The organism is Rhodococcus sp. SJ-3, from assembly GCF_051918125.1.
Classification (GTDB): Bacteria; Actinomycetota; Actinomycetes; order Mycobacteriales; family Mycobacteriaceae; genus Rhodococcus.
The window spans coordinates 4,004,914-4,120,256 of the sequence record NZ_CM123306.1 but is presented as its reverse complement, the minus strand read 5'-3'; the positions used below and the strand labels follow the sequence as shown (position 1 = coordinate 4,120,256).

The following is a 115,343-nucleotide window of genomic DNA, read 5'->3' as shown; positions in this document are numbered from 1 at the left end:
CTGCCCGTAGCGGTAGCTCTTGAACACGTTCCACACGAACGGCAGCGTGGACGCACCGAGGACGAATGCGCCGATTGTGGAGACCGTGTTGAGCGTCGTGAAGCCGTCGGAGGGCAGGTAGTCGGCGTACCGGCGGGGCATGCCCTCGTTACCGAGCCAGTGCTGCACGAGGAAGGTGGTGTGAAAGCCGATGAATGTCAACCAGAAATGCCACTTGCCGAGGCGTTCGTCCAGCATGCGTCCTGTCATCTTCGGGAACCAGAAGTAGATGCCGGAGTACGTCGCGAAGACGATCGTGCCGAACAGCACGTAGTGGAAGTGCGCTACCACGAAGTAGGTGTCGTGCACGTGGAAGTCCAGGGGCGGAGAGGCCAGAATGATACCGGTCAGACCACCGAACAGGAACGTGATGAGAAAGCCGAGGGCGAACAGCATCGGCGTCTCGAACGTGATCTGCCCTTTCCACAACGTGCCGATCCAGTTGAAGAACTTCACCCCGGTCGGCACCGCGATGAGGAAGGTCATGAACGAGAAGTACGGCAGCAACACCGCCCCGGTCGCATACATGTGGTGCGCCCACACCGCGACCGACAGAGCGGCGATCGCGATGGTCGCGTAGACCAGCCCCGAGTATCCGAAGACAGGTTTGCGGCTGAAGACCGGGAAGACCTCGGTGACGATCCCGAAGAACGGCAACGCCACGACATACACCTCGGGATGCCCGAAGAACCAGAACAGGTGCTGATAGAGCAGCACACCACCGGTCGCGGGATCGTAAATGTGGGCACCGAGGAGCCGGTCGGCCAGTCCTCCCATGAACGCCGCGGTCAGCAGGGGAAACACCAGCAGGATCAGGATCATCGTGATGAAGATGTTCCACGTGAAGATCGGCATCCGGAACATGGTCATACCCGGTGCCCGCATGCACACCACGGTGGTGATCATGTTGACGCCACCGAGAATCGTGCCGAGGCCGGTGACCGCGAGGCCGGCGAACCACAGATTGGCACCCACCCCCGGTGCGTGGATCGCGTTGGCGAGCGGCATGTACGAGGTCCAACCGAAATCAGGGCCGCCACCGGGGGTGATCAGACTGAACAGGACGACCAACGCCCCGAAGAGGAACAGCCAGTAGCTGAACGCGTTCAATCGTGGAAATGCGACGTCGGGTGCGCCGATCTGCAGCGGGAGGATGTAGTTGGCGAAGCCGAACACGATGGGTGTCGCATAGAGCAGCAGCATGATGCCGCCGTGCATGGTGAACAGCTGGTTGTACTGCTCGTTCGACAGGAATTGCAGTCCCGGCACGGCGAGTTCGGTGCGCATCAGCATCGCCATGAGCCCACCCGCAAGGAAAAAAGCGAAAGCGGTGACGATGTACATGATCCCGAGCGTTTTCGGGTCGGTCGTCGTGATCAGGTTGTAGAGTACTGCCCCCTTACGGGCGCGGCGCTTGGGATACGGCCTTACTGCTCGAGCCTCCACCACCACCGGATTCATGGACGAACCTCCAAGACGACCGCGGCGCCGACGTGCGGCATTCCCCCGGTACCCGCCCTCGGCACGCCTGACTCTCCGGGACAGGCCGGTAGCCACGAGCGTAGACCTCGCTGCCGGAACTGGGGTCGGAATGATGGTCGGTGGTCGACATTTCGATACACCAACCATCATCTCGGGCACCGACGTCAGGCGTGCTCGAATCCCGGGAGGCGCGACGGCGTCTCGACCACCGAGTATTCCGACGCGTCCCCCTGCACGACGCGACTTTCGGTTCCGTCGACCCCCACTGGCAAGTCACCCGCGAGCGTGATGCGGTGCAGGCGACGGGTGTGACCGCCGAAGTCGGCGATGCCGTAGTGCTGAGTGGCACGGATGTCCCAGATCGCGACATCACCCGGAGACCAGGCCCAGCGGAAGGTGTTCTCGAGCTTCGTAACTCGTGCTTGCAAGAGCTGCAGGAGCGCGGCCGTCTCGGATGACTTCAACCCCACGAACTCCTTGACGAAGTGTCCGAGGAGCAACGAGCGTTCCCCCGTCTGCGGGTGGACACGGACGACGGGATGGATCGTCTCGTAGGTGTTGCGCCGGAACTCCTCCTGATACTGGTTGCGCTCATCGACAAGCGTCGAACTTCCGGCGTCGAATTTCTCCGCATAGTCGTACAGGTTCGTGTGCAGTGCCCACAGATTGTCGACCAACGACCTGAGCGCATCGGGAAGCTGTTCGTAGGCGGCAGTCGTCGACGCCCACGTCGTTGCGCCTCCATACGGCGGGATGGTGACAGCCCTCAGGATCGAGGCCTTCGGAATGCGATCGACGAAGCTGACGTCGGTATGCCAACTGTTCGCGGCGCCTTCGATGGGGAGCAGGCGTGTCCCCTTCGAATGGACCGTAGGGTGCGACTGCGTCTGTGTGCCGAGGAGTCCCGCGAATGCCCACTGGGACTCGTCGTCGAGATGTTGCTGCTCCTGGAAGACGATCGTTTTGTTCGCGGCCAGTGCGTACCGGATGGCCTCGACCGTCTCCGGCGACAGGGCGCCGGATAGTTTCACGCCATCGATCCGGGCGCCGATGTGCTCTCCGAGCTTGGTGACCACGATGCCGCCTGCGCGATAGGTGTCGTCCGGTGTGGCTGTCCGGCGTTCGAGTTCACTGAGGGTCATGTGGGGCTCCTGGGTCGTAGTCGAATGTCTGCGCAAAGGCTTCCAACGCGACTGCGACAAGTCGACGGTTTCGCTCATTCGGATCCGAACCCCACCGTCGGCACCCCGGTAGCATCATTTCCCATGCGAACCTCGGTGAGTGTCCTCCTCGCAACCACCGCGATCATCCTGGCACCAGCGGCAACCGCAGCGGCGGCGCCCGCACCGATCGTCGACGGCAACGGGGCCATCGTCGCTCCGAGTTCGACGGCGATCTCTTTCGCACACACCCCGTCGGGTGCACGCGCAGGAACTACGAACGAGCACGAATCCCGCGCCGGGGTCTCCATTGTCAAGTTGTACATTGCCGAATACGTTGTCCGACACGGAGATCCGGACGACCAGACGGACGCCGTCGAAATGATCCGCGCGTCGGACGATGCCATCGCAGACCGCCTGTACGCGAAGTATCCCCAGTCGATCTCCACAACGGTCGCCGAGTTCGGTCTCGCCGATACCCACGTGCCCGGCTACTGGGGATTCGGAACGACCTCCACACACGACATGGTGACCTACCTCGAGACGAAGAAGCGCACCGATCCCGGCTCGCCCGTCCTCGCCGCGATGGCCTCTGCCCATGAGACTGCAGCCGACGGCTACCCACAGAACTTCGGTACCGCGCTGCTCGCAGGAGTGATCGGCACCAAGTGGGGCTGGAGCGACGACCGCGCATTCCACGCGTCCGCGTCCTTCGGACCCGATTTCTCCGTCGCCGCCTCGGTATACGGGTCGGCCCACCAGTTGACGGAGAACGTCCTCGGCGCGTTCACCGAGGGCGAAGCCTCCCCCGCCGAACACGGAACTCCACTCGCGGACTGCCCCGCCGTCGCGTGGCTCGCAGGCGACCCGACCCTGGGTGCGCCCGCGCAAGCGCTGCTCGACACGGTGCCCCCGCAGCACACCGCCGCATTCTGCGGAGTGTGACGCCTACTCCGCCGCCCGTACGTACGGTGGAGCATATGAGCACCACATGGCAGAATCCTGACTCCGTCTCGCTCATGCTCGACGACTGCGCGACGTGGGCAGTGGTCGGCCTGTCGGGCGACCCCAACCGGACCGCGTATCGCATCGCGAAGCTTCTGCGCGAGCGCGGGAAGCGCGTTGTGCCCATCCACCCGACCGCTCCGAAGGTCTTCGGCGAGCAGGGTTACCCGACCCTCGCCGACGTACCGTTCCCCATCGACGTCGTCGATGTGTTCCGCAGGTCCGACGCCGCGGGCGAATTCGCCGATCAGGCCGTCTCGATCGGCGCGAAAGGGGTGTGGTTCCAGCTCGGGGTGATCGACGAGGACGCCTTCGCGCGGACGACCGACGCCGGTGTCGCGATGGTCATGGACACCTGCCCTGCCATCGAGTGGGGCACGCAGAACAGGAACTGAGTGCGCTACCCGCTGCGCGACAGATAATTTCCGAGGGACGCACCCGACTGATCGTCGAGACGCCAGAAGGTCCAGCCGTCATATTCGGCGTCGTCGTCGCTGACGAACTTCGTGACTGCGTTCGCAGCTGTGGTCGGGTGCCCGAATCGGCGGCCTTCCATGGGGCCGCGGGTGATCTCGACGTTGCTGTTGTCCGAGTCGAAGCGCGCGTGGATCCGATATCCGCCGAAGTCCGACACGATCGCGGTTCTGGGGTCGACGAACTCGGGTTCCGCCACGGGCTTGGTAGTCTTCGCGGGCTTGGCTCGCGGCCGCAACACCTCTTTACGATGTTGAGAATCGCGAACCCGGTTGAGATTGAGCAGATCCCATCGGTCGTGCCCGTGCGCGACGCTGCTCATCGGGATGGGGTGACTGCCGGTGGGAACTCGGCCGGGACGCTCGGCGAGCCACAGTTCGACGTCGGCCGCGATCCCGGATTCCACCTCGTCGGATTCGACCATGTAGAACTGCGGAGAGTCTGTCGCGAGGTCGACGAACACCCAGTACGACGAACCCGTGGGGTCGCTCCCCGGTGTGCCGTCCTGCCTGCGTGCCATCCACTGCCCCCTGCTGGTCGACCGCACCCGGACGACGCAGCTGCGCCCGTCCACCCCCTTCACCCGCACCGCACGAGAGCCCTTCAGCTGTGTGGCACTTCCGCCTCGCTGAACGACATCGGCGACGAACGCCCGGACGCCCCTGTCGGCTGACTCTTCCATGGACCAACCATACGGTTACGTACCGGATGTCGGAAAGCCCCCATACCGGTCACCGAAAGGCATCACCTTTGGTCGACAACGCCTTGACGCGGTCGACGATCCGTTCTTGCAGCTTGGACGGAGTACGCCACCGCATCGCGAGCTTGTCGTAGTCCATCGCGTGCTCGGCGATGATGTCCTTCAACCGGTCGGCATCGAGCGGAGCGAGCCGGTCGCGCAGGCCCGCTTCTCCCCCATCACGGAACGCTTCGAAAGGGTCGAACAGACCGGGCGCACGCTTGGCTCGTCCGGCCGAGGCTTTCCGGACCGGGGCTTGCCTACGCGCCGGAGCCGCGGCCACTTCTGCGGTGACAGGCCTGAGCACACCTGCGATGGCGTCGGCGAATCGTTGGTTACGTGCGGCTTCGTCTGCGATCACCCGAACGAGGGCGACGAGGGATTCCGCCGCGGTCGGCGCGGCACCGTTGAGGCGCAGCAGCGCGGCGCTCGCCTCACCGATCTGAACCCGCAACCGGGCGTCGGACACGTCGTCACGCGCACCACGGTCGCCTTCGCGACCACGTGGGCTCACAAGTACACCTGCGCATTCATCAGTATCGTCTCGGTGAGCATGCGTAGGGCATCGAACTGTCCTGCACCACCGTATTTGCGCTTGAGGGTGCCGTAGGGAACGAACTCCGCGGACGCGGCGATCTGGTTCGCTTCGGGAATCCATGCGGGAACGACGCTGGCGATCGTGTCGTCGCGTTGAAGCTGCTCGATGATGGTGCGATGCAGGCTCGATGCGCTGCGGTACTTGGTGATGACCAGGCCCAGCTCACGGATCGAATGACCGGTACGGTCCGAGAATCTCGCCACCCGCTTCTGCAACTGCGGGATCCCGTACGTGGACAGGATGTCCGGAATCGTGGGGACGATGTAGCCGTCAGCGACGCGGAGTCCGTTGAGGGTGAGCATCCCGAGGTTGGGCGGGCAGTCGACGAGGATGTAGTCGTAATCGTCGGCGATCGGGTCGAGTGCGTCGCGCAGGACCTCGATGGGCCGATGGGATCGGGGATCGGCGTATTGCTGAAAGCTCAGGCCTTCCTGGATCTCCATGAGGTCCAGTGAGGACGAGAGCAGGTCGACGCCGCGTACCGCTTTCACGGACGACACATCTTTCTGAAGCGACTTCTCGAGATCGAATGCGTCGGCCTCCGGCTCCACCGCACGCCGGAAGAGCGCGGCAAGGGTACGGCCGAGTTCGTTGAGTTCCCGCCACCTCTCCTCCCCGACCATCATCGTCGTGAGGTTGGTCTGTGGATCGAGATCCACGAGCAGAACCTTCTGCCCGAACTCGGCCGCCATGAACTCACCCAGTGCGGCCGTCGTCGTGGTCTTGCCGACGCCGCCCTTCAGGTTGATTGTCGCAATAACCCGCGCCACCAGCGCACTCCTCCGGAACGAATTGCTACACGTCGCTGCAGCAAACTACACCGGAAGGCGGACAAAGGCGACGCGGAGTCCGCTCAGTGCCCCTGCGACTCCACCGCGACGCGCTCGTAATCCGCAATCGCCTGGTCGCGGCCCACCATCGAGTCTGCAGTCGCATATCCCGACAGCGATACCGCCGGCTTGTGGTCGATCACGGCGCTTACGACCTCACCACCCGAGGTGAACACGATAATCCCCTTGGCTTCGTCGCCGGGGAGTTCTTCCCACACCACGCCCTCGGTGCCGAGCGCGCGATTGATCTCACTCATCAGCAGTGGCGCACTGAAGTAGTACATCCGGTCCCACGAGTCGCTGTCGAGCCCACCCGCCTCCACCACCTCACCGAGGCTCCGCTGCTGTCCCGAGGTGAGAACCGAGTCGAACTCCGACTCCATTTTCGGATCATCGACCACGGTCACGGTGCCTCCGGAGCCGCAACCGACCAACATCGCCGCTGCCACACCGCCGAGTGCGACCGATTTCCAACCCCTGAGAAATGTCACTTTTGCCCCTCGCGTCACTTTTGTCCCCCCATCGGAACGCGACGGACGCTAACACCGAAACAAGCAGTTGATCAGTGGTGCAGCTCACTATTATCGAAGGCGGATCCGACCTATATACGACACGTAATTCGACGTTGTGGTCATTCACAAGCCCTCGCGTCAATCCTTTGCCGTCAGCTCCGCAATGTCGCCGAGGAGCGCGGATTGCAGCACACCGATCGACTCTGCGGCACCTCCGAATTGATCGCCGACGAAGTTCGTATTGTCGGTCGAGAGTTCGCGTGCCCCGGAGCGTCCGATGAGGTCGTCGATCCGGTCGTCGAGGCTTGCTGCTCGCTGCGCAACTTCGACCATGGCCATTCGACCGTCGGCGAACCCGAGGAGATCCCCGATCCGAGCGAGCGCCGCAACTCGGTCGAGAAGCTGTTCCCAGACGGTGTCCAGCGCCGCGATCCGCGACTCGAGGCCCGACCGCGCTGCGGGCGCAGCACTGATCGCGTCGTCCAATTCGGTGAGCAGGCCCCGCAGTGCGATTACATCGGTGGCGATCTGGGTGAGCTCGTCGGTGAGGTTCAGCTGTGATCGCTGCACGGCGAGGTGTTCCGAATGCCACGCCGGCGACGACTCGATCCGGTCGTACAGTGCCCCCGCGAGAAACAGAAGGGTGTCGTAGCGGTCGACGAAGCGATCGGCCTCGTCGGGCATCTGCCTGGCGAGCACCTCGGCCGCGCGACGCCCTGCATCCGCCGCGATCGTGCGCTCGGACCACCGGCTCACCCGGTCGCTTGCGACAGTGAGCACCGCGTCGCGGGCCCGATCCACCCCGGTCGCCGGGATCGGGGCCGGCGTGCGCTGCAACGCCCGGAACAACGCCTCACGCTGGTCGAGCTCGAGATGAATACCGTCGCGACGTTCACGACGCACGGCGCGCACCCCCTGCGCGTAGTGAGCCGACGAATGCACGATGGACTGCCGCGCGGCGCGGATACGCTTGTCGATCTCACTCGCGCGATGCTCGAACACCATCCTGGACAGACCGGGACGCTGCACTGCAGCACGAGCGGCGGCCCTCTCCCGCTCTTCGGTGAGGAGGCGAAGCTCTCCGAACCCACCGATGTCCGGAATCCGGCGCGCGAGACTCCGACGAACGGCGAGGACCGACCTTGCGGACTCATCGAGGTAACCGGATGCGATCGCGACAGCGGCGTCGTCGGACAAGGGGTCGTGATGGCCTTCGATGCGGCACTGTTCGCACCACCGTCGAACCTGGGCGGCGATGCGCTCGCGGCGTTCAGGCTGGGACTCGAACTCCCCGGGAATGTTCGAGTGGTCGGGCTCGGTCATGGTGCCCCTCCTCGGAGATCGTCGACCTCCACTGTTCCAGAATTCACCGACGCCGTCCGGCACAGCGGTATCCCCAGACTCGACCCAGGGTCTCCGCGGGACTCGGAGGGGCAGCGCATGTGTCCGCGGCGGCCGACAGATGACCCCGATGATCTGCGGTGATCGATGTCACACGAGAAATCTCCGAAAGGCGGGTACTTTCCCTCCCCCGGAGCCGCGCCGGACACCCCACGTATCCGAAATACGTTGTCCCACAAGGCTATTTCCCATCCGCGCTGGCCGGCATTTCGACCCGCTTCGAAGTTACCCGCCGGTGTTACCCCACGGTACAGCTCGCGACACCCCCTTTCGGACGGCACCGGGACGCCTCGCCTACCCCGGGAACCCGTGCCCCGCAACGCCTCCCATCGGTACCGTGAGCGCAGGCAACCGCTCCCGGTCACCGAACATCAAAACGTGACAAACCCTCATGTTTCCTCCATGCTGTTATCCGGACGGATCACCCGAAGCAGGGGGCGTTGTCACAGCGACAACCGCGGGCTTCACGCACGATCCGTCCGAACCGCCCAACGGCGCCCTGGGGCAGGGACCACGGGGCCGGGACCGACACGCATGCCCACGCCAACCACGAGGAGCCGACCGATACATGTTCACCAGCCGCGTTATCAACCCGTGACGCGGGACGAGCATTCGGTCGACACCGCTTCCTCGAACGGGGTTGAGCTTCGACGAGCGCGGTATGCGCACAACCATGGAGAACGGTGGCAACGAGTATGTTCAAACGGATCGCAGTGGTCAATCGGGGTGAGGCGGCCGTCCGCCTCATCCGGGCAGTCCGGGAGCTGAACTCCGAGCACAACTACGACATCACAACGATCGCGCTGCACACCGAGGCCGAGCGGCGCGCCATGTTCGTCCGTCAAGCCGACGAAGGTGTCACCCTCCGGCCGTCCACGACGGCCGCAACGCCCTACCTCGACTACGTCGAGCTCGAGCGCGCGCTGACCGAAGCGAAGGCCGACGCAGTGTGGGTCGGCTGGGGCTTCGTCGCCGAGGACCCCACCTTCGCCGACGTGTGCGCCCGGCTGAACATCACTTTCATCGGCCCGTCTTCCGACGCGATGCGTCTGCTCGGCGACAAGGTCGAGGCAAAACTGCTCGCAGAGAAGGTCGGCGTTCCCGTCGCTCCGTGGTCGGGCGGCCCCGTCGAGAACCGCGCCGATGCGCGCCGTCACGCCCAGGCCATCGGCTACCCGCTGATCATCAAGGCCCGTTCCGGTGGCGGCGGACGCGGCATCCGCAAGGTCTACTCCGAGGACGAACTCGAACTCGCTCTCGAGCGCACCCAGGGTGAAGCCGAGCGCTCGTTCGGTGACCCGGTCGTGTTCATCGAGCGTCTCGTCACCGATGCCCGCCACGTCGAGGTCCAGGTCATCGCCGACAACCACGGCAACGTCTGGGCGCCCGGCGTGCGCGACTGCTCGATCCAGCGCAAGAACCAGAAAGTCATCGAGGAGTCCGCCTCCCCGTTGCTCACCAAGGAGCAGGCCGACGAGCTGCGGAAGGTCTCGGCCGACCTGGTCCGCGCCGCGGCCTACAGCGGCGCCGGCACAGTCGAGTACCTGTACCAGCCCGACCTGAAGATCTTCACCTTCCTCGAGGTCAACACCCGTCTGCAGGTCGAGCACCCGATCACCGAGGCGACCACCGGAATCGACCTGGTCAAGCTGCAGATCTTGGTCGCCTCCGGCGAGAAGCTCCCCGGCGACTGCCCGCCCGAGTTCGGCCACGCGGTCGAGGCCCGCCTGAACGCCGAGGACGCCGACAACGGCTTCGCTCCCGCGCCCGGCACCGTGCAACTGCTCAAGTTCCCGCTCGGTTCAGGTCTGCGAGTCGACACCGGAATCGCCCAGGGCGACGTGATCCCGCCCGACTACGACTCGATGGTCGCCAAGATCATCGCGTGGGGCCGCGACCGCGACGAAGCCCTCGCCCGTCTCCGTACGGCGCTCCGCGAGACCACCGTCGTCCTCGACGGCGGGACCACCACCAAATCGTTCCTCCTCGACCTGCTGGGCCGCGAAGAGGTCATCGAGGCCAGTGCCGATACCGGCTGGCTCGACCGCACCGGCGCAGGCACCGCCACCGGGCCGACGAAGGTCGCCGACATCGCGCTTCTCGCGACCGCAGTCGACGTGTACGACGCCGACGAGGCCCGCGCCCGCGCCGGCTTCCTCGCTTCGGCACGCGGTGGCCGCCCCCGCGCCGGCCAGACCGGAACCCGCAAGATCGAACTGAGCTACCAGGGACAGGGCTACGAGCTGCTCGTCGGGCAGATCGGTCCGCACCGGTACCGGATCGGTGCTGGCGACTCCGAACTCGAGGTCGACATCGAGCGACTCGGCGAGTACGAAACACGCCTCACACTCGACGGAAAGCGCCACAACGTCGTCTCGATCGCGGGGCCCGCACACTTCCTCGTCGAGGTCGACGGCATCAGCCACCAGATCAGTCAGGACGAAGCCGGTGTCGTGCGCACGCCCGCTCCGGCCGTCGTGGTCGCTGTGCCCGTTGCCGTGGGCGACGAGGTCGAGGCCGGTCAGACCCTCGTTGTCCTCGAATCCATGAAGATGGAGACCGCGGTCCGTGCACCGTTTGCGGGTAAGGTCCGCGAGATCCTCGCGGTCGTCAACGGCCAGGTCGATGCCGGCGCTCCGCTGCTGCGCGTCGATCAGATTGCCGAGGAGGCCACGACCGCGGTGGCCGAGCGGGTGGAGTTCCCCACCGCCGCGCCCGCGTTGACCGACGACGCCGTGGCCGACGCCCACGCTCGCCTCGATCGACTCGAAGCTCTGATCACCGGCTACGACGTATCGGCCGAGCGCACCGCAACACTGCTCGGCGAGTATGAGCAGCTCACTGCGAAGGCCGCGTCGTGCGACCTGGTGCGTGCCGAACTCGCACTGCTCACCACCTTCGCCGACGTCTGCGAACTGTCGCGCAACCGTCCGACGCAGGACGAGGAGAACAGCGACGACAAGGTCCACAGTCCTCGCGAGTTCTTCCACGGGTACCTGCAGTCGCTCGATGTCGAGGTCGGCGGGTTGCCGGAAAGCTTCCGCGGACGTCTTTCGCGGGCACTGCGTCACTACGACGTCACCGAACTCGAGCGCACCCCCGAACTCGAAGAGGCCGTCTACCGGCTGTTCTGCGCGCAAGAACGCATCGAAGCGCAGATCCCTGTGGTATCGGCGCTCCTCGACCGCTGGCTCGAGCACGGCACCGGTGAGTCCGGTGTGTCGAGCGAACTCAACGAAGTTCTCGACCGTCTCATCGTTGCCACTCAGGTCCGCTTCCCCGTCATCGGTGACACCGCCCGCAACTTGCGCTACCGCTTCTTCGAAGAGCCTGTGATCCGCAAGGCTCGCGAGCAGGTGTACGACGGGGTGCGCGGTTCGCTCGCGTATCTCTCCGAGCACGAGAACTCTGCCGACTACGCGGAGCGGATCGAGGCACTGGTGGCAACGCCGGAGCCCCTCATCGATCTGCTCGCGCAACAGATTTCGCGCCCCGAGTCGGTTCCCGGCCCGCTGCTCGAGGTGATCACGCGGCGCGCGTACAAGATCCGCACCCTCGAAGACGTGGAGTCGAATGTTCGCGACGGACGCCAGTTCGTCACCGGCAACTTCGACCTGCGCGGTACCCGGCTGTACCTGATCTCGGCCGAGGCCGAGCATTCCGATCTCGCCGCGCTGCTCGATTCCGTCGAGGCGGCCGCGAAGCCACTGCCGAGCACCGAGAACCTCGTCATCGATCTCTACCTGGCATGGCACGACGCTCCAAGCGATGCCGATGCGCAGGCACAGGCACTGCACGCCGTGCTGGCCGCAAGGCCGGTCGTCGCGACCGCGCGTCGTGTGACGGTCACGGTGTGCCACACCGACAATGCCGAGGAGCACGTCTTCACGTTCAGGCCCTACGAGACGGGTTACGCGGAGGAGACCAACATCCGCGACATCCATCCGCTCACCGGTCAGCGCCTCGACCTGTGGCGCCTGAAGAACTTCGACGGCAAGAGACTCCCCGCGAACCCGGATACGTACCTGTATCACATTGTTTCGCAGGACAACCCGTCCGACGAGCGGTTCATCGCCCTTGCCGAGGTGCGGGATCTGACACCGCAGCGCGACGAGTCCGGCGCGATCGCGGGCCTGCCCGCATTCGAGCGGGCACTCGCGAGTTCGCTCGACGGCATGCGGCGCGCGCAGGCCGCCCGCGGTGGTCGTCGTCTCGACGCCAATCGTGTCGTGCTGTTCGTCTGGCCCGTCGTGGACCTGACATTCGACGAACTGCGCCGGACCGCGCAGAACGCCGCCCCGCTCACCGTCGGTGCCGGACTCGAGGAGATCACCGTCATCGGTTGGCTGCGCGAGAACCCGGAGCAGCCCGCGCGTGAGGTGGCGCTGCGATTCTCGTACCGCTCGGGTGCCGGTGTGGTCGTGGGCCTCACCGATCCGCCGAAGGAGCCGCTCAAGCCCCTCGACGAGTACACCCAGAAGGTGCAACGCTCCCGCGCCCGCAACACCGTGTACCCGTACGAACTGATTCCGCTGCTCACCGGTAAGGGCGGCAGCTTCGTCGAGTACGACTTCGACGAGTCCGGCCGGTTCGTTGCGGTGGATCGCCCGTACGGTCGCAACAAGGCAGGACTGATCGTCGGTGTCGTGACCACCGCAACCGAGCTGTACCCGGAGGGTATGACTCGTGTCGCGATGTTCGGCGACCCGACCAAGGCGCTCGGTACCGTCGCGGAGGCAGAATGCTCACGCGTGGTCGCCGCCGTCGACCTCGCCGAGAAGCTCGGTGCCCCCGTCGAGTGGTTCGCGCTGTCGTCCGGTGCGACGATTTCCATGGACTCCGGTACCGAGAACATGGACTGGGTCTCGCGGGCACTGCGCCGCATCATCACGTTCACGCAGGACGGCGGCGAGATCAACGTTGTGGTCACGGGCATCAACGTCGGTGCGCAGCCGTACTGGAACGCCGAGGCGACCATGCTCATGCACACCAAGGGCATCCTCGTGATGACACCCGACAGTGCGATGGTGCTCACCGGTAAGCAGTCGCTGGACTACTCCGGTGGCGTGTCTGCCGAGGACAACTTCGGTATCGGTGGCTACGACCGCGTCATGGGCCCCAACGGCCAGGCGCAGTACTGGGCCCCGAACCTTTCCGCCGCGATCGAGGTGCTCTTCGGGCACTACGCTCACGCGTACATCGCGCCGGGCGAGCGGTTTCCCCGTAAGGCGGAGTCGACCGATCCGGTCGACCGCGACGTGCGCGTATACCCGCACGTCCACCCGTCGAGCGACTTCACCACCGTCGGCGACATCTTCTCGTCGGAGACCAACCCGGATCGGAAGAAGCCGTTCGACATCCGCACGGTGATGCGTGCCGTCGTCGACCAGGACCACGCCGTACTCGAGCGCTGGGCCGATATGGCGGACGCCGACACCTCGGTCGTGTTCGATGCCCACCTCGGCGGCCATGCGGTCTCCGTCATCGGCATCGAGTCACGGGCAATCGCCCGTAAGGGCTGGTTCCCGACGGATGGTCCGGACCAGTGGACCTCGGGCACACTGTTCCCGAAGTCGTCGAAGAAGACTGCGCGCGCGATCAACGCAGCGAGCGGTAACCGTCCGCTCGTGGTGCTCGCGAATCTGTCGGGCTTCGACGGCTCGCCGGAGTCGCTGCGCAATGTGCAGCTCGAGAACGGCGCCGAGATCGGACGGGCGATCGTCAACTTCGACGGCCCCATCGTGTTCGTCGTCGTCTCCCGCTACCACGGCGGCGCGTTCGTCGTGTTCTCCGGAGCACTCAACGAGAACATGGAAGTGCTCGCGGTCGAGGGCTCGTTCGCTTCGGTACTCGGTGGTGCGCCCGCCGCGGCCGTGGTGTTCACCCGCGACGTGAACAAGCGCACGGCGAACGACTCGCGCATCGTCGAGCTCGAAGCCCAGATGGCGGCGGCAGAGGACGGCGAGAAGGCACGCCTCGGAGTCGAACTCGCGTCGCTGCGGACATCCGTCCGCTCCGAGAAGCTCGGTGAGGTCGCCGCAGAGTTCGAAGCGATCCACAATATCCAGCGCGCCCAGCGTGTCGGCTCGGTGGATGCGATCGTGCCTGCCGCCGAGTTGCGTCCGCAGATCATCGCGGCGCTGGAGCGGGGTATTGCGCGGACCCTCGCGTAACCACCCGTAGAACGTTCGAAGCCCCGCACCGGATTTCAGGTGCGGGGCTTCGTCGTAGTTCCTAGTCGTCCCAGTCGTCGTCCCGGTCGTCGTGATCGTCATCCCGGTCGTCGTGATCGTCGTCGGCGAGGTCGTCGCACCGGTCGTCCCACTCGTCGTAGAAGTCCTCGACGTAATCGGGGACCGTGTCGTCCCAATCGTCGAACCACGCGTGACAGGTGCTGGTATCGATGAACGGGATTCCGGGCGGTAGAGCGCTCGCCAGGTCTGCGGAGCCTGTTGTTCCGTGCACAGTCGCGATCGCGGTGCTCGATGTCGTCGACGGGGCCGGTCCGGTCGAGGAGGGATCGGCGACGGTCGAGATCGTGTAGGTCGAGGTCGATGCGGAAGGCGCGGCCTCGTTCGAGTTCGAAAGCACGAAACCGGCTGTTCCGGCTGCGGCCGCGGTCGTCAGTGCTGCGGCTGCCCACCAGGTGCGGCTCAGGGCCATGGTCTTCTCCTTCGCAAGGGGTGTTCCGTTCGGTGCACCCTTACTCTGGAGACCCACGATGAGACGTCCATGAGGCGAAGATGACGATTTCTTCATCTCAGTCGAGGGTGCGGATCCATTCGATGAGAGCGCGTGCGACTTCGTGCGGGACCTCGGGGATCAGCGCGTGACCGCTGCCGGGGATGAGGACGGTTGCAACCAGGTCTGCACCGAACTCGTCGATCAGCTCCGAACGGGTCCCGGCCGGGCGGAACACATCGCCTTCCGCCTGCACGTCCAGCAACGGGGACGAGGCTATCGGCCACCACGTTTCCTTCTCGGTCGCCGCCATGGCGGCACGCTGGGCAACGATCGCGTCGGGCCACCAGCCATCGAGCCACACCGACGGGTCGTGTCCCTCCGCGAAGAACACCTCACCCAGGTGGACGAGGCGTTCGGCGTCGGGCAACGCCGAGTCGGAACACTTCGCCACTCGCTCGGTCAGCGACGCGGGGAACCGGCGTGCGCCTGCAGCCAGCACGGCGACTCCTCTGACCAGTTCAGGGCGATCCACTGCCAGCACCCGTGCTACGTAGTGGCCGAACGCGTGCCCGGCAAGGACCGCGGGCCCCGTGTCGAGCATCGTGAGCACATCCGCCACATCACGGGCGAGGTCGTGCAGATCCAAGTCGTCCAGAGGTCCGCCACTCGCGCCGACGCCCCGAGGCTGAGGACGCACGGCGCAATACCCTGCGTCCGACAGGTCTTGCGCGATCGGATCGAATTCATAGGAGTCCCGGCCGAGGGAAGGCAACAAGACCACTGCCGGACCCGCGCCGTTCACCAGCACTTCGAGTTCTGTTCGGCCTGTACGAATCATCTGAGTCTGCGTCACGCGGACATCATCTCAGTCGGCCTACCCGGGACGGCAGCAAGATATAGTTCTTCGCCACACCGTAAACCTGCCTGTGCCCAACATCACACCGGGGCGACAGTGGAGCTCCGCCCTATTCGAGGCCCTTTCATCACGAGTGCTGAAATCGGTTCCCTGACACTGAGTGCAATCAAATTGTGCACTGCATGCCATTCTGGCGCACCACACTGATTGGACCTCTATTTCGTTTTATGCCAATGCATTTCACCACATAGGCCAACACGATCAAGATCGTCTCGATTTATTCCCGATCGGACCTGACTACGGAGTAAGACTGTGCGCCACAGTATTTTCCGAATCCGCTCGCATCAGCACCGAACGGAAGGGCTACGGACAAACAGTCTGTTCGTACTCCGGAGTAAGTACCAGCTTTCAAGCATAATACGTTGCACCCCAATTGATTCCGGTCCATATGACGATCAGGCGCACCGAACGGCAGCGATACATTCCACATGACAATCCCCGGGAAGTGCTGCATCATTGAATGCGCAGGGAGTTAACGAGCAGGGGCGCTCGAAACGCAACGCGAAGCAGGGGAATCTCGCAATCGCGCACCACCACAAGACCATCGGGCATACGCAGCCCCGAAGGGCACGTCGCCGTGCCTGACGCGACCGCCGCCAGTCAGAGGAGACGACAATGACCAGCACCGCCGAACCCACCACGAAACTCGTCCAGGGCAACAAGCTCCGCGGACGCGTCGCGTTCGTCACCGGTGGAACCCGGGGCATCGGTGCCGCTATCAGCCGTAGCCTCGCCGCTCAGGGAGCGACAGTCGCAGCGGGATACGGACGCAACACCTCGCAGGCCGACCAGTTCCTCGCGGAGATGAAGACCAATGCTCGCGACGACGTGACGCACTCCGTGCACAAGGGCGATGTCGCCAGCGCCGACGATTGCCGTCGGACGATCGACGAGGTCATTGCCGAGCACGGCCGTCTCGACATCCTGATCAACAATGCCGGCATCACGATCGATCGCACGGTGCTCAAGATGGAAGACGAGGACTGGGACAAGGTCATCTCCGTCAACCTCTCCGGTGCGTTCTACCTGGCCCAGGCCGCGCTTCGCCACATGCTCGAGCGCGGCACCGGCCGTATCGTCAACGTCTCTTCGGTCATCGGTGAAACGGGCAACATCGGCCAGGCCAACTATGCAGCCTCCAAGGCCGGCCTCTTCGGCCTCACCAAGACACTCGCCAAGGAAGCCACCTTCCACCTGGGCAAAGCGGGCCTACTGACCCCCGACAGCATCGGCGTCACCGTCAACACTGTCACCCCGGGCTTCGTCGCCACCGAAATGGTCGAATCCATCCCGGAGAAGGTCCTCGGTCGTATCACCGACAGCATCCCGGTGAAGCGTCTCGCGAATCCCCACGAGGTCGCCCGCGTCGTCCATTTCCTCGCCGCCGATGACTCCTCCTACATCACCGGTCAGGTGTGGGGTGTCAACGGCGGACTCGACATGTGACCGCTCGCTCCACATCCAGCCCACATACCACTGAACGGTCTCATTTCAGATGCAGTCTTTCGAGCTCAACCGGCATGGCAAGATCGTCTTCCCATCCAATTTCTTTCCCGATCTCGACTTCTCGGCATTCACCAGTATCGAACACCTCGACTCGGTGATCCGTCGTGATTTCGACACGAAGGCCCCCTCGGTCTCCGAAATCCTCTCGCGCAGCGCTCAAGGCGTCTACAAAACCAAGTTCGAACTCATGCGAGACATGGCACTGAGCGGATTCTGGGCGAATCGGTTCGCGCTCACCATGTTCGACAAGAAACCGACGCGCTGGTCCGATGTCCCGCGCAACCGCGACGGCATCTACATGCCCACGCTCACACCGTGGCCCGATGCCGCAGAGCGTATGGCTGCCGTCCAGTCCGCCTACCGCGAACTGCCAGCTGCGTGGAACGAATCGGCCGAGGACCTGATCTTCGCTCGCCTGTTCAACGTCTTCGGCTCGCGGCGGCACATTGCCGGATCACTGCCCACCGTCAAGCCGACGGTCGAACAGCTTCTCGCCGACCCGGACAACATGACGCTCCGGATCGGCAACCACGATCCGAACTACCCGATCTACACGTACGACGAGATCCTCGACAGCAGCGAAGATGTCGCCGAACTCGAGGCCCTCGGCCGGTGGTCGATGGTGCTGCACAACCAGCACCCATACAACCGCAACGAACTCGAGGTCGTGAAGGTCAAGGATCTGAGAGACGACGACTACGTTGTGGTCTTCACGCCCCGTGATCGTGAAGTCCAGCGCTTCATCACCCGAGCGACATCCGGCAAGACCCGCAAGGGCGTGAGCTACACGAGCCCCGCTCCCATCGCCCCGTCGAAGCCCTATCCGGCAGTGGACGTGAACGCGGAGTTCACCATCCGTCCTCGCATCGACTCCCTCGCGGTCGCGCACGGAGACATCGTCTGCACGAACGACGACCTGATCCGCAACACCGCCTACAACTGGTCGCCGATGACGGCCGGTTCCATCGCACAGAAGACCGGAATCGAGCAGCGCCGCTATACCTCCGGCACGTTCGAAGACCTCGCTCTGTCGGCAGCCAAGCAAGCCGTCGAGCACGCGAGCGTAGGTCCGGAGGATATCGGCGCGGTGATCGTGTGCACCTGCACGAGCGGACGGTTGATTCCGTCGCTCGCGACGTGGATCTCGGGCGAGCTCGGCATCGCACAGACCCACGCGTCGTTCGATCTCATCGCGGCCTGCGCGGGCCTGCCTTACGGTCTTGCCGAGGCAACCCGCATCCTGCAGCAGGTCAAGCGGCCCGTACTGGTGGTGTGCGTCGAGAAGTTCTCCGACAAGATCGGCAACGTGCGCCCGTCGCGCATGATCTTCGGTGACGGTGCCGCGGCGATCGTCGTGTCGCCCGCCGACGAAGGCGCCGAGGGCGATATCGAGTACTTCAACAGCTATGCGAGTGGACCGACGAGCGAAGTCAATTCGATCATCTGGCCCAACCCGGACTTCGACAACTTCATCACCGTCTACGGTCCCGAGGTCAAGTCGCTCGCCGGCCGCTACCTGGCGCAGATGCTCGACGAGATCAACGAACTGCCCGCACCGGCCGGTGAGAAGGGGTCGCTCCTCGACAATATCGACCTGATCGTGCCGCACCAGGCGAACAAGACGATGATCATCGAGCTTGCTGCGAACGCGGGATTGTCGGCGGATCGTCTGTACTTCAACATCGAGCAGGTCGGTAACGCGTCGTCGGCGAGCATCCCGCTCGCGATCCACGACGCCGTCCGCGACGGCGTCATCGACAAGCCGGTGCGCATCTTCGCACCCGGGTTCGGTGCCGGTGCTGTTGCCGGATACACCGTGATGCGCATCGACCCGAAGGTGGTCGCTCCGTTCCGTTCAGCGGAAGAGCACGCGGCGATCGACCCCACTCAGGGGAAACCGTCGCCATCCGACGTCGAACTGGCATTCAACTAGAAGATCCATTTTGTGCCGATCGTCCCGTTCGCAACGTTTCTTGCGGACGGGACGATACCCATTCGAGGCCACATCCATGGATGGCCCCGAGTGATTTCGAAAGGCACAACCAATGAAGATCCGGCGTCTTACTGCCGCAGCACTGAGCTGCCTGGCGCTGACGGTCGCTGCTCCAGCGACCGCGAATGCGTTCACCCTGGTCGATCTACTCCCCACCGGCGTAGCCGACCTGATCCCCAGCGGATCATGGAACCCGTTCGCACCTCCGGCACCGCTGGCTCCTCCTGCTCCCCCGGAGCCACAAACCCCGCCCGCTCCCCCGCAGCCGGCACCGCAGCAGTCGGGACCGGCGCCCGCACCGCGTTCGGCTCCGAGTGGCGGATTCAAGAACTGCACCGAGGCGTGGAACGCCGGGGCGGCTCCCGTCTACCGCGATGATCCGGGTTACGCACCGCGCCTGGACCGTGACAACGACGGCATCGGCTGCGAGCGGGATCCGCGCTAGCATCCGAACACGACGAGAGGCCCTTCGATGGAGGGCCTCTCGTCGTCGTTCTGCGTCGTCACAGCCAGCGGGGAGGCGTCAATTCGCCCCCTGTAACTCCTATCGCACCGCGGCCGGCAGCCCAGCGCACCACGGACGGAAGGGAACCCTGCACCTCGTGCGTGATCTCGGCTCCCTCCTTCACCACGACAGGGGTGCTGCCCACGACCTCGATCGCGATACCCGTGCCGAGATCCTTCTTGCGCCACATCCCGACGATGTCGTCGAGCAGAGACTCGAGGACGATCGGGGGGAAGTCACCGAAACGACCACCGTTGTCGAGGTCGACGGCGTGGATCCATACCTCGCGGGTGCGCATCCACGCGGTTTCCTCCGCAGGCACGAGCCGCCCTTGCGCGGTGCGCACCTGCGCCTGCCACGCAGAATCCGGTAGGTGACGCCACTTCTCGTCCAGCCGTGCGACCGTGTGCGAGAACAAGTTACGAAGTGCTGCGGGACTCAGCGTGGCCCCTTCGTCGATCTCCTGCCCCCGCTGTTCCGTCGACGAGTACATCGGCGTCTCGATGCCTGTTGCAGCCCAATCCATGAGCCGGCACAGAGCTGCGGCGTTGTAGCCGATGTGCGCCACGAGGTGCCGGCGTGTCCACCCTTCGAGCAGGGTGGGGCCGTCGAGTTCGTCGTCGGTCAGATCCGCGAGCCGCTGCGACAGGTACGACGTACCTCGTCGGGCGATCAACAGCCGCTCGGAGAGTTCGAGATCGTTGAATCCCACGTCCGGGTTCTCCTACTTGATGATCGTCTTGTTCTTGACGGTGCCGAGGCCTTCGATCGTGACCTCGACGGTTTCGCCGTTCTGCACGTAGCGCGCGGGCTTGCGGGCGTGGCCGACGCCGCCGGTGGTGCCCGTGATGATGACATCTCCGGGCTGCAGCGTGACGATGTGCGAAATGTAGTCGACGAGTTTGGCTGGGGTGAACACCAGGTCGTGGGTGTTCGACGACTGCATTACCTCGCCCTCGAGCTTGGTCTCGATCTTGGTTCCGAGCTGATAGTCGGTGTCGAGGAACGGGCCGAAGCCGCTGGTCTTCTCGAACGTCTTGCCCTGGTCCCACTGCAGCGTGCGGTACTGGTAGTCGCGCATCGTGTAGTCGTTGATCACCGAGTAGCCGGCGATGTACCCGGCAGCGTCGCCCTCACCGACCTGGTAGGCCTGCTTGCCGATGACGACGGCCAGCTCCGCTTCCCAGTCGAGCTGCGCACCCGCATAATCGGGCACGATCACGTCGTCGTACGGGCCGGTGAGGGCTTCCTTGAACTTCGAGAACAGAGTCGGGAACTCGGGCAGATCGCGGCCCATCTCCTTGATGTGCGTCGCGTAGTTCAAGCCGACACACACGATCTTGCCGGGCTTCGGCACCACGGGGGCGTAGTCGGCGTTCGCGAGATCGACGACCTTGCCCGAAGCCTGCTCGGCGACGGACTTCCAGTCAGCGTTGTCGAGCAGCGCGGACAGATCGGCGTAGCCGTCGATCACGGTTGCGGCGGAGTCGCTGTCGACCCTCACTGCTGCGGTCGTGCCATCCAGGCGGAGAGTGGCGAGTCGCATGAGTTTTCAGGCTCCTTCGGAGATGATGGTTCGGTTGAAATGAAGTCGTTCCACGATAGGTGCGTCCGAGAACGCGAACAGGTCGACGCCGTCGTCGGTCTCGAGAGACCATTCCGTCCAGGACGGCACCACGATCATGTCGCCCTTGGCAACGTCGTGGTCGGTATCGCCGAGATGGAAACGGCCCTGTCCTTCGAAGACCTGGAACACGACCGAGCCGACATCGCGACGCTGACGGGTGTGTGCTCCGGCCCGGAGACGATGGAACTCGGCTCGGATCGTCGGCATGACGTCGCCGCCGGTGGTGGGGTTGGTATAGCGAATCGCTGCGTGTCCCGGCTCCGGCGTCGCGGCGTAGCCCTCATCCTCGAGCGCGAGCTGCTCGTTCAGCGCGCGGTCGGTATGGACCCATCGGTAGCACGCGATCGGTGAGCTGGTCTTCTTGTCCAGGCCCACGAGGGGACGCAGCCCCGGATGCACCCAGAGGCGCTCGGACCGGGAAATATCCGGGGTGCCCTCGTCGGTCACCCCGTCCGAACCGAATTCGAAGAACCCGGTATCCGTGTAATGAACGAACGGGATGTCCAAACCGTCGATCCATGCCATCGGCTGGTCGGTCTCGTTGTGGTGGCCGTGGAAGTTCCAGCCCGGTGTGAGCAGGAAGTCGCCGCGGCGCATCGCGACCGGATCGCCGTTGACGACGGTCCACACGCCCTCGCCCTCCACTACGAAGCGGAAGGCGTTCTGGGAGTGCCGGTGTTCGGGAGCCGTCTCCTTCGGGCCGAGGTACTGGATCGCCGCCCACAGGGTAGGGGTGACGTACGGGACGCCACCGAGGCCGGGGTTGGCCAGCGCGATTGCGCGGCGCTCGCCACCACGACCGACCGGCACGAGATCACCTGCGCGCTGCGCGAGCGGGTACAGCGTCGACCACTTCCACACGAACGGCACCGCCTTGGACGTCGGCACCATCGGCATGAGGTCGCCGAGCTGCGTCCACAGAGGGTTCAGGTTCTCGGTGGCGAAGTCGTCGTAGAGCTTTGTGAGTTCGGGGTCCATGGGTTCGGTGGCGGTCATCGGTCTCCTCGTCAAACGTGCAGCACATGCCCGGCTTGCCGTCCAACGTATGTCCGGTCACTCGTCGAACGGAACTGATTTCTTCTGTGCAGAACTCCCTGCGTCGGTCGGTTCGATACTCGCGACGTCCACCTGGACGCCGCGGACGGCAGCGTGCATCTGGTTGACCAGCTGCCCGCGCAGATGCGCCCGGTAGCGGGTGACGGGCACTGCGGCAGTGAGCGCCGCAATCGCGTTACCCCTGCCGTTGCGGATCGCCACACCGAGTGCAGCGACCCCTTCCTCTGTGTGTTCAACGTTCACCGCGAACCCCACTTTCCGCGCAGCCTCGAGCTCGTGGACGAATACCTCGAACTCCCCGACCGCCATCCTCCGATCGGTGGCGTCCGGCGAAGGTCCCTGATCGATCCGGGGCTCGTCGGCCGGCCGCAGGTACAACTGCTCCAGAACCGCGCGTGGCTGCTCGGCCAGGAGTATGCGTCCACCCGCTGTGAGCTCGGCCGGAAGGACCTGGCCTTGCCGATCACCCACCCGCAGGATCGATTCGGTCTCCGCGGTCCACAGGAACCGCGCCTGCGACCCGATCCTGATGACGAGGTTGATCGTCTCCCCCGCCAGCGACGCCAGCGCCTCCATGTGCGGCCGGGACAGTTCGGTGAGTTCGCGGGTCCAGCCCTGCCGCGCCGGCCCCACGCCCATCGCCGGTCCGGGGTGGTAGACCCGCTTCTCGTCCTGCACTGCGAACCCGCGGTATACCAGCATGGCGAGTAGTCGATGCGCGGTCGACGGTGCCGTCCCGAGTTCCTCAGCGGCTTCCTTCAATCGCAGAGCACCCACATCACGCAGCATCTGGAGTAGGCGAAGCGCATTGTCGACCGACTCCAAGGCATATGTAGGCCGCTCGATCCTGCCCGGCTTTTTCTGCATAGCAGAACTCTATTGCATGGCGGCGCAACGCACTCCCAAGGTGGAAAAATGCACCAGCCCAACGACGTCGTCTCCTCGACCGGCGACGGCCGCATAGTCCTCCCCCGCGGCAACGTCATCGCCGTGATCGTGTGCTGGCTGTTCGTCGTCTTCGACGGATACGACCTCATCGTCTACGGCAACGTCATTTCGAGCCTGCAGGACGAGTGGGGCATCAGCTCCTCGACTGCGGGCACCCTCGGGAGCCTCGCGTTCGTCGGCATGATGATCGGCGCGGTCCTCGCCGGACGGCTGTCCGACGCGATCGGACGCAAGCAAGCGGTCATCGGATGCGTCGTCGTGCTGTCGGTCTTCACCGCACTATGCGCGGTCGCGCCCGGTCCTGCCGTCTTCGGCATCTTCCGCCTGATCGCAGGAATCGGCCTCGGCGGACTCGTCCCGACATCCAATGCGCTTGCAGCCGAACTCGTCCCGAACAAGTGGCGTGCAGCCGTCGCGACCATGATGATGTCGGGCGTACCCATCGGAGGCAGTATCGCCGCCCTCGTCGGCATTCCCGTCATCCCGAACTGGGGTTGGCGACCGATGTTCCTGTTCGCTCTCATCCCGCTCGTCGTGCTTGTGCCGCTTGCCCTCAAGACCCTCCCGAGCACCACGATGAAGGTCGACACGAAGGCCGGAGCCAGCGGATTCAAGGCGCTACTCGGCCCACAGTTCCGCCTCATCAGCATCATGTTCGCTGCCGTCACGATCGTCACCCTCCTCGCCTGGTACGGACTCGGCACCTGGCTGCCGAAGCTCATGCAGGGCGAGGGCACCGACCTCGGCAGCGCCCTGACCTTCGCACTCGCCTTGAATCTGGGTGCGGTCGCCGGCTCGTTCATCACCGCCTGGGGTGGCGTGCGATACGGATCGGTGCCGACCAGCGTCATCGCCGCGGCCATCGCCGGCGTGTCCTTGCTTGCCCTGTTGCTCGACCCGCCTGTCGCCGTGGTCTACCTGATCTTCGTTCTTGCCGGCGTCGGCACACACGGCACCCAGGCACTCATCATCGCTGCAGTGGCGTCGTACTACCCGGACCATCTCCGCGGCACCGCTCTCGGCTGGGCGCTCGGTGTCGGGCGAATCGGCGCGGTCGCGGCGCCGCAGGTAGGCGGCTGGCTACTGGCTGCCGGACTCGGCGCCCACTCGAACTTCGTCCTGTTCGGTATCAGCGCACTGATCTCGTCGCTCCTGCTGGCGGTCATCTGGAGGAAGTTCCCCACCAGTCATGACGCGCCTCGCGGTCCGATCATGGCCCACTGACCCGACCTACTCTCGAACACCTAAGGAGCCTCGCCTCATGTCAGATCTGAAGGATGCACGGGTACTCATCGCCGGCGGCGGCATCGGCGGTGTCGCCAATGCCCTGGCACTCGCCCAGAAGGGCGCTCAGGTCACGCTGTTCGAGCGCGCACCAGAATTCGGCGAGGTCGGCGCAGGCCTTCAGATCGGTCCGCATGGCAGCCGCATCCTCCAATCACTCGGCGTCTACGACGAAGTGATCTCCAAGGGTGTACTGCCCAAGAACCTGGTCTTCCGTGACGCCGTCACCTCCGAGATCCTCACCAAGGTCAACCTCGGGCACGACTACCAGCAGCACTACGGTGGCGTGTACTTCGTTGTTCACCGCTCCGACCTGCATTCGGTGCTCGTCGAGGCGGCCCGCAAGGCCGGCGCCGATCTTCGCGTCAGTTCGGCCGTGCAAGACGTCATCACCGAAGGCGACACCGTGCGCGTCATCCTCGAGGACGGCTCCGAGCACGTCGGCGACGTCGCGCTCGGCATGGACGGACTGCACTCACGCCTGCGACCGAAACTGCACGACGACAAGCCCGTCGGATCCGGCTACGTCGCGTTCCGCGGCACCTTTCCGATGAACGCGGTTCCGCTCGAGGAGGAGATCGAGGACGTCGTCGGCTACATCGGTCCGCGCTGCCACTTCATCCAGTACCCACTGCGAGGCGGCGAGATGCTCAACCAGGTGGCTGTCTTCCAGTCCCCCGCGTTCCTGCGCGGTGAGGAGAAGTGGGGCAGCCCGGAAGAGTTGGCACACGCCTACGACCATTGCCACGAATCGGTGCAGGAAGCCCTGAAGTACCTGTGGACCGACCGCTGGTGGCCGATGTTCGACCGCGACCCGGTCGACAACTGGGTCGACGGCCGCATGCTCCTGCTCGGCGACGCCGCCCACCCGCCGCTGCAGTACCTCGCTTCCGGAGCCGTCATGGCCCTCGAGGACGCCCGGTGCCTGGCCGACTACGCCGCCGAGGATCTTCGCGGCGACACGAAGAACTGGCCCCAGATTCTGCGCGACGTCAACGCCGAACGCGCTCCGCGGTGCAACCGCATCCTCACCGTCGGCCGTATGTGGGGCGATCTCTGGCATCTCGACGGCGCGGGCCGTGAAGCACGCAACGAGCTGTTCCGCATCCGCGACACGTCGAGCTACAAGTACACCGATTGGCTGTGGGGCTACAGCTCCGACCGCGCACGCTGACCGCCCGGGTCGTCCCCGTCAGACCCGCAGCGGATCCGGCGGGGATGAAAACATAGCAATCGCCTTGCGGCGCAGTACATAACGTACTAGCGCCCGTCGATCGGACGCACGGACCTCCACACCCCACATCTCCTGCGCAATGGGGTGCATCAACGCGCGCACCACACACGTCGGCACCCGTCGTTGCACCCAATCGCTCGGGCGCACCACTTGATCATGGAAGAAGTCACCGGCGTCGGTACGGCGCAGCTGCGCACTGCAGGTGTCGTCGAACCATCCGGTGAACTCGGCCCACGTACCAGGCAGACCCGTGTCACTGATCCCATATCGGCGGAACCACCCGCAACAATCCCGGTACACGTTCTCTCGGTCCTCGTCCGTCAACGGCCGCACGAACGTGTCGATCATCGTCACGAGCGTCTCGACGTACGTCGCGTGCTGGAACTGGAACAAGTCCGGATTCAGACTGTGATATCGATGACCCAGACCGTCGACACCTTTGATGCGCTCGTGTCCACGCTTGATGATCAGCGACATATCGGTGTCGTCGTAGGCCATCCGGATGAAGATCGGAACTGTGTGTCGCTTGTGCAACCACAACCGTCGCGGAGTGCGTGAATGCTCCATGCCCGCCGCGAGTGCCGGGTGCAGCATCTGCAGTCCCACTGCTCGCGGCAACGCGAGCAGGAACCGCTTGTCGGCGAGATAGCGGTGCAGTAACCCGCTCCTGTCGATATCGCTCATCCCTGTGACCACTTCGACTTTCGGTGATCGTGCGCTAGATGATGTTCCTGCCGGTTTTCAGGCGGCGACGCAGATCCATCATCAGCGCGTGGCTGCCACCGTGCCGGATGAACTTCGGAATGAAGCGGTTGACGAACGAGACGAATACAAACAGGTGCTCGAATCGACGACGGTCCGCCTCGCTCCATTCGTAGCCGAGCTGGTCGCGGAAGTACGGCGGCAGAGTTCCGATCGTCAGGAACTTCAACAGATTCCTGAACATCAACCGCATCGGCAGGTTGATCATCTTCAGGCCGACGAGGTCATCGATGAACTTCTTGGAGGCTTCGTCGAAAACCACGCGTTCACACCCTCGATTCCAGTACACCTCGAAGTCGGCCCGAGTCGTCGGCCACATCTCTTCGGTGACCTGCAGCGTGGCGCCGAGCTTCGACGCGGTCGCATAGAAGTCCTCGATCTGGATCTCGTCCAAGGTTCCGTGCAGCAGCTGGTAGCTGTCTTCGATGCCGACGTAGAGGCAGGCCGCGACCCACATCTGGAGTTCGCGGTTGAACGCGTTGTATTTCACGGGGCTGTTCTCGTCGGAACGCACCTGTCGGTGGGCTCCGTTGACGGCTTCCCGGAACGCCATGCGCTCCTCATCGGTTCCGAGGATGGCGACCGCCAGATATTGCGTCGTGGTGCGCGCACGCTTCCACGGATGATGCACGAGGGCGCCGCTCGGCACTTTGCTCTCCATCACGCCGTAAGCGACTTCGGGCCAGCCCAGCTGCATGATGACGTTTGCGGCTGCACCGGCGAATGACCAGAAGTCGATGGCGTCGGACAGGACGTGCTTCTTGCGGCTCCATCGATTCGGACCGCTGGTGATCTTGATTCGGGTACGAGCCGAGGTGAGCACGGGTTCGGATTCCACGGTGTCGTCGAGGTAATGCGCGGGCATGTGACCCTCCTGGTCGTCCTGTCGTACGGTAGCGCCGGGCGGCGTTCCTACTGGTCAGTTCCCTCCACTGCCAATCCCCTGAAGCAGCATCCGCCAGAAGGTCGCCAGCTCTTCTCCTGCCGGAATGAGAATCGGATCGGCGACGACCGGAGGACCGATGAGCGTGCCGGGAGATGTCCGGTTCGCCACGCCGAGATCATTCGGTCGCGGCGCGTTCTGCGCGCCGCGCTGGCCGTGGTCCTGACCCGGCGGGCAGTAGTGCGTGAGGTCGGGGGTCACCGGCGATTCGTCGCCGAGGTGTCGGCGAGGGGTGTCATAGGCACACACCGGACCCTGAGTTGCGATGAGCGCGAAGTCCGCTCGGTCGCCGTGCACGATGGATTCGAGTGCGGCCAGTCCTGCGGGAATCGAGACGAGGCCGGTCTGTAACGCCGCTGATCTTTCGGAGATGACCGGTGCCACGTCGACGAGGTTCGAAAGCACTGCCGCGAAGGACATCTCGTTGGCGGCAAGCACACCGTCGGCTCGCCGCATGGCATCCGGAGTGGTCGTCATCATTTCGGTGATCCGATCCTCGTTGTTGTACAAGGTGTCGGCGATTGTGCGGGCCGCCGCTACACCGTCGACGAATCGATCCGAATTTCCCGCCATGGCGGTCGTCAGACCAGCTGTGCGACTGAGCAGTTCGGTCAGGTCGGCAGCCTGGCTTTCGAGCCGACCCGACAGATCGTCGGCGTCAGTGATCAGCCGTGCCAGATCCGGGCCGAGCCCTTGGAAGGCCGCACCGAGCTCGGTTCCGATCGTCGAAACGGTGCCTGGCTCGAAGGTATCGAGTAGCGACGCCGTGCTCGCGAGGGTTTCAGCGATCTGCACGGGCTGCTCCTCCGCAGGCATCTCGATCGAGTCACCGTCCACGAGATACGGGCCACGGTCGACGCGCGGGAAGATATCGACGTTGAGCATGCCTGCGAGCGTCCCTTGGGTGATCTTCGCGATCGAGTCGACCGGGATCTCGGTGCCGGATTCGAGTTCGAACTCGAGCCTGGCACCCCCGCTCTGCGGTTCGACGTTCACTGCCGACACTGCACCCACCTGTACACCGCGGTAAGTAACGACGGTGCCTTCCGACACACCGAGCGCATCGTCCACGTCGGCGGACAGGGTCATCGGATCGCCGATACCGCGGGGGCCGACGATGTAGTAGACGCCGTACGGGACGACGATGACCGCAGCCAACGCGAACAGGACGAGCTGGACGAGGACGATCTTCTTCATCGGTGTCCTCCTCCGAGGAGATCCTGCAACGACGTCGGTGACGGGCCGGGCGGCGTACCGGTGAAGGTCCCGCCGGTCAGAACCGTATCGATACTCTCCGGGATCTCGAGAGCTCCGTCGAACACGAGGTAGTCACCGCGCACCGACTTACCGAACGTGTCCATGAACGCGTTCATGGCGGTGAGAGTGCCGCCCATCCGGTCGTTGAACGCGGCAAGGGTGGACGCAACCGTCTCTGCGTCGGTCAGGAATCCGGCGGTGCCCTGCGGTACGGCATCGGTCAGTGCCTGCATGTTGCCGGCCAGACGCGTCGTCGATTCGAGGAGCGCGGAGATCGAATCGCGTTGTGAGACGAGCACCTCCACCGCGCCCGCGGTATTCGCGAGGTAGGTGTCCATCGTCTGCTCCTCGTCCGCCATGGTCCGGGTGACGTCGGCGGCCAGGACCATCGCCTCGTCGAACGCTGTCTGTTTGTCGATCGCGCGGGTCATGAGGTCGGTGGCGGTGTCGGCGAGCGACTGCACCTGATCGGATCGCCCCGTGAATGCGATGTTCAGTTCGTCGACGACCGTCGCAAGTTGGTCCATTCCGCTGCCGCTGACAACATTGCCGAGTGACGCGAGCATCGTCTCCACACGCGGACCCAGATCGGTGTTGTCGACGGTGATCACATCGCCGTCGGACAATCGGTCCGTCGCGGCATCAGCAGGTGTGACGAGCCTCAGGTACGGGCTGCCGAGAGCCGACGGAATCTCCACCGAGACCAGAACATTGCTCGGTACCTCGAGTTCGCGTTGCAGCGAGACCTGAAGGGTCGCGCCGGTTGTCGCAGTGTTCAGGGCTGCCACCCGGCCGACGATCTGCTGGCCGTATCGGACGTCCGCGCCGAGGACGATGCCGTCGGCGCTCGACAGGTGCACGTCCACGTCGAATGCGCCGGCACCGGCGGACCGCCCGACCGGGAGATCCTGGATGCCGTAGCCGCAGCCGGACACAACAGCCGTGCTTGCGACAGCCACAGCGAGCGCGACGAGACTCATGCGCTGCTTGGAGGGGACGAGAGACGTCGGGGTCACGGGTTCCCTCCGGTGATGGCCGTAACGATCCCGAGCGGATCGGACGCGCTGATGGGAAATGAGATGGGGTTGGTGAACCCGGCGCCCGTGCACAGCGGCAGCGGGTGTTGCGCACACAGCGGACCGGCGGTCTCGAAGGATGTCAGGTTCGTCGACACGTTCAACCGGATGCGGCTGCGCCCGTCGGGGCCGACGGTGTTCTCCAGGTTCTGCATCATCAGCGGGACGAGGTCCATGAACTCCGCGAGTCCTGCTTTGTTGTCGGTCAGGGCGTAGCCGAGTCCTTCGAGGTTCGTCGAGATCGCTCCGAAGCTCTCCTGGTGCTGTATCACGAAACTGTCGAGTTCGGCGAACACGGTCTGCAGTTGTTCGAGCGGCACGGTGATGTCGAGATCCGCATCCTGCCATACGGTGGAGAGAGCGGACATGTCGTCGACCATGGAATCGAGCGATACCTGACGCGCATCCATCGCCTCGATGAGCGTCGAGAGGTTGTCGACGAGTACCGAGAAGCCCTCGGAGGTTCCGCCGATGACTCCGGTGGCTGCGCTGAGGTCGCGGATGGCATTGTTGAACGCCTCCCCCTGGCCGCCCCACGTCTCGGCGCTGCTCGCGAGCACCGAGCCGACGTCGCCGCCGTCCGGTCCCATGAAGTCGACGAGGGTCGAGAGACTGCCGAGCATCCCATCGATGTCGATGGGCGAATGGGTGCGCTCGACCGGGATGGTCGATCCGTCGGGCAGTTCCGGTCCATCGGAGAACGCAGGCCCGAGTTCGATATAGCGCTCACTGATGATCGCGGGGCTCATCACGTATGCGGAGACGTCGGCAGGCAGTGTCACCTCTTCGGGGACGGTCATCGTCACCCGCACCGACGTACCCTGCGGTTCGATGCCGGTGACGGTTCCGACGGCGACACCGAGCACTGCAACCTTGCTGCCGGCGTAGATGCCGTTGACGTACTCGAAATCGGCGTGCACCGTGGTGACCCGGTCGGTACGGCCGAAGATGTACCAGATGGGTGCAGCGATCAGCAGAAGCGCAACCACCACGAGCGAGATGATCTTCTTTCTACCCGACGGCCTTGTCGTGCCGGGCTGCTCGCTCCCCGGCATTTCCTGTATCACCGGCATTCCTGCATCACTCCGATCGCGCACAGAAGATTGTCGGGCAGGACCGCTGCGGGGGTGGTGACGTCGGCCCACGTGCCGTTGCCGGTGGCATCTGTGACGGTGCGCAACGCCGGTGGCAACTGTGTCATGAGAGAGGCGATGTTCTCGGAGTTGCGCTGCAAGGTGGCCGTGACGGCCGTCAGGTTGGCGACGAGACGGTCGGCTTCTTCCCGGTTCTCCGTGAACGTCTGCGACAGCGTCGTGATGACAGCACGCAGGTTGTTCGCGAGCCCGGTGAGCGCCTCCTTACGGACCGCCATGGTCTGCACGAGTGTGCGTGCGTCCACTGCGGTTTCGACTACCGAATCCTGTTGAGCGACTGCCATCTCCGACAGCCGACGTGACATCTCGAGCAGTTGATCGAACTGGCCGCTGTGCCGTCCGAACGCTGACGACGCGGCACTGATGCCCGTGAGGGTTCGTTCGATCTCGCCGCTGTCGGACGGCATGACCTGCGACAACGTGGTCATCATCTGTTCCATCGCGTCGAGGTCGAGTTCTTGGGAGACTCGCTGCGCACCCGCTCCGACTTCGTCGAGCGAGTAGGGGACGGTGGTTCGATCGATCGGGATCGTGTTGCCGCCGTCGTCGACACCGCTGGGCCGGACATCGAGGTACCGCTTGCCGAGCACGGTTTCGAGCCGGACCGACGCAGTCGATGTGTTGCCGACCGTGCGGTTGTCGTCGAGCCTGAACTCGACGTCGACGTGACGACCGGTGAGGACGATGTTCTCGACCCGCCCGGCGGGGACGCCTGCGACATAGACGGGATCACCGGCAGCAAGCCCTGCTGCGTTCGCGAATTCCGCTGTGAAAGGCTCGGTTCGGGCCTGATACCAGAAGCGAGGGATGCTGATCGCCGCGGTGAGGCCGACGATGAGCACGACGATGCCGATCGTGCCGAGTACGAGCGGCATGTGCGTGGTGTTCTGCCTTCGACCGAATCCGAAGAGGAATTCGAGCGCGCCGACGAAAATGTCGATGAGTTTGACGAGGAACATCGCTTCAGCGCACCTCCCCCGCGGCCGTCTCCTCGGAGTTCGCCACGAGGACGTTCACGAGGTCGTCGATGTGCGCGACGCCGATCGCGACGATGCCGATACCGGCGCCGAGCACGACGACGACGAACACCAAGGCGATGCTCTGCATGATCCGTCCGTTGTGACCGCCGAGCGATCGGGTACCGCGGACGACGAGGTCGATGAGTCGTGTCAGAGGGATCATCGGCACACCGGCGAATGGGTCGGACCGAAGATGTTCACTTCTGCGTCGCCTGCTTTCAGAGTGAAGTTGCACAGGTAGAGGCTCACGAAGCTGCCGTACTGCCCGGTGCGGTTGATCTGGTGCGCGAAGTTCGGGAGGTTCGTCAGCATGCGCTCGAACTCGGGTGTGTTCGCGATCCAGGTGTCGGTGACAGCACCGAGGCTCGCGAGGGATCGGGTGAACGCACCATCGGACTGCACCATGATGTCGGCGAGCTCGTCGACTGTGGCGCTGCCGCTGTCGAGGAACTCGGCGAGCCGGGCGCCGTCACCGACGACGGAATCACCGAGCACGGACAGTCCGTCGACGAGCGAGCTCAGCTCACCGGAGCGGTTGTCGAGCGTTCCGAGCAGCCGTGTCATGTTCACGACGACCTCACCGAGGATGTCTTCGCGATCTCCGAGACTTCCGGTGAGGACCGCCACCCGGTCGAGGAACTGCGCGACGGCGTCGCTGCGTCCGTTGAACGTGTCGGTGAGGTTGCGTGCGAGGACGTTGACCTCGTCGGGCGGCAGGGAGTCGAACAGCGGCCGGAACCCGTTCATCAACGCGGTCAGGTCGACCGGTGGCGTGGTCTGCGAGACCGGAACCACCGCGCCAGGGGCGAGCACGTCGGACACTGCGGGTGCGTCGACGTACGGTTCGGGCATCGTGATGGCCACGTACCGGGCACCAAGCATGTCGCCGTAGCGCACTGTCGCGCGAACGCCGCTGGTGAGTATCTGATCGCCTTCGATCTCGACGGTCACGCGTGCCATCGCACCGCCGCCGTCGGCGTCGGCGACGTCGATCGCATCGACCCGGCCGACCCGCACGCCGGACAGCGTGACAGGATTGCCGACGCCTAGGCCTTCCACGTCGGTGAACTCGAGAATGTAGTGATCGGAAGATCCGCGGACCGGCTCGGCCAGCGTGTTGAACACCAGTGTTCCGCAGACCGCACCGACCACACAGTAGCCTGCGAGCGACAGCACTTGGGAACGAGTGAGTTTCACGGGATCTGCACCTCGTTGCCACGGACGAGCGGTCCGAGAATGAACGAGGTCGCGGGATTCAGGGCTTCGGCGACCTCGCCGAGGGGGTCGGGCAGGGCCACTCCGGCAGTACCCAATGCATCCTCGAGAAGCTTCAATGCCTCGGCTTCGCCTGGGCCGCCGACGATCTTCGTCGATTCAGTGCCGACGATCCGCGTGGGCGTACTGTAGGTGCTGTTGCCGGGACTGTTGCATTCGCGTCCGGTCATGGACCCGTAGCTCGGGCAATCCGCCGACGTGTACGGCAGTGGGTCGGCGAACGACGGTACGGCGGTGATGTTGAATCGTCCGGTCGAGAAAACCCGCGCTCCGGCGTTGCCGAACAGTTCGGCGTTCTCCAGCGTGCTGTACAGGCCGCTCGGGTTGGCTGCCGTCGTGGCGAGGATCGTGCCGACCGAGTTGGTGACCGTGATCATCGAATCACGGCGCTCGCCGGTGAATCCGTCGACCGACGCTGCGAGCAGGGTCGCGGCATCGAAGGTGTCGGCCAGCCGATCGCGGCTCTCGACGATGGCGCCGGACACCTCGGCAGCCGATGCGACCATTCCGACGATGTCCGGGGTGGCGACCGACAACGACCGCATGACCTCGACGAACTGTGGTGTCGCATCGAGGAAGTCGGCGGCAGCAGGAGCCATCGTGTCGCTGACGGCGGCAAATCTGTCGATCGTGCGCCCGATGGTTTCACCGTGTCCGTCGAGCGCGCTGCTCAACGCACTCAGTGCGACCGAGAGCTGATCCGGACGCATGTCGTCGAGGACACCGGCCATCTTCGTGAACACGTCGTACATTGCGACGGCTTCCGGTCCGGAGTCGACGACGATGGTATCGACCTCCCCGAGCGTGCCGCCTGCGGTGATGGTCGCGTCGCCTTCCGGGTCGACGAGTTCGACGTAGATGTCGCCGAAGAAGGTGCGGGGCACGACGCGGGCGAGAACCGCCGACGGCACGAGCTTCGCAGCAGCCGAGTCGATGGCCAGGCGCACCTGGGACTCGGTCGAGCCGGCCTCCACGGAGGCGATCCGTCCGACTTCGACGCCGTGATACCGCACGGGCGCTCCCCCGTTGACGAGCCCGGCAGCGGCGGGGACCTCGACGAAGACGTCGTCGGTGCTCTCGAAGGTTCCTGTGCCGCGGAGCACCATGCCTGCCGCGACACCCATCGCAAGGCAGAGACTCAGCGCGCCGTAGGCAATGTATCTCGTTCTCTGACGTGAGGTGGGCCGATCCATGTCACACCCCCATTCCGGGAACTTCGGGAACCAGACCCCACAGCGCGAACGTGAGCAGCACGTCGAGCACACCGATCGACAGGATCGCGGTGCGCAGCGCACGGCCTGCCGCTGCGCCCACACCTGCGGGCCCTCCGGACGCGTAGTACCCGTAGGCGCAGTGCACGAGGCTGACGACCACAGCGAACACCATCGCCTTGATACCCGAGTACAGGAGATCCTGCGGCGTGAGAACCAGGTGGAAGAAGTAGTCGTAGGTCCCTGCCGAGGCCCCGTTGAAATACACCACGACGAGGCGGGTGGACAGGTAACTGGCGAGAAGGCCGATCATGTAGATCGGGATGACGCACACCATCGCGGCAAGCACGCGGGTCGCGGCGAGGAACGGAATCGACCGGATGGCCATGGAATCCAGCGCGTCGATCTCGTCGGAGATGCGCATGGCGCCGATCTGTGCGGTGAAACCGACACCGACCTTCGCCGACAGTGCGATCGCGACGACTACGGGGGCGAGCTCGCGAGTGTTCGCGACGGCCGAGAGCATCCCGGACATCGTGGTCATCCCGACGAGCTCGAGACCGCGTTGGGTCTCCACCCCCAGCATCATCGCCGCGGCGAGCGACATGGCGAAGACGATGCCGATCGTTCCGCCGCCCGACAGCAACGACTGGGTTCCGAAGCTCACCTCACTGATCTGAGCAAAAACATGCTTCCGAAACTTGCTGAGAGCATATGGAATCGAAGCGATGGTACGGAAGTAGAACGAGACATGCATTCCGAGTGTCGCGAGGTTGTCGCCGACACGCCCCACCGCCCGTGTCGCACCCGCGATCGGTTCACGTGTTGCAAGTGTCATGCGAACTCACCGACAGCTGGAACGATGACCGTGTACAGGGCAGACAGCGCGGTGTTGACGATGAACACGAGTGCGAACGCGATCACGACCGCCTCGTTCACCGCGTCAGCGACGCCGCGCGGGCCGCCTTTCGTGTGCAGTCCCTTGAACGTCGCCACGAGGGCGGAGAGCAAACCGAAGACCGCTGATTTCACCAGTGCCATAACGAAATCAGCTGGTCGTCCGTATTCCGAGAATGTCGCCATGAATGTTCCGGCGGGTAGGTGCTGCACATAGATGTGATACAGCCAGCATGCGGCGACACCACCGAGAGTGACCATCGAACACAGCGCGAGAGACACTACGACGGCACCGACGAGTCGCGGCGCCACAAGACGTTCGAGGACGTCGAGTCCCATTACTTCCATCGCGTCGATCTCTTCGCGGATCTTGCGTGACCCGAGATCTGTGCAGATCGCCGATCCGGCGACACCCGCAAGCATGAGTGCACACACGAGCGCCGATGCCTGGCCGACGATGATGAAAGCGACGACCGCGCCCGAGTAACCACCGGCCCCGATCCGTCCGGCGAGTTCGCCGACCGACACGGCGATGAATACGCCGACCGGAATCATCAGCAGCAGAGACGGTCCGGTGCACACCCGTCCGATGAACAGGGTCTGCGTGACGGTTTCGTGCAGCGACAGTCGTCGTCGGATGATGGCAACCATCAGGACGACCAGCGACTGCACGGCGAACCCGATCAGGAAACCACCCTCGGTCGCGACGTCGCGAACCGGACCGCGCGATGCCGGCAGCTCGTAGGTCATCTACTGAATCCCTTCATTTCGCACCCCACAACCGTTCTCCGCACACGCGGATCACCCCCATCCGGTAACCGAGCACATCGGCAACACCACCGGAAACAGTCTTCGATTTGCAGTGAAGTGTGGCACACAAGTCTCCGACCGACAAGGTTCAAGTGAACACTCATTCTAGGTTATAGAGCGCGCCTTCCACGCCCTGCGTCTCGGCATGCCCCGGTGGGGACGGCCGACGAAACATGCTTGGTGCCAGTCTGTTCTACTATTGCCCGCCGCCCATCACTCGCACATGCCACAACGATCGCGAGAGGCGATCGGATGCCACAGGAGAACAGTCGTACAGAACACGAGCCGCCATACCCTTCAGCGTGCGGCGAGTTCGCCGTTCACGTCATGCACACGTCGGAGAACGTCAGAACAGGCCAGCACACGATCGAGCCCAGGAACGAGATCACCAGATCGACACCTTCCATGTCCGCAAGGTGCGAGGTGTGGGTGAGAGTCCAGATCACTCCGATCAATCCGTACGGAATGGCGATCAGAACGACCAGACCGATGAATTCGGCCACGGACATCTCGTAGGACAGAACCCTGCGTGCAGTGTCGAACACCGGACGGGCCTCCAGCAATCAGTAGGGACAACGGATCCGGATCGCGGAAAGCACCTCGACGCAGGGTGCTCGCCGGGGACGGTATCACCGCCGCATTCGAAACGATAGAGTTTTGTGAACGGTCATTCCGAAGAGCTATCCATCGGACACGAGAACCACAACCCCGCCCTGAACTAGGATTATGCTGCCCGTCTCGCGTTTCTGCACACATATGACAGCAAACAACGGTTCACATGTGCATGATGGTTCGCCGCTGCAAGCAGCGTATGCTCGCCCGAAGAGAGATGCCCGCCGCATCGCAGCCAGGGCAGCCCGAGCAACAGAAGTAGGTGCGCGTGGTCGGCAAGACTCCCTCCCCTCAGGCCGAGCGCAGATCGCGGCCGAAGAACCGGCGAGACCAGATCGCCACTGCGGCCGCGATCGCCTTCAGCGAACGTGGCTACCACGGCGTGAGTGTCGAAGACATCGCCGACGAGGTCGGAATCACCAAATCCGCTCTGTACCGCCACTTTCCGGGGAAGTACGCACTCTTCCTCAACTCTGCTCTCATACTCCTGGACGCCCTGGAGTCCGCTCTCGAGAGCTCACCGACGGGCCACGCCGAATCGGCTACGGACGAGCTCCGCGCGCATCTCTGCGCCATCATCGGCACCACGATCGCCAACCGGCGCACCGCAGGTATCTACCGCTGGGAACGCCGGTACCTACGACCGGAGGATCGCTCTCCCATCCGTCGGCGCGCATGGGAGGTCAACCGCAGGATCGGGGAATGTGTGAGCCTCATCCGCCCGGATATTTCCAGCACGGACACGTTCGTGCTCGTTGCCGCGATGCTCAGCGCAATCGGCAGTATCACTGCGCACAGCCTCACCCTGGCTCCGCGCCGCATCGAGCACATCCTCGTCGATGCATGTGTGGCACTGTCCCGGTCGGATCTCTCTTCGGAAGAACCCATTTCGTCGATACCCACCGCTGCGCGCCACCCGTCGTCGGTGAACAACATGCGCGAGGATCTTCTGCAATCGGCGATCGAACTCTTCCATCGGGAGGGGTACGCGGAAATCGGAGTGGAGGAGATCGCCTCGACCGTAGGCCTGCCCGCGTCGGGCGTCTACCGATACTTCCCATCGAAGGCCGATATCCTCGCAGCCGCTTTCTACCGTGCGATCGACCGGCTCGAGACCTCGATCGAGTCGGCACTTCAGCGGACCTCGAGCCCACGAGACGGCCTCGAAGCACTTGCCACGGTGTATATCGAGCTCTGCATCTCGCAGCGGGAGTTGATGTCCGTGTACTTTGCGGAGCTGATCAATGTGCCTCCCGGACCGCGGGCAGATCTACGTATGCGCCAGCGACTCGACGTCGAACAATGGGCCACCCTCCTCAACGAGGTACGCCCCGAACTCTCGAGCGTCGAATCACGCTTCCTTCTGTACGCAGCGCTCAACCTCGTTCCCGATCTGGGTGTGTTCCTCGGTCCCAACGCCGTGCGGCAACAGGCGCCGCGGATCCATGCGGTGATGATGTCGGTACTGCTCGGCTCCACGCCCGAACAGCCTGCATCCTCCGAACACAATCCGCGTATGCCGAAGTCGAGTGCCGCCGGGTCACTGTCTGCGCACACGCCGTCCAGGTAGCGATCGCCTGCCGTGTCCGGCCACTCCGGCAACTCCGCGCGCGAACAGAAGAGGCAGGCCCCAGGCGTCGACCGAGTGTGCGTGCCTTCTTCGCGCGCGGATATCGGAAGGAAGGCATGCTGGGAGACGCACCCGATCCCCGGACACAAGGAGCACTCGACATGGCACGCATCGCACTCTTCGGCGGACACGGCAAGGTCGCGCTGCACCTCGAGCGGTTACTCGCCGACTCCGGCCACGAGACCAGTGCGTTCATTCGCAACCCCGACCACGCCGACGACGTACGCGCCGCAGGAGGCACGCCGGTGGTGGCCGACGTCGAGCAACTCGACATCGCGGCGCTGTCCGACCTGCTGCAGGGCCACGATGCGGTGGTGTGGTCGGCGGGTGCGGGCGGCGGCAACCCCGCCCGCACGTACGCCGTGGACCGTGATGCCGCGATCGCATCGATGACAGCCGCGCAGGAGGCAGGCGTGCGGCGGTACGTGATGGTGTCGTACTTCGGGGCGAGACCCGACCACGGTGTGCCCGAGGACAACAGTTTCCATCCGTACGCAGAGGCGAAGGCCGCCGCCGATACACACCTGCGCGGCACCGATCTCGAGTGGACCATTCTCGGGCCGAGCGCCCTCACCCTGGATCCCCCGACCGGACGGATCGAGATCGAGGGTCAGGGTGCGAGAGACAAGGGGCAGGTCTCGCGCGCCGATGTCGCCGCCGTGATCGCTGCAGTGCTCGAGCGTCCCGAGACCGCCGGTCGCATGATCGAGTTCAACAACGGCGACACACCGATCGCGGAGGCGCTCGACGCACTCCGCTGACGGTCGTCACCGGTAGATCGACGCCGTGGACCCCGGATCTCGCACAGCGGGTCCGGACCCACGGCCATTGTTACGCCTGTGTTACGTTCTCCACGAGTCAGACGCAGCCCTGATGCAGTACGTGCATCAGAAATGCAAGGGAATCCGGTGCAACTCCGGAACTGTCGCGCAGCGGTGAAGGCGACCGACAGGGCACGTGCCACTGGACCGGAATCGGTCCGGGAAGGCGCCCTGTCGGAACGACCCTGAGTCCGAAGACCTGCTGGCTCACCGAATCACACACGTGGGCCTCGCGATTGGGCCCCTGATACGAGAGAACGATCGATGCGCGCCCAGACCGATGGCACCGCCCTCCCCATTCGTGTTCACGCCTCCGCACGAAGCGACCTACCGACCCCACGACAGGTCACGGAGTCCGCACCGTCGGGGTGCTGAGTTGCTCGAGGTCGCGAAGTCACCTCAGCGCACCACGCCACCGCAGCACACACGAATTCCGGCGATCCCGCTCCTGGTCGTCCTCGCCCTCGCGATCGTCCTCAGCGGATTCATGTCGCTGACCTTCGGGTCCGAGCCGGTGCCGCTGTCCGCCACATGGGACGTGGTGCGAGCACATTTCACCGGTGGGGTCGGCCCCGACCCGGTGTACGACACGATCATCTGGGAACTTCGTGCTCCCCGCATCCTGATGGCGCTCATCGTCGGTGCAGGCCTGGCCATGGCCGGGGCCGCAATGCAGACCCTGGTGCGAAATCCGCTGGCCGATCCCTATCTTCTGGGTATCTCCGCCGGTGCCGGCGTCGGGGCCACTCTCGTCATCATGTTCGGTGTCCTGACCACTATCGGTGTGTGGGCATTGTCGTTGGGCGCCCTGATCGGCGCCATGGTCGCCGGAGCCGCGGTCTTCGGCATCTCCATTGCACAGGGGGGCCTGACCCCACTCCGTCTCATTCTCACCGGCGTGGTCATGGCCTCGGCGTTCTCGTCCGTCTCCAGCTTCCTGGTCTTCCTCAGTGATGACCGCGATGCCGTTCGGTCGGTCCTGCACTGGACCCTCGGAAGCGTGGCGGGTGCGATGTGGGTGCAGATTCTCCCTGCCCTGCTCGTCGTGGTTGCGTCTGCCGCGATCCTGTTCGCACTCCATTCATGGCTCGACGCGCTGGCAAGCGGACCGGACGTGGCCAGAGCACTCGGTGTGCCGGTGCGGGGGCTCCGACTGGGACTCTTCGCTTTGTCGTCGATTCTTGTCGGCGTGCTGGTCTCGGTGTCCGGAGGAATCGGATTCGTCGGCCTGATCATGCCGCACCTCGCCAGGATCGTGGTGGGCGCACGCCATCGGGTGGTGCTTCCTGTGGCCGCACTCGGTGGCGCACTGTTCCTGCTCTGGATCGACATCGCTGCTCGGGTCCTGCTCAGTCCGGAGGAACTCCCCCTGGGTGTGATGACCGGTCTCGTGGGGGCACCGGTGTTCCTCTTCCTGCTGGGGCGCCGCCACTACAGTTTTTCGGACGGTGACTGATGCATATTCGGATGCGCAATGTTCGCTGCCGGATCGCCGGATCGGACATTCTGTCCGGCATCGATCTCGACTTCCCCGCCGGCTCCATGGTGGCGCTGGTGGGAATCAACGGGAGCGGTAAATCGACATTGCTTCGAACCCTCGCAGGCCTGCGCGCCCCCGCGGAGGGAACCGTCACCCTCGACGGCCGAGATCTCTATTCGCTTCCGCCACGTGCTCGGGCACGAGCGATTGCCTATGTCGGTCAGGAGGAAACACCCCCTCAGGACCTCTTGCTCGGTGAGATGGTCGCCATGGGCCGCATCCCCCATCGGCCACCCTGGTCCCTGGGAGAAGAATCCGATCGGGAGGTCACACTGCGCGCACTGACCACCGTCGAATTGGCACACGCAGTCGATCGCCGGTGCGATCAACTCTCGGGCGGTGAACGGCGCCGCGCCATGCTGGCTCGTGGATTGGCTCAGGAATCGTCCCTGCTGATCCTGGACGAACCGACCAACCATCTCGATATCCGCCATCAGATACACCTCCTCGACACACTGCGCGGCCTCGGCTGCACGGTGGTGGCCGCAATGCACGACCTCGCGCTCGCGGCGGCGTACTTCGATCGGGTCGCCGTCCTCCACGACGGCGCTCTCGCGACCTACGGCGACGCATCCGAGGCCTTGTCCCCAGCAACGATCACTCGTGCCTTCGGCGTTCCTGCAACACAACTCACCGATCCTGCGACCGGACGGCAGCACCTGGTGCTCGGTACCGACTCGCCCCGGATCCGATCACACACGGAGAACCATGCCTGAGTACGTCCCATCCCGTTCGAAGACCCTGCCTCGTTCGAGGACTCCGGTCTCGCTGGCCGTCGGCCTCCTCACCGCAGCCATGACGCTGGCCGGCTGCAGCAGCGCAGACGAACAGCAGGAGGTTGCGTCGGACGGTCACGTCACCGTCGAGAACTGCGGAGAGCAGATCACCTTCCCCTCGCCGGCACAGGCGATCTACGCCAACGACAGTCAGATCCTCCTGAATCTGCTTGCCCTCGAGGCCGACGACCGGATCACCGCGATCAGCGGTATCCGTAACACACGGCTCGACCAACTTCGCGGTATGTACGGCACAGCGCGTATCGACGCCTTGCCGGTCGTCTCGGAAGAATCCTTCAACCTCGAAACCATCCAGGCCCAGAAACCGGACGTGGTGATGGCCGGCCACGGATGGGGTTTCAGCGTGGAGAAGAACATCACGCCCGAACGCCTGAACGACGATTTCGGCATTCCCGCGTACACCGTCACCCCGACCTGCCTGCCCGGTTCGCTCGACGCGCTGTCGCCGTGGGACGAGGCGTACGCCGATCTGTCGAACATCGGGAGCATCGTCGGCCACGACGATATCGCCGCCGTGAAGATCGACGAGTTGCAGCAGCGCCGCGAGGAGATGGAGTCGGCGCCACGAGCGGACGGTGCTCCGACCGTCATGTACGTCACCTCGGTATCGAACGAAGGGGTGTCGAGCGCCGGTAATCCGCACCTCTTCACCTCGATCATCGACGTGACGGGTGCTCGTAATGCGTTCGACCACGTCGACGAGAAGAGTCCGAAGGTGTCCTGGGAGTCCGTGACTGCCGCGGACCCGGACTTCATCGTTCTCACTGACACCGGCGACGGTAGCGGAGCTTTCGAAGCGAAACTGGCTCTGCTCACCGAGAATCCCGCAACCCGTTCGTTGGACGCGGTGACACAGGGACGCATTCTGAATCTGCCGACCGACATGGGTCGCAGCGGTGCACTGATGATGGATACCGCGGAGCAACTGCGGATCGCATTGGAAGAGGCAAACCTACTGCCTCGGAGTGGAATCGAGCCGCGCATGGACCTCAGCGCGTTGAAGTGACCGGCGGCGAACGATGAAAGGTCCACACGTGAACGCGGACTCGGTACTGGCCGAGCTGATCAGCGCACTCCCGGCGAGCGCGCATTCTCCCCTGATGCTGGATGCCGGGTCTCAGGAGATCCCTGCGTCGGCGGTCCTCGACCCGGAATGGATCGGGGACGAGATGCAGTTGCGTGCCGACCGCTGGCAGGTCGACGATCCGTTGATCGTGGGGACGGTGCTGTGGCGTGCGATCAGCAATTCACTGGTTCTCCCGACGATCGCGAGTCTGTTCGTGACCGGCACGGCCCTGAGTCCGGCGATGCAGGATGTGGTCCTGCACCGCCGGGCCCTGACCGGGCGCGACGCCGACTTCGTCGCGGTAGGCGGGATCTCGACATCGGACGACACGTTCTCACCGAATCGGAAGATGTACGGACGACTGGTGGGCGCGCGGTCGACTCGCGTCCTCACCACTTCTCCGGAAGCCGCCCTGATCGAGTCATTGGGCGCCGGAATCGAATTCATGGCGAGCCGCTGCGGTAAAGGCGAGCGGCGACTCTGGGCTGTCGCAGTCGACTCCCTCGCGACCCGGTTCCTGTGGGCAGGCTCGGCCACGGGCCGGACGAACGACGCGATGGACGCCGCGCGCGCCATGGTGCAGAGGATCTCGGACCAGCTCCCGGGACCTCGATTGCCGGACCCACGGTTCCAGACCGTGATGGCGGATACCTCGTCCTCACCGCACACTTTCGTGCACAGAGTGTCGTGTTGTCTGCTGTACAACGGCCCGCACGGAGTGAAGTGCTCGACATGTCCTCGTCAGCACCCCGACCTCCGGCTCGAACGACTCGTCGAGCGTGCTCGGCGAGCGGACCGGTAAGAGCCCGGAACGGCCGAACGTCACCTTCATCCAATCCAACTGAACGAAGGTGACGTTCGGCCATATCGCAGCGGGCGTCAGGCCTGCTGAACAAGCTCCTCGACCCGCACCGGGGAGGTGTCCGAGGCAGCCGCAATGGCCTCCTCGAACTGCCGGTGGTCGACCTGCGAACCGAGCATCAGGGCGAGACGCGTGAGGAAACCTTCACGATCGCTCTCGTCGACCTGGTCGAGCGCAGTCGACAGCCCCAGCCACACGTTCTCACGACGCTGCTCGTCTTCGGTGACCTGCTCGGCCGGACGGGCAGGCAACGCGTCGCCGGATGGAGCGGCACCGGAGCGCAACGCGTCTGCGATACCCGACAGCCCTGCAACAGGCACGCGGCACAGCAGAAGACCGTCGGGACGGATCACGAAAGTGTCGCCGGCCTTCGCGCCGAGCGCGTCGGCGAGGTCGGCGGCGTCGAGTACGGTCACACCGTCCACCTCGGCACTGCCGACTGCGAGTGCGCGGACGCTCTCGGGCGACAGCGCTGTTGCGAGCTCGGCCGTGGCCGCGGCGAGCGCGGCGCTGCCCGCCTCGTCGAGCCCGAAGCCGAGCACCGCGAAACCGGTGCCGCGAGCGACGTTGAGTGAGGTGTCGGCCCCGCCGATACGCACGCGGCGGTCTTCGACCGGATCACCCGGCAGCACACCGTCGGTCCCCGGAGCCACCGACCACGTCAGCGGCGACAGTCGCGCGTGGGTGGCACTGGACTGACGCGGATTGATCAGGTGACCGAACTCGGGGCGACCGACTGCAAGCGCGAGGACTGCGTCGCGCGTGGTGCGGTATCCGTGGCTGCCCGGGCTCATGATGAGGGTGGACTTGCCTGCGTTGGCAACGTTCTGCTCCCACGCGTTGTGGCGCTCGGACGAGTACGCCTGAAGCAGGGCGGCGTCGGCATTGCCGTGGATCACGGCCGCGAGCTGCCATGCGAGGGTCTCGGCGTCCTCCATGCCGGAGTTCAGGCCACGCACACCGAAGATCGGAACGAGATGCGCCGCGTCCCCGGCGAACAGGATCCGGTCGTGGGCGAACTCGTCGAGGGCGAGCGCGCGGGCACTGTAGAAGCCCTTCCACTCGAGGGTCCACGGCAGGTCGTTCTGCAGCCAGTCGAGGTGCTTGGCGATGCGAGCCCGGATGGCGTCTTCCTGGGTCTCGATCTCGGCGTCCTCGGACGGGTCGAGCTGGTAGTCGATGCGCCAGATGTCGCCGGGTTGCTTGTGCATGATGATCGTCGAACCCGGGTTGCTCGGCGGGTCGAACCACACCATGCGCTCGGCGGGCAGAGCCGACTCCCAGTGGATGTCGGCGATGACGTAGCGGCCTTCGTAGCTGGTGCCCTGCAGGCGCAGGCCTGCGAGTTCACGCATGCGGCTGCGACCGCCGTCGGCCGCGACGACGTACTGGGCGCGCAGGTGGCGCTTGCCGTCGGCGGTGTCGACTTCGAGGGTGACTTCATCATCACCGCGAAGAATGCCCGCAATCGATGCCTGCCAGTACAGGGTGACGAGCGGATTCTGCTCGATGGTGTCGACCATGATCTGTTCGAACTCCGACTGGGAGACGTTGATCATGGGCGGACGCACGTCGAAGTCGCGCTGCGGCATCTGGAAGTGCAGGACCTGCTGGTCGCGGTAGAAGCTACGGCCACCGGCCCACGGGAGCACGATCTTGTCGAGTTCGGCACCGAAGCCGAGACGCGCAGCGGCTTCGAGGCTGTGACGGGAGATGCAGATCGCGCGGCTACCGAACGACACCTGGTCGGCGGCCTCGATGACGGTGACCGGGATGCCGCGCTGCGCGAGCCCCAGAGCGGTGGCCATGCCGACCGGTCCGGCACCCACGACGACGACGGGGAGCGTCTCGTCGGACGGAGTCATCGACTCGAACGTCGACGCGGGGTACTTGGGAGGCTGGTAGTAGGTCGACACGGTTCAGACACCTTCCTGCGAGGGGGACTGTGACTGCTCGGTGCTCGTGCCTGCTGAAGGCACACGCAGGAGCAGGATGCTCATGAGGCTGACCAGGGCGATCAGCACGAAGTAGCCGGTGATGGAGATCGAGGTACCGGTCGCTGCGAACAGCGAGGTTGCGATCATGGGGGCGAGACCGCCGCCGAGGATGGCACCGACCTGGTAGCCGAGGGACGCACCGCTGTAGCGGATCTTGGCGGGGAACAGTTCCGCGAACAGCGCTGACTGGGGTCCGGCGCAGCAGCCGAGGGTGAAACCCAGTGCGATCATGGACAGCAACATCACCGGCAGGATCGCGGTGTCCATCAGCGGGAAGAACAGGGCTGCTGCGACGACGAGCGCGGCCGATGCCTTGATGTAGATCGTGCGGCGGCCGACGAGGTCGGAACGCCAGGCGCTGTAGGCCATGCCTGCCATCCAGAACGGGCACGAGGCGATGAGCAGTGCCAGCATCGCGGTCTTGCTGTATCCGAGTTCGGTTTCTCCGTACTTGAGGACATAGACCATGTAGGCGTACGCGATGCCGTTCGTGGCGATGAATGTGCCACCGGCCAGCAGCACCGTCTTCCAGTGCTTGGTGAGCACCTCGAGGATCGGCATCTTCTCGTCGACTTCGGCGGGCGCTTCTTTGGTCGCTTTGAACTCTGCGCTCTCCTCGAGCCCGAGACGGATCCACATGGCGACGATGACGAGGACGGCCGACATGAGGAACGGCACGCGCCAGCCCCACGAGTTGAAGGCGTCTTCGCTCAGGAACATGGTGAGCGGCAGGTAGACGAGGTTCGCGATCAGCACACCCGCGGGCACCCCCAGCTGAGGTGCCGCACCGTACAGTCCACGCTTGCCTGCGGGCGCGTTCTCTGTCGCGACGAGGACGGCGCCACCCCACTCGCCGCCCACCCCGAGCCCCTGGATGAACCGCAGGGTCACGAGAAGGATGGGGGCGGCAACCCCGATGGCGTCGTAGTTCGGCAGCAGGCCGATGGCGACTGTCGCGAAGCCCATGAGGAGTAGCGACGTGACGAGCATCGACTTGCGACCGATCTTGTCGCCGAAGTGTCCCATCACCACGCCGCCGATCGGGCGCGCGATGAAGCCGACGGCGAGCGTCGCGAAGGCTGCGAGTGTGCCTGCGACGTCCGAGGAACCCGGGAAGAACTGATGTCCGAGCACGAGCGCCGCTGCGGTGCCGTAGATGAAGAAGTCGTACCACTCGATGGCGGTGCCGACGAAGCTGCCGAGCGCGGCTTTGCGCGCCGCTTTTGCCGACGTCTGAGGCGTCGAGTCAAGAACGGTCATGAGTACGGGTGCCCTTCGGCGAGGTGAACTGGAACGGATCCGATTAACGAGCGTTCGGACGCGGTACAGCCATCATGAGGGCGGTCACATTCATTTGAAAAGCGGATAAAGTCGGGGATCTATCCCCGAAAAACCGTCATTAGAGAGATTTTCCCAGTTCATGGCGGTTGCCTCCCTGACGGGCAGTGACCACGAAGTGAACAAAAGTTTGCGCCACACGACTGGGCAGCGCATCTTTTCGCCACGTGAGGACGACGTCGACGCTCGCCGGCTTGGGCTCCGCGAACGGCCGCACCGCGATCGGAAGGCCCTCGTAGGTCACGTCCAAGGAGGGACGCTGAAGCAACAGCGACCACCCCAGTCCCCGGCCCACGAAGGCGCGGCACGTCTCGTAGTTCTGAGTCCGGTAGGCGACCACCGGCGAGAAACCTGCCTCAGCGCACACACTCACCGCGTGCCCCGAACTCGGCGGCGCGTCGAGCATCACCATCGGTTCGTGAGCGAGATCCGTCAGCCGCACCGGAGATCCCGACAGCGCCGCCGGGTGGTCGGCGGGCAGCAGCAACATCGGCTCCCTGGAGTCGAGGACGACGGACTCCAGCCCGGGCTCGAGGTCGAGGTCGTACATGAAGGCCACGTCGAGGTCACGCGAGTCGAGCTGCGCCCGCAGCCGGTTCTGTGTGTCTTCCCGGAAGTCGACACGCGCTCTCGGGTGAGCCTCGGTGAATCCGGTGATCAACGACGGCAGCAGCGTAGGCCCGAGTGACGGATAGCAGCCGACCGCGACCGGTCCCGCTACGGAACCCGCCTCGGAATGGGCGTCGTTCTCGAGTTCCGCGGCGAAATGCAACACCATCTTGGCTCGCTCGAGAACTGCGTGCCCGGTCGGAGTGAGACGCACTCCGCGCGCTCGCTGACGTACGAGCAACTTGACGTCGAGTGCTCGTTCGAGATCGTTGACGGCGGCGGACACCGCCGAATGCGACATGCGGAGCGCGTCCGCAGCTGCGGTGATGGTCCCCCAATCGGCGACGGCAACGAACGCCGCCAGCTGGCGGATCGTGTAGGCGGGCACATCCTCGGAACGGGCCATACGCCCCACGTTAGATCGACTACGTCACGACCCGATCGGCGATATCGGATCGCACCATCGACGGCACGCTCGCGGCGAACTTCTTCAGATACGCGAGGATCCATTCACGCTGCGAGGCCAGGAACGGAAAGTCCGAGCCCACCATGTGCCGGACGGCGAGCATCGGCAGTGGGGCGTCGAGTGCCCGGAACGCGCTGTTCCGCAGCCCGGAGACCGTGCAACCCGGGTAGAACTGGCCGAGCATCAACCCTGCCAGCACGAAATCCGACTTTCGCTCGTTCTGCACGAGCTCGATCACCTCGTAGTCGGTGACGTCGGGAAATACCGCAACGACCGACCTGAGCGCGGCGTCCGGTCCGGAGACAGGCGAGAAGTGCGGAAAGAGCTCGGCGAGGTCGTCGGCGACATCCCGCATGCGCTGCGCGTCGACGGCACCCGGGACGAAGACCGCGTAGAACAGCCCCCGGCCGATCGACGGCGCGGCAAACGGGCAGACCGGCCCGCTCCGCCCCAGATCGTCGTGCGGACTGCACAGAAAATCGACTGCCCAGCGACGTAACTCCCCGGTACGGGGATGTTCGTCGTCCCGAACGTCGTCGAACACGCTCACCGGCTCGATGCCGGATCGGCGGCCACGGAGAACTCTGGTCTGGTCGGTCATCGCTGGCCTTTCCTGAGGTGGTCCACCAGGACCGGGGTGATCTGATCGAGCGCCCGCGTACCGGTCATGTCCCGGTGTGTGACGTCGAGGTGGTGTGTCTCGATGACCCCGTCGATGTGCGGTTGCCAGACCGCGACGGGGTCGGGCATCCGAACGGCAAGGGCGTCGGCGGATTCGAAGAACACGACGTCGGTGACGAGCCGGACTGCCGGCCGGTGCGCGGTTGCGAGGGCCACCGTGTGCGTGAACCCACGACGCAGGGCCTCGCGCCGGGCCGCGTCCACAGTCCCGGCGGGAACCACTGCCTCGACTTCGGAGTCGACGATCTCGGCGGTGGGCGCGGGGGACGCCTCGTCCGGAAGGTGGGTGTCGAGCATCGTGAGCGTCGCAACGAGATCTCCGCCTGCCGTGAGCTGCGCCGCGATCTCGTGGGCGATCTGTCCGCCTGCCGAGTAGCCGAGCAGGTGGTACGGACCGTACGGTTGCACCGATCGGATGCTCTCGACGTGGACGGCCGCGAGATCCTCGAGCGTGTCGGTGACGCACTGCGGATCGGTCAGCAGCGGCGACTGCAGCCCGTACACGGGCCGGTCGTCGATGCGTCGTGCGAGTCCCGCGAAGCACCAGGCGGTGCCCACAGCAGGATGGACACAGAACAGCGGCTCGCCCGCCCCGCTCGCACGCAACGGCAGCACTGCGTCGAACGAGTCGTCATCCGTCTGCGAGTCGGCGACGCGCCGTGCCAGGGAACCCGCGGTGGGATGCGTGAAGAGCCACTGCACCGGCACGGGGCGGCCGAACGACTCCGACAGTGACGCCACCACGGCCGTCGCACCGAGCGAAGTGCCGCCGAGGGCGAAATAGTCGTCGTCGATCCCGACTCGCGGGGTGCCGAGGCCGGCTGAGAAAGCGGTGACCACGATGTTCTCCGTGGCATCGCGGGGCGCCCGATACGCGCGGCGACCCGCGTTCGAGTCGGGAGTCGGCAGTGCCGCCCGGTCCAGTTTGCCGTTGGGAGTGACGGGGAGCGTGTCGAGCACGGTGAGCGTCGCGGGCACCATGTGAGGGGCGAGGCGCGCTTGGGCGTAGACGCGAACGTCATCGGCGACGAGACGCCCGCCGGGAACTGCGACGACATATCCATCGAGTCGGTCGCGGCGAACGGAGACCACTGCCCGGGCCACCCCTGGGGCATCGTTCAGCACCGATTCGATCTCACCGGGTTCGATCCGGAATCCGCGGACCTTGACTTGCAGGTCACTGCGGCCGACATAGTCGAGGGTGAGTGCGCCGTCGGCCGAACGGCGCCACCGCACGAGGTCGCCTGTGCGGTACATCCGCTCCCCCGGTTTACCGGAGGGATCGGCAACGAACCGGGACGCCGTTCCTGCGCGTCGGTTGCGGTAACCGCGCGCCACGGCGGGGCCGCTCACGTACAGCTCCCCCACCACGCCGGTGGGGACGGGGCGAAGCCGATGGTCGAGGACGAGTTCGGTGATTCCGCGGATCGGGCCACCCAGTTCGACGAGACCATCCACGACGAGGGGTGAGCCCGCGTTGGTCTGGATCGTGTTCTCGGCCGGACCGTAGGTGTTGATCATGTCGCGGCCCGGTGCCCACTGGGCCACGAGTTCGGGCGGGCACACTTCTCCCCCGACGACGACCGTGCCCAGATCCTCGAGTCCGGTGGGGGTGACGGTCGCGAGCACCGACGGTGTCAAAGCGACGTGCGTGACCCGTTCTCGGGTAAGTAGATCGGTGAGCTCGGTACCGCCGTAGACGGTGGGCGGCGCCACCACGAGACGGCCACCCGACCCGAAGGCCCACAACTGCTCGAGGATCGCCGCATCGAAACTCGGTGACGCGAAGTGCAGTACCCGCGACCGCGACCCGAGCGCGAACCTGGTGCGTTGTTCCTCGACGAAGTTCGACAGACCGCTGTGGGTGACCACCACTCCCTTGGGGGTTCCGGTCGATCCGGACGTGTACACGATGTAGGCCGCGTGGTCGGGGCGCAGCGGTGAACTGCGGTCGGCGTCGGTCACCGCGCGGTCGTGGTGAGTTGCGATGTGTGCGGCCTCGGCTGGGTCGTCGAGGACCAGCCATCGCCGGTGCGGCAGGTCTGCCTGCAGTCCCCCGCTGGTGATTCCGACGGCCACGTCGGAATCCTCGATCATGTGCGCGATCCGCGCGGCCGGGTACTTCGGATCGACCGCCACGTAGGCAGCACCGGTCTTCGCGACCGCCCACAGCGCCATCACCGACTCGACCGAGCGTGTCAACGCCACGGCAACTACGGTTTCGGGACCGGCTCCGAGTTCGATCAGTCTGCGCGCCAGACGATTCGAACGCGAGTCGAGGTCGAGATAGGTGAGGTGGTCGTCGCCGCATACCACCCCGACAGAGTCGCCCCCGGTCGTCGCACCACGCTCCAGCAACCGAGGGAGGGTGAGCGCGGGCTCCATCGGCCCGCCCGAGACCGGCACGAGCTCCGCGCGTTCGGCCGAGTCCAGGATGTCGATCGCGCCGATCTCCCGGCCGGGCCGGGCGACGACCGCGTCCAGGACTCGCGTAAACGCCGCGGCGAATCGCTGCACTGTCGACTCGTCGAAAATGTCGGTGGCGTAACCGAACTCGGCTGTCATCGCACCTCCATCCCGCGGTTCCTCCACTGCGAGGTAGAGATCGCATTTGGCAACCGGCGGAGCCGCGTCGACGGTGTCGATCAGGAGGCCGGGCAGTTCGACGCGCGTGGGTGAGATATTTCGGAACTCGAGTAGTGCCTGGAACAGCGGGGTGTGCGAGGTCGATCGTGCGGGATCGACGGCCTTCACGACCTGGTCGAACGGCACGTCCGCGTGGTCGAAGGCATCGAGGTCTCGGGCGCGGGTGCGGTCGAGGAGTTCGTGGAACGACGCAGACGCATCGATGTCGGAGCGGAGCACGACCGTGTTGACGAACATCCCGACCATGACATCGAGTTCGGCCGCGCCCCGGCCCGCCACGGGAGTGCCGACTGCCGATGTTGTCGCCCCGGTGAGGCGTTCGAGCAGGACCGCGAATGCCGCGTGCATCACCATGAACACGGTCGCGTCGTGCGCGCGGGCCAGGGCGGCAGCACCCGAGGCCAGTGCAGCGGGAATCTCGAACGGCACTGTACGGCCATGGTGGGTGCGTCGCGCGGGGCGGGGCCTGTCGACGGGAAGGTCGAGGAGTTCGGGGACGCCTTCGAATGTCCCCCGCCAGAAGTCGAGTTGCCGCGACACCGAGGATTGCGGATCGGTCGCGTCGCCGAGTCGTTCGAGGTGCCGCAGCGCGTGGTCGGTGTAGCACGTAGGCAGCGGGGCCCACTCGGGGCCGTGCCCGCGCGCCCGGGAAGTGTAGGCAAGCATCGTGTCGCGAGCGAGGGGCAGTGTCGATGCGCCGTCGGCCGCGATGTGGTGCACGACCAGCACCACCACGTGCTCGACCGCCCCGACCTGCAGCAGCGCGGTGCGCACCGGAATATCGCGACTCACGTCGAACCCCTCGGACGCGAGTTCGCGAAGTGCCTCGAGCATGCCGTCTTCACCGGGTACGGGCACGGGTGTGAAATCGAACGCCGCGTGGTCGAGAACTTCCTGGTAGGGCCCGGAATCCGACACCGGGTAGCGGGTGCGCAGCGGTTCGTGTCGCGCGACGACGTCCGCGAAAGCCGCGTTCAGCGCATCGAGATCGAGCTCACCGATCACGCGCAACGCGATGGGAACGTTGTACACGGGCGACGCGGTGTCGACCTGGTTGACGATCCACATTCGCTGCTGAGCGGGTGCGAGCGGGATTCGCTCGGGGCGGGGCACGGCCGCGAGGGCCTCGGCGTCAGGCACAACGGTGTCTGCGCGGGCTGCGAGTTCTGCGACAACCGGTGCGTCGAACAGGTCGCGGACCCCGAACCGGACACCGAGCGCGGCATTGACACGGGCGACCGCGCGGGTCGCGCTCAGCGAATTACCCCCGAGGTCGAAGAAATGGTCGTGACGACCCACCCGCACCAGACCGAGGACCTCGGCGAACACCTCCGCGACCGCGCGTTCGGCGCTTCCCTCCGGTGCGACGAACTCGGTGGTCCCGGTACCGAACACCGGCTCCGGGAGAGCGTCGCGGTCGAGTTTCCCGACGGGGGTGACCGGAAGCGCGTCGAGCGGCGCGATCACGGCGGGCACCAGATGAGCCGGCACGCAGCCGCGCAGGTATGCGGTGAGCTCACGAGCGTCGGGTTCGCCCGAGCCCGGAATGACGTACGAGACCGGAACGACAACACCGGAAGGATCGGGGCGCCCGACCGTCACGGCCGCGGCAACGCCGGGATGCCGGAGCAGTGCCGCGTCGATCTCACCGAGTTCGACCCGGATCCCCCGGATCTTGATCTGGAAGTCGGAGCGGCCCACGTAATCGAGCACGAGGGTGTCGTCGGGCAGTCGCCTCCAGCGCACCACGTCGCCGGTCCGGTACATGCGTACGCCGTGGGGCGCTGCAACGAACCGTGTCGCGGTGAGCGCCCCGCGGTTGCGGTAGCCGCGCGCGAGCGCCGGGCCGGAGACGTACAGTTCCCCGGCCACACCGACGGGGACAGGTTGCAGGTGGTCGTCCAGGACGGTTTCGGTGAATCCGCGGACCGGTCCGCCGATCGTCACGGGCGCATCGGCAACGAGTGTCGCGGCGTTCGACATGACGGTCGATTCCGTGGGCCCGTAGCCGTTGATCAGAGTGCGGCCGGGGGCCAGGCGTTCGACGAGTTCGTCCGGGCAGGCTTCGCCCGCCACGGCCAGCGTGTGCAGGGACCTCGGGAGTCGCGGCACCGTCGACAACACCGTAGGCGTGAGCACGGCGTGCGTGACATCGTGTCGATGCAGAATCTCTCCGAGTTCGTCGCCGCCCATCACGGTGGGCGGCACCACGACCAGACGCGCCGCACTTCCGGTCGCCCAAAGAATTTCGAACACGGACGCATCGAAGCTCGGAGAGGCGCAGTGCAGCACACGGGCGTCGAGGCACCCACCGAAGCGGTCACGCTGCTCGGCGACCAGGTCGGCGATGCCGCGATGGGTGACGGTGACGCCCTTGGGAATACCGGTCGAGCCGGATGTGTAGATCAGGTACGCCGCTCCGTCGGAGTGCACAGCCGCAGGTGCGGACGCAGTGAGTTCCGTGGTGGGTAGGCCGTCCCTGAGTTCGAGCCATCGAACCCCGTCCGGCAGCGCCGCGCGGAACTCCGGTGTCGTCAGGCCCACCGCGACAGCCGAATCGGTGAGCATGTGTTCGATCCGTTCGGTGGGGTACGAGGGGTCGACAGGCACGAACGCTGCGCCGCTCTTGACCACCGACCACACCGCCACCACCGATTCGATCGACCGAGCAATCGCGACGGCCACGACTGTCTCCGGCCCGGCCCCCGAAACGCGAAGGGCGTGGGCGATCCGGTCCGAGGCAGCGTCGAGTTCGGCGTAGGTGACGGTGCGGTCCTCGCACTGCACCGCGACACCCTGCGGATTCGCGGCGACGGCGGCCGCGAGGACCTCGGGCATCGTCATGCCGGGCTCCCCCGCTGCGCCGCGGACAGCACCGGGTACGTCGATCGCCCCGATGCCGGTCAGCGGCGCATCCGACGACGCGGACACGAACGCACCGATGAGATCGACGAGCCGCGCATGGTGCGCTTCCGCTTCGTCGTCGGTGTAGCGGCCGGGGTTGGCGCGGACCTCGACGATCGTCTGCGGCGGATGGCCGGAGCGGTAGATATTGACCATGATGTCCGGCACCGGCCCCGCGGTGAGGATGTGGAAGTCGGCCGTGCAGGGCCCGAATCGCCATTCCCGGTCGAAGAGCATCACATTGACGACGGGCGACGAGATCCTGCGGGCAGCGGCGTCCGCGCCCAGCTCTCGAAGGATGTCCTCGACGTTTCCTCGCTGGTGCCGCAGCGCGCCGGTGAGTTCGAGCCGGATCCGGCCGACGAGAGTGCCCACGGTGTCATCCGTGCGAACCGACGCAAGCACGGGGACGACGTTGGCGAGCATGCCTCCGGACTGTCGCAGCACCGCGGTGGTGCGCGCGGACACGGGGATGTCGACCAGTACTTCCTTTCGCCCGGTGGTGCGCGCGAGGTGGCACGCAAATGCCGCGACGATCCGCGCGGCAGCGTCGGCTCCGGACGCCCCCAGCCGGTCGGCCGTGTCCTCGGTGAGCGCTGCACGGACGACCCTGCTGCGTACCGAGGGCGCTGCAACCTTGTCGGTGAGCGTGACTGCGGCCGACCGCATGTGGAGGCGCTCCGCCCAGTGGTTACGGTCCTGCTGGTGCCGGCGGGAGGCGTGGTACTCATCGTCGATCTGTTGCAGGGTGCGCAGGTCTGCGGCGCGATTCATCGGGGCTTCGCGGTTTTCGACCGCAGCGGTGTACAACTCGGCGACCCGATCGACCATCGTCGCGGCACCATGCCCGTCGAGCGCGATGTGGTGGATGCGCGTGTACCAGAAGTACCGGTCGTCTGCGACCTGAAGCAGAGCGGCTTCGGCGAGCGGGCCTTCGTTCAGATCGATTCCGGCAGTGTGGTTCTGATCCATCCACTTGCGTGCGGCCGCTGCCGGGTCGGGTGCCGCACGAAAATCGTGCACGTCCGATTCGGCATCGGGAGGCGGCGCGACCACCTGATGGGGTTCGCCGCCGATCTCGATGACGCGGAGGAACACCGATTGGAACTCGTGCGCGGCGACGAGCGAGACGCGCCGGAACACGTCGACGTCGAGCGGTCCACGAATGTCGACGTACTGTGCGATGCAAATCGGTACATGGGGCGCGAGCTGTTGGGCGAACCACAGCCCGCGCTGCGCGGGCGAAAGCGGAAATGGTTCGTGGACAACAGCAGTGGCGATAGCCATGAAATCACACCCAGGGTAGCGGCGAAGGCGGCGTCCATTCGTTCCGGACGGCCGAGATATCGGCTCCACTACTGTCCCGCGTGCACGACCTCGCAGATACGCACCCTAGGTGTCGGCCTTCGCCACCTATACCGTGCCGCTGGTAACGAGTCAGGGTGTGGGCGTCGATCCTCCCCACGTCGGGTCGACCTGCAATGCGCTGCGATAGTCAGCGATGAGCTCTCTGCACCAGCGTGATTGTGGGCGAAGGCACCGCAGCGTTCGGAATTCGCCATCCCAGCGGGGAGTTGGCACTTGCTTCGGTGACGTGTTGCATCGGCGCAATATCCTTTCCGTTGGCACGTGCGCCGGGGGGCCTACAGCGAGGAGCTATTGCAGTAGATCCTTCGCGATCCGTTCAATTCTGAGGACACCCTCGAACAGATCTTCGCCGATGCCGGCGCGCAGCTTGGCCTCGATACCCGCAGCGAGGTCATCGGCCTCCTCGATGGCCTTCGCTCCCAGCGTGGTCAGCCGTACCTCTACAAGCTTCTGATGCATCGGGGACGGTCGACGGCTGATGAGGCCCTTACTCTCGAGAGTGGACAACATCGTGCCGGTTGCCTGCGGGGTGCCCATCCCAGTTCGTGCGAGCTGCGCCGCAGAGGTTGGCTCGAGGTGCCTGATCGACAGGAGGGTCGCGTACTGCGGCACGGTGAGATCGAGCGGACGCAGCGCAGAAGCCTTCGCGTCGATGATCAGCCGTGCGATTCGCCGAATGTGGGTTCCGAGGCGGTCGTCGAGCACCTCGGATAGCGAGTTGTTGCCGGCCTCATTCGTCACGAATGCTTCTCCTCTATCTGCGCATACTTCGATGGATCAGGTTATTGTCTCCTCCGGGCATGCGCCAGTTCGCTTACCGCGCCGACAGCACGTTTCCACGCGCCGCCCTCGACGGTCCCAATCCGGCTGGTCCGAAGCCTGAACTCTCGGAGATGCAGCGCCGTAACCGAAACCGTATCAATATGACATTTCATAGAAAACTCTTGTTATATAACAACTAGTTGCTACCCTTCTCTCTGCCACTCGACGGAAGACGAAGCCAAAGATGCCCCCGCCACGAGGCGTGGGCGCACCACGACGACTCGCCCGTCGCTACTGAGGGAGGAGCTGCATGCCCATGACGATCGAATACCAAGCAGAGGAAATTGGCTACGAGGAGAGCAAGCGGGAGGTCGTCACCAACGAAGGGGTGCTGCGGTATCACGAGGCCGGCGACGGTCCGCCTCTGCTGCTGTTGCATGGCTCGGGGATCGGAGTCAGTGGATGGCGTAACTTCCGCGAAAACCTCACCGCGCTCGCGCAGCAGTTCCATTGCTACGTGTTGGAGTTTCCGGGGTTCGGTGTGAGTGATCCGGTGGACGGCCTCCCAGTCGTCACGGCCGCTGCGTCGGTGACTCGGTTCATGGATGCGGTCGGTATCGAATCTGCTGCGATCATCGGTAATTCGATGGGCGGGGTCGTTGGCGTCCAGGTCGCGATGCAGCATCCCGACCGAGTCACAAAGCTCATATCTATTGGCGGTGTCGGTCCGAACATTTTCAGCCAGGCTCCGAGTGAAGGCACTCGGCTGCTGCGGGACTTCGCTGACGAACCCAGTCGCGAGAAGCTGGTGAGATGGCTCAACTGCATGGTCTACGACCCTGCCGTGGTCACGGAGGAACGTATCGAAGAGCGGTGGGAGACAGCGAAGGACCCAGCTTCCCATAAGACACTTGCCGCGATGTACGGATCCCAAGCAGCTGCCGCGCAGCAGCGCGCGCTCGAGGCTTCCGATGCACCGCCGTATTGGTCGATGATGCGGAAGGTTCAGTGCCCGACCCTGTTCACCTGGGGGCTCGATGACCGGCAGTGCCCGCCCGACATGCCACTCGTGCCGCTTCGATTGGCACCCAATGCCGAGCTTCATATTTTCCCGAACTGCGGCCACTGGGTGATGGTTGAAGCCAAGGAGGCGTTCGAGCGCGTCGCGCTCGAGTTCCTGCTCCGCCGAGTGCTCTGAACGCCAACTTCGGCTGACTAGTTTCGTTCGGAAACGGACTCCTCGGCTTCGCCCTCGTCATCGCTCTCGCCTCCGCGGTTGCGCGCGTCGGACACCTTCGCAAGGCTTCGGCCCAGGACGCCGCCCACCGACTTGAGCGGGCTGTCGATCGAATCGAGTGCGTCGGCGATCTCAGGGTCCTCGTCGACGAGCCATCCTGCCGTATCGGCACGGCATGCCGAACGGAAATCTTCGAGGTCGTCTCGCAACCCTGCAAGTGTGCGCGTGGTTCGGGGCGAGGACAAACGCCTGACGACTTCGAGCGGAGTGCCCTCGGCGAGGCGGGCGAGTGCGCGGCGACCCCGGCGGAGTAGCTCTCCGTCCTGCTCGAAGTGCTCGGCGAGAAGGGTGCGTGCAGCACTGAGCACTTCGCTCAGTCGGTCCGGTTCAGCCGTACAGGCGCGTTCGATGCTCAGGCGCTGCCACATCGTCTCGGCGTCCTCGACCAGCACGAGCAGTTGCAACGCTTCCCCGAATCGACCTTCGTCGGCAAGGGCGAGCAATAACGCGACGTGCGCCGAGACGGGGATCTCGGGCTCGACCCGGTCGAGGTGCGCGACGGCGTATGCGCGGAGCCGCTGGACCGCGACGGACAGCAGCGGACCGAGTTCCGCGATCGCGGCCCATTCCTCCTCGGGAAGCGATCCACGATGATCGGCGATCGCGATCGCACGTGTCAGCGCATTGTGGTGGACGACGACGTCACCGAGATCGGGAGCGCCGGCGGCCGCCAAGACCTTCTCCACCATGTCGGGGTCGGCGTCCTCGCCTCTGAGCCGGACGATCGCGGCTTCGACCGATCCGACGGCACCCGCCAGCGCACGCACGATCGCATCCGCAGGGATCACGCCGGAAGAGTCGGGATTCGGCAGGTCGTTCATGTGCACCATCGTCCTACGAGGCACCCCCGATGCACCAGCCGGCCTCACACCTCACGACCGGGGACGATCCTGACCGCTGGGTACCCGTACCCACGCGCTCTCGAGCAACGAGACCACCTCGGCTTCGTGACGTGCACGGTAGGCGCTGAGGATACGGCGTGGGCGCGTCTCACCGTCGAGCCCGATTGCCGTCGCGAACGCCGCTGCGATGCCCGCCTCGGGCACGACCTCCGGCGTTGTGTAACCGATGAGTGCAAGCGCTTTACGGAGCGGATCTGCATTCGAGGCGAACGTGCGCAACGGCAGAACGTCGAACCGGCCGTCCGAGCGGAATTCGAAGAACAGCTCGCCGTACTCGTCGATACCGATCTCGTCCAGGAACCGGCGCACCGACGCAAGTTGCGGAATCGGGCCGGTCCACCGCAGGACCTGGGGGCCGAGCCTCGACTTCAACACGGTCTCGGCACCGGGATCGCAGCCGACGATACCCGCGACGGCAGACGGAAGCGGTACCTCGGCGCCGCGGATGTGGTCGCGGGTGACGGGAATCCGCAGTCGCCAGTGTTCGTCGAGGCGGTACAGGCGTTTGGTGCGCTCAGGAGGCAGTGTGGGCCCATGGGTGCGGCGTCGACGGCGCACACACTCGGTGACGACCTCGAAATCCCCGCTCGCCGCGAATACCCGCGCGGACGCATCGGAGATCGAAAACCGCTGGACCAGCGCTTCGGCCACCTTGTCGAGCTCGATCGAGCCGGCCGCTCCGTCGACGAGTCGCGCGATGCGCCTCCCGATCGCGGTGACGGGATCGGTCTCCCATTCGAGTAGGCCCCACAGTCCGTCGTCTTCGGTGACGGTGAACCGGTCGTCGTCGGAGAGTTCTTCGACAACGCTGTGAATATCGATGTTCGCGTCCATGCGGGCGACGAGCGTTTCGACGGAGAGCGGGTCGCCGACCACCTCGAGGATCTGCGCAGCGCGCCCTGCGACGGTGTCCTGGGGTGTGAGGATCCGGCCGTCGAACATGGTGGTTCCGCAGTGCGTGAGCCACGATTCGAACTCGTCGGCGGGCAAGTGCCAGATCGCTGCGACCTCTGCGGGTTGCACCACTGCGTTGGCGGATTCGAATTCGCCGAGCAACGCCCGGGTCTGCTTCTCCGCCTCGGCGAGGTCGGGCACGGCGATCCATCCGTCGGCGACGGTGCAGCGGTCGTCGAGCCGGTCGAGGACCTTCCACAGCGGCGCGTCGAGCCCTGGGACCACCTGCGCAAGCACGGGGCGATCGCGCACGATGCGGTGGAACGAGGCGACCGGTCGGACGTCGGTGCGCAACGCCGCCAGGAAGTCACCCACCGCGGTGCCGAACGGGAACGTCGACGGCTGGGACGCATCGACGTCGTCCTCATCGTGGATGCGACGCCGCAAGGTCTCGCGTTCGGCGGCGGGCAACGAGCCAACATAGTCGGCGAGTTCGGCCACCGGGTCGGCAGGCGCCCCCACAGGGAGATCTCGGGCGGCGACCGCCCCGAGGCGTGCGACCGCTTCCTGGATCTCCTCCGGAGCACCCGCGTCGAGGCCGATGCTGAGCAACGGTCGATCCCGCTGTCCGCACAGCGTCTGCCACCGGGCAACGGCAGCGAGGTCGTCGACGAGAAGTGCAAGCGCAGGAACAGGTGCTGCCGATTCTTCGGGAACGAGGGTTGCAGGGTCGCGAAGCACCGTGAGTACGAGAGCCGCGCAGACGATTTCATAGACTGCGTGGCTGTCTGCGCCCCGTACGTCGAACAGATCGGCGGGGCTGCGGCTGAACAGCTCCGCGGTGGTGGGGGCGTGCGGCAGACGCCCAATGATCGTCGCGGCCGACATCCCGAGATCGAGGGCGTCCACGGTTACTTCGACGGTGCGGATCAGGCCGTCCGCGAACCGCAGTTCGGGGTGGTCGGTGACGTAGATCCGGGACAGCTCCGCACACAGCTCCGGGATCTCGGTTTCGGCGGCGGTCTGCGCCGGTGACTGCGATTCCCACCAGGCCGGTGTCGGCGCGAGCGCAGTCAACGCTGCGGTGCGCGCAGAACCGTAGCGATCGAGCCAGGGCATGAGCTCGAGCCAGGTTCGGTCGTCGAGTTCATCGACCGAAAGCGCACGTGACCACAGCGACACGAACCGATGCTCCTCTTCGACGTCCTGCGGGAACCGTCGCGGGTCCCTCCGTGCGGGACGTCCGTGAGGACGCCCGACCGCTCAGCATACCGATCGAAACCGCACTCTCGCAGACAAGCGCACGGGCGCGCAGCAGCGATCGAGCCCGGTGCGGTGCAGCCCCGCGACGTCGGGTCGACGTCAGGTCACCGCCGCGTCGCGGGGGGCTTCGTCGCCGGGCTCCCCTTCCACCACGTCCGCACGCAGACGTAACAGCACGAGCCCCGCGACCGAGGCAACGATGAGCGAGCCCACCGCCCCGTTCACATGCAAGGCATATACGGCGATCCCGGATCCGATCAGCCCAGCCAGCAGCGCACACCACAGCAACGCTTTCCCGAAGAACGCTCCCATTTCTCAAATACCTTCCGGCAAGTCCCCATCCAGGTCGCAACGATAGTGTCACCTGTCACAAAATCGGCAACACCCGGGCGGTGTGTCCCCAACTGGTGTACGAATCGCGGCGCGAGGATACTCGGCACGACAGGCGAGGAATGAGAGGCACGACGTGGATACACCCCCGAGCGGGCACGAGGTGATCCTGCGGGATGTGACGCTGCGCGACGGACTGCAGCTCACCGGCAAACTGCTCCCGACACAGCGCAAGGTCGAGATCGTGCGCGCTCTCCTCGCCGCGGGGATACCCGAGCTCGAGATCGGGTCGCTCGCACGCGCCGATCTGGTGCCGACGATGGCGAACAGTCTCGAGCTGGTGTCGGCGCTCACCGAGGAAGAACTGGACCGCTGCTGGATCTGGGTGGCCACCCCGCGACACGTGGAGAAGGCACTCGCTGCAGGAGCTCGGCGGTTCCAGTACTGCTTCTCGGTGTCCGATTCGCACAACCGCGCGAACATCGGCCGCGACACCGAAGACAGCCTCGCAGCGATGCCCGCCGCCGTGGAACTGGCCCACAACGCGGGCGGCAGCATCCAGCTTTGTCTGGCGACCTCGTTCACCTGTCCCTTCGACGGGCCGATCGACCCCGACCGCGTCCTCGAGATCGCGTGCGACCCGCGGGCCGACGGATCGGCCGACATCGTGGTCGCGGACACTCTCGGCCAAGCCGTCCCGCAGCAGGTCAGCGCGCTCGTCTCGCGCGTCCGCGCGGAGTCGCCGGACCGTCGGATCGTCTACCACGGCCACGACACGTGGGGCCTGGGCGTCGCGAACAGCCTCGCCGCTGCCGAAGCGGGTGCGAACGTCGTCGACGGGGCGCTCGGAGGGCTCGGAGGGTGCCCGTTCGCGCCCGGAGCAAGCGGCAACACCGCGAGTGAGGATCTGCTCTTCGCGACCCGCCCGTCGTGGCTCTCACCGGAGGTGTTCGCAGATATCGTCCGGCTCGGCGAGAACATCGTCGCCGAACTGGACGAACCCAATCGGTCCCGGGCCCGGCAGGGAGCGCGGTCGGAGGCCGAGGCGTTCGAGTGGGTCGTCCGCGCGTGAAGATCCTGATCGCACCCGACAGCTTCAAGGGCACCTACACCGCCGCCGAGGTGGCCGACTCGATCGCCGCGGGAGCGGTATCTGCGGGTCACGAGACGGTCTGCATGCCCCTCGCAGACGGCGGTGAGGGCACCCTCGACGTCCTCACGGTCCCGCTCGGTCTCGAACGTGTCGACGTCGACGCCGTCAACCCGTGGCGGGTGCCGTGCCACGGATTCTTCGGCCTGTCCCCCGACGGCACCGCCATCGTCGAACTCGCCACGGTCAGTGGAATCACCACCACGCACAACGGTGTTCGCGATGCCGTTACGGCAGACACGTACGGCACCGGGATGATCATGGCCGCGGCGGCGAAGCGCGGTGCGCGACAGATCGTCGTGGCCGCGGGCGGATCGGCCACCACCGACGGTGGCCTGGGAGCGCTCGCCGCGATCGACGACGCCGGTGGACTCGGCTCCGCATCCGTCGCCGTACTCACGGATGTCACCACCCGATACACCGACGCCGCGCGGGTCTTCGGCCCGCAGAAGGGCGCCGATCCCGCAACCGTCGAGCTGCTGACGAGACGACTGCACGAGGCTGCCGAGGCATTGCCGCGCGATCCACGAAGAGTGGATGGGACAGGTGCTGCCGGCGGGTTTTCGGGAGGCATGTGGGCGGGTGTCGGCGCAACACTGCGCCCCGGTGCCGACTATGTGCTCGACGTCGTGGGATTCGACGAGTCGCTCGCAACCGCCGACCTCGTGGTGGTCGGTGAGGGACGACTCGACGGACAATCCCGCGCAGGAAAGATCATCTCGGCCGTCCTGGCGCGCAGCGGTTCGGTGCCCGTCGTCGCGGTAGTGGGGTCGGTCGGTGATGATCTCGGCGATTACCGGACGCGGTTCGCGGCGGTGATGGTGGCCTCCGACGCGGAGGCGATGCGAGCTGCGGGGGCCGCACTCTGCCCGCCCACGCCGAAGAGTCGCGCTAGCCGCGCATCGGACGCATAGAGCGCATCGAGGTCGAAGGTGGATGCCGAACTCAGCACCTCGTCCGCGCCTGTCTCCTCGACGAGTTTCTCGATCTGTTCGGCGACCTGGTCCTCGGTGCCGACGATCGCCGAGGCAGCGGTGTCGTCGAGGATCCGCTGTCGGCGCACCGTGACGGGGAGGTCGCGCAGTGACTCGAGCTGCATCAGCGGCGGGAAGTAGCCGCGCTCGCGGGAGAGTGCCATCGCCCACCCTTCCGGCAGCAACAGATCGGCGGCATCCGCTTCGGTGTCGGCTATGAGAATGTCGGCGCCGATCACCAGGTACGGCTCGGGATTTGCTTCGCTGGGTCGATAGTCGGCGCGATAACGTTCGAACGGTGCGGGCCCCTGCGTCAGGATCGGGCCCGCGACGACGGCCGGTAGCCCCAGACGCGCTGCCACCTGGAGGCCGGCGCCGGTCCCCAGCACGAACAGCGGCGGTGGTTGCGCCACCCGGGGCCTGATCGACACCGGCGCCGTGTCGTCGAGATAGGCGCGCAGTTCGTCGATATCAGCGGCGAAATCGTCCGGCTCGGCGCGGGTGGTGCGCAAGGCTTCGCGAATGGGCGTGGTGAAGCCGAGGGACCGCCCGACACCCAGATCGATCCGCCCCGGGTGCAGCGCCTCGAGCACGGCGAATTGTTCCGCGACGACGATCGGCTGATGGTTGGGCAGCATCACACCGGCCGACCCGACCCGGATGTGGCGCGTCCGATCGGCGATGGCCTGGATCAGCAGGGCCGGGGCGCCGGAGGCCACTCCCGGTACCGCATGATGTTCCGCGACCCAGAACCGTTGGTATCCGGCCGCTTCAGCGAGTTCCGCGCGGTACAGAGTCTGGCGTAGTGCGGACGCGTCGTCCTGCCCCTCCCGTGTGCGGGAGCGGTCCAGCAGCGACAGCGCAACATCCATGTGGGATATCAACGCCCCGCCGTGCAGCGATCATCCCGGGCGACCGGTCGGCCGTGGTCAGGGCGCCGGATCGTCCGGTGGGTCGCAGGGCGGCGTCGGCTCCGCAGTAGGTTCCGGGGCCGGGCTCGGGGCGGGATCGGAGCCGCGTGCAGGCCACGACGCCGGCTGCGCCGCACCGCACGGATCGCTGCCCGGTGATGCCGGGGTCCGAGTTGCGCCGGCATCGTCCGGACTGCCCGCGTTGCGGGGATCGGAGTGCGGTGCGTCCCGATCCCACAGTTGCGGGGTGTCCGTTCCAGGCGCGGAGTCGGTGGTGCCGAGCACCTCGCTTCGTTCCGCGGACCCGCCCGGCCCTTCGGAACCGCTCCGATCTTCGAACCCGCCCATGGCGAGGGCCAGCCCCCCGCCGAGCATCGCGACGAGAGCGACGACGACGAACAGGAGGACGAGGTTTCGATGGATCGACGCCGTACCTGCCGCAGCAGCAGCAGCGGGCTGCACTCGGCTACGACGCGCGGCGACAAGGGCGGCTCCCGTCGCACGGTGCCACGGCACACCGTGCGGAGTCACGAACGGAACACCGAGGATCGTGGAGAGTTCCCGGGCCGGCACCGCGTCGCCGGGGCGCAGGTCGAGGAATACCAGCGCTGCCGGGGAGACGCCGGCCCTGGCGAGTGCTTCATCCACGGTGTCGGGCAGGGCGTCGGGTGCGCCGGTGAGGTCGTCGCCGCGCACGACCGACGAGAGCACCGTCCGGGGTCGGGTGTCGACGATCGACACGGACTCGACACCGCCGGTACGGGTGTGGAGTGCCAGGACAGGTGTGCCGGTGAGTTCGGGTGCGCCCGCCAAGTATGCGAGGCGTGCGACGTCGAGTGGGACCACTTCGACGGGTGCCTCGCTCACCGCGCGGACAGCATTCGCGACCGAATCGGTGTCGGCGGCAGCGTCCGGCAACTCGACGAGACCGATCATGCCGACAGTCAGCGATGCGTTCTCGGCCCGCTGCGCCATCGAGGTCACGGCCCGCGCGACGGCGTCGGCCGCCGATCCCTCCGGTTCGGCTGCCCAGCGCTGCGAATCGAAGGGGCCGAGCTGCGGAACGTCGGCGTCGACAAGAACCGCGGAGACTTCACCGTCATCGACGGCTACGCCGAGCACAGGGCGCATCGTCACCGCCTCTTCGCCAAGATCGACACGGACTGCACGAGCCTAGCCGAACTCGACCCTCAGATCCGGTAACACCCGACGGTCAGTCCGACGATCGCTGCCACATAGCTGCCGAAGGTGATGTAGGAGCCGTCGGCTGCGAACATCCGCATCGAGAAGCCTGTGTCGGGTGGAAGGACGTGGCGTCCGTGGAAACCGGCGCGGGCGGCGGTGCGTTCGAACAGGTCCGCGGCGCGCTGCAGATCGGCGACGGGCACGGGCTGCGAGCTCCCCTGAATAGGCAGATGCACCGACATCCCGTGTGTGCCGTCGGCGAGGGTGCACCCCGCGTTCGTGCGCGCGTACTTCTCGGAGAATTCGAGGTCGGGGAACTCCTCCGAAAGTGCATCCATGACGTCGTGCTGGACTTGGAGGTAGTACTCGACCGCGGCGCCGCTGTCATCGGCGACCGGCTCGGGGACAGCGCGGGGGCTCGCTGTCGCGCATCCGGTCGTTGTCAGCAGCGCCGCTGCAGCAATGCATACGTGGAGAACAGAAATCTCGCTCATCGGACACCCCGTTCGTCGGCGGTGCCTGCGATGACGACCGCGATGTTGTAGGTACTCATGGAACCGGGCGTCAGATAGGAGCTGTGCCCTACAGAGGCGGTACGCGGGTCTCCCGAAAGGTCTTCTCCCGCATCGCTGGACAGACGGGTCAAACCCGGGATTCGACTGGGATCCCCACCGAAGATTCCGGTATCGGCGATGAGGTCCTCGTCCGCTTCGATCAAGTACATCGACCCCGGAGCCATGCCGAGTGTGTCGAGGTCGGAGGTGCCGAGTCCGGCAGCGCCGACGAAGACCGCCCTCCCGGCCTCCGCGCCCTGCTGCAACGCGAGACTCGTCACGAGCGCTCCGTACGAATGACCGATCGTAGTCACGTTCGGTGGCGAGTCGGGGCGAGATGCGTCGAGTCCGTCGAGGAAGGTCGCCAAGCGCGGTGCGGCCAGCGTCGCAGACAGATCCGAGACAGGACTGCGTTCGGTGAATGCGAGGCCCCAACCGAAATGCGGTGCCTGGTAGTTCATCCAGGTGACCGCTGCGACGGACTCGGACCCTCGGTCGACACGCCCGAGTTCTCGTTGCGCTTCGTCGCGCAAACCGGACACCTGCTGGTCGTAGCCGTGGAGATTGCCTTGCACGGTCGATCCTGCGCCCGGGGTGAAAACTGCGATGTGGTCGGCGGTATCGATGTCGCCGACCGCAACCGCGGCCATCGCCTCGCGACCGGACATGTCGAGCGCAAGCAACCGACGATCGTCCAGTGCGAGTGTGCGGTCTATCGCATCGAGTGCGTCGAGTTTGTTCAGGGTCTGCTCGAGCCCCGCATCGGCGTTGGAGAGTAAACCACCGAACAGATTGCCCGCCAGCTCGTCTTGAAGTTTCAGGGCAACGCCCGTCAATCGTTCACGTTCGATTCCGAGCAGGGCTCGGTTCGCGAGGTCGCGGACTTCGGCGGGTACTCCGTCGAGACCGCCGATCCGTTCCGGGTATTCGGTGAGCAGCACGGCGCGGTCGGAGGGAGTGAGGCCGTTCCACCAGGCGGCGACCTGTTCCGGATCGGCTCCGGGGCCGGGCAGGGGCCCGATCTCGGGGAATCTTGTCGAGACATGGACGAATTCCGTTGCGGATACCGAGCCTTCCTCCGGAAAGACCCGCGAGAGCATAGATGCCGCTTCATCGGCGAGTTTTTGTGCGCGAAGAAGCAGGGCGTCGAGTTTCGCCCGCAGTATATTGCGGTCTGCGTCGGGTGCAACTCCGGCACGACCTGGCACCTCGGTGAGTGCACCGTCCAATCCGATGACGAGGCCGCGTTCGTCCGCCCAGGCGTATGCCGCCACGAGTTCGGCATGCAGAGCGCGCAGTTGCGGAACCACCCAGGCTGCGCACGCAATCACTCTGCGGTACGAATCAGACTGAACGCCAACCGCATCGATGAACGACTGCGATGAGATCACCGCGGCGTCCGCGGCGTCACCGGTCCAGGCACCCCCGAGCGTGACAACTCGGCGGATATCACCGGCAATGCGGTCCAGTTCCTCGGCACTCTCGCCGAGGTGGGTTCCGAGACTTTCCAATGCGTCCGGATCCCACCCTGCCAGATCGCGCAGATTCATGTCGTTTCCACCCCCTGTTGCGAAAGCATAGGGGGCACATACGACTACCGGCTCGGGGAGGGGTCCCCGGGCCGGTATCTGTGGATGAATCAGTTGCCTGTGGACAACCTTTCGCTATACATCGGCGATGGCCTCCAGCGGCGGGGTCTTCGCGGCTCGGTGTCCCGGCCACAGCGCGGCCAGCACGCCCACCACGCCGGAACCGATGAGCATGCCCACGACCTGGCCCCAGGGCACCGAGATCCGGTCGAGTCCCTGATCGGCGAGGGTGCTCACGAATGCCCAGCCGAATACCAGCCCCAGCACGAGACCGACGACGGCGCCGAACACCGCAATGAGCAACGACTCGATGTAAATGGTGCGTCTGACCTGTGCACGTTGCATTCCGACAGCGCGCAGCATGCCGATCTCGCGTCGCCTCTCGACGACCGACAATGCGAGTGTGTTGACGATGCCGAGGATCGCGATGACGACAGCGAGTGCGAGCAGTCCGTAGAGGATCGCGAGGAGCATGTCGATCTGCTGGGCCTGTTGCCCCTTGAACTGCTCGCGGTCCATCACCTGGACGATGACGAGGTCCTTGGTGGCGTCCTCGAGTCCCGTCCGGATGGACTCCGGATCGGCTCCGGCTGCGGTGTTGACGAGCACGACCTGCGCCGATCGCGACGCCACCGGGGTGAACTGTTCGTACAGTTCCGTCGAGACGATCCACGGACCGATGAGTTGATTGTCCGCATAGATCCCGACGACGCTGGTATCGACCGTCTCGCCGTCCTTGCTCGTGAGCGGCACCGTGGTGCCGAGCTGCCAGCCGTTGTCCGACGCGGCGCTCTCCGACACGACCATCTGGTTGCCCGTGACGGCGTCGGTGCCCTCCTTCATCTCCAGTGTGAGGACGTCCTGGATGGAACCACCCGTCACCGCTGTCCCGTACGCGGGCTCATCGTCGATCGTCGCTTGCACGCCGTGCGAGGACACCACTTCCACGACCCCGTCGACACCGCGTGCGGCGTCCTCGGCCGCGATCGGCAGTCCGAACATCGGTGGCCCGGTCAGCACGAACTCGGATTTCACGCCGGTGTCGACGAGCGCGTCGACGCTTGCTTTCGCGGACGAGCCGAACACACCGATGACGGACACGAGCATCAGGCCGAGTGTCAGGGCGAAGGCAGTCGCAGCGGTGCGACGCGGGTTACGGGTCGCGTTGGTACGGGCCAAGCGCCCGACCGCGCCGAAGGGCCGCGCGAACACCGCACCGAGAACCCTCACGACGGGTCGCGACAAGGCAGGTGCCGCGAACAGTACGGCGAGGATGAGCGCGAACGCGCCCAGACCGACAGTTGCGGCGGCGCCGCCTCCGGTGCGTTGCGCGCCGACCGCGACGAGCACGGCACCTGCAACCGCGGCGACCACCCCGGCGATCGTGCGGATCTTCAGAGACTCCACGGATGCGGTGGATTCCTCGCGCATCGCGGCAACCGGCGGCACGTGCATGGCGCGCCGCGCCGGCGCGTAGGCACTGACGACGGTGACGATGACACCCACGAGCAGCGCGACGATCACGGTGCGCGGCGACAATTGCAGCGGACCGGACGGGAGCCCGAGATCCGCGGCATTGAGCGCTGCGCGGAGTCCGTACGCGAGCGCGACACCGGCTGCGATCCCGATCGCGCTGCCGATGACACCGACGACGAGCGCTTCGAGAGTGACCGACCGCCCGACCTGCTTACGGCTCGCGCCGATGGCACGCAGCAAAGCGAGTTCGCGTAGTCGCTGGGCCACGATCATGGAGAACGTGTTGTAGATGATGAACGTGCCGACGAGCAATGCGATGGCGCCGAAGGCGAGCAGGAAGTAGTTGAGGAAGCTCAATGCTTCGGACACCTGATCCTGGGTTTCCTCGGTGACTTCGGCGCCGGTCTGCACCTTCATGTCGGGCAACGCGGCGGCGACCTCGTCACGCAGCGCTTCCGGACTCATCGAACCGTCGCCGACGACGTCGAGGAACTGGACGTGCTTGCCGTCGGTGAACAACTGGCTCGCCTGCTGCTCGGTGAACAGCGCACCGATGTATCCACCGGTGTCGGTGTCGAGGTCGTAGATTCCGCTCACCGTGACGGGAACCATGCCCTGAGACATGGTCAGGACCTTCGTCGCGTCGCCGATCGCCAGGTCGCCGCGTTCGGCCGCGCTCGTGTTGAGCGCGATCTGCCCGACTTCAGCAGGCGGTGTGCCTTCGGTGAACTGCAAGGGTTCGCCGACCGTTTCCTCGGGCGGGAACCACGCGGAGCCTTCTGCCGGTGCGCCACCGGTCTGGATCGCGGCGCCGTCGGAGCCGAGCACGATGAGCCCGCCGCTGATCGTCGGCGCCGTGCGTTCGACGCCGCCGAGGGCGTCCACCCGGCCGATGTCGTCGACGGGGACACCGCTCGAGCCGAATTCTTCGCTGCTGACACGGACGTCGACGCCCTTGGCGACATCACCGAAGATGTCGTCGAATGTGCGTTGGAGGGTGTCGGTGAACACGAACGACCCGGTGATGAAGGCGGTGCCGAGTACCACCGACAGCACCGTCAGAGCGAGCCGCACCTTGTGTGCGGCGAGGTTGCGCAGCGCAACCTTGCGGATGGGATTCCCACTCATGGTCGCCGGCTCCTACTTCGCTGCGCGGGCGGTGGCGGCGGTATCGAATTGCTTCATGCGGTCGAGTACCGATTCGGCGGTCGGGTCGCGCATCTCGTCGACGATGCGGCCGTCGGAAAGGAATACGACGCGGTCGGCGTATCCGGCTGCCCGCGGATCGTGGGTGACGATCACGACGGTCTGCTCGAACTCGTCGACCGCGGCACGCAGGATCGACAACACTTCGCCGGACGAGTGCGAGTCGAGGTTGCCGGTGGGCTCGTCGCCGAAGATGATCTCCGGCCTGCCTGCCAGCGCACGCGCACACGCGACACGCTGTTGCTGGCCCCCGGACAGTTCGCCGGGCTTGTGGTCGAGACGGTCCCCGAGCCCGAGCCTGCCGACGACGGTGTCGAGCCATTCGCGGTCCACCTTGCGGCCTGCGATGTCGAGCGGCAGCGTGATGTTCTCGAGCGCCGTCAGTGTGGGCACGAGGTTGAACGCCTGGAAGACGAAGCCGATGCGGTCGCGACGCAGCTGCGTCATGGCTTTGTCGGAGAGCGTCGTGAGGTCGGTGTCGCCGATGAGCACCGCGCCGGACGTCGCACTGTCGAGTCCGGCAAGACAGTGCATCAGGGTGGACTTGCCGGATCCGGACGGGCCCATGATCGCGGTGAACTCACCGGCAGCGAAATCCTCGGTCACACCGTCGAGGGCGTGAACAGCGGTTTCACCTGTTCCGTAGATCTTCTTCAGGTTCTGGGCTCGGGCAGCGGGGGCCGAATGCGATGGCATGCGCACCATCCTTCCCCGTCATGCTTCGACGCACCATCGGGGACTCCCCTGATTTTGCGATCGCGCCCATCAGGGAGGTCAGCTCCAGCGCGCCTGGCCACCGTCGAGGGGGATGGTGGCGCCCGTGAGATAGCGGGCGTCGTCGCCGACGATCCATACCACGGCTCGTCCGATGTCTTCCTCGCAATCACCGATACGACGCAGCGGGATGCTCTTGATGAACTCTGCAGCTTCCTCTGGCCGGTTCTCGGTCCACCACTGCAATCCCGGCGACATGGCGTGCGGTGCGACCGCGTTGACCCGGATGCCGTCGACACCCCATTCGGCGGCGGCGGCCCGCGTGAGGCTGCGCAGTGCTTCCTTGACGGAGGCATATCCCCCGTAGCCGCTCATGTCCCACCGCACTGCGGCCGAGGACACCATGTTGACGATCGATCCGCCGCCACGCTGCTTCATGATCGGATGCACTGCCTGCATCGCGTGGAGTGATGCAATAGGCCCGGATGCGTAGGCCTTCGTCATCAGTTCGGGCGTCAGGTCGAGGACCGGTCCGAGCGGGTTCAGGCTCGCGTTGTTGACAAGGATGTCCACTCCCCCGAGCTTGTCCACGGTCTGCTCCACCGCAGCGCCGATCTGCTCGGTATCGGAGATGTCGCACACGATCGGTTCGGCGACGCCCCCGAACCCACGGATGCTCTCGACCGTGTCGACGAGTTTCGACTCCGTTCGGCCGGTCACCGCGATGGCGACTCCTTCCCGCGCCAATGCGAACGCGACGCCCTGCCCTACGCCCTGTCCTGCTCCGGTGATGAACGCGACCTTGCCGGCCAATGTGCCCATGCGGCGACCTCCCTGTCTCGGAACCCGCATGGAAGCAGACCTCACAACTTTCGGGCGTCCGCCGGTCCTGCTCACCGGAACACCGACAGCGACAATCGCCTACGCTCTACCCGACACCTGGACCGAGCCGGTCCGCGAGCACCACGAGCGAGGACAGCATGAGCGAGCACAACCACGACGGCCACGATCACGGCCAGGGCACCATCGCCGCCGAGCCGCTCCGTATCGACGGCGCGCTTGCCATCGCGACCGAGGAGTACACGCAACTTCGCGACTTGGCCATCCGTGCGCTCACCGAGCTGCTCGGCAGCGCGCCGGAAACCGATGAGGACGGCGACATCGCAATTCCTGTCCACGGATTCGGTGTGTATGTGACGGTCGCGGAGGACGGCCCACAGCTGCACATCTGGTCGTCGCTGCTCGGTGAGCTCGCCGACCGTTCCAAGGCCGCCGATCAGCTGGCCGACCTGTCGGGTGAGTGGGCGCGGCTGCGTTTCACCATCCAGGACGGGCACCTACTCGTCTCCACGATCCTCGACGCCGATCCGTTCGCGCCGCAGCACCTGATCAACCTGATCGACGAGATCCACGACCTCACACACGAACTCGACGACGATTTCGCAGCGCGATTCGGTGGTGTCCTCGACTGCGACGCCGACGACATCTCGTATGCCGGGCCGTGCGGTGGCGGCGGCTGCGGTGACGGCTGCACGTGCGGTCACGGCGACGACGAGGCCGGCGACCTGGGTGCGGATATCCCGGTCGGACGTCCCGAAGCGTAATCACCCGGGGCACTGCGGTTCGGCGCTAGCCTGGAAAGCATGCGGATAGGTGCTCATGTCCGACAGGACGACGATCCCATCGGCCAGGGCGAACGGCTCGGCGCGGATCTGGTGCAGATGTTTCTGTCGGACCCGCAGAAATGGCATACGCCGGGTGAGCACCCTCGTGCAGAGCAGATCCTGGCGTCCGAGATCGACGTCGTGGTGCACTCGCCGTACGTCATCAACGTGGCGAGCCTGAACAACAGGCTTCGTATGCCGTCGCGGAAAGCCGTCGCGGAGCACGCCGACGCCGCAGCGAAGATCGGCGCGTTCGGCCTCGTGGTGCACGGCGGGCACGTCCGCGACGGCGAGAGCGTGGCCTCCGGTGTGCAGAACTGGCGCAAACTGTTCGAGAGGCAGGAAGACAAAGGCGGGTTCGCGGTGCCGATCCTCGTCGAGAACACCGCCGGCGGGGATTTCGCGATGGCCCGCTACATCGACGCGATCGGCCGGCTGTGGGATGTGATCGGCGACTACGACGTCGGGTTCTGCCTCGACACCTGCCACGCGTGGGCGGCAGGTGAGGATCTCGTCGACGCCGTCGAACGGGTACGGGCGCTGATCGGTCGCATCGATCTCGTACATCTGAACAACTCTCGCGACGAGTTCGATTCCGCCCGCGACCGCCACGCGAATCTCGCCGACGGCACCATCGACCCGCAGTTGCTCACCGAGGTCGCGTTGAAGGCGAATGCGCCGGTGATCCTCGAGACACCCGCGGCCGGACTCGCCGACGACATCGCCTACGTGCGCGAGCAGACATCCTGAGCGGTGGTTCCCGATCCGGCGACTGTCGCCGTGATGAATTCCGGTCTCCCGTGCGGTCTACCCGAACATGACGATGACCACGAAAGTGCTGAGCGTGTCGGTTCCGGTGGCCGACCAGGACGCCGCGCTGAAGTTCTACACCGAAGTACTGGGGTGCGAACTCCGCACCGACATCGAGATCTGGCCTGGAGCACGGCTGGTCGAGGTCGCCCCGCCCGGTTCGGCCGTCTCGTTGCTGCTCCTCCCGCGAGACAGCGAGATCCCGGTCGCGATCCGCTTGGGTACTTCCGACGCTCGAACCGCACACGACGCGATCCGTGCATCCGGGACCACCCTGCACAATGACGATCTGATCCGGATGGAGGGCGTACCGGCGATGTTCTCCTTCGCCGACCCCGACGGCAACGGCCTGGTCTACCTGGAGGACAATTCGTGAACACCCAGAACCCGTAGCAACGCGAGCGACTCCGCGGCGTGTGTACCGGGTGCAGCCGAATACACGATGACCGATTGGTCGACATCCGGGATGTGCAGGGCGTCGCAGTCGAGAACGATCGGGCCCAACGCCGGATGATTCACCGTCTTCGTGTGATTCCGCCACCCACCCACGGTGCCCTTGCCCCACAACTCGGCGAAGTGCTCCGACCTGCTCCGTAATTCATGCACGAGCGCGGTCAAGCCCGTGTCGTCGGGGTAGCGGGCAGCCGCAGACCGAAGACTCCCGACCGATTGCTCCGCCGTCGCCTCGAATTCCTCCTCGGTAGCGCCGACCGTGCTCATCCGAGGATCCGCTGGATCAGGGAGAAACCGCAGTCTGTTGATATTCCGGCGATGCGGTGGCAGCGCCGACCAATCACCCTGCAGCGCAGAAGCCATCGCGTTCCACGCGAGGACATCACCCTTCGCGCTCATCACCACGACAGGCAGGTCTGCGAACCGGTCGATCAGGCGCAGCACACTGGGCCGCACATGCATGTCGATCGCGCCCGGGCCGGGAGGCGCAACACCTGCCAGATGGAACAACTGGTTGCGTCCGTCGAGATCGAGTCGTAGCGCCCTGGCCAGTGCTCCGAGCACCTGCGCTGACGGAACCGATCCGCGCCCCTGTTCGAGTCGGACGACGTAGTCGACACTGATCCCCGCGAGCATCGCCACCTCTTCGCGGCGCAACCCGGGGGTGCGACGGTGCACACCTGACGGCAGACCGACCTCGCCCGGCGTGATCAGTTCGCGAGCATGGCGCAGCACTGCCGCCAGTTCGGTGCGGTTGATCGCCATGGAATCCAGCATGACGTCTTGTCGTGGCATATGGGTAGTACAGCCGATCCCACGATCGTCCGGCCCTGGTACAACGCGAACCATCGGGCGACCGTGATGACATGACCACTCACCAAGCATCCACAGTCCTCGTCACCGGCGCCAACGGAGGCCTCGGCGCCGAAACCTGCCGTCGTCTTGCCACCGCCGGACACACCGTCTGGATGGGCGTGCGCACTCTCGAAGCCGGCTACGACGTTGCGGGGAAAATCAGAGTCGACAGCCCCGACGCCGATGTCCGCGTCGTCGAACTCGATGTCACGAGCGACGACTCGGTCGCCGCCGCATACCGGACGGTGTCCGAGTCCGACACCGGTCTCGATGTTCTCGTCAACAACGCCGGTATCGCGGGCCGATTCACTACACCCGCCGACACCGTCCCCACCGATTTCCTTCCGGTGTTCGGGGTGAACCTGCTCGGGCCGGTCCGCGTGACCCATGCATTCCTGCCGCTGCTCGGACAGTCCCCGTCGCCGCGGTTGGTGATGGTGTCGAGCGGGATGGGTTCGTTTGCCGTCACGAATGATCCCGCACGGATCGAATCGACCTTCCACGGCCTCGTGTATCAGTCGTCGAAGGCCGCCCTGAACATGGTGACCACCATGTATGCGAAAGCACTGCCCAATGTGGGTGTCGTGGCCGTCGACCCTGGCTACACGGCGACTGCGTTCAACGGCTTCTCCGGCCCACAATCGGTCGAGGAGGGTACCGACGCGATCATCGAGGTGTGTACCGCCGAGTCCCCGGCGGGGATGTTCATCGACCGTCACGGAGCCGTGGCCTGGTGATCCGATCCGGCGCCGTCGGGTAGCTCGCCCGTGAGATAGCGTTGAACTGTCGGCGCGATGATCTCGATGAGTTGCTCGGACGGCAACGAAGCCAACGGCTCGAACCCGAGGACGTAGCGCACCAACATCACCCCCGTCATCTGGGTAGCCACCAATTCGGCTCGCAACCGGCCGGTACCTTCGGGCATGTCGATCCTGCCGAGGAGCGGTTCGAGCGCGACCTCGAGCAGGAACGTCCGGATCAGCCCGGTGTCGCCACCTGCGATCTGTGCGCGGAACATCGCCACCGCCGCGTCGCGATGCGGGGACTCCCACACTCCGATCAGAGCTGAGGCAAGTGCGTGACCGAGTTCCTCGATCGGTGTCTCGTACACCGGCGCGAGGATTTCGCGGGGATCGACGGGCAGCTCGATGGCCGCGGTGAACAGCTCGATCTTCGTACCGAAATAGTGATGGACGAGTGCGGGATCCACGCGCGCGCGTGCAGCAACAGCGCGCACGGTGGTCTTGTCGAATCCGTTGGCGGCAAACAGTTCTCGCGCGGCACCGAGGATCTGGTCGCGGGCACCGGATGCGCCGGGACGCCGTCCCGGACGCCGTGTGCCCCGCGACTCGGTTGTCACGGCGTCCGGCGGCGCAGTGTCGCGGCGCCGAGAGCGAGCGCTGCCGCGGCAAAGACCGCGACCACGATGAGGTCACGCACCATGACGGCGGTCGTTCCCGGGTTCCTGGTGATCTCCTGCAGCGCTTCCACTGCATAGCTGAGCGGGAGCACATTGCTGATCCAGCGCAGCCAGTCCGGAAGCTGATCGCGCGGGACGAGCAGACCGCACAGCAGGAACTGCGGGATCACGAGCACGGGCATGAACTGCACCGCTTGAAATTCGGTGCGCGCGAAGGCACTACACAACAACCCCAGCGACACACCGAGTACTGCGACGAGTACGGCCGTCACGAGCACCCACGCCACCGATCCGGCGCTGGTGACACCGAGCAGCCAGAACGCCACGGCGCACGCCAATCCGGCCTGGAGCGCAGCGGCGAGTGAGAACGCGCTACCGTATCCGGCGAGCAGATCGAGTTTCGTCAGTGGTGTGGTCAAAAGCCGCTCGAGTGTGCCCGAACTTCGTTCTCGTTGCATCGCAATGGACGTGACCAGGAACATCACGACGAATGGGAGGATCCCGAGCATGGTCACGGCGATCTGATCGAACAGCGAGAAGCCGCCCGGCCCGACGGGTGCGTTCTGGTACATGAAGTACAGCAGGATCATCAGCAGACTCGGCACGAACACGATCATGGCCACCGTGCGATGGTCGGATCGGAGTTGCCGAAGAATGCGGGTGGTGGTGGCGGCGTAGATGACGGCGCTCATGATCATGCTCCCGACGAGGTTCGGATCAGGTGGAGGAAGGCGTTCTCGAGGCCCGACTCCCCCGTCCGATCACGCAATTCACCGGGGGTGAGCTGCGCGATCAACCGGCCCTCCCGGAGCAGGACGAGTTCGTCGCAGTGGTCGGCTTCGTCCATGACGTGGCTCGAGACAAGGAGCGTGGTGCCACTCGCCGCCAGGGTTCGGAAGTGCTCCCACAGTTCAGCACGCAAGACCGGATCGAGCCCGACGGTGGGCTCGTCCAGTACGAGAAGCTCGGGGGCTCCGACGAGCGAACACGCGAGCGACAGGCGTCCGAGCTGACCGCCCGAGAGAGCGCTCGCAGCATTGCGTGCGTGGTCGGTGAGACCGACTGCGGCGATCGTGTCGGCCACGGCGGAGCCTCTCCGGCCGTAGAGCGCAGCGAAGTAGGAGACATTCTCGGTGACCGACAGATCGAGATACACGCTCGGCGCCTGGGTGACATACCCGACACGTCGGCGTAGGGCCGCGGACCCCGCAGGCCGCCCGAGCACCGTGACACTGCCGGATTCGACGATCTGAGTGCCGACTATCGAACGCATCAGGGTCGTCTTTCCGCAACCGGACGGTCCGAGCAACCCGGTGATCGAGCCGCGCGCGATCTTCACATTCACGTCTTCGAGTGCCCGGTGGGCGCCGCGCCGGACGTGCAGGTCATGGATGTCGATGGCGAGGGAGGAGGAAGTGTCGTTCATGGTCCACTCAATTCACCGAGTGTTGAAATCATCGTGTGTCGAAGTGTGCGACTCACATCCGGCCGCGTCAAGGCCTGACCGCGCCTCCCCCGATCCGGCGATGTCACGCCGTATCATGAGTCGCATGCTTCGCACCCGTCACGCCCTCGCCGTCACCGCCGCCGCGTTGGTTCTCGCGGGGTGCACTGCCAACGGAGACCCCGCGCCCGAACCTGCCGTGTCCATCGAGACCGAGGTCGACGCACCGGATGCTCCGTCGACGATCCCCACCGACACGGCAGACAAGATCTCCCCCGCAGGCGACGGCGCGAAACTCACCGTCACCGATATCCGCACCGGCCGGCATGAAGGCTTCGACCGTGTCGTGTACGAAATGGGTGGGCAGGGCACTCCGGGCTGGCGTGTCGGCTACGTCGACCAGGCGGTGCAGGACGGCAGCGGTAACGAGATCCCCCTCGCGGGCAGCGCCGTGATTCAGGTTCTCATCGACGGTTCGGCGTATCCGTTCGACAGCGGTGTCGAACCGTATTCGGGTCCCAATCCGGTGCTCGGACCGTCGGGAGGATCCGTCGTCGAGGTCAACGGATCGGGTGTCTTCGAGGGCGTGACGCAGTCGTTCATCGGGGTGGCCGCCGCAGACACCCCGTTCTCGGTCACTGCCCTCACCGAACCCACACGCCTGGTGATCGACGTAGCGAACTGAGCTTCACGGAGGTCCCCGACGAGGAGCTCAGGTCCATCGTCGCGAAATGACCACCGCGGTCGAATTCGGTCCAGCGGACGACGTTGTTCTGCTCTTCCGCGATTCTGTGCAGGATGCTCGTCAGGACGTGCGCATACGCTTGACCTCGAGCGCGCTCGAGGTTCTAACGTCGAGCGCGACCCGAGGAGGATTCACTCATGAGCATGGAAGTCACGGCGTGGAACGCGATGTACAACGCGATGCACGCCGAGAGCGATCGGCGCCCGTTCTCGCGCGCAACGATGCGCAGAATCGGCGCGTTCGCGCGACCACACCGACGCAACATCTCTGCGTACCTGATTCTGAGTGTGCTCATCGCGGCACTGGGTGTCGCGACACCGGTTCTCGCGGGACGCGTGGTCGACGCGATCGTCGACAATGCCGCATTGTCGGTGATCGTATGGCTGGCGATCGTCATCGCGGCGATCGCGCTGGTCGAGGCCGGATTGGGCATCGTGAACCGGTGGCTGTCGTCCAGCATCGGTGAGGATCTCATTCTCGATCTGCGTACGACCGTTTTCGACCATGTGCAGCGCATGCCGATCGCGTTCTTCACCCGCACCCGCACCGGCGCACTCGTGTCGCGACTGAACAACGATGTAATCGGCGCGCAGCGCGCGTTCAGCGACACACTGTCCGGTGTCGCAGGCAACATCGTCACACTGGTGATCACCCTTGTCGTCATGTTCGGTATCTCGTGGCAGATCACCCTGCTGGCACTGTTGCTGTTGCCGATCTTCATCATTCCCGCACGCACGATGGGGGCGAGGCTCGCGCAACTGAGCCGCGAAGCGGCCAACCACAACTCGGTGATGAACACACAGATGACCGAGCGGTTCTCGGCACCGGGCGCCACGCTGGTCAAGCTGTTCGGACGTCCCGCCCACGAATCATCCGAGTTCGCGGTGCGCGCCCGACGGGTCCGCAACATCGGGGTTCGCACCGCGATGCTCCAGACCGTGTTCGTGACCGCCCTGACGCTCGTCTCCGCTCTCGCGCTGGCTCTGGTCTACGGACTCGGCGGCTTCTACGCGCTACGCGGGCAGCTCGATCCGGGTTCGGTCGTGGCAATGGCCATGTTGCTCACTCGCCTGTATGCCCCGCTGACCGCGCTGGCGAGCGCGCGAATGGACGTGATGAGCGCGCTGGTGAGCTTCGAGCGCGTCTTCGAAATCCTGGACCTGACCCCACTGATCCGCGAGATCCCCGGCGCGAAGCCCGTTCCGGACGGCCCCGTCTCAGTGGAGTTGCGCGACGTGGCGTTCGCATATCCCTCGGCCGACAAGGTCTCACTCGCGTCGCTCGAAGAGGTTGCGGTGCTCGACTCGCGCGGCGGTGAGACGGTGTTGCACGACGTGTCGTTCCGCGTCGAGCCAGGCGAGATGGTCGCGCTCGTCGGATCCTCCGGGGCGGGGAAATCCACGATCGCGCAATTGATTCCGCGGTTGTACGACGTTGATGCGGGAGCTGTGCTGCTCAGCGACACGGACGTGCGCACGTTGACGGCGGATTCTATCCGGGACACGGTGGGCCTCGTCACGCAGGACGGCCACCTGTTCCACGACACGGTACGCGGGAATCTGCTTCTGGCCCGGCCCGACGCCACCGAAGAGCAGGTGTGGGACGCTTTACGCCGCGCGCGGCTCGACGAACTGATCCGAAGTCTGCCGAGTGGTCTCGACACGGTCGTCGGGGAACGCGGCTACCGCCTCTCCGGTGGTGAACGTCAACGATTGACCATTGCGCGTCTGCTTCTGGCAAGGCCACGTGTGGTGATACTCGACGAAGCGACCGCGCATCTGGATTCGACGTCCGAAGCCGCTGTGCAGGAAGCACTCACGGAGGCACTCGCGGGTCGCACCTCGGTCGTGATCGCTCACCGCTTGTCGACGATCCGGGCGGCCGATGAGATTCTCGTGGTCGAGGCGGGCCGCATCGTCGAACGCGGCAGGCACCAGGAGTTGCTCGCTGCCGGGGGACGCTACGCCGAACTGTATCGAACCCAGTTCGCAGATTCCGGACCGAAGGTGTCCGCGAATGCGCCGATACTTCACCCATGACGATACAAACCGAACGAGAAGCCGAACTGCTGCTGACAATCCTCGGAAACCAGTTCACCGGACTTCGTGGATCGTTGTCCGGGCTGACCGCAGAACAGGCACGCGACATCCCGAGTGCATCGAAGATGAGCCTGGCATCGTTGCTGAATCATCTGATCGATGGACTCGAGGCCACCATCGACCGGATCTCCGGTGAGCAGAGCCGCACCACCGATCCGGTCGAAGCGTGGATGGCCGGATGGAAGGTCGACGACGACGAATCCGTCGCCGACCAGGTGGCACGCCTCGACGCCACCGCCGACCGTTTCGCCGAAAAGCTGCGCGCGGAATCCGACCTCGACCGCATCGTCACGATTCCCGCGGGGGCTGCGGTCTGGCTCGATCAGGGCGTGCCGTTCACCGTGCGGTTCCTGGTGCTACATCAGATCGAAGAGTGGGCCCGGCATGCAGGTCATGCCGACATCATCCGGGAATCGATCGACGGCGCCACCGCCGATACGATGGCGGAGGCGCCGTGATCGATTCTCTGTGAGCGACTTTCAGTCGCGGTAGCCTCCCCGGCCACCGCGATCGCTGCGGTGGGTGAAGTCGCCGCTGCCGTAGTCCTTACGGCCACCGCGACGATCGCCCCCGCGGTCTCCGCGGTCGCTTCCACGTCGGTCTCCGCCGCGACGATCACCACCGCGATACGCCGCGGGTCGCCCGCCCGGCGCTCCGGTGTCGCGCTGAAGCTGGATCAGCACACCGGAGATCCGGGTGGCGCGCAGCGCCTCGAGGGCCTGCTGCGGGAGGTCCTTGGGGAGCTCGACGAGGCTGTGATCGGCACGGATGCTGATATGCCCGAAGTCGCCGCGGCGCAGGCCGCCTTCGTTGGCGATCGCACCGACGATCGCGCCCGGCTGCACCCGGTGCCGCTTACCCACTGCGATGCGGTAGGTCGCCATCTCCTGACCGTCGCGACCGACCTTGGGGCCGTCGTCGAAACGACGGGGCGGACGCTCACGCGGCTCACGCTCACGACGAGCCGGGGCGATGGGCTCCGGTTGTTCTTCCATGAGGAACGAATCGCCGTCGCGGGACAACACAGCCAGCGCAGCCGCGATGTCGGCCAGCGGAACATCGTGTTCGCGCTCGTAATCCTCGATGAACGTGCGGAACAGCTGGAGGTGCTCGGACGTCAACGCCTCGGTGATCGAGTCGTTGAACTTGGCCACACGCTGTGCATTGACGTCGTCGACGCTGGGCAGCTGAATCTCGGTGACCGGCTGGCGGGTGGCCCGCTCGATCGACTTGAGCAGGTGCCGTTCACGCGGCGCCACGAACAGCAACGCGTCGCCGCTGCGTCCTGCACGACCGGTGCGTCCGATTCGGTGAACGTACGACTCGGTGTCGTGAGGAATGTCGTAGTTGACGACGTGACTGATGCGTTCGACGTCGAGACCACGGGCCGCGACGTCGGTCGCGACCAGGATGTCGAGCGCACCGCTCTTGAGCTGACCGATGGTCCGCTCACGCTGCGCCTGCACGATGTCGCCGTTGATGGCCGCGGCGGAGAAGCCCCGGGCGCGGAGTCGCTCGGCGAGATCTTCGGTGGCCTGCTTCGTCCGGACGAAGATGATCATGGCCTCGAACGACTCGACCTCGAGGATCCGGGTCAACGCATCGAGCTTGCGCTGGTGCGACACGAGCACCCAGCGCTGGGTGGTGTTCGAGGAGGTCGTGGTCTTCGACTTGACCGTGATCTCCTGCGGATCGTTCAGGTATTGCTTCGACAGCCGGCGGATCGCACCTGGCATCGTCGCCGAGAACAACGCGACCTGCTTCGTCTCGGGGGTGTCGGCGAGAATCCGCTCGACGTCCTCCTGGAAGCCCATCGTGAGCATCTCGTCGGCCTCGTCGAGAACGAGGAACTCGAGCTCCGAGATGTCGAGGGTGCCCTTACTGAGGTGATCGATCACACGACCGGGGGTGCCGACGATGACCTGCGCACCGCGACGCAGCCCGGAGAGCTGGACACCGTAGGCCTGGCCGCCGTAGATGGGCAGCACGTGCAACCCCGGGATATGGGACGAATACTTCCCGAAAGCCTCTGCGACCTGCAGCGCGAGTTCACGGGTCGGCGCGAGCACGAGCGCCTGGGGCCGCTTCTTCGACGTGTCGATCCGGGAGAGGATGGGCACTGCGAACGCGGCGGTCTTACCGGTGCCGGTCTGAGCGAGACCGACGACGTCCCGACCCTCCAGCAGTGGTGGGATGGTTGCCGCCTGAATCGGCGACGGGGACTCATAACCCACGTCCGAAAGGGCCTTCAGCACACGGTCGTCGATGTCGAGATCGGCAAACGTGAGGGATGCGGTCTCCTGGTCGGGGGCGTTTTCGATTTCACTCATTTGACCAGCAGTTTATCGGATGGCACGCCGTTTCCGTGCCACACCCACGCAAGAGTGTGCCGAAACACGCCCCGAGCAGGCGTGTGTCGGCACTCATGAGGACCCTCGATCCCGGACTCTACCCGCTGGTAGAGCGGCGGAGCATGCTCACCGTTCCCACCGGGAGAGTCGGCACCGGACCGAACGGGAGAGTCGACACCGGGCCGGGTTCATACTGGGGTGGTGCGGCGGTACTCCTCACGCGTGGAAGCAGGCCGGCGGCTCGCCCGCTCGGTCGAGCATCTGCGTGGAGCGGACACCGTCGTTCTCGCGCTCCCCCGCGGCGGTCTGCCCGTGGCCCGTGAAGTCGCCCGCACTCTCGGCGCTCCCCTCGACGTCCTCGTCGTCCGCAAGCTCGGGGTGCCCTGGCAACCCGAACTTGCCATGGGGGCAATCGCCGAGGGTGGCATCCGGGTCCTCAACGATGAGATTGTTCGGCTCACCCGGATCGGTACCGAGTCCATCGAAGCCGTGCAGGAGCGCGAGCAGATCGAATTGGAACGTCGTGGTGCACTGCTGCGTTCCGGTCGCGAGCGTGTCGCGCTGGACGGACGCACCGCCGTCATCGTCGACGACGGCATGGCAACCGGAGCAACCGCGGCGGTCGCATGCATTGCCGCACGCGCCGCCGGTGCCGTGCGGGTGGTGCTCGCCGTTCCGATTGCCTCACCGGAAGCCGTGCGCCGGGTAGGCCGGGACGCGGACGAGGTGATCTGCCCATGGGTCCCGAAGGACCACGACTCCGTGGGTGCGGCCTATTCCGACTTCCATCAGTTGAGCGACGACGAAGCCGCCGGAGTCCTGCGCGACAACACGTGAACGACCCGAACCTGAGGTGAGCGTCAAGCTACCTGCGGGTAGCTTTCGTGTCGCAGATCACGCACAATGAACCCTGAAACTTCTCAAAACCGGCAGCACGGGTGGTGCGGAAGCGGACATTTTGTGATGCAATGCACACCGCAAGTTCAAAAAGATGGAGGGGTCACAGATGGGTGAGATTGCCGTTCCGCAGTCGTTCGCGATTCCGGACGACGTGTCGATGGCAGATTCGGTGTTCCGGCACGAGAAGGAGTCACCCGACTTCGTGCCGTTCGAGCGCCTCATCGACGGCAAGTGGGTTCCGGTCACGGCAGTCCAGTTCGCCGCCGAGGTCCGCGCCGTTGCGAAAGGCCTGATGGCGTCCGGAGTCGAGCTGGGCGACCGTGTCGCGATCCTCTCGAGCACCCGCTACGAATGGGTTCTGCTGGACTACGCGATCTGGACCGCGGGCGGTGCCACTGTCGCGATCTACGAGACCTCCGCAGCCGACCAGTCGAAGTGGATCCTCGAAGACTCGGGAACATCCCTGCTCGTCGTCGAGAACACCGAGCAGGCCGATGTCGTTCGCGAGGTCGCCGAGGCTGCGCCGACCGTGCGCGAGCTCCTGCAGATCGATCCGGCCTCGGGTTCGAAGGGCGCAATCGAGGAACTCACCGCGCGCGGCGCTGCACTCACCGACGAGCAGGTCGACGAACGCCGCAAGCAGGTGAACGCGGAATCCGCTGCCACCCTCATCTACACCTCGGGCACGACCGGCAAGCCCAAGGGCGTGCAGCTCAAGCATCGTCACTTCTTCGCCGAGTCGACCGCCGCCCACCTCGGGCTGCCCGATTCGATGGAGCCCGGACAGCGCACGCTGCTGTTCCTGCCCCTCGCCCACGTATTCGCCAGGTTGATCTCCTTCGCGTCGTTCGACCACAAGGTCACGGTGGGCCACACATCGGATCTGACGACACTGCTCGACCAGTTCGCCGCCTTCAAGCCGAACTTCATCCTCTCCGTTCCGCGCGTGTTCGAGAAGGTCTACAACTCCGCGAAGCAGAAGGCGTACGACGGCGGCAAGGGAAAGATCTTCGACAAGGCTGCCGAGACCGCGATCGAGTACAGCACGGCACTCGAATCGGGTGGCCCCGGCCTCGTGCTCAAGGCCAAGCACGCGGTGTTCGACAAGCTCGTCTACGGCAAGTTGCGCGATGCACTCGGTGGCAACGCGACCCGCGCAGTGTCGGGCGGCGCCGCTCTCGGTGCGCGTCTCGGTCACTTCTTCCGCGGTATCGGCGTCACGGTGTTCGAAGGCTACGGTCTGACCGAGACCACGGGCGGCATCGTCATGAACACCCCGGAACATCAGAAGGTCGGCACGGTGGGGCGGCCCCTCAACGGGCATTCCGCGAAGATCGCCGAGGACGGCGAACTGCTCCTCAAGGGACCCGTGGTCTTCGACGGCTACTGGCAGAACGACGCGGCCACTGCCGATTCGATCCGCGACGGCTGGTTCCACACCGGCGATATCGGCACGATCGATGCCGAGGGGTTCATCTCGATCACCGGACGCAAGAAGGAACTGCTCGTCACGGCAGGCGGCAAGAACGTCGCACCCGCGATCCTCGAGGATTCCCTGCGTGCGCATCCGCTGATCAGCCAGGTCCTCGTCGTCGGTGATTCGAAGCCGTTCATCGGTGCACTCATCACCATCGACTCGGAGACCCTCCCGGGCTGGCTCGAACGCCACAACCTGCCTGCGGATACCGCGATCGCAGACCTGATCAAGAACCCCGACCTGATCGCCGAGATCGACTCGGCCGTGGCGGCCACGAACGCCAAGGTGTCGAAGGCCGAGGCGATCAAGAAGTACCGCATCCTCGAGACCGACTTCTCGATCGAGACCGGCGAGCTGACCCCGACGCTCAAGCTCAAGCGCAACATCATCCACGACAAGCACGGCGCGGCTATCGAGGCGATCTACGCCTGATCTGCCGTCCTGATCCAGGGCACTTCACGAACGAGGGTGCCGTCCACTCGCCTGGCCGAGATGGACGGCACCCTCGTTCGTCCGAAGGAAGCGTTCAGGGCCGCGCGGTGACGTCGAGGACGAACTCTGCGATATCACGGGTGACGGCACGACGGACCGGTTCATGAAGCAGATCGTGCCCCGCATCGGGATACTCGTCGAACTGCAGATTCGGTACCTCCATGGCCCATGCCCGCACCGGTTCGACGGGGGCGAGCCGGTCGTCGAGGCCGTGTACGGCGAGGACGGGCAGACGGGATCGGGCAAGCGCCCGGGCGAACTCGGGCCGCGTCGCCGAGCGCGGGAGCCCACACAGGACCGCGGCCCGGAATCGGTCGGCCTCGGTGCGCAGCAGCGTGAGCGCCGAGGCAGCGCCGAGCGAATGCCCCATCAGCACCAGCGGTATCCCGGCGTCCTCCGCGATCACCGTCAACTCGAACAGATCGGTTGCGTGCGCTTCGACGGATCCCGGGACCCCGGGTTCACCCTCGGACAATCCGTGCCCGGCCAAATCGATGCCCCACAGTGCGATACCGCGGGCACCGAGCCCCGCCGCGAACCGGTGGTAATCGGCGGTGTGCTGCCTGAATCCGTGTGCGAAGACGACACCCACCGACGCATCGTCGATATTCCAGGTGCGGTAGTGGATGCGGCCGGCGGCCCCGTCGAAGAACGGCATGGGTGCATTATTCGCTCACCACCGTCATCCCTTCACCAGCACCGCCCCTCACCGCGGTAGGTGGGAACGGTAGTGCATACTCCGGCCTCGACGACCTGGATATGTGCGAATCTCTCGCACAACTCTCCCGCCTTCGCATGTCTGAACCACACCCGCCCTCCGATCGGGACATCCGATGCGGAGCGGCCGTGCACCGGCGTTTGCACCTCGCCTGCACCCTCGTTGCGTAGAAGCTTCAGGCCTGCGGGCCGGATCGGCCGGGGAACACGGCTCGAGCCCGGTGGTCCCGACGCGATGTACCCGCCACCGAACAGGGTGGTGATCGACGGCGCAGGCTTGCGGACGGCGGACAGTGCGAAGAACAAGGAAGGATTCGGTGTGAAGGCGTCGTAGGTGTCGAACAGCGTCGGCACGTACAGGCCCGACCCGGCGGTGACCTCGGTGACCACTGGGTCGGCCGAGCTCACCTCGAGCGAGCCGGTGCCGCCGCTGTTGACGATCTCGAGATCCCCGGAGACGGCACGGACCGCTTCGACCACAGCGCCGCGCCGTGTGGCGAGTTCCTTCGCCGACATTCTCTTGACCACCCGGACGGGCAGCGACGAATCGGGCAGTCCTGCGATCTGCGCCTCGTAGAACATGACTCCGACGACGTCGAAATTGCCTGCCGTAGCAATCCGTGCGAGTTCCGCCGCCTGATCAGGGGTGCGCAACGGCGACCGCCGCACCCCGAGGTGTACCGGGCCGACACGCAGCGATGCATCCACATCGAGACACACCCGCGGCCGGACAGCTCCGGTACCCATGGAATTTCGGATCAGATCCAACTGGGCGGGAGCATCGATCATGAGGACCACGGATCCGAGCGCGACGGGGTTCGCCGCGAGTTCCGCGAGCGCCGCCCGGTCGACGGTCGGATATCCGAGCAGGATGTCGCGGGCACCACGTTCGACGAGCCACAGCGCTTCCCGCAACGAGTACGCCATGATCCCGCGGAATCCACCCTGCGCGGTGAGGCCTGTACCGAGGACCTCCTCGAGCACAGCCCGGCAACGCACCGACTTACTCGCGACCCGTACAGGAGTGCCCGACGCGCGACGGACGAGATCGTCCGCATTGTGTCGCAATGTCGTCAGGTCCAGTGCTGCGAAGGGTGGATCCAGATCCGGCGTCGCCGCATCGAGACGGTCGAGAACAGTGGTGTTGCCGGGTACGACAGTCCTGCCGGGTACAGCGGTGCTCAATGGTTGTCCCATCGGTGTGGAGGTGGGTGTCATGACCTGTCGACGGCGCGGGCCGCGATGATCGCCGCCATGTCGTCGAGTTCGCTGACGATCGAATCGCTTTCCCGGTCGACGAGCCAGCGCAGCGTGAAGCCGTCGATGAGTGCGAGCGCGGTACGCGCCACGGATTCGATCGGCTCCGTCCACATCGTCGCGGTCTGCTCGGCACACGCTGCGAGGAACGCGTGCGCCTGCTCGTCCATGATGCGGTACTGCTGCATGGCGATGTCGCCACCGAGCGCGCCCGCATTGCGGTGACGAAGCGAGTAGGTGGTGATCTCGTAGGTGAGGAGTTGACGGCCTGCAGTCGCCTCGATCGACGGCCACGCAGCACTGAGCCCTTTGAACAGCAGTTCCCGCAGACCGCGAACGCCCTGCGGCGCCGGTTCGTCGTTGGGGATGTCGAACGCGGTGCGCATGGTGTCGGCAAGTTGCTGAATCAGCCTCTCGGCCATCGCAACGACGAGGGCTTCCTTGCTGTCGAAACAGTAGTGCACCACGCCCAGCGACACCCCGGCATTTTCCGCAACTGCCCTGACGGTGACCGCGCCGACGCCACCCCCTTCGGCGAGTTCCAGTGCAGATTCGACGAGTTGGGTTCGACGCTCGTCCGCAGGCAACCGGTTCGACATGTCCCGATGGTAGTTCGGGACACGCGCCCGAGCGGGTTATTGACCTGAACGCGTGTCCAGGTCGATCATGGGGACATGGCGACCTGGCACAACTGGGCACGAAACGAGCACGCCAGCCCTCAACGATTCGACACACCGGGCAGCACGCCCGAACTCGCAGCAGTGATCGTGCGCGCCGCCGAACACGGCCGGCGGGTCAAAGCCGTCGGCGCAGGCCATTCGTTCACCGGTGTCGCGGTCACCGACGGCACTCTGATCTCACTCGACCGGATGACCGGGGTCGAGGCGGTCTCACCCACTGCCACCGGCGCGCTCGTGAGCGTACGGGCGGGGACGCGCCTGCACGAGCTGAGTGAAGAACTGTGGGCACTCGGTCTTGCGTTGCCCAACCTCGGCGACATCGACGTCCAATCCGTCGCGGGAGCGATCTCCACCGGAACGCATGGAACGGGCACGGATTTCACCGGCCTCTCAGCGCAGGTTCGTGCGGTGACCACGGTCCTCGCCGATGGATCGATCGTCGAGTGTTCGCCCGAGCACAACCCCGACCTGTTCGAGGTATCCCGGCTCGGGATCGGGGCTTTCGGCATTCTCTCCAGCGTGACATTCGAGTGCGTCTCCGCGTTCCGCCTGCGTGCCCACGAGACGCCGTCCTCACTGAGCGAGACGCTGGACAGCCTCGACCACAGGCTTCGCGCCGACCATTTCGAGTTCTACTGGTTCCCTCACACCGACGGCGTGCTCACCAAGACCAACACGCGGCTGCCCGGAGCCACGCCCGTCGACCCCGTCGGCCGGATTCGAGGATTCGTCGACGACGAAATCCTCTCCAACGGTGTGTTCAACGCCTTCCAGCACCTGGGCACCCGGGCACCCTCGTTGATCCCCGGACTCAATTCCGTGTCGGCGCGCGCGCTGTCGGAGCGCACCTACACCGATCAGAGCCACCGGGTGTTCGCGTCGAAGCGGCGTGTGCGGTTCAAGGAGATGGAGTACGCGATACCGGCCGAGGCGCTGCCCGCGGTCTTGGAGGAGATCGCCACCTGGCTGAGCCGCACCGATCTGCGTATCGGGTTTCCGATCGAAGTGCGATTCGCGGCCGCGGACGACGTCTGGTTGTCCACCGCCCATCGGCGCGCCACCGCCTATGTCGCGGTGCACCAGTTCCATCGAGGCGAGCATCGCGAGTACTTCTCGGCAGTCGAGGCCATCGCACGATCCGTCGGCGGACGCCCTCACTGGGGCAAGCTGCACAGCCTCACCGCCGCCGAACTGAGCGAGGCATATCCCCGATTCGACGACGTCCTCGCAGTGCGCGACCGCGTCGATCCGCAGCGCATGTTCGACAACGACTGCCTACGACGCGTACTCGGTGCGTAGGACCGGATCGGAATCAGAAGAACGCTGCGCGCATCGAGTTACGCGCCAGGACCGTTCGTTCGTCGTCCGTCAAACCCAGGTGCTCTCGCAGAGCGGCGAATGCGTCGTCCACATACCCGCCGAAGTAGGCCGGATCGTCGGAGTTCACACTCACCGACAATCCCGCTTCGAGCATGCGGCGCAGCGGATGATCGGCAAGCGTATCGACCACTCGCAACCGGACGTTCGACAACGGGCACACCGTCAACGGAATCTGCTCTTCCACCAGACGTGTGACGAGATCGGGATCCTCGAGTGACCGGATGCCGTGGTCGATGCGCTCGGCGCCGAGTAGATCCAGTGCCTGCCGGACGTACTCCGGCGGCCCCTCCTCGCCGGCATGCGCGGTGATGCGCAGCCCTTCCGCGCGGGCACGGGCAAACACGTCCTCGAACAGTGACGGTGGGTAACCGACCTCCGCCGAGTCGAGTCCGAGGGCGATGATCGGGGCCTGCATCTTCATCAGGTCTGTGAAGGTGTCGTTCGCCTCGGCCACCGGGCGATCGCGCACGATCGACGCGATCATCGCGGCGTCGATCCCGAACTCGCGCTGCGCACCGGCAGCGGCGTCGGCAAGACCGTCGACGACCTCGCGCAACTCCACTCCCCGGGCTGTGTGGGCCTGCGGATCGAAGAAGAACTCGGCCCGCGTGACACCCGCCCGCGCCGCCCGCGCGAAGTAAGCGCGCGCGAGGTCGGCGAAATCTTCGGCGGTGCGCAGGACTTCCATGTTGGCGTAGTAGAGGTCGAGGAACGACACGAGGTCGCCGAACTCGTATCGCCCGCGCAGATCATCGAGGTCCCGGTACGGAAGCTCGATCCGATTGCGTTCCGCGAGAGCGAAGATCAACTCGGGCTCGAGGGTTCCCTCGATGTGCACGTGCAGTTCCGCCAAGCCGTGCTCGTGCAGCACCGCGCCTTCCTCGACCATTGCCCCATTGCCTTTCCAAGCGGGTGTGTGCCTCTCCGTGAAGGCAATGCACCCTCATACGGCTCCGAGAAATGATACCTGACCTGCGGAAGCGCTCCAGATCACAAGAACTGCGACCTGAGGTCGTACGTCACGACACCCGTACTGCGACAGGGTTGACGAAGCCTGCAGCGTCGATGGACACCTGGTCGCCGGTGCGAAACCAGCCGTCGTCGAACATCTCGGCAGTTGCTGCCGGGTTGTTCCAGTAGCCGCGGGCGACGCTCGGTCCGCGACACAACAGTTCTCCCCTCCCCTTCTCGGCCTCGGGACCGAGCAACGCGACCTCGATTCCACCGAAAGGCACACCGACACTGCGCGGATGGCCGCGGCGATGTTCCGACGGAAGTAGCAGACCGATCCCACCGGTCTCCGCGACGCCCCACCCACGGATACAACGTGAAGCGGGGAACGACGCACGAAGGTGCCGCCACGGCACGCGGGTCCCCCGCGCGCCAGCCGCGACGACGGTCCCTCCGAACGCGAGGGTCGGGAGTAACTGCACGCTGCATCCCACCGCCGTGGACAGCGGCGCGGTGATCACCGTACGCCCGGGCTCGTCCACCAGGTCCATGGCGTGTCCGACGGCCTCGATCGTCGAAAGAACGTTCCTGTTGGTCAGTTCCACGCCGCGCAGGTCACCGCCACAGCCTCGGACGTAGTAGAGCAGCGCGAGCTCGTCGGGAGAGGCACCGCCGTCGAGGAACGGAACTCCTTCGGGGAGGGGACCATCCAGGATGAGCAGCGCTCCGCTGTCGAATGCCATCCAGTCGATCTCGGTGTCGCTGCACGTGGGATCCGGTAGGACCGGCACACCACCGGCGAGTACGACCCCGAGGAATGCGCGGAGCCACTCGAAGCCGTTCCGATGATGCACCAGGACTCGGTCGGCGGGACCGACGCCCTGATCGAGGAGCCCTCCCGCCACCTTCGCCGCTTCGGTCCACAAGTCGCGGTAGGTGATCGCGCGGCCGTCCCCGTCCACCGCAGCGACACGTTGCGAATACCGCAACGCACTGCGATCGAGCATTTCGGCAAGGCATGGTTCGAGATCGTCGTAGTGCAGAATCCCTCCGCAACGGTGCATCGCGCGCTCACTTCGCAGCCAATCCGCTCCCGTGGATATCCCGACGACTGCCAGCGACATTGCCACCTCCCAACACCGTCCGTGTCTGCACTATATGGCGTGGGTCACATTCTGGCCGGAGAACTGCGTTCCGATGTACTCCGGATCTCCGTCCGCGGGGGACGTGCGAAGCACGCCGAAGCGAGGAAACCCAGCGTCAATGCCGCCGCAGGAAGCCATATCGAGTGCGCCATCGACACCGCATATGCCTCGCGTAACGAGCCGGGCAGTTCGCCGATGCTGTGTAACTGCGACAACCCGTTTCCCAGACCGCGTCCAGACAACGACGCAGCCATCACTGCTGCCATCGCCGCGCTGCCGAGGACCGCGCCCAACTGCCGGGTGGCGTTGTAGACGCCGGAACCTGCGCCCGCCAGCCGGGGATCGAGGTTGCGGGTGGCGGTCGTCGACAGCGTCGACCAGATGCCCGCCGATGCGAAACCGGTCAGCCCGATCGGCATCAGCAACTGCCACAGGTGTGCGTCCGGAGTCATTGCCAGCGAGAGCCACAAGAACGCAACGGCCAGCAGCGCGAAACCGGGACCCGCGACATACCGCGGGTGCACCCGATCGACGAGGCGTCCGACGAACGGTGCGAACGCACCGCTCAACACTGCCATCGGAACCATGAGCAACGCCGACTCGGTGGGATCGAGCCCCCGGACATCCTGCGCATAGAACATCAGCGGAAGCATGAAGGCGGTGATCGCGAAGCCGATCGACGCAATCCCGATGTTGGCAAGTGCAAAATTCCGATCGCGGAACAGCGTCAGCGGCACGAGCGGTTCGTCCCGCCCCAGCGACTGATGCCACACGAAGATCACCAGGAATACGACGCCGATGCCGACACTCGTCCACACATTCGACGACCACGGGTGCTCCCCACCAGCCCCCTGAAGTCCGAACACCAGGAAGAACATCCCGACTCCGCTGAGCACCACCCCCGGCACATCGAATCGGTGGGCCTGAGTCGGGAGGGCGGGCACGAATCGGAGAGCCAGCACGAAACCTGCCAGTCCGATCGGAATGTTGACGAAGAAGATCCATTCCCAGCCGAACCCGTCGACGAGCACTCCACCGGCGAGCGGCCCGACGAGAGTTGCGACTCCACCGATCGCACCCCAGATCCCCATCGCCATGCCGCGACGGTCCGACGGAAAAACACGGGTGATCACCGCCATGGTCTGCGGAGACATCAGCGCGGCCCCGAACCCCTGCAGCACACGCGCCGTGATCAGCGCCTCGATCGAAGACGACATCCCGCACCACAGCGACGCAAAGGTGAACACCACCAGACCCGACAAGTAGATTCGGCGCTGCCCGAATCGATCGCCGAGACGGCCGGTGATCATCAGCGGCACCGCAAACGCGAGCAGATAGGCGCTGGTGACCCAGACAACGCTCTCGAGATCGGCGTCCAGGGCCCGCATGATCGCCGGATTCGCCACCGACACGATCGTGCTGTCGACCAGAATCATGAAGAAGCCCAGGCACAATGCGGTGAGCGCCGCCCAGTGAGCGTCGGGTACGGCGGGCTCGTCCCCTGATCTCACAACACATCCTCTCCCCGGTCTGGGGATACGGTATCCGCGTGGACCCCCATCTCTCGAGCATCGCGGCCCTCGCGTGGTGCCGCGAACTCGGACTCGCCGACGACGCCCTCTCGCCCGGTGTCCTCGTGACGAAAGTGGACGATACGGCCACTACGGTCCGAGTGCTCAGCATCGGCAACACTGTCGCGGTGGTGGGCCCCGAACCCGCCCTGTCCGCCGTCACCGCCCTCCCTCTGCCCGCAGAAGAGCGCACCGTGCGCGTCGCAGCCCGGGGTTACGCGGCCCGCACCGAAGTGCTCGGTCTGTGTCCGGAGTGGGCGGATGCGATACGCGTCGAGGACCCCTTGATCTCGCACGCCCCGGCGGACCTCGCCGAGCTGGTTCGACGCTGTCCGCCCGACGACAGCACCGAACTCGGCGGCGCAGTACCCGATCGTGCATTCGTCCTGCTCGACGACGACCACCAGCCGCTCGCCGCCGCGAGCTACCGCGAACTTCAGTCTCTTCTTGCTGATGTGCGGGTTCTCACGACACCGGAGAATCGACGTCTGGGACTCGGCGCCACCGTCGCGACGCTGTGTACGCACGACGCACTCGATGCAGGCCTCATCCCTCTGTGGCGAGCTCGCCGCGACAATTTTTCGGCGCGTGGGCTCGCGGCAGTGTCGGGGTACGTCGAATGGGGCACTCTCATCACAGTGCATCTGTCGGCGCGGTAACCGGTTCGGACCCGGCGACCAATTCGATTCCAGGGAGTGTCATGACCAGCAAGGCCACAGACAACACATCCTCGACGCAGGCCGGCTACGTCGCGCCGGGTGCCGAGTTCACCCGCGACACCAACTACATCTCGACGCGGATCACCGCCGACGGCCGCGACGGATACCCCGTCGAAGCGGACCGCTACCGTCTTGTCGCGGCACGTGCCTGTCCGTGGGCCAACCGCACATTGATCGTGCGACGACTGCTCGGTCTGGAGGACGCGCTGTCGCTGGGGTTGTGCGGCCCGACCCACGACCAGCGCAGCTGGACCTTCGACCTCGATCCCGGCGGTGTCGACCCGGTACTGGGCATCGAACGCCTCCAAGAGGCGTACTTCGCGCGACAGCCCGACTACCCCAGGGGCATCACAGTGCCCGCCATCGTCGACGTACCGACCGGCAAGGTCGTGACGAACGACTACGCACAGATCACACTGGACTTCTCGACCGAGTGGACCGCGTTCCACCGCGACGGTGCACCGGACCTGTACCCGGAATCGCTGCGAAGCGAGATCGACGAGGTCGCCGAACTTGTGTACCGCGATGTCAACAACGGCGTCTACCGGTGCGGGTTCGCCGGTTCACAGGACAAGTACGACGCCGCGTTCGACCGGTTGTTCGCCCGGCTCGATTGGCTGGAGGAGCGGCTCACCGACCAGCGCTATCTGGTGGGCGACACGATCACCGAGGCCGACGTCCGGTTGTTCACGACTCTCGCGCGGTTCGATCCCGTCTATCACGGCCATTTCAAGTGCAACCGGAATCCACTCACCGCGTTCCCTTCACTGTGGGGCTACGCGCGCGACCTGTTCCAGACGCCAGGGTTCGGCGACACGACAGATTTCGTGCAGATCAAGCAGCACTATTACATCGTGCACACCGATGTGAATCCCACACAGATCGTGCCGAAGGGTCCCGACCTGTCGGGCTGGCTGACGCCGCACGGCCGGGAAGCGCTCGGCGGCCGGCCGTTCGGTGACGGCACACCGCCTCCTCCGCCACGTGCAGAGGAGACCGTGCCGTCGGATCACACTCCACTGTGACTGTCAGTCGCCCGTGATCGTCAGTCGCCGAATCCGTGCCCCGCATAGGTACCGATGCTCCAGTTCACGCCCTGCGGGTCGCGGCACGAGAAACCGTGTGAACCGTAGTCCTCGTCGCGCAACTCCACGGTGATGGTCGCGGCCGAGGTGCGGACCTTGTCGTAGAGAGCATCGGCGACGGCGTGGTCGGGCACGACGAGATACACCGATCCCGCGTCGGCGTGTTGGTCGAGGGGAGTGTCGCGGCCGGCGGAGCCGAGCATGATTCCGCCGCCGTACGGCCACGTCAACTCTGCGTGGTCCACGGTGCTGCCTTCCCCGTAGCATGCGGATTCGGTGAAGCCGAGGATGTCGACGAGGAAGCCGATCGCGGCCCTCGCGTCGGTGTACGCCAGACACGGCCATACGTTCGGGGTGTGGGTGCCGGTATCGGTGCGATGTGGGTCTGCTGCTGTATTGGTCATGGGACAGAGTCTTCTTCGGGAGGGGCGTCGGAGTCTTGGACGAATGGGAACACCTCGTCCTGTCTCCAGCGCGACGGCGGAACACCCGCGAACTCACGCCATTCGCGGGCGAGATGGGCCTGATCGTAGAACCCGCAGCGAACTGCTACATCCGGCAGACGTACTTCGGGCCTGCGCAACATCGCCTTCGATCGGTCGAATCTGGCGATACGCGCGGATTCTTTCGGCGTGACACCCAATTCCGCGGTGAAGCGCGCAGTGAGATAGCGGCGGCTCCATCCGACTTCGTCGGCCACCTCTCGTACCGCGGCGCCGGGGTGGGTCACGAGTTGCTCCCAGGCGTGCGCCACACGCGCATCCATCTTCGCGGCATCGTAGGCACCTGCCAGTCGTCGGGTGAGAATGCGGTCGAGGATCGCGAAGCGTTCCGGCCACCGGGGTGTCGCTGCGATCCGCTCGTGCAGTTCCCGCGCGTCGGGACCCAACAGATCCTCGAGGTCGACCACCCACGCACCGAGTGCGGATGTCGGAACGCCGAGCAGGGCGCGGGCTCCTGCGGGCGTCAGCGCGAGCTGGATTCCGTGCTGATTGCCGTCATGCGCGATCGTCACCGCCGAGGTGGCCAGACCGCTCGCCAATGCGGTGAACCGGCCCGGTGGCTGGCCCGGCGCGGCTGCCCTGGTGATGTCGACGGGACGGTCGAGGCTGAGGACGACGGTGAGATCCGGCGACGACAAGCCCAGATGATGCGCAGGCGGAAATCCCGTCAGCCGATATCCTTCGTACCAACGCACGTAGGGTTGCAGCAACGGAGCAGGCCGCCGCCTGGCGCCCTCGGAAATGCCGACAACAGTTGACGACCGGGCCACGATCTCCAGAGTAGCCACCGACGGACACACGACAAGGATCGAAATGAGTGGAAAGCGCGGCGCCGTCGACAAGAACGGTGAGCCCCTGGAGGGGGGCACGATCGAACGTGCACTCATCACACTGCTCGACAACGGCAGCCGGCTGCAAGGCCCCGCAGTGGCGAAGTACGTCGGGTTGCTGCGTCGCGCGCATCCCGACGAGTCGCCCGCGCAGATCATTGCGCGGCTCGAAAAGCAGTTCCTCACCACCATCACCGGGAGTGGTGCCGCAGCGGGCGCAACCGCCGCTTTCCCCGGTATCGGCACCATCGCCGCCATCGGCGCGATCGGCGCGGAGTCGGTGTTCTTCCTCGAAGCCTCAGCGCTGCTCACCCTTGCTGTCGCGGCGGTGCACGGAATCGAACCCCATGACCACAACCAGCGCCGCGCGCTGGTGCTCGCGGTCGCCCTCGGTGATTCCGGCAAGGAAATCGTCGCGGCGGCCACCGGAACGTCGCTGAAGAACTGGCCGAAGGCGCTGACAGGCCAGGTCGGCAGCAAACAACTCAAGCTGATGAACAACACTCTCGTGAAGAAATTCGTCCGGAAGTACGCGGCCAAGCGGGGAGCGCTTCTCCTCGGCAAGCTCGTGCCCGCCGGTATCGGGGCTGCAATCGGTGGTGCAGGCAACCGGACGATCGGCAAGCGCACGATCATCAACGCCCGTGAGGCCTTCGGAGCACCTCCCGCGACCTGGCCTGCCGAGCAGAGCGTGCTACCGCCTCACCCGGCACCGCAGTTGGAAACCTGAGGTACTCGCGACGAAACTCCCTGCACGTATGCTCGCGACGACACAACCGCGAGAGGTAACCGGGGGAACATTTCTGTGACAGCATCGTCGGCGAACACGCCGCACCGGCAGCCTCATTTCACGGCGCAGGCAAGCGGGCCCCCTCCGGGGATCGTGGTGGACGGCCTGACCAAGACCTTCCGCAATGTCACTGCCGTGTCGAACCTGAGCTTCACTGTCCCCCGAGGGTCCATCACCGGATTTCTCGGCCCGAACGGCTCGGGCAAGACAACGACCCTCAGCATGCTGACGGGGCTGGTGAAGCCCACCGCCGGCGCAGCATACATCGACGGTGTGCCGTTCGACCGGCTCGAACAGCCCGCTCAGATCGTAGGTGCGGTGCTCGATGCGCGCAGTGCGCATCCGAAGCACACCGCAATGACACATCTGAAGGCATACTGCGCGGCAATGGGTGTCCCCGACGAACGGGCAGCCCGGATGCTCGACCTCGTCGGGTTGACCTCCGCAGCGCGGCAGCGGGTCGGTGAGTTCTCGCTCGGGATGCGCCAGAGGCTCGCATTGGCGACCGCGCTCCTCGGCCAGCCGCGCTACCTGGTTCTCGACGAACCTGCCAACGGTCTCGACCCCGAAGGAATGGCGTGGCTTCGCGATTTTCTCGTGACGTTCGCGAGGAAGGGCGGCACCGTCCTGATCTCGAGCCACATTCTGCGGGAGGTCGAGCAGATGGCCGACCACCTCGTGATCATCAGCCGCGGGTCACTCGTGATGCAGAGCAGTATGGCGGAGCTTCGCAACGCCTACCGGTCGCGCGTGCTCGTCGCGGTCTCCGATCCCGTGAAGCTGGCGACGGCACTCGCGGCGGCCGGTTTCACCGATGCGCAGATCCAGCCCGACGGCCGGCTGGCCGTCGTGGGGGTCGAACCCGAACGCATCGCCGCTCTGGCGAGTGGACACGGCGTCACGCTGTTCGGCACGAGCGTCGAGCATGTCGACCTCGAACAGGTCTTCCTCGCCATGACGTCCGGTCAGTACATGGCCGCGCCACCCGACGGCCAGAACTTCCAAGGCCGACCGCACGTACAGCATCCACCGACCGGACCCGGAGGGCACTCGTGACCGCATTGTTGACAGCCGAGTTCCGCAAGGTGCTCGGCCTGCGGTACTGGTGGATTCTGGGTATCGCACCGCTGGTGGTGGGAGTGTTCTGCGGTGCACTCACGCTCCCGGTGATGCGTCAGGTCGAGGACATCCTCGGGCCCGGGTTCGCCGAGGCCGCCGCAGCGGCGGTGGGGATCTCGTTCGCCCTCGCCCTGGTGTTCCTGTTCGCCGCGCTGTTCGGGGTCGTCAACTCCGGTGGTGAATACCAGCACCGCACCGTGATCACCACCTTCCTCACCACCCGCGGGCGCGACCTGGTGATCGCCTCGAAGTACACGACCGCAGCATTGTTCGGTCTCCTGTACTGCGTGATCGCCGAGGTCGTGTCGGCCCTGACAATCCTCATGTTCGGCGGCGGCTTCTCGGGCACCGACCTGGGCAGCATCGCGAGTGTCCTCGGCTCCGGGTTGCTCTGCGCGGTGTTGTGGGCGCTCATCGGTTCAGGTCTGGGATTGCTCACCGGCTCGATGGTGGGCAGTGTCCTCGCGGTCTGTGCGTGGGTCCCGTTCGGTGAGCTGACCGTCTCCCTCGTGCTCCACGGCATGGGTCTCGGCGGCGTCGCGCAATTCCTTCCGGCCCAGATCACCTGGTACACCCTCTTCGGTGTCGTGGACCTGTCCGGCGAAACCGAGATGCCGGTGGCGTGGCCGCTGGCTCCGCTCGTTCTGATCTTCTGGTCCGCGTTGATCTGCGGGCTCGGCTGGTGGCGCACTCGTAGTCGCGATCTCACCTGAGCGTCGCTGTCGTACGTCGGCGCTAGTGTCGGGAGAAATGCCACACGACACACACGATCAGGGTTGGGTCCGTCGCCTCGGCGCAGAGTGCATGCGTCACCGGCGAACGGCGATCGGAGCACTCGCGCTCACGGCGATCGCCGCCCTGATCGATATCGCCTTTCCATTGCTCACCAAGCTCGCACTCGACAGCGCCACCGGTGAGGCCACCGAATTCACGTCGGTCCCGAACCTGATCGGGCTCGCGGCTGCCGCAATCGCGCTTGGTGCGGCAGTCCGATTCGGATGCCAGTACGGGCGGCGGATGCTGGCGGGCAGGCTCTCTCTGGACGTCCAACACGACCTGCGGCTACGCCTGCTCGGATCACTGCAACGCCTCGACGGCCACGGCCAGGACCGAATCCGCACCGGGCAGGTGGTGTCGCGCTCGATCACCGACCTTCAGCTCATTCAAGGTCTGCTTGCCATGGTCCCGATGTCGGCGGGTGCATTGCTGCAGCTCGTGCTGGCCCTGGTGATCATGACGTCACTCTCGCCGCTGCTCACACTGATCGCCGTCGCCACCGTGCCCGTCATCGTGACCATCGTGCGCGTGGTCCGCCCGAAGGTGTTCGCCGCGACATGGTCAGCGCAGCAACGTGCCGCCGACCTCGCGCAGCACGTCGAGGAAACCGTCACCGGCGTCCGGGTGGTCAAGGGCTTCGGCCAGGAGGACCGCGCCGTCGACCAGCTCGAGGACCACGGCCGGATCCTGTACTCCGAGCGTATGCGGGCGGCACGGATCAACGCGCGGTTCGCCGCACCGATGGGAGCGATCCCGCAACTCGGTTTGGTCGCGACGATCGCGCTCGGCGGCTGGCTCACGTTGCAGGGCACGATCACCGTCGGCACCTTCGTCGCGTTCACCGCGTATGTCGCCACGATGAGCGCAACGACCCGCACCTTGGCTCAGGTCGTGATCATGGCGCAGCTCTCGCGTGCCGCGGTCGAGAGGGTGTACGAGGTGATCGACACCGAGCCCGGTGTGGCTGATCCCCCACATCCCGTACCGCTGCCCGACGGACCTCTCGGCCTCGCGTTCCGCGGCGTCACCTTCGGTTTCGGCGAGGGTCGAGATGTTCTGGGTGGAATGGACCTCGAGGTGCTACCCGGCGAGACCGTCGCGATCGTCGGTCCCGCCGGGTCGGGCAAGACGGCGCTGTCGCTGCTCGCACCGCGCTTCTACGCGCCGTCGGCAGGCACGGTATGCCTGACGTCGGACGGCAGCGACATCGATGTGGCCGCCCTACGCGCCGACCGGCTACGTGAAGCGGTGAGCCTCGTGTTCGACGAGCCGTTCCTGTTCTCGGACACCATCGCGACGAATATCGCGCTGGGCAGGCCCGATGCCACCGACGAGGAGATCCGCGCTGCGGCGGTCGCGGCACGCGCCGACGAGTTCATCGACTCCCTGCCGGACGGGTACGACACCGTGGTCGGCGAACGCGGTCTCACGCTCTCGGGTGGGCAACGGCAGCGTGTCGCGCTGGCCAGGGCGCTGCTGCTGGCTCCCCGGGTGCTGATCCTCGACGATGCGACATCCGCGGTGGATGCCGAGACCGAGGCCGCAATCTACGCCGCGCTCCGCGAGCAACCCGACCGCACGACCCTGGTGCTCGCGCACCGCCGCTCGACACTGACGCTCGCCGACCGTGTCGCGGTGCTCGACGGCGGCAGGATCGTCGATATCGGGACCGTCGACGAACTCGATCGGCGCAGCCCGGTGTTCCGCCGCTTGCTGACGGGTGCGGCACCGGATGTCGACCCCGAACGAGCCCCGTCGCCCGAGCAGAGGGTTTCCCCATGCGTGCGCGCACTGTGGCCCGAGACACAGACCTCGTCCGACGACGATTCGCCGAGCAGGCAGGCTGCGGTCACCCCGGCAAGCCGCGGCCCCGGTGGTGGCCGCGGCGGGGGCGGCCCCATGAGCGGCGCGCTCGGCGCGGTCGCGCCCACCCCCGAACTCCGCGCAGCTGTGGCGGCATTGCCACCGGCCACCGAGCAACCCGGCGCAGACCCCGACCTGCAGTCACGTGCGTTGCGCAGACCCGACCCGCAGTTCCGGCTGCTACGGACGCTGCGCCCCGTACGCTGGCTGCTCGCGGCGGTGATCGTGTGCCTTGCCGTGGAGTCCGCGATCAACATCGCGTTTCCGTCGATCGTGCGGTTCGCCGTCGACCGCGGCGTCACGCCGGGCGATCCCGGCATGCTGTGGTTCGCGGCAGCGGTGGGTGTGGGACTCGCACTGCTCGGATGGGCCACGGTTGCCGTTCTGACGGTGCTCACCGCCCGCGCCGGGGAACGCGTGCTGTTCGGGTTGCGGGTACGCAGCTACGCACACCTGCAGCGACTGGGCCTCGACTACTACGAGCGCGAACTGTCGGGCCGGATCATGACCCGGATGACGACCGACGTCGACGCGCTGTCGCAGTTCATCCAGACCGGTCTCTCGACCGCGGTGGTGAGCATGCTGACACTGCTGGGCATCTCGGTGGCCTTGCTGATCACCGACGTCACGCTCGCGCTGGTGGTGCTCGGCGTCATCCCGGTGCTGGTGGCGGCCACACTGTGGTTCCGAAAGATCTCGGGCGCGGCCTACGCGATATCGCGGGAACGAATATCCCTGGTCAACGCGGATTTCCAGGAGAACATCACGGGCCTCCGTGCAGCGCAGGCGTACCGTCGCGAGGAGACCTCCGCACGCCGGTTCGCTCAGCGCGCCGACGCGTACCGCCGCAGCCGCATGCGTTCGCAGCGAGCGATCTCCCTGTTCTTCCCGTTCATCACGTTCCTGTCGGATCTGGCGTTGGCTGCCGTCGTGTTCGTGGGTGCCCGCGAGGTCTCGTCCGGCGCCACGACCGCGGGCGTCCTGATCGCGTTCGTCCTGTACCTCAACCTGCTGTTCGGACCCATCCAGCAGTTGTCGCAGGTGTTCGACGGTTACCAGCAGGCACGCGTCGGGTTGCGACGGATCGGCGATCTGCTGGCCACCGAGAGCTCCCTCGAGTCCGGCCCGGCGGGCACCGTCGAGGTATCCGGGCATCTGCGCGGCGACGTTCGTCTCGACGGTGTGGGGTTCCGTTACAGCGGTGCCGACACCGACGCGCTCGCCGACGTCGACCTGAGATTCCCACCGGGATCGACGGTCGCCTTGGTCGGACGCACCGGCGCCGGGAAGTCGACGATCGTCAAACTGCTCGCCCGCTTCTACGACCCCACGACCGGCACGGTGCGGGTCGACGGGACGGATCTGCGCGAATACCGGCTACCCGAGTATCGGGGCCGGCTCGGCGTCGTGCCGCAGGAGGCACATCTGTTCACCGGGACGGTGGCGAGCAACATCGCGTACGGCCGACCCGACGCCGACCGCTCCGCCATCGAATCCGCAGCACGCGCGGTGGGCGCCCTCGACATGATCGCCGGTCTCGACCAAGGGATGCTGCACCCCGTCGGTGAGCGTGGGCAGGGCCTGTCGGCCGGTCAGCGTCAATTGATCGCGTTGGCCCGGGCCGAACTCGTCGACCCCGATCTGCTGTTGCTCGACGAAGCGACCGCCACGTTGGATCCGGCTACCGAGCAGGCCGTGCTCGACGCCGGTGCTTCGCTTGCCCGGTCGCGGACGGCGGTGATCGTCGCGCACCGACTGGCGACCGCGGCTCGCGCCGATCTGGTGGTGGTGATCGACGGTGGCGCAGTGGTCGAGAGCGGCCCGCACGAGACGCTGCATCGCGCGGGTGGTCTGTACACCACATTGTGGCGGCTCGCGACAGGAGCGCTCGTCCCCGATGTCCCTGACGCTGCAACCGACACGCCCGAGCAGAAGGTCGAACCGGTTGCGAGCCCTCACAGCTCGCATTTGTAACGGGGTCAGTGCTGCGGCGATGCACGTAACAGGGAATAATCGGCGGGCGAGAACCGTCATCGATGGAGACCCCGTCGACTCGAGATTGTGAGGTGGCTCTCGCGCATGAACGATCGGTTCGAATCGTCACATGCCAAGCGCTAGCCTCATAACCACAGGCGCTCCGATCGGGTACCGAAGAAAGAAACGAGGCGAACAACTGCCGTGAGCAGCAGCTCTACATCACAGTTCGGACAGAACCAGTGGTTGGTTGACGAGATGTACCAGCGTTTCCAGGACGATCCGTCGTCCGTGGATGCGAGCTGGCACGAGTTCCTGACCGATTACTCGCCGGAGGCAGCGGTTGCAGGAGGTGTTAACGGATCCGACACCACGGCACCCGAGAAGCCCGCTCCGGTGAAGTCCGCACCCGCCACGACTGCTTCGGCCGGCTCCGCTCCCAAGACCGCAGCGCCCAAGGCCGCACCGGCCAAGGCTGCGCCTGCAGCCCCGGCTGCCAAGCCTGCCGCAGCAAAGCCGGCACCCAAGGCTGCTGCCGCACCTTCCACTGCTCCCGCGACCGAGGAGAAGAAGGTTCTCCGCGGTGCTGCCGGTGCGGTCGCGAAGAACATGAACGCCTCGCTGTCGATCCCCACCGCCACCAGCGTCCGCGCCGTCCCGGCGAAGCTGATGTTCGACAACCGGATCGTCATCAACAACCACCTCGCGCGTACGCGCGGCGGCAAGGTGTCGTTCACCCATCTGCTCGGCTACGCCATCGTCCAGGCGATCCAGGCGTACCCGAACATGAACAACCACTACGCCGAGATCGACGGCAAACCGAACCTCGTCACGCCTGCGCACACAAACCTCGGCCTCGCCATCGACCTGCCCGGCAAGAACGGGCAGCGTTCACTCGTCGTCGCTGCTATCCGCAACTGCGAGACGATGAACTTCGCGCAGTTCTACTCGGCATACGAGGACATCGTCCGGCGTGCCCGCGACGGCAAGCTCACCGGTGAGGACTTCTCCGGTGTCACTATCTCGCTGACCAACCCGGGCGGCATCGGTACCGTGCACTCGGTTCCGCGCCTGATGAACGGCCAGGGCGCGATCATCGGTGCCGGTGCGATGGAGTACCCCGCCGAGTTCCAGGGCGCGTCCGATGAGCGCATCGCAGAAATGGGCATCGGCAAGCTGCTGACCCTGACCTCGACGTACGACCACCGCGTCATCCAGGGCGCCGAGTCGGGCGAATTCCTCCGCCAGATCCATCAGCTGCTGATCTCCGACGAGTTCTACGACGAGATCTTCCACACGCTGCACATTCCTTACGAGCCGGTTCGCTGGCGCAAGGACGTGCCGGAAGGTCTCGTCGACAAGCACACCCGCGTGCTCGAGCTGATCGCGGCGTACCGCAACCGCGGTCACCTGATGGCCGACACCGATCCACTGCAGTTCGTCCGCGACAAGTTCCGTTCGCACCCCGACCTCGACGTCACCACTCACGACCTGACCCTGTGGGATCTCGACCGTGAGTTCAACGTCGGCGGTTTCCACGGCCAGCAGCGGATGAAGCTGCGCGACGTGCTGTCGGTGCTGCGCGACGCGTACTGCCGCCACATCGGCATCGAGTACACGCACATCCTCGAGCCCGAACAGCAGCAGTGGCTGCAGGAGCGGGTGGAGGCGCACCACGTCAAGCCGACGGTCGCGCAGCAGAAGTACATCCTGAGTCGTCTCAACGCCGCCGAGGCGTTCGAGACGTTCCTTCAGACCAAATACGTCGGTCAGAAGCGGTTCTCGCTCGAGGGCGCCGAGTCGGTCATCCCGATGATGGACAGCATCATCGATCAGGCCGCCGAGCACCAGCTCGACGAGGTCGCCATCGCGATGCCGCACCGTGGTCGCCTGAATGTGCTCGCCAACATCGTCGGTAAGCCCTACTCGAAAATCTTCACGGAGTTCGAGGGCAACCTGAACCCGTCGGCCGCCCACGGCTCCGGCGACGTCAAGTACCACCTCGGCGCCGAAGGCACCTACATCCAGATGTTCGGCGAGAACGACATCAAGGTCTCGCTCACCGCCAACCCGTCGCACCTCGAAGCGGTCAACCCGGTTCTCGAGGGACTCGTCCGCGCGAAGCAGGACATCCTCGACAAGGGTGAGAGCGGCTTCACGGTCCTGCCTCTGCTGCTGCACGGCGACGCCGCGTTCGCAGGCCAGGGCGTGGTCGCCGAGACGCTGAACCTCGCGCTGCTGCGCGGGTACCGCACCGGCGGCACCGTGCACATCGTGGTCAACAACCAGGTCGGCTTCACCACCGCGCCGGAGCACTCGCGTTCGTCCGAGTACTGCACCGACGTCGCCAAGATGATCGGCGCACCGATCTTCCACGTCAACGGTGACGATCCCGAGGCCTGCGTGTGGGTTGCGCAGCTCGCCGTGGACTTCCGCGAGACGTTCCACAAGGACGTCGTGATCGACATGATCTGCTACCGCCGTCGCGGCCACAACGAGGGCGACGACCCGTCGATGACTCAGCCGGCCATGTACGACGTGATCGATACCAAGCGCAGCGTCCGTAAGAGCTACACCGAGGCCCTCATCGGCCGCGGCGACATCTCGCTCAAGGAAGCCGAAGACGCACTGCGCGACTACCAGGGTCAGTTGGAGCGGGTGTTCAACGAAGTCCGCGAACTCGAGAAGTTCCAGCCGGAACCGTCCGAGTCCGTCGAGCTCGACCAGACGCCCGCACCGCGTCTGACTACGGCCGTCGACCAGGGGGTCCTCGACCGCATCGGCGATGCGTTCGTCAATGTTCCCGAGGGCTTCAGCGTGCACCCGCGTGTCAAGCCGGTGATCGAGAAGCGTCGCGAGATGTCCCGCGAGGGCCACATCGACTGGGCATACGCCGAGCTCCTCGCATTCGGGTCGCTCGCCGAGCAGGGTGCACTCGTGCGCCTGGCCGGACAGGACTCACGGCGCGGCACGTTCACGCAGCGCCACTCGGTGCTCATCGACCGCAAGACCGGCGAGGAGTACAACCCGCTCGCGGAGCTCGCTGCGAATTCCGGTAACGGTGGCCGCTTCATGGTGTACGACTCGGCGCTGACCGAGTTCGCGGGCGTGGGCTTCGAGTACGGCTACTCGGTGGGCAACCCCGAGGCTCTGGTGCTGTGGGAGGCGCAGTTCGGCGACTTCGTCAACGGCGCACAGTCGATCATCGACGAGTTCATCTCGTCCGGTGAGGCCAAGTGGGGTCAGCTCTCCGACGTCGTCATGCTCCTGCCGCACGGCCATGAGGGTCAGGGCCCCGACCACACCTCCGGTCGTATCGAGCGCTGGCTGCAGCTGTGCGCCGAGGGCTCGATGACGGTGGCAGTCCCGTCCACCCCGGCGAGCTACTTCCACCTGCTGCGTCGCCATCACCTCGACGGCATCCGCCGCCCGCTGGTGGTCTTCACACCGAAGTCGATGCTGCGCAACAAAGCTGCGGTCAGCAACGTCGAGGACTTCACGCAGGGCAAGTTCCGCTCGATCCTCGAAGAGATCCCCTACGAGAACGAGACGGCGGATCGGTCCACGGTCACACGCGTGCTGCTGACCTCGGGCAAGATCTACTGGGAACTGCTCGCGAAGAAGCAGAAGGAAGGCCGCGACGACATCGCGATCGTCCGCGTCGAGCAGCTGTACCCGGTGCCGCGTCGCCGGATCGCCGAAACTCTCGACAAGTACCCGAATGCGTCCGAGTTCTTCTGGGTCCAGGAGGAGCCGGCCAACCAGGGTGCATGGCCGTTCCTGGGTCTCGCTCTGCCCGAGCTTCTTCCCGATCATCTTTCCGGTGTGAAGCGGGTGTCGCGTCGCGCGATGTCGGCGCCGTCGTCGGGTTCGAGCAAGGTGCACGCGGTCGAGCAGCAGGAAATCCTCGACAAGGCTTTCGAGCGCTGACAGGGGCGCGCGAAGCGACGGGAAGGTAGCCGTTCGAACTGTGATCAAGCCCCGTTCGTGCTCGATCAGGGCATGACGGTTCTCATGCGAGCCGGGTCGGTTCGTCCTTCGGGACGAGCGACCCGGCTCGCGCCGTTCCACCGAGCGTGACCGCCGCGTAGGTGACGGCGGGAAGTGCGCCGACCGCAAGTTCGATGAACTGGTCGCGGTCGATGGCGGGCTCCCGGAGCCACGCGATGGTGATGTCTTCGACGAAGGCGACCCAGCCGCGTACGGCGAGGCGGACCGCGGGACCGGCCTCGATCCCAATGGCCGGCAGATATCGAAGTGTTCGCTCGACCATGGCGGTGCGCGTCTGTTCGAAGACCTCGCGCATGTCCGGGTCTCCGCTCGCGGTTCCGCGCAGCATCGACACGTAGGTGTCGCGCCGCTCGGTCACGTAGTCGGCGTAGGCGACGATAGTGCCGCGCAGCATGTCGAAGGGCTCGAGGGTCTCGTCGGGCGCAGTGCATTCGAGCATGTCGCGGCTGATGTGTCGGACGAGTTCGACGTGGAACTCGTGCTTGGACGAAAAGTAGTGGAAGAGCAGCCCGCGCGACACTCCTGCTTCGTCGGCGATGTCCTCGACGGAGATCTGGTCGAGCGGACGCTGCGCAAGCATCCGCATCCCGAGGTCGATCAGCTGGGCGCGGCGTTCTGCCGGTCCGAGCCTTCTTCGTTTGGTGTCGGTGCCTTTCACGGCTTCCATGCAATCAGTTCTACTGAATTAGAGTCAACAAGACTATTGACCCGCACTCAACAAGTGCCTACGCTGAGTTACATGAGTCTTCCGGTTACAGACAATACCGCCGCCGACACGAACCCTCGCCTGGTCGACACACTGATCATCGGCAGCGGATTCGCCGGACTCGGCGCCGCCATCAAGCTGACCCGCGCCGGCAAGGATTTCCTCGTCCTCGAACGCGGAAACGAGGTGGGCGGCACCTGGCGCGACAACACCTACCCCGGCGCCGCATGCGACGTGCCCTCGAACCTGTACTCGTACTCCTTCGCCCTCAACCCCGGCTGGACCCGCTCGTTCTCCCCCCAGCCCGAGATCCAGGCGTACATCGCCTCCGTCGCCGACAAATACGACGTGCGCCGCCGCACGGTCTTCGGCTGCGACGTGCAGTCCGCCACTTGGAACACCACGACCTTTCGGTGGGATGTCGAGACCACCAAGGGCGCATTCAGCGCGAAGATCCTCGTTTCTGCGGTCGGCGCGCTGTGCGAGCCGTCACTGCCCGACATCAAAGGCATCGACAGCTTCGAGGGAGAGATCTTCCACTCGGCGCGCTGGAACCACGACGCCGACCTCGCGGGCAAGCGAGTGGCCGTGATCGGTACCGGAGCATCCGCCATCCAGATCATTCCCGCGATAGCCGGGAAGGTCTCGCATCTCGACGTCTACCAGCGCACCGCACCGTGGATCCTCCCCCGCGCCGATCGCGAATACACCAAGGCCGAGCGATTCGCATTCCGCTACGTGCCGGGCTTCCAGCGCCTCTCCCGCGCCGTCCAATACCTGACGCGCGAGACACAGGTCGTCGGTCTCGCCAAGGCGCCGATGTTCATGAAACCCCTCGAAGTCGCGGCACGCGCCCAGATCCGCCGGCAGATCTCGGACCCGGTGCTGCGCCGCAAGGTCACCCCGACCTTCAAGATCGGCTGCAAGCGCATGCTCATCTCCAACGCCTATTACCCGGCGCTCGCTCGGCCGAACGTCGACCTTGTCACCGCTGGAATCAGCGAGGTGACGGCAGACGGCGTCGTCACCGACGACGGCACCACCCGCAAGGTGGATGCGATTGTCGTCGCGACCGGTTTCCACGTCACCGATTCCCCCACGTTCGCCGGTATCCACGGCAAGGACGGCCGTTCGCTCGCCGAGGTGTTCGACGACAGCGGCATGCAGGGATACAAGGGCACGACCGTCGCCGGATTCCCCAACATGTTCTTCCTCGTCGGTCCCAATACCGGCCTCGGTCACACTTCGATGGTGTACATGATCGAATCGCAGCTCAACTACCTCGTCGACGCCATCCGCACCATCGACCAGCACCGTATCGGCACCGTCGAGGTGCGCGACGACGCGCAGGCCGACTACAACCGCACCCTCCAGCACGCTCTCGCATCGAGCGTGTGGAACACCGGCGGCTGCGCGAGCTGGTATCTCGACAAGCACGGCAACAACACCACGGTATGGCCGGGATTCACCTTCGAATTCCGCAGCATGACGAAGAAATTCGATCTCGAGGCGTACCGCAGCGTCGCCACTGCCGATCTCCCGGCACTCACCCCCGCACAGACCGCAGAAGCCGACACCACCCGAGAGGTCGCAGCAAAATGAGTGAATTCACCGGCAGGGTCGTCGTCATCACCGGCGCCGGCTCCGGAATCGGACGTGCCCTCGCGCTGAATCTCGCGGCGAAGGGCGCCCGGCTGGCCGTGTCCGATGTCGACACCGTAGGGCTGGAAGAAACTGCGCGTCGCGCGCGCGATCTCGGGGCCGAGGTCCTTGCGGATCACCTGGACGTCACGCAGCGCGAAAAGGTAATGGACTACGCAGACAAGGTCGTCGAACGCTTCGGTGTGGTCAATCAGGTCTACAACAACGCCGGTGTCGCATACCACGGCGAGTTCGAGCGCACGGAGTTCAAGGACTTCGAGCGCGTCGTGGACGTCGACTTCTGGGGAGTCGTCAACGGTACCAAGGCATTTCTTCCGCACCTGATCGCATCGGGTGACGGGCACCTGATCAATGTGTCGTCCTTGTTCGGGCTGCTGTCCATTCCGGGCCAGAGCGCTTACAACGCGGCTAAATTCGCGGTGCGCGGGTTCACCGAGTCGCTGCGGCAGGAGATGCTCATCGCGAAGCATCCTGTGCGGGTGACGTGTGTGCACCCCGGCGGGATCAAGACGGCGATCGCGCGCAACGCGGCCGTACCCGACGGCGACGATCAGGTGAGTTTCGCTCAGTTCTTCGACAGTAAACTGGCCCGCACCACCCCCGAGGATGCGGCCGCGACCATCGTGCGCGGCGTCCGGAAGAACAAGGGCCGCGTGCTGATCGGCGCCGATGCAAAACTGCTCGACGGTTGGGTGCGTCTCGTCGGTCCGTCGTACCAGCGTGTCGTCGCTTTCGTGACGGCGCGCGTACTGCCGAAGGGTTAGCGTTCGTCATGCCCCACCTGCCGCTGCCACTCGTCCGCGCCGCACTCCGGCCCCTGTACGCGCTCACGCTCAACGCGCGACTCCCCTATCCCGTGCAACGACGCCTGCTCGAGGCCGCCGCGCCGATCCAAACGTTGCCATCGGGCACAGTGGTCCGGCCGACGACGTTGGCGGGCAGGCCGGCAGAACGGGTGACGGTGGGCGCCACCGAACGTCCCACCGCGGTGCTGTATCTGCACGGCGGCGCCTACACCTGCGCGTCGCCTGCCACACACCGATCCCTGGTCGCACATCTGGCAGCGGCCAGCGGTGCGGTGGTCTATGCGCTGGACTATCGTCTCGCGCCGGAGCATCCGTACCCTGCCGCACTGGACGACGCCGTCCAGGCCTACCTCCAGCTTCTCACCGAGCCGGGGATGCTCCCGGAAACCGTGTCGATTGCCGGGGATTCGGCCGGCGGCGGTCTCACGGTCGCCACCACGAACAGGCTCCGCACCGACCACGGCGTCACCCCAGCCGCCATCGGCCTGTTCTCGCCCTGGGTGGATCCGGGGTCTCGCTCGGCACCGTTCGATCGCGATGTCGTCGTCAACACGCGATGGGTGTACTCCTCGGCGAAGGCTTACCTCGGCGACGGAGACCCCACCGACCTGGGTTACGCACCGATGCACGCGGATCCGACCGGCCTGCCGCCAACGCTGATCCAGGTCGGCACCACAGAAGTGCTCTACCCGCAGATCGTCGAGTTCGCGGGCAGACTGCGCGCCGCGGGGGTGGATCTGACGCTGGTCGAGCAGCCTGAACTGTGGCACGTAGCGGGACTACAGGCCTCGCTCGTGAAAGAGGCCGCGGATGCGGTGGCAGATTTCGGCGAGTTCTTGCGCTCCCACATGAAGCAGACCGGGTGAACCTGTGATCCGGCGCAGCGATCAGGTGTGCTCCGCCAGCCAGTCGTCGGCCACCGCAGCTGAGTCCTCGCCGGTAGCGACGCGGGTGATCATGTCGGTCAGATCCGACGTGGTGAGCTCACCTGCGATGACGCGGAGGGCGTCGAGCTGAAGCTCGCCGAAGACTGCCTTTCGGAACACAGGGACCACATTCTGTGCGACGAACACCGGACTCTCCATGTCGGAGGACGCTTCCTCCATCGGCGCTCGGTCCGGGGCGTCGGGCACCGTAACCACACCGCTTCCGCTGCTCTCTGCGAGCACGGGCGCAAGGGAGGTCAGTCCCGCGACGGTGTCGACGTCCGACGTCGCGCCGAACGCAGCAGCTGTCGGCGCTCGCTCGACCGATCGTGGTTCGCACCCGAGTTCGGTGAGGGCCTCGAGTCCGCCGGCGGCCTCGAACTCCGGGGTGAGAACGAAGGTGAGGTCGGTGCAGTGACCGGCGAGGTCGGAGATCCGCGAGATGTCCCGTGTCGCGATGAGGTCTGCGCCGGCGGCAAGCACCGCGCGATTCTGAGCCGACGCATAGTCGGCGATCGTCAGCTCGTCCGGGAGCGCACGTGCCAGCGCCTCGAATACGTCTTCCGCGTCCGTGGCGGCGACGCCGGGGTCGTAGTGCCGGAGCAGCAGCCCCGTGTAGTCGGGGACCACCGTCGCGTCATCGGTGTCGAGTGCGGCGAGCGCTGCGTTACGGTCGGCGAGACCGTCGCGGACCTGCACCTCGATACCGGTCGTGCGCAGCACCCCGGCGTAGAGGTGCGCAAGCAATGCGCCGTCCGCACCGTCCCGTGCCGCGACCACGACGGGACCGGACACCTCCGCAGAGTCGAGAACCGGCGATGCGCACCCGGCCGAGAGTGACATCGCGGCCACGACAGCCGCGATCAGCGAGCGGTGCCGCATCCTCTTGATCTTCACGGCGGCCATTGTCGCGCATCCTCGGCAGACGCCGAACGCCCCGGTCCGAACCTTGGTGCGGGTTCGAGCCGGGGCGCACGGAGCGATCACGTCAGTCGGTGACACCCTCTGCCCTCGCAGCGGCCGCAACGGCTTCTGCGACGGCGGGCGCGACACGCGGATCGAGCGGGCTCGGAACGATCTTGTCCACAGCCAATTCATCACCGACGACCGAGAGGATGGCCTCGGCGGCGGCGAGCTTCATGCCCTCGGTGATACGGCGGGCGCCCGCGTCGAGCGCCCCCTTGAACACACCGGGGAAGGCGAGCACGTTGTTGATCTGGTTCGGGAAGTCGCTACGCCCGGTCGCGACGATCGCCACGTGCTTGGAGGCGACGTCAGGGTGGATCTCCGGGTCGGGGTTCGACAGAGCGAAGACGATCGCGTCGTCGGCCATGGTCGCCACGATCTCTTCCGGGACGGTGCCCGCAGAGACGCCGACGAACACATCGGCACCGTCGAGTGCTTCGACGATTCCGCCGTGCCGGCCCGCCGGATTGGTGCGTTCGGCCAGATCGGTCTTCACGCCCGACAGATCGGTGCGCTCGCGCGAGATGATGCCCTTCGAATCGAGCACCGTGACGTCGTCGATTCCTGCAGCGAGCAGGATGTTGGCGCACGCGACACCAGCTGCACCGGCGCCGGAGATGACGACCCTCAGCTTGGTGATGTCGCGGTCCTGCACCTTCACTGCGCCCTTGAGGGCGGCGAGGAGGACGATGGCCGTGCCGTGCTGATCGTCGTGCATGACGGGGCAGTCGAGCGCCTCGATCAGACGCTTCTCGATCTCGAAGCAACGCGGGGCAGAGACGTCCTCGAGGTTGACGGCCCCGAAGCTCGGGCGCAACCGGACGATGGTTTCGACGATTTCGTCGGAATCCTTGGTATCGAGAACCAGCGGTATCGAGTTGAGCCCGGCGAACTTCTTGAACAGCGCAGCCTTGCCCTCCATCACCGGAAGGGAGGCGCGCGGGCCGATGTCGCCGAGTCCGAGAACGGCGGTGCCGTCGGAAACGACAACCACGAGACGGTTGGTCCAGGTGTACCGCTCGGCCAGCGTCGCGTCGGCCGCAATCGCACGACTGACCTGGGCAACGCCCGGAGTGTACGCAATGGACAGGTCGCGCTGGGTGTCCAGCGGCGAGGTGAGCTCGACAGAGAGCTTGCCGTCGACGTGGCTTCCGAAGATCTCGTCGTCCGTCAACGCGAGCTTCTGAGGGGTTTTTGCGTCGGACACAATTGACACGATGACACTCCTGCATGTTCCGAGACCAGTCGGGTCCCGGTTACTGCGAAGTAACTGCAACAGAACATCATTGGTATGCACCGCATGCATCGACCGTGTGTAGTTGCAGCAGCTTCGCCAAGGACGGGTTCGGTGAAGCTTCCGGGCGCGATCACGATTGCCGCTGTACAACGCTGTACGACTTCCGGAGCGTGATGGCGCCGAGGAGGGTGGCCCTGGCGGCGGCCCTGAGTATTCCAACGAGCTCGAACAGGACCTGCCATCTTCTGCCCGAAGCGGGGCGGTAGCACCACCTCGAACCACCCAGAAGTTTGCCACCTTCACAGACCAAACATCAAATCGGTGTTGGTTGCGAAGGTTCTCACCGATTTGCGTGCCCTACCTGTGAGTTTGCAAGCCTGGCGGTCGATTTTCCAGTGATTCCTCAGCGGTTCCTGGGGTTACGTCCGAGCTACCGGCGAGTAGCGCGCAGGTTTTCCGCCCTCAACCCCACCACTGGGTGACCAACAGAATCGATGCAGTGAAAACCACCACAATTGCGGCAAGCACCGAAATCGGCCCCCGCCGACGATCCGCGAACACCTGCGCCACCACCGCGACGACTGCGGCGACGACGTGCGCCACCACGGATTCGGTCCCCGGGCCCGGGAAATCGCCATCCCCTCCGAGATAGTGGGCGCCACACACCACCGCCATGAGGACCAGGACGGCACCCGTCACGATTCCCGAGACGACGCGTGCCGCCCTCACCACGAAACCCGCACGTCCGGAAGCGGCTCCGTAACGAGCACGGTCGTCGTAGTACTCGCCGGAGTAGTACTCGTCCACGTAATACTCGTCTTCGTAATAGTTGCTGTCCCGGTAGATTTCATTCTGATCTGCGTCGTCGCGACGCGGCCCCCACGACCTCATCCCTCGACCACCTCGACGCCGTGCACACGATCGAGCATGTCCTCGAACGCGTCACCATCCGTCGTGAACCGGCCGAGTCCGACCGATTTGTTGTCGCCGTGATAGTCGGACGAACCGGTGACGAACAACCCGAGGTTCGAGGCCATGTCCCTCATCAATCGAGCATCCGCGTCGCTGTGGTCGGGATGATCGGCCTCGACCCCACCGAGACCGACCTCGGCGAGCTCCTCGATCTGGTCCAGCGCAAGCAACCGTCCGCGAGATCGAGCCCGGGCATGGGCGACAACCGAGACGCCGCCGGCTGCCGCCACCATCTTCACCGCTTCGGCCAGCGGCGTGTCGTTCTTGTCGATGTAGTAACGACCCCGCGGCGCCAGCAATTCGGTGAATGCGTCTCCGATCGTCGGCACGACCCCGGCTTCGACGAGCGCCCGCGCCAGATGCGGGCGACCGGCCGCCGGTCCGGCCTGTTCCAGGACACGGTCCGCGTCGATGGGCAATCCGTCTTCTGCCATGCGCTCCGCCATCACACGCAACCGTGACACGCGCTCGCCACGCAATCGCTCGAGTTCGTCGTCGAACACACGATCAGTGGGATCGAACAGATACGCCAGCAGGTGCACTGCGACAGGAGCGCCGTCCTCGCCGCGACCGGTGCACGACATCTCCATGCCCCGGACCAACCGCAGGCCGGAAGGCAGAGCACCGACGGCCTCGTCCCATCCCGCTGTGGTGTCGTGGTCTGTCAGGGCCACCACGTCCAGGCCCGCTGCCGCCGCATTCCGGACGAGACCGGTGGGGGTGTCCGTACCGTCGGAGGCGGCCGAATGGGAGTGAAGATCGATGCGCACCACACAAGTGTGTCAGGTGCAGCGACTACGATGATCGAGCGACCGGACAGCGCCTGGACACGTGCCGAAGGCACCTCGACACGGACGGAAAGGAACCCGTTGCCGAACCGTTCCTACCAAGTGAGCGGGAGTGCTCGCGTGATGCCACGTGTCCGGGACGCCGCATGAGCAAGGACGTACCGACGATCCACGTCCCCGCCGAACGTGCGGTGGTCGACTGCGCGATCTACATCGACGGCAAGCGTCTCCCCGGCCGGTACACGCACGCCGCAGCC

General features: G+C 65.5%; 96 protein-coding genes, 1 pseudogene and 1 riboswitch (2 of these 98 only partly in view). Of the genes and pseudogenes, 38 read left to right on the top strand and 59 right to left on the bottom strand.

Going from position 1 to position 115,343, the window contains the following annotated elements; translation table 11 throughout:
• Window positions 1–1,500: the 5' portion of an aa3-type cytochrome oxidase subunit I gene (gene ctaD, locus ACTDXD_RS19210; protein ID WP_440123864.1), read on the bottom strand. 255 nt of this gene lie to the left of the window's left edge; only the first 1,500 of its 1,755 coding nucleotides appear in the window; its start codon is at window positions 1,498–1,500; the stop codon falls past the left edge of the window.
• A 185-nt stretch (window positions 1,501–1,685) separates the two neighbouring features.
• Window positions 1,686–2,663, bottom strand: a complete 978-nt coding sequence (locus ACTDXD_RS19205; protein ID WP_440123863.1) for a TauD/TfdA dioxygenase family protein — start codon at window positions 2,661–2,663, stop codon at window positions 1,686–1,688.
• A gap of 123 nt (window positions 2,664–2,786) precedes the next feature.
• Between ACTDXD_RS19205 and ACTDXD_RS19200 the strand changes: the two genes are divergently transcribed.
• Together ACTDXD_RS19200 and ACTDXD_RS19195 are read left to right on the top strand one after the other, a co-directional pair.
• Window positions 2,787–3,626: a hypothetical protein gene (locus ACTDXD_RS19200; protein ID WP_440123862.1), complete on the top strand. Its 840-nt coding sequence runs from the start codon at window positions 2,787–2,789 to the stop codon at window positions 3,624–3,626.
• A 35-nt stretch (window positions 3,627–3,661) separates the two neighbouring features.
• On the top strand, window positions 3,662–4,081 hold the full coding sequence (locus ACTDXD_RS19195) for a CoA-binding protein (RefSeq protein ID WP_440123861.1): 420 nt from the start codon (window positions 3,662–3,664) through the stop codon (window positions 4,079–4,081).
• Between the two features lie 5 nt (window positions 4,082–4,086).
• Here ACTDXD_RS19195 and ACTDXD_RS19190 read toward each other — a convergent pair whose 3' ends face one another.
• The 5 genes from ACTDXD_RS19190 to ACTDXD_RS19170 form a co-directional block, all read right to left on the bottom strand.
• Window positions 4,087–4,842 carry a hypothetical protein gene (locus ACTDXD_RS19190; protein WP_440123860.1) on the bottom strand — a complete coding sequence of 252 codons (756 nt, stop codon included), beginning with the start codon at window positions 4,840–4,842 and terminating at the stop codon, window positions 4,087–4,089.
• Window positions 4,843–4,891: 49 nt separating this feature from the next.
• A complete protein-coding gene (locus ACTDXD_RS19185) occupies window positions 4,892–5,413 on the bottom strand; it encodes a hypothetical protein (protein ID WP_440123859.1) in 522 nt (173 codons plus the stop codon).
• Entirely contained in the window at window positions 5,410–6,267 is an 858-nt protein-coding gene (locus ACTDXD_RS19180) for a ParA family protein (protein WP_440123858.1), read from the bottom strand. Before ACTDXD_RS19180 ends, ACTDXD_RS19185 begins: the two co-directional genes overlap by 4 nt.
• Window positions 6,268–6,350: 83 nt before the next feature.
• Entirely contained in the window at window positions 6,351–6,818 is a 468-nt protein-coding gene (locus ACTDXD_RS19175) for a hypothetical protein (RefSeq protein ID WP_440123857.1), read from the bottom strand.
• Window positions 6,819–6,977: 159 nt separating this feature from the next.
• Window positions 6,978–8,162: a hypothetical protein gene (locus ACTDXD_RS19170; protein ID WP_440123856.1), complete on the bottom strand. Its 1,185-nt coding sequence runs from the start codon at window positions 8,160–8,162 to the stop codon at window positions 6,978–6,980.
• 773 nt (window positions 8,163–8,935) lie between these two features.
• Between ACTDXD_RS19170 and ACTDXD_RS19165 the strand changes: the two genes are divergently transcribed.
• Entirely contained in the window at window positions 8,936–14,413 is a 5,478-nt protein-coding gene (locus ACTDXD_RS19165) for an ATP-binding protein (RefSeq protein WP_440127707.1), read from the top strand.
• Between the two features lie 61 nt (window positions 14,414–14,474).
• Here the strand turns inward: ACTDXD_RS19165 and ACTDXD_RS19160 are convergent, their stop codons facing one another.
• Window positions 14,475–14,903, bottom strand: a complete 429-nt coding sequence (locus ACTDXD_RS19160) for a hypothetical protein (protein ID WP_440123855.1) — start codon at window positions 14,901–14,903, stop codon at window positions 14,475–14,477.
• Window positions 14,904–15,000: 97 nt separating this feature from the next.
• Complete coding sequence (locus ACTDXD_RS19155) at window positions 15,001–15,762, bottom strand: alpha/beta fold hydrolase (protein WP_440127706.1); 762 nt, start codon at window positions 15,760–15,762, stop codon at window positions 15,001–15,003.
• A 693-nt stretch (window positions 15,763–16,455) separates the two neighbouring features.
• On the opposite strand from ACTDXD_RS19155, the gene ACTDXD_RS19150 reads away from it, so the two are divergent.
• The 3 genes from ACTDXD_RS19150 to ACTDXD_RS19140 all read left to right on the top strand — a co-directional run bounded on the left by ACTDXD_RS19150 (window position 16,456) and on the right by ACTDXD_RS19140 (window position 19,784).
• Entirely contained in the window at window positions 16,456–17,286 is an 831-nt protein-coding gene (locus ACTDXD_RS19150; RefSeq protein ID WP_440123854.1) for a beta-ketoacyl-ACP reductase, read from the top strand.
• 49 nt (window positions 17,287–17,335) lie between these two features.
• A complete protein-coding gene (locus ACTDXD_RS19145; RefSeq protein ID WP_440123853.1) occupies window positions 17,336–19,279 on the top strand; it encodes a ketoacyl-ACP synthase III in 1,944 nt (647 codons plus the stop codon).
• 112 nt (window positions 19,280–19,391) lie between these two features.
• On the top strand, window positions 19,392–19,784 hold the full coding sequence (locus ACTDXD_RS19140) for an excalibur calcium-binding domain-containing protein (protein WP_440123852.1): 393 nt from the start codon (window positions 19,392–19,394) through the stop codon (window positions 19,782–19,784).
• Between the two features lie 58 nt (window positions 19,785–19,842).
• On the opposite strand, the gene ACTDXD_RS19135 is transcribed toward ACTDXD_RS19140, so the two are convergent.
• From ACTDXD_RS19135 to ACTDXD_RS19120, 4 genes are read right to left on the bottom strand one after another with little or no spacing between them, the layout of a single operon-like run.
• Window positions 19,843–20,556: a maleylpyruvate isomerase family mycothiol-dependent enzyme gene (locus ACTDXD_RS19135; RefSeq protein WP_440123851.1), complete on the bottom strand. Its 714-nt coding sequence runs from the start codon at window positions 20,554–20,556 to the stop codon at window positions 19,843–19,845.
• A 12-nt stretch (window positions 20,557–20,568) separates the two neighbouring features.
• Window positions 20,569–21,390: a fumarylacetoacetate hydrolase family protein gene (locus ACTDXD_RS19130; protein ID WP_440123850.1), complete on the bottom strand. Its 822-nt coding sequence runs from the start codon at window positions 21,388–21,390 to the stop codon at window positions 20,569–20,571.
• Window positions 21,391–21,396: 6 nt separating this feature from the next.
• Window positions 21,397–22,467 carry a cupin domain-containing protein gene (locus ACTDXD_RS19125; protein WP_440123849.1) on the bottom strand — a complete coding sequence of 357 codons (1,071 nt, stop codon included), beginning with the start codon at window positions 22,465–22,467 and terminating at the stop codon, window positions 21,397–21,399.
• Between the two features lie 57 nt (window positions 22,468–22,524).
• Window positions 22,525–23,394, bottom strand: a complete 870-nt coding sequence (locus ACTDXD_RS19120; protein WP_440123848.1) for an IclR family transcriptional regulator — start codon at window positions 23,392–23,394, stop codon at window positions 22,525–22,527.
• Between the two features lie 48 nt (window positions 23,395–23,442).
• Here ACTDXD_RS19120 and ACTDXD_RS19115 point away from each other — a divergent pair, with 48 nt between their 5' ends.
• Both ACTDXD_RS19115 and ACTDXD_RS19110 read left to right on the top strand, forming a co-directional pair.
• A complete protein-coding gene (locus tag ACTDXD_RS19115) occupies window positions 23,443–24,699 on the top strand; it encodes an MFS transporter (RefSeq protein WP_440123847.1) in 1,257 nt (418 codons plus the stop codon).
• A gap of 37 nt (window positions 24,700–24,736) precedes the next feature.
• Window positions 24,737–25,933 carry an FAD-dependent monooxygenase gene (locus tag ACTDXD_RS19110; RefSeq protein ID WP_440123846.1) on the top strand — a complete coding sequence of 399 codons (1,197 nt, stop codon included), beginning with the start codon at window positions 24,737–24,739 and terminating at the stop codon, window positions 25,931–25,933.
• Window positions 25,934–25,951: 18 nt separating this feature from the next.
• On the opposite strand, the gene ACTDXD_RS19105 is transcribed toward ACTDXD_RS19110, so the two are convergent.
• The 12 genes from ACTDXD_RS19105 to ACTDXD_RS19050 all read right to left on the bottom strand — a co-directional run bounded on the left by ACTDXD_RS19105 (window position 25,952) and on the right by ACTDXD_RS19050 (window position 36,906).
• Window positions 25,952–26,677 (bottom strand): oxygenase MpaB family protein, encoded by a 726-nt coding sequence (locus ACTDXD_RS19105; protein WP_440123845.1) that lies wholly within the window; start codon window positions 26,675–26,677, stop codon window positions 25,952–25,954.
• 34 nt (window positions 26,678–26,711) lie between these two features.
• Complete coding sequence (locus tag ACTDXD_RS19100; protein WP_440123844.1) at window positions 26,712–27,620, bottom strand: oxygenase MpaB family protein; 909 nt, start codon at window positions 27,618–27,620, stop codon at window positions 26,712–26,714.
• 54 nt (window positions 27,621–27,674) lie between these two features.
• Window positions 27,675–28,895 (bottom strand): MCE family protein, encoded by a 1,221-nt coding sequence (locus ACTDXD_RS19095; RefSeq protein WP_440123843.1) that lies wholly within the window; start codon window positions 28,893–28,895, stop codon window positions 27,675–27,677.
• On the bottom strand, window positions 28,892–29,971 hold the full coding sequence (locus tag ACTDXD_RS19090; protein WP_440123842.1) for an MCE family protein: 1,080 nt from the start codon (window positions 29,969–29,971) through the stop codon (window positions 28,892–28,894). The genes ACTDXD_RS19095 and ACTDXD_RS19090 overlap by 4 nt, the downstream gene beginning before the upstream one ends.
• Window positions 29,968–31,104, bottom strand: a complete 1,137-nt coding sequence (locus ACTDXD_RS19085) for an MCE family protein (protein ID WP_440123841.1) — start codon at window positions 31,102–31,104, stop codon at window positions 29,968–29,970. Before ACTDXD_RS19085 ends, ACTDXD_RS19090 begins: the two co-directional genes overlap by 4 nt.
• On the bottom strand, window positions 31,095–32,144 hold the full coding sequence (locus tag ACTDXD_RS19080; protein WP_440123840.1) for an MCE family protein: 1,050 nt from the start codon (window positions 32,142–32,144) through the stop codon (window positions 31,095–31,097). The genes ACTDXD_RS19085 and ACTDXD_RS19080 overlap by 10 nt, the downstream gene beginning before the upstream one ends.
• A 4-nt stretch (window positions 32,145–32,148) precedes the next feature.
• The gene (locus ACTDXD_RS19075) at window positions 32,149–32,367 is read right to left on the bottom strand and encodes a hypothetical protein (protein ID WP_440123839.1); all 219 of its coding nucleotides are present in this window, start codon (window positions 32,365–32,367) and stop codon (window positions 32,149–32,151) included.
• The gene (locus tag ACTDXD_RS19070; protein ID WP_440123838.1) at window positions 32,364–33,401 is read right to left on the bottom strand and encodes an MCE family protein; all 1,038 of its coding nucleotides are present in this window, start codon (window positions 33,399–33,401) and stop codon (window positions 32,364–32,366) included. The genes ACTDXD_RS19075 and ACTDXD_RS19070 overlap by 4 nt, the downstream gene beginning before the upstream one ends.
• The gene (locus ACTDXD_RS19065) at window positions 33,398–34,672 is read right to left on the bottom strand and encodes an MCE family protein (RefSeq protein WP_440123837.1); all 1,275 of its coding nucleotides are present in this window, start codon (window positions 34,670–34,672) and stop codon (window positions 33,398–33,400) included. Before ACTDXD_RS19065 ends, ACTDXD_RS19070 begins: the two co-directional genes overlap by 4 nt.
• Before the next feature lies 1 nt (window position 34,673).
• Window positions 34,674–35,528 carry an ABC transporter permease gene (locus ACTDXD_RS19060; RefSeq protein ID WP_440123836.1) on the bottom strand — a complete coding sequence of 285 codons (855 nt, stop codon included), beginning with the start codon at window positions 35,526–35,528 and terminating at the stop codon, window positions 34,674–34,676.
• Window positions 35,525–36,337: an MlaE family ABC transporter permease gene (locus tag ACTDXD_RS19055; protein WP_169687537.1), complete on the bottom strand. Its 813-nt coding sequence runs from the start codon at window positions 36,335–36,337 to the stop codon at window positions 35,525–35,527. Before ACTDXD_RS19055 ends, ACTDXD_RS19060 begins: the two co-directional genes overlap by 4 nt.
• Before the next feature lie 380 nt (window positions 36,338–36,717).
• Entirely contained in the window at window positions 36,718–36,906 is a 189-nt protein-coding gene (locus tag ACTDXD_RS19050; RefSeq protein WP_440127705.1) for a hypothetical protein, read from the bottom strand.
• A 371-nt stretch (window positions 36,907–37,277) separates the two neighbouring features.
• On the opposite strand from ACTDXD_RS19050, the gene ACTDXD_RS19045 reads away from it, so the two are divergent.
• From ACTDXD_RS19045 to ACTDXD_RS19020, 6 genes are all read left to right on the top strand, one after another.
• The gene (locus ACTDXD_RS19045; protein WP_440123835.1) at window positions 37,278–38,579 is read left to right on the top strand and encodes a TetR/AcrR family transcriptional regulator; all 1,302 of its coding nucleotides are present in this window, start codon (window positions 37,278–37,280) and stop codon (window positions 38,577–38,579) included.
• 161 nt (window positions 38,580–38,740) lie between these two features.
• Window positions 38,741–39,400, top strand: a complete 660-nt coding sequence (locus tag ACTDXD_RS19040; RefSeq protein WP_440123834.1) for an SDR family oxidoreductase — start codon at window positions 38,741–38,743, stop codon at window positions 39,398–39,400.
• A gap of 98 nt (window positions 39,401–39,498) precedes the next feature.
• Window positions 39,499–39,681: riboswitch (cobalamin riboswitch) on the top strand.
• 155 nt (window positions 39,682–39,836) lie between these two features.
• Window positions 39,837–40,916, top strand: a complete 1,080-nt coding sequence (locus ACTDXD_RS19035; protein ID WP_440123833.1) for a FecCD family ABC transporter permease — start codon at window positions 39,837–39,839, stop codon at window positions 40,914–40,916.
• Between the two features lie 11 nt (window positions 40,917–40,927).
• Window positions 40,928–41,716 (top strand): ABC transporter ATP-binding protein, encoded by a 789-nt coding sequence (locus ACTDXD_RS19030; protein WP_440123832.1) that lies wholly within the window; start codon window positions 40,928–40,930, stop codon window positions 41,714–41,716.
• On the top strand, window positions 41,709–42,803 hold the full coding sequence (locus tag ACTDXD_RS19025) for an ABC transporter substrate-binding protein (protein WP_440123831.1): 1,095 nt from the start codon (window positions 41,709–41,711) through the stop codon (window positions 42,801–42,803). The genes ACTDXD_RS19030 and ACTDXD_RS19025 overlap by 8 nt, the downstream gene beginning before the upstream one ends.
• 28 nt (window positions 42,804–42,831) lie before the next feature.
• Window positions 42,832–43,665, top strand: coding sequence for a (2Fe-2S)-binding protein (locus ACTDXD_RS19020; protein ID WP_440123830.1), 834 nt, complete (start codon window positions 42,832–42,834; stop codon window positions 43,663–43,665).
• A 77-nt stretch (window positions 43,666–43,742) separates the two neighbouring features.
• On the opposite strand, the gene ACTDXD_RS19015 is transcribed toward ACTDXD_RS19020, so the two are convergent.
• From ACTDXD_RS19015 to ACTDXD_RS18990, 6 genes are all read right to left on the bottom strand, one after another.
• The gene (locus ACTDXD_RS19015; protein WP_440123829.1) at window positions 43,743–45,641 is read right to left on the bottom strand and encodes an FAD-dependent oxidoreductase; all 1,899 of its coding nucleotides are present in this window, start codon (window positions 45,639–45,641) and stop codon (window positions 43,743–43,745) included.
• Between the two features lie 3 nt (window positions 45,642–45,644).
• Complete coding sequence (locus ACTDXD_RS19010; protein WP_440123828.1) at window positions 45,645–46,982, bottom strand: MFS transporter; 1,338 nt, start codon at window positions 46,980–46,982, stop codon at window positions 45,645–45,647.
• A 139-nt stretch (window positions 46,983–47,121) separates the two neighbouring features.
• Window positions 47,122–48,075, bottom strand: coding sequence for a LysR family transcriptional regulator (locus ACTDXD_RS19005; RefSeq protein WP_440123827.1), 954 nt, complete (start codon window positions 48,073–48,075; stop codon window positions 47,122–47,124).
• Between the two features lie 19 nt (window positions 48,076–48,094).
• Window positions 48,095–48,736: a DUF6875 domain-containing protein gene (locus tag ACTDXD_RS19000; protein ID WP_440123826.1), complete on the bottom strand. Its 642-nt coding sequence runs from the start codon at window positions 48,734–48,736 to the stop codon at window positions 48,095–48,097.
• A complete protein-coding gene (locus ACTDXD_RS18995) occupies window positions 48,733–55,653 on the bottom strand; it encodes an amino acid adenylation domain-containing protein (protein ID WP_440123825.1) in 6,921 nt (2,306 codons plus the stop codon). The genes ACTDXD_RS19000 and ACTDXD_RS18995 overlap by 4 nt, the downstream gene beginning before the upstream one ends.
• Window positions 55,654–56,022: 369 nt before the next feature.
• Window positions 56,023–56,475, bottom strand: coding sequence for a MarR family winged helix-turn-helix transcriptional regulator (locus ACTDXD_RS18990; RefSeq protein WP_440123824.1), 453 nt, complete (start codon window positions 56,473–56,475; stop codon window positions 56,023–56,025).
• 331 nt (window positions 56,476–56,806) lie between these two features.
• Between ACTDXD_RS18990 and ACTDXD_RS18985 the strand changes: the two genes are divergently transcribed.
• On the top strand, window positions 56,807–57,694 hold the full coding sequence (locus tag ACTDXD_RS18985) for an alpha/beta fold hydrolase (protein ID WP_440123823.1): 888 nt from the start codon (window positions 56,807–56,809) through the stop codon (window positions 57,692–57,694).
• A 17-nt stretch (window positions 57,695–57,711) separates the two neighbouring features.
• Here ACTDXD_RS18985 and ACTDXD_RS18980 read toward each other — a convergent pair whose 3' ends face one another.
• The 3 genes from ACTDXD_RS18980 to ACTDXD_RS18970 all read right to left on the bottom strand — a co-directional run bounded on the left by ACTDXD_RS18980 (window position 57,712) and on the right by ACTDXD_RS18970 (window position 61,164).
• Window positions 57,712–58,614 (bottom strand): hypothetical protein, encoded by a 903-nt coding sequence (locus ACTDXD_RS18980; protein WP_440123822.1) that lies wholly within the window; start codon window positions 58,612–58,614, stop codon window positions 57,712–57,714.
• 51 nt (window positions 58,615–58,665) lie between these two features.
• Window positions 58,666–60,771, bottom strand: coding sequence for a hypothetical protein (locus tag ACTDXD_RS18975; RefSeq protein WP_440123821.1), 2,106 nt, complete (start codon window positions 60,769–60,771; stop codon window positions 58,666–58,668).
• Window positions 60,772–60,951: 180 nt separating this feature from the next.
• A complete protein-coding gene (locus ACTDXD_RS18970; RefSeq protein WP_440123820.1) occupies window positions 60,952–61,164 on the bottom strand; it encodes a hypothetical protein in 213 nt (70 codons plus the stop codon).
• Between the two features lie 181 nt (window positions 61,165–61,345).
• Between ACTDXD_RS18970 and ACTDXD_RS18965 the strand changes: the two genes are divergently transcribed.
• On the top strand, window positions 61,346–62,254 hold the full coding sequence (locus tag ACTDXD_RS18965) for a hydroxymethylglutaryl-CoA lyase (RefSeq protein WP_440127704.1): 909 nt from the start codon (window positions 61,346–61,348) through the stop codon (window positions 62,252–62,254).
• Window positions 62,251–63,246, top strand: coding sequence for a glycerate kinase (locus ACTDXD_RS18960; protein WP_440127703.1), 996 nt, complete (start codon window positions 62,251–62,253; stop codon window positions 63,244–63,246). Before ACTDXD_RS18965 ends, ACTDXD_RS18960 begins: the two co-directional genes overlap by 4 nt.
• On the opposite strand, the pseudogene ACTDXD_RS18955 reads toward ACTDXD_RS18960, so the two are convergent.
• The 7 genes and pseudogenes from ACTDXD_RS18955 to ACTDXD_RS18925 form a co-directional block, all read right to left on the bottom strand.
• A pseudogene (locus tag ACTDXD_RS18955) lies at window positions 63,216–64,178 on the bottom strand (MsnO8 family LLM class oxidoreductase); the annotation flags it as partial. The gene ACTDXD_RS18960 and the pseudogene ACTDXD_RS18955 overlap by 31 nt on opposite strands.
• Before the next feature lie 57 nt (window positions 64,179–64,235).
• Window positions 64,236–65,348 carry a hypothetical protein gene (locus tag ACTDXD_RS18950; protein WP_440123819.1) on the bottom strand — a complete coding sequence of 371 codons (1,113 nt, stop codon included), beginning with the start codon at window positions 65,346–65,348 and terminating at the stop codon, window positions 64,236–64,238.
• A 59-nt stretch (window positions 65,349–65,407) separates the two neighbouring features.
• Window positions 65,408–65,896: an LppA family lipoprotein gene (locus tag ACTDXD_RS18945; protein ID WP_440123818.1), complete on the bottom strand. Its 489-nt coding sequence runs from the start codon at window positions 65,894–65,896 to the stop codon at window positions 65,408–65,410.
• The gene (locus tag ACTDXD_RS18940) at window positions 65,893–67,506 is read right to left on the bottom strand and encodes an alpha/beta hydrolase (protein WP_440123817.1); all 1,614 of its coding nucleotides are present in this window, start codon (window positions 67,504–67,506) and stop codon (window positions 65,893–65,895) included. Before ACTDXD_RS18940 ends, ACTDXD_RS18945 begins: the two co-directional genes overlap by 4 nt.
• 114 nt (window positions 67,507–67,620) lie before the next feature.
• On the bottom strand, window positions 67,621–70,149 hold the full coding sequence (locus tag ACTDXD_RS18935) for an ABC transporter permease (protein WP_440123816.1): 2,529 nt from the start codon (window positions 70,147–70,149) through the stop codon (window positions 67,621–67,623).
• Between the two features lie 12 nt (window positions 70,150–70,161).
• Window positions 70,162–70,923: an ABC transporter ATP-binding protein gene (locus ACTDXD_RS18930; RefSeq protein WP_440123815.1), complete on the bottom strand. Its 762-nt coding sequence runs from the start codon at window positions 70,921–70,923 to the stop codon at window positions 70,162–70,164.
• Between the two features lie 78 nt (window positions 70,924–71,001).
• Window positions 71,002–71,763, bottom strand: a complete 762-nt coding sequence (locus ACTDXD_RS18925; protein WP_440123814.1) for an SDR family NAD(P)-dependent oxidoreductase — start codon at window positions 71,761–71,763, stop codon at window positions 71,002–71,004.
• A 158-nt stretch (window positions 71,764–71,921) separates the two neighbouring features.
• On the opposite strand from ACTDXD_RS18925, the gene ACTDXD_RS18920 reads away from it, so the two are divergent.
• The 3 genes from ACTDXD_RS18920 (at window position 71,922) to ACTDXD_RS18910 (ending at window position 73,791) form a co-directional block, all read left to right on the top strand.
• Complete coding sequence (locus ACTDXD_RS18920; RefSeq protein ID WP_440123813.1) at window positions 71,922–72,545, top strand: T3SS (YopN, CesT) and YbjN peptide-binding chaperone 1; 624 nt, start codon at window positions 71,922–71,924, stop codon at window positions 72,543–72,545.
• A gap of 39 nt (window positions 72,546–72,584) precedes the next feature.
• A complete protein-coding gene (locus ACTDXD_RS18915; RefSeq protein ID WP_440123812.1) occupies window positions 72,585–73,355 on the top strand; it encodes a deoxyribonuclease IV in 771 nt (256 codons plus the stop codon).
• A gap of 73 nt (window positions 73,356–73,428) precedes the next feature.
• A complete protein-coding gene (locus tag ACTDXD_RS18910) occupies window positions 73,429–73,791 on the top strand; it encodes a VOC family protein (protein WP_440123811.1) in 363 nt (120 codons plus the stop codon).
• Here the strand turns inward: ACTDXD_RS18910 and ACTDXD_RS18905 are convergent.
• Window positions 73,770–74,633, bottom strand: coding sequence for a helix-turn-helix domain-containing protein (locus ACTDXD_RS18905; RefSeq protein ID WP_440123810.1), 864 nt, complete (start codon window positions 74,631–74,633; stop codon window positions 73,770–73,772). The two genes, ACTDXD_RS18910 and ACTDXD_RS18905, sit on opposite strands and share 22 nt — an antisense overlap.
• A 101-nt stretch (window positions 74,634–74,734) precedes the next feature.
• Here ACTDXD_RS18905 and ACTDXD_RS18900 point away from each other — a divergent pair, with 101 nt between their 5' ends.
• On the top strand, window positions 74,735–75,460 hold the full coding sequence (locus ACTDXD_RS18900; RefSeq protein ID WP_440123809.1) for an SDR family NAD(P)-dependent oxidoreductase: 726 nt from the start codon (window positions 74,735–74,737) through the stop codon (window positions 75,458–75,460).
• Here the strand turns inward: ACTDXD_RS18900 and ACTDXD_RS18895 are convergent.
• From ACTDXD_RS18895 to ACTDXD_RS18885, 3 genes are read right to left on the bottom strand one after another with little or no spacing between them, the layout of a single operon-like run.
• Entirely contained in the window at window positions 75,439–76,083 is a 645-nt protein-coding gene (locus ACTDXD_RS18895; RefSeq protein WP_440123808.1) for a TetR/AcrR family transcriptional regulator, read from the bottom strand. The two genes, ACTDXD_RS18900 and ACTDXD_RS18895, sit on opposite strands and share 22 nt — an antisense overlap.
• Window positions 76,080–76,835 carry an ABC transporter permease gene (locus ACTDXD_RS18890; RefSeq protein WP_440123807.1) on the bottom strand — a complete coding sequence of 252 codons (756 nt, stop codon included), beginning with the start codon at window positions 76,833–76,835 and terminating at the stop codon, window positions 76,080–76,082. The genes ACTDXD_RS18895 and ACTDXD_RS18890 overlap by 4 nt, the downstream gene beginning before the upstream one ends.
• Before the next feature lie 2 nt (window positions 76,836–76,837).
• Complete coding sequence (locus tag ACTDXD_RS18885; RefSeq protein WP_440123806.1) at window positions 76,838–77,569, bottom strand: ABC transporter ATP-binding protein; 732 nt, start codon at window positions 77,567–77,569, stop codon at window positions 76,838–76,840.
• A gap of 124 nt (window positions 77,570–77,693) precedes the next feature.
• On the opposite strand from ACTDXD_RS18885, the gene ACTDXD_RS18880 reads away from it, so the two are divergent.
• The 3 genes from ACTDXD_RS18880 (at window position 77,694) to ACTDXD_RS18870 (ending at window position 80,889) form a co-directional block, all read left to right on the top strand.
• Window positions 77,694–78,272: an AMIN-like domain-containing (lipo)protein gene (locus ACTDXD_RS18880; RefSeq protein ID WP_247272982.1), complete on the top strand. Its 579-nt coding sequence runs from the start codon at window positions 77,694–77,696 to the stop codon at window positions 78,270–78,272.
• Between the two features lie 197 nt (window positions 78,273–78,469).
• Window positions 78,470–80,371 (top strand): ABC transporter ATP-binding protein, encoded by a 1,902-nt coding sequence (locus tag ACTDXD_RS18875; protein ID WP_440123805.1) that lies wholly within the window; start codon window positions 78,470–78,472, stop codon window positions 80,369–80,371.
• On the top strand, window positions 80,368–80,889 hold the full coding sequence (locus tag ACTDXD_RS18870) for a mycothiol transferase (RefSeq protein WP_440123804.1): 522 nt from the start codon (window positions 80,368–80,370) through the stop codon (window positions 80,887–80,889). Before ACTDXD_RS18875 ends, ACTDXD_RS18870 begins: the two co-directional genes overlap by 4 nt.
• Window positions 80,890–80,910: 21 nt before the next feature.
• Here ACTDXD_RS18870 and ACTDXD_RS18865 read toward each other — a convergent pair whose 3' ends face one another.
• Window positions 80,911–82,761 (bottom strand): DEAD/DEAH box helicase, encoded by a 1,851-nt coding sequence (locus ACTDXD_RS18865; RefSeq protein WP_440123803.1) that lies wholly within the window; start codon window positions 82,759–82,761, stop codon window positions 80,911–80,913.
• A gap of 222 nt (window positions 82,762–82,983) precedes the next feature.
• Between ACTDXD_RS18865 and ACTDXD_RS18860 the strand changes: the two genes are divergently transcribed.
• Window positions 82,984–83,619, top strand: a complete 636-nt coding sequence (locus tag ACTDXD_RS18860) for a phosphoribosyltransferase (RefSeq protein WP_440123802.1) — start codon at window positions 82,984–82,986, stop codon at window positions 83,617–83,619.
• 169 nt (window positions 83,620–83,788) lie between these two features.
• The gene (locus tag ACTDXD_RS18855; protein ID WP_440123801.1) at window positions 83,789–85,591 is read left to right on the top strand and encodes an AMP-dependent synthetase/ligase; all 1,803 of its coding nucleotides are present in this window, start codon (window positions 83,789–83,791) and stop codon (window positions 85,589–85,591) included.
• Window positions 85,592–85,685: 94 nt separating this feature from the next.
• Here ACTDXD_RS18855 and ACTDXD_RS18850 read toward each other — a convergent pair whose 3' ends face one another.
• The 3 genes from ACTDXD_RS18850 to ACTDXD_RS18840 are packed head-to-tail and all read right to left on the bottom strand — an operon-like array spanning window position 85,686 to window position 88,224.
• Window positions 85,686–86,309: an alpha/beta hydrolase gene (locus ACTDXD_RS18850; RefSeq protein ID WP_440123800.1), complete on the bottom strand. Its 624-nt coding sequence runs from the start codon at window positions 86,307–86,309 to the stop codon at window positions 85,686–85,688.
• 32 nt (window positions 86,310–86,341) lie between these two features.
• Window positions 86,342–87,565 carry an amino acid deaminase/aldolase gene (locus ACTDXD_RS18845; protein ID WP_440127702.1) on the bottom strand — a complete coding sequence of 408 codons (1,224 nt, stop codon included), beginning with the start codon at window positions 87,563–87,565 and terminating at the stop codon, window positions 86,342–86,344.
• A 17-nt stretch (window positions 87,566–87,582) separates the two neighbouring features.
• A complete protein-coding gene (locus ACTDXD_RS18840) occupies window positions 87,583–88,224 on the bottom strand; it encodes a TetR/AcrR family transcriptional regulator (protein WP_440123799.1) in 642 nt (213 codons plus the stop codon).
• A gap of 75 nt (window positions 88,225–88,299) precedes the next feature.
• Between ACTDXD_RS18840 and ACTDXD_RS18835 the strand changes: the two genes are divergently transcribed.
• The gene (locus ACTDXD_RS18835) at window positions 88,300–89,604 is read left to right on the top strand and encodes a D-arabinono-1,4-lactone oxidase (protein ID WP_440123798.1); all 1,305 of its coding nucleotides are present in this window, start codon (window positions 88,300–88,302) and stop codon (window positions 89,602–89,604) included.
• Between the two features lie 13 nt (window positions 89,605–89,617).
• Here the strand turns inward: ACTDXD_RS18835 and ACTDXD_RS18830 are convergent, their stop codons facing one another.
• The 3 genes from ACTDXD_RS18830 to ACTDXD_RS18820 all read right to left on the bottom strand — a co-directional run bounded on the left by ACTDXD_RS18830 (window position 89,618) and on the right by ACTDXD_RS18820 (window position 93,292).
• The gene (locus tag ACTDXD_RS18830; protein WP_440123797.1) at window positions 89,618–90,574 is read right to left on the bottom strand and encodes an adenosine deaminase; all 957 of its coding nucleotides are present in this window, start codon (window positions 90,572–90,574) and stop codon (window positions 89,618–89,620) included.
• A gap of 130 nt (window positions 90,575–90,704) precedes the next feature.
• Complete coding sequence (locus ACTDXD_RS18825; RefSeq protein ID WP_440127701.1) at window positions 90,705–91,760, bottom strand: class I adenylate-forming enzyme family protein; 1,056 nt, start codon at window positions 91,758–91,760, stop codon at window positions 90,705–90,707.
• A gap of 44 nt (window positions 91,761–91,804) precedes the next feature.
• Window positions 91,805–93,292 carry an MFS transporter gene (locus ACTDXD_RS18820; RefSeq protein WP_440123796.1) on the bottom strand — a complete coding sequence of 496 codons (1,488 nt, stop codon included), beginning with the start codon at window positions 93,290–93,292 and terminating at the stop codon, window positions 91,805–91,807.
• A 38-nt stretch (window positions 93,293–93,330) separates the two neighbouring features.
• Between ACTDXD_RS18820 and ACTDXD_RS18815 the strand changes: the two genes are divergently transcribed.
• Together ACTDXD_RS18815 and ACTDXD_RS18810 are read left to right on the top strand one after the other, a co-directional pair.
• Window positions 93,331–94,011, top strand: a complete 681-nt coding sequence (locus tag ACTDXD_RS18815; RefSeq protein ID WP_440123795.1) for a GNAT family N-acetyltransferase — start codon at window positions 93,331–93,333, stop codon at window positions 94,009–94,011.
• A gap of 41 nt (window positions 94,012–94,052) precedes the next feature.
• A complete protein-coding gene (locus ACTDXD_RS18810) occupies window positions 94,053–95,096 on the top strand; it encodes a glutathione S-transferase family protein (protein ID WP_440123794.1) in 1,044 nt (347 codons plus the stop codon).
• A 20-nt stretch (window positions 95,097–95,116) separates the two neighbouring features.
• On the opposite strand, the gene ACTDXD_RS18805 is transcribed toward ACTDXD_RS18810, so the two are convergent.
• On the bottom strand, window positions 95,117–95,560 hold the full coding sequence (locus ACTDXD_RS18805) for a VOC family protein (protein ID WP_440123793.1): 444 nt from the start codon (window positions 95,558–95,560) through the stop codon (window positions 95,117–95,119).
• The gene (locus ACTDXD_RS18800) at window positions 95,557–96,429 is read right to left on the bottom strand and encodes a helix-turn-helix domain-containing protein (protein ID WP_440123792.1); all 873 of its coding nucleotides are present in this window, start codon (window positions 96,427–96,429) and stop codon (window positions 95,557–95,559) included. Before ACTDXD_RS18800 ends, ACTDXD_RS18805 begins: the two co-directional genes overlap by 4 nt.
• A 43-nt stretch (window positions 96,430–96,472) precedes the next feature.
• On the opposite strand from ACTDXD_RS18800, the gene ACTDXD_RS18795 reads away from it, so the two are divergent.
• From ACTDXD_RS18795 to ACTDXD_RS18775, 5 genes are all read left to right on the top strand, one after another.
• Entirely contained in the window at window positions 96,473–97,219 is a 747-nt protein-coding gene (locus ACTDXD_RS18795; RefSeq protein ID WP_440123791.1) for a hypothetical protein, read from the top strand.
• A 156-nt stretch (window positions 97,220–97,375) separates the two neighbouring features.
• A complete protein-coding gene (locus ACTDXD_RS18790) occupies window positions 97,376–98,335 on the top strand; it encodes an ABC transporter ATP-binding protein (protein WP_440127700.1) in 960 nt (319 codons plus the stop codon).
• Window positions 98,332–99,111, top strand: a complete 780-nt coding sequence (locus ACTDXD_RS18785) for an ABC transporter permease (RefSeq protein WP_440123790.1) — start codon at window positions 98,332–98,334, stop codon at window positions 99,109–99,111. The genes ACTDXD_RS18790 and ACTDXD_RS18785 overlap by 4 nt, the downstream gene beginning before the upstream one ends.
• A gap of 37 nt (window positions 99,112–99,148) precedes the next feature.
• Entirely contained in the window at window positions 99,149–103,012 is a 3,864-nt protein-coding gene (locus tag ACTDXD_RS18780; RefSeq protein WP_440123789.1) for an ABC transporter ATP-binding protein, read from the top strand.
• 204 nt (window positions 103,013–103,216) lie between these two features.
• The gene (locus ACTDXD_RS18775) at window positions 103,217–106,942 is read left to right on the top strand and encodes a multifunctional oxoglutarate decarboxylase/oxoglutarate dehydrogenase thiamine pyrophosphate-binding subunit/dihydrolipoyllysine-residue succinyltransferase subunit (protein WP_440123788.1); all 3,726 of its coding nucleotides are present in this window, start codon (window positions 103,217–103,219) and stop codon (window positions 106,940–106,942) included.
• A gap of 82 nt (window positions 106,943–107,024) precedes the next feature.
• Here ACTDXD_RS18775 and ACTDXD_RS18770 read toward each other — a convergent pair whose 3' ends face one another.
• Window positions 107,025–107,690 (bottom strand): TetR/AcrR family transcriptional regulator, encoded by a 666-nt coding sequence (locus tag ACTDXD_RS18770; protein WP_440123787.1) that lies wholly within the window; start codon window positions 107,688–107,690, stop codon window positions 107,025–107,027.
• A 72-nt stretch (window positions 107,691–107,762) separates the two neighbouring features.
• Between ACTDXD_RS18770 and ACTDXD_RS18765 the strand changes: the two genes are divergently transcribed.
• Genes ACTDXD_RS18765 through ACTDXD_RS18755 form a run of 3 tightly spaced genes read left to right on the top strand, consistent with a single transcriptional unit; the run spans window position 107,763 to window position 111,063 of the window.
• Window positions 107,763–109,331, top strand: coding sequence for a flavin-containing monooxygenase (locus tag ACTDXD_RS18765; RefSeq protein ID WP_440123786.1), 1,569 nt, complete (start codon window positions 107,763–107,765; stop codon window positions 109,329–109,331).
• Entirely contained in the window at window positions 109,328–110,155 is an 828-nt protein-coding gene (locus tag ACTDXD_RS18760) for an SDR family NAD(P)-dependent oxidoreductase (RefSeq protein WP_440123785.1), read from the top strand. Before ACTDXD_RS18765 ends, ACTDXD_RS18760 begins: the two co-directional genes overlap by 4 nt.
• An 8-nt stretch (window positions 110,156–110,163) precedes the next feature.
• A complete protein-coding gene (locus ACTDXD_RS18755; protein ID WP_440123784.1) occupies window positions 110,164–111,063 on the top strand; it encodes an alpha/beta hydrolase in 900 nt (299 codons plus the stop codon).
• Window positions 111,064–111,084: 21 nt separating this feature from the next.
• Here the strand turns inward: ACTDXD_RS18755 and ACTDXD_RS18750 are convergent, their stop codons facing one another.
• The 4 genes from ACTDXD_RS18750 to ACTDXD_RS18735 all read right to left on the bottom strand — a co-directional run bounded on the left by ACTDXD_RS18750 (window position 111,085) and on the right by ACTDXD_RS18735 (window position 115,068).
• Window positions 111,085–112,029: a glycine betaine ABC transporter substrate-binding protein gene (locus tag ACTDXD_RS18750; protein WP_440123783.1), complete on the bottom strand. Its 945-nt coding sequence runs from the start codon at window positions 112,027–112,029 to the stop codon at window positions 111,085–111,087.
• Between the two features lie 82 nt (window positions 112,030–112,111).
• Window positions 112,112–113,305 (bottom strand): NAD(P)-dependent malic enzyme, encoded by a 1,194-nt coding sequence (locus tag ACTDXD_RS18745; RefSeq protein ID WP_440123782.1) that lies wholly within the window; start codon window positions 113,303–113,305, stop codon window positions 112,112–112,114.
• Between the two features lie 483 nt (window positions 113,306–113,788).
• Entirely contained in the window at window positions 113,789–114,217 is a 429-nt protein-coding gene (locus ACTDXD_RS18740; protein ID WP_440123781.1) for a hypothetical protein, read from the bottom strand.
• On the bottom strand, window positions 114,214–115,068 hold the full coding sequence (locus tag ACTDXD_RS18735; protein WP_440123780.1) for a PHP domain-containing protein: 855 nt from the start codon (window positions 115,066–115,068) through the stop codon (window positions 114,214–114,216). The genes ACTDXD_RS18740 and ACTDXD_RS18735 overlap by 4 nt, the downstream gene beginning before the upstream one ends.
• Window positions 115,069–115,232: 164 nt before the next feature.
• Between ACTDXD_RS18735 and ACTDXD_RS18730 the strand changes: the two genes are divergently transcribed.
• Window positions 115,233–115,343, top strand: partial view of a magnesium and cobalt transport protein CorA gene (locus ACTDXD_RS18730; protein WP_440123779.1) — the beginning only. Its footprint extends 924 nt past the window's final position; only the first 111 of its 1,035 coding nucleotides appear in the window; its start codon is at window positions 115,233–115,235; its stop codon lies beyond the right edge, outside the window.

Bases quoted from the DNA above. Each gene is read 5' to 3' on its own strand.
- ACTDXD_RS19205 (WP_440123863.1), bottom strand. From the start codon at position 2,663: ATGACCCTCAGTGAACTCGAACGCCGGACAGCCACACCGGACGACACC.
- ACTDXD_RS19200 (WP_440123862.1), top strand. From the start codon at position 2,787: ATGCGAACCTCGGTGAGTGTCCTCCTCGCAACCACCGCGATCATCCTG.
- ACTDXD_RS19195 (WP_440123861.1), top strand. From the start codon at position 3,662: ATGAGCACCACATGGCAGAATCCTGACTCCGTCTCGCTCATGCTCGAC.
- ACTDXD_RS19190 (WP_440123860.1), bottom strand. From the start codon at position 4,842: ATGGAAGAGTCAGCCGACAGGGGCGTCCGGGCGTTCGTCGCCGATGTC.
- ACTDXD_RS19170 (WP_440123856.1), bottom strand. From the start codon at position 8,162: ATGACCGAGCCCGACCACTCGAACATTCCCGGGGAGTTCGAGTCCCAG.
- ACTDXD_RS19165 (WP_440127707.1), top strand. From the start codon at position 8,936: ATGTTCAAACGGATCGCAGTGGTCAATCGGGGTGAGGCGGCCGTCCGC.
- ACTDXD_RS19160 (WP_440123855.1), bottom strand. From the start codon at position 14,903: ATGGCCCTGAGCCGCACCTGGTGGGCAGCCGCAGCACTGACGACCGCG.
- ACTDXD_RS19155 (WP_440127706.1), bottom strand. From the start codon at position 15,762: ATGATTCGTACAGGCCGAACAGAACTCGAAGTGCTGGTGAACGGCGCG.
- ACTDXD_RS19150 (WP_440123854.1), top strand. From the start codon at position 16,456: ATGACCAGCACCGCCGAACCCACCACGAAACTCGTCCAGGGCAACAAG.
- ACTDXD_RS19145 (WP_440123853.1), top strand. From the start codon at position 17,336: ATGCAGTCTTTCGAGCTCAACCGGCATGGCAAGATCGTCTTCCCATCC.
- ACTDXD_RS19140 (WP_440123852.1), top strand. From the start codon at position 19,392: ATGAAGATCCGGCGTCTTACTGCCGCAGCACTGAGCTGCCTGGCGCTG.
- ACTDXD_RS19130 (WP_440123850.1), bottom strand. From the start codon at position 21,390: ATGCGACTCGCCACTCTCCGCCTGGATGGCACGACCGCAGCAGTGAGG.
- ACTDXD_RS19125 (WP_440123849.1), bottom strand. From the start codon at position 22,467: ATGACCGCCACCGAACCCATGGACCCCGAACTCACAAAGCTCTACGAC.
- ACTDXD_RS19120 (WP_440123848.1), bottom strand. From the start codon at position 23,394: ATGCAGAAAAAGCCGGGCAGGATCGAGCGGCCTACATATGCCTTGGAG.
- ACTDXD_RS19115 (WP_440123847.1), top strand. From the start codon at position 23,443: ATGCACCAGCCCAACGACGTCGTCTCCTCGACCGGCGACGGCCGCATA.
- ACTDXD_RS19110 (WP_440123846.1), top strand. From the start codon at position 24,737: ATGTCAGATCTGAAGGATGCACGGGTACTCATCGCCGGCGGCGGCATC.
- ACTDXD_RS19105 (WP_440123845.1), bottom strand. From the start codon at position 26,677: ATGAGCGATATCGACAGGAGCGGGTTACTGCACCGCTATCTCGCCGAC.
- ACTDXD_RS19100 (WP_440123844.1), bottom strand. From the start codon at position 27,620: ATGCCCGCGCATTACCTCGACGACACCGTGGAATCCGAACCCGTGCTC.
- ACTDXD_RS19095 (WP_440123843.1), bottom strand. From the start codon at position 28,895: ATGAAGAAGATCGTCCTCGTCCAGCTCGTCCTGTTCGCGTTGGCTGCG.
- ACTDXD_RS19085 (WP_440123841.1), bottom strand. From the start codon at position 31,104: ATGCCGGTGATACAGGAAATGCCGGGGAGCGAGCAGCCCGGCACGACA.
- ACTDXD_RS19080 (WP_440123840.1), bottom strand. From the start codon at position 32,144: ATGTTCCTCGTCAAACTCATCGACATTTTCGTCGGCGCGCTCGAATTC.
- ACTDXD_RS19075 (WP_440123839.1), bottom strand. From the start codon at position 32,367: ATGATCCCTCTGACACGACTCATCGACCTCGTCGTCCGCGGTACCCGA.
- ACTDXD_RS19065 (WP_440123837.1), bottom strand. From the start codon at position 34,672: ATGGATCGGCCCACCTCACGTCAGAGAACGAGATACATTGCCTACGGC.
- ACTDXD_RS19060 (WP_440123836.1), bottom strand. From the start codon at position 35,528: ATGACACTTGCAACACGTGAACCGATCGCGGGTGCGACACGGGCGGTG.
- ACTDXD_RS19055 (WP_169687537.1), bottom strand. From the start codon at position 36,337: ATGACCTACGAGCTGCCGGCATCGCGCGGTCCGGTTCGCGACGTCGCG.
- ACTDXD_RS19050 (WP_440127705.1), bottom strand. From the start codon at position 36,906: ATGTCCGTGGCCGAATTCATCGGTCTGGTCGTTCTGATCGCCATTCCG.
- ACTDXD_RS19040 (WP_440123834.1), top strand. From the start codon at position 38,741: ATGGCACGCATCGCACTCTTCGGCGGACACGGCAAGGTCGCGCTGCAC.
- ACTDXD_RS19030 (WP_440123832.1), top strand. From the start codon at position 40,928: ATGCGCAATGTTCGCTGCCGGATCGCCGGATCGGACATTCTGTCCGGC.
- ACTDXD_RS19025 (WP_440123831.1), top strand. From the start codon at position 41,709: ATGCCTGAGTACGTCCCATCCCGTTCGAAGACCCTGCCTCGTTCGAGG.
- ACTDXD_RS19010 (WP_440123828.1), bottom strand. From the start codon at position 46,982: ATGACCGTTCTTGACTCGACGCCTCAGACGTCGGCAAAAGCGGCGCGC.
- ACTDXD_RS19005 (WP_440123827.1), bottom strand. From the start codon at position 48,075: ATGGCCCGTTCCGAGGATGTGCCCGCCTACACGATCCGCCAGCTGGCG.
- ACTDXD_RS19000 (WP_440123826.1), bottom strand. From the start codon at position 48,736: ATGACCGACCAGACCAGAGTTCTCCGTGGCCGCCGATCCGGCATCGAG.
- ACTDXD_RS18995 (WP_440123825.1), bottom strand. From the start codon at position 55,653: ATGGCTATCGCCACTGCTGTTGTCCACGAACCATTTCCGCTTTCGCCC.
- ACTDXD_RS18985 (WP_440123823.1), top strand. From the start codon at position 56,807: ATGCCCATGACGATCGAATACCAAGCAGAGGAAATTGGCTACGAGGAG.
- ACTDXD_RS18980 (WP_440123822.1), bottom strand. From the start codon at position 58,614: ATGAACGACCTGCCGAATCCCGACTCTTCCGGCGTGATCCCTGCGGAT.
- ACTDXD_RS18970 (WP_440123820.1), bottom strand. From the start codon at position 61,164: ATGGGAGCGTTCTTCGGGAAAGCGTTGCTGTGGTGTGCGCTGCTGGCT.
- ACTDXD_RS18950 (WP_440123819.1), bottom strand. From the start codon at position 65,348: ATGCGCCCTGTGCTCGGCGTAGCCGTCGATGACGGTGAAGTCTCCGCG.
- ACTDXD_RS18945 (WP_440123818.1), bottom strand. From the start codon at position 65,896: ATGAGCGAGATTTCTGTTCTCCACGTATGCATTGCTGCAGCGGCGCTG.
- ACTDXD_RS18940 (WP_440123817.1), bottom strand. From the start codon at position 67,506: ATGAATCTGCGCGATCTGGCAGGGTGGGATCCGGACGCATTGGAAAGT.
- ACTDXD_RS18935 (WP_440123816.1), bottom strand. From the start codon at position 70,149: ATGAGTGGGAATCCCATCCGCAAGGTTGCGCTGCGCAACCTCGCCGCA.
- ACTDXD_RS18930 (WP_440123815.1), bottom strand. From the start codon at position 70,923: ATGCCATCGCATTCGGCCCCCGCTGCCCGAGCCCAGAACCTGAAGAAG.
- ACTDXD_RS18925 (WP_440123814.1), bottom strand. From the start codon at position 71,763: ATGGGCACATTGGCCGGCAAGGTCGCGTTCATCACCGGAGCAGGACAG.
- ACTDXD_RS18920 (WP_440123813.1), top strand. From the start codon at position 71,922: ATGAGCGAGCACAACCACGACGGCCACGATCACGGCCAGGGCACCATC.
- ACTDXD_RS18915 (WP_440123812.1), top strand. From the start codon at position 72,585: ATGCGGATAGGTGCTCATGTCCGACAGGACGACGATCCCATCGGCCAG.
- ACTDXD_RS18910 (WP_440123811.1), top strand. From the start codon at position 73,429: ATGACCACGAAAGTGCTGAGCGTGTCGGTTCCGGTGGCCGACCAGGAC.
- ACTDXD_RS18905 (WP_440123810.1), bottom strand. From the start codon at position 74,633: ATGGCGATCAACCGCACCGAACTGGCGGCAGTGCTGCGCCATGCTCGC.
- ACTDXD_RS18900 (WP_440123809.1), top strand. From the start codon at position 74,735: ATGACCACTCACCAAGCATCCACAGTCCTCGTCACCGGCGCCAACGGA.
- ACTDXD_RS18890 (WP_440123807.1), bottom strand. From the start codon at position 76,835: ATGAGCGCCGTCATCTACGCCGCCACCACCACCCGCATTCTTCGGCAA.
- ACTDXD_RS18885 (WP_440123806.1), bottom strand. From the start codon at position 77,569: ATGAACGACACTTCCTCCTCCCTCGCCATCGACATCCATGACCTGCAC.
- ACTDXD_RS18880 (WP_247272982.1), top strand. From the start codon at position 77,694: ATGCTTCGCACCCGTCACGCCCTCGCCGTCACCGCCGCCGCGTTGGTT.
- ACTDXD_RS18875 (WP_440123805.1), top strand. From the start codon at position 78,470: ATGAGCATGGAAGTCACGGCGTGGAACGCGATGTACAACGCGATGCAC.
- ACTDXD_RS18870 (WP_440123804.1), top strand. From the start codon at position 80,368: ATGACGATACAAACCGAACGAGAAGCCGAACTGCTGCTGACAATCCTC.
- ACTDXD_RS18865 (WP_440123803.1), bottom strand. From the start codon at position 82,761: ATGAGTGAAATCGAAAACGCCCCCGACCAGGAGACCGCATCCCTCACG.
- ACTDXD_RS18855 (WP_440123801.1), top strand. From the start codon at position 83,789: ATGGGTGAGATTGCCGTTCCGCAGTCGTTCGCGATTCCGGACGACGTG.
- ACTDXD_RS18850 (WP_440123800.1), bottom strand. From the start codon at position 86,309: ATGCCGTTCTTCGACGGGGCCGCCGGCCGCATCCACTACCGCACCTGG.
- ACTDXD_RS18845 (WP_440127702.1), bottom strand. From the start codon at position 87,565: ATGGGACAACCATTGAGCACCGCTGTACCCGGCAGGACTGTCGTACCC.
- ACTDXD_RS18840 (WP_440123799.1), bottom strand. From the start codon at position 88,224: ATGTCGAACCGGTTGCCTGCGGACGAGCGTCGAACCCAACTCGTCGAA.
- ACTDXD_RS18835 (WP_440123798.1), top strand. From the start codon at position 88,300: ATGGCGACCTGGCACAACTGGGCACGAAACGAGCACGCCAGCCCTCAA.
- ACTDXD_RS18830 (WP_440123797.1), bottom strand. From the start codon at position 90,574: ATGGTCGAGGAAGGCGCGGTGCTGCACGAGCACGGCTTGGCGGAACTG.
- ACTDXD_RS18825 (WP_440127701.1), bottom strand. From the start codon at position 91,760: ATGTCGCTGGCAGTCGTCGGGATATCCACGGGAGCGGATTGGCTGCGA.
- ACTDXD_RS18810 (WP_440123794.1), top strand. From the start codon at position 94,053: ATGACCAGCAAGGCCACAGACAACACATCCTCGACGCAGGCCGGCTAC.
- ACTDXD_RS18805 (WP_440123793.1), bottom strand. From the start codon at position 95,560: ATGACCAATACAGCAGCAGACCCACATCGCACCGATACCGGCACCCAC.
- ACTDXD_RS18795 (WP_440123791.1), top strand. From the start codon at position 96,473: ATGAGTGGAAAGCGCGGCGCCGTCGACAAGAACGGTGAGCCCCTGGAG.
- ACTDXD_RS18780 (WP_440123789.1), top strand. From the start codon at position 99,149: ATGCCACACGACACACACGATCAGGGTTGGGTCCGTCGCCTCGGCGCA.
- ACTDXD_RS18770 (WP_440123787.1), bottom strand. From the start codon at position 107,690: ATGGAAGCCGTGAAAGGCACCGACACCAAACGAAGAAGGCTCGGACCG.
- ACTDXD_RS18765 (WP_440123786.1), top strand. From the start codon at position 107,763: ATGAGTCTTCCGGTTACAGACAATACCGCCGCCGACACGAACCCTCGC.
- ACTDXD_RS18760 (WP_440123785.1), top strand. From the start codon at position 109,328: ATGAGTGAATTCACCGGCAGGGTCGTCGTCATCACCGGCGCCGGCTCC.
- ACTDXD_RS18755 (WP_440123784.1), top strand. From the start codon at position 110,164: ATGCCCCACCTGCCGCTGCCACTCGTCCGCGCCGCACTCCGGCCCCTG.
- ACTDXD_RS18750 (WP_440123783.1), bottom strand. From the start codon at position 112,029: ATGGCCGCCGTGAAGATCAAGAGGATGCGGCACCGCTCGCTGATCGCG.
- ACTDXD_RS18740 (WP_440123781.1), bottom strand. From the start codon at position 114,217: ATGAGGTCGTGGGGGCCGCGTCGCGACGACGCAGATCAGAATGAAATC.